Raw genomic sequence first — 115,343 nt, forward strand, 5'->3', positions numbered from 1 at the left:
CACCAGTTGCACCTTGTCGCCCAGGCGTTCGGTCAGGTGCTTCCAGCCGTCCCAGTCACCTTCATGCATGCCGTCTTCGATGCTGATGATCGGGTACTTGTCGACCCATGCTGCCAGCATGTCCGTCCATTGCTCGGCGGTGAGCTTCAGGCCGCCTTCGCCTTCCAGCACGTAGTGGCCGTCCTTGTAGAATTCGCTGGCAGCGCAATCGAGGCCCAGAGCGATCTGCTCGCCGGCGGTGTAGCCGGCGGTTTCGATGGCTTGCAAGATGAGGCGGATGGCTGCTTCGTGGTTCTCGACGCTAGGGGCAAAGCCGCCCTCGTCGCCCACGGCGGTGCTGATGCCCTTGTCGTGCAGGATCTTCTTGAGGGCGTGGAACACTTCGGCGCCCCAGCGCACGGCTTCGCGGAACGTCGGCGCGCCCACGGGGATGATCATGAACTCCTGCAGGTCCAGGCTGTTGTTGGCGTGCGCGCCGCCGTTGATCACGTTCATCATCGGCACGGGCAACTGCACGGCGCCCATGCCACCCAGGTAGCGGTACAGCGGCAGGCCGGACTCTTCGGCCGCGGCGCGGGCCACGGCCATGGAGACGGCCAGCATGGCGTTGGCGCCCAGGCGGCCCTTGTTTTCGGTGCCATCGAGGTCGATCAGCGTCTTGTCCAGGAAAGCCTGCTCGGAGGCATCCAGGCCCAGCACGGCTTCGGAGATCTCGGTGTTGATGTGCTCCACAGCCTTGAGCACGCCCTTGCCCAGGTAGCGGCTCTTGTCGCCGTCGCGCATTTCAATGGCTTCACGGCTGCCGGTAGAGGCGCCCGAGGGCACAGCGGCACGGCCCATCACGCCCGACTCCAGCAACACGTCGCATTCGACGGTGGGGTTGCCGCGGCTGTCCAGCACTTCGCGGCCTACGATGTCAACAATGGCACTCATGATTTTCCTTGAGGTTTTTGAAATTCGTTCAGACGGGCAAGATGGAGCATGTCCAAGCGCTGGATGGCCGCTGCGGCACGTCTGTGGTCATTCTATGCTACTGATTTGATAGTGGTCTGCCGGGCAGGTACGAACAGGGTACAACCCGACCAGCGATCAGATCGCCCAGGCGTTTTCAGACGCCCTCGACACACACCATGCGCATGATGGCTGCGCCTTCACGCGCTGCCTTGGCTTTTTGATATTCGGGCGTGTCGTAGAAGGCACGGGCCGCGTCGAAGCTGGCGAACTTGAGGATCACGGTCCGGCCCGGATTCCAGTCGCCTTCCAGCACCTCGACCTTGCCGCCGCGCACGCACACTTCGGCACCGTGGGCCTGCATGGCCAACGTGCTCCACTTGCGGTACTCCTCGTACTGTGTGGGGTTGGTGACGGTGACGGATGCGATGACGTAACCACTGCTCATGTTCTCAAGCTCCAAAGTTGCTTGTGGGAGAAATACGGGTGACAGGACCTGCGAATAGCAAGCGCAGCATTCTGCCGCAGTCCGTCAGGGCGCTCTGATTCGTCTCAAGCGTTGAACGACAAAACAAACCAGATTGCGCATGCGAGAACGATCAATGATCCAGAGAAAATTTTTTGGCCCGTTGATGCCGCTGTGGCGATGGCAAAACCTTGCGTCACGCATATGGAGGCGAGGACCAGCCCGGTAAAGACTTGCCGGTTGCCGTTGCTCTCGATGGAGCCTTTCTGAATGCTCGGGTCCATCTGCATCATCCAGTCGTGTTCGTTTCCGCCAAACAGCACCAGCAGGAACAAGCCCGCCGCATACATGCCAAACAGCACGATTCTCCATAGCGGCCACACCGGCGTTCTTTCTTCGGCAGTGCGCATGACGGCGCTCCCGTTTGCCATGTTCGAAGTTGCCTTCTGATCTTGTTCAGGAAGGTCGACCTGAAGTGCGCTCATGGGTTCTCGGTGCTGCTGAATGACTAGGCTGGCGACAGGCCCGTGAAGTGCGGTTTGAAAAATCAGCTCACTCGAAATTCGTTTCGAGCAGAGGCTGTGCTTTCACAACGCGGTCCAGTGCCACCAGCGTCTCCAGCAGCGCCTTCATGTGCTTCAAAGGCACGGCGTTCGGTCCGTCCGACCACGCTTCGGCGGGACGGGGATGGGTTTCCATGAACAGCCCCGCCACGCCCGCCGCCACACCGGCACGGGCCAGCACCGGCACCATGTCGCGCGCGCCGCCGCTGACGGCGCCCAGGCCGCCCGGCTTTTGCACCGAGTGGGTCACGTCGAACACGACCGGCGCGCCGGAGTTGCGCATTTCGGCCAGGCTGGTCATGTCGGCCACGAGGTTGTTGTAGCCAAAGCTCACGCCGCGTTCGCAGGCCAGAAAGCGGTCTTCCGACAGGCCCACTTCGCTGGCAGCAGCGCGGGCCTTGTCGATGACGTTCTTCATGTCCCAGGGCGCCAGGAACTGGCCCTTCTTGATGTTCACCGGCTTGCCGGACTGGGCCACCGCGCGGATGAAGTCCGTCTGGCGGCACAGGAAGGCCGGGGTCTGCAGCACATCGACCACGCTCGCCACCTCGGCCACGTGCGAGGCGTCGTGCACGTCGGTCAGGATGGGCAACTGCAGCTGGCGGCGCACTTCATCGAGGATATTCAGGCCCGCATCCAGCCCCACGCCGCGCTTGCTGCTGCCAGACGAGCGATTGGCCTTGTCGAACGAGCCCTTGTAGATCAGCGGAATGCCCAGCGGTGCGCAGGCTTCCTTGAGTTGGCCGGCCACGTCGAGCGACATGTCAAGGCCTTCGATGGAGCAGGTGCCCGCGATCAGAAAGAACGGCTGATCGAGGCCGACGTTGAATCCGCACAGCTGCATAGGTCTCCAATCAGGCTTTGGTAGCCGCTTGCTGGTGTTCCACCGCCGCCTTGATGAAGGCGTTGAACAGCGGGTGGCCGTTCCACGGGGTCGACTTGAACTCGGGGTGGAACTGTACGCCAATGAACCACGGGTGCACGGCTTGTGGCAGCTCGACGATCTCGGTGAGCTGCTCGCGCTGGGTCAGCGCGGAGATCACGAGGCCGGCCTTGCGCAGCTGGTCCAGGTAGTTCACGTTGGCTTCGTAACGGTGGCGGTGGCGCTCGGTCACGACGTCGCCATAGATGCTGTGCGCCAGGGTGTCGGCCGACACGTCGGAGCTCTGAGCACCCAGGCGCATGGTGCCGCCCAGGTCGGAGTTCTCGTTGCGGGTCTTGATGGTGCCGTCGGCGTCCTTCCACTCGGTGATCAGCGCAATCACGGGGTGCGGGGTGGTGGCGTCGAACTCGGTGCTGTTGGCGTTGGCAAGGCCCGCCACGTGGCGTGCGTACTCGATGGTGGCGACCTGCATGCCCAGGCAGATGCCCAGGTAAGGGACCTTGTGCTCGCGGGCGAACTGGGCGGTGGCGATCTTGCCTTCCACACCGCGGGCGCCAAAGCCGCCGGGCACCAGGATGGCGTCGTACTTTGCCAGCTTTGCGGCAGCGTCGGCGCTCTCGATGGTCTCGGAGTCGACGTGGTCGATCTTCACACGCACATGGTTGCGCATGCCGGCGTGGCGCAGGGCTTCGTTCACGGACTTGTAGCTGTCCGACAGATCCACGTACTTGCCGACCATGGCGATGGTGACTTCGCCTTGCGGGTGCTCGGTTTCGTGCACCAGGTCGTCCCAGCGCTTGAGGCTGGTGGGCGGCGTGTTCAGCCGCAGCTTGTCGCAGATGAGGCCGTCCAGGCCCTGTTCGTGCAGCATGCGGGGCACCTTGTAGATGGTGTCCACGTCCCACATGCTGATCACGCCCCATTCGGGCACGTTGGTGAACAGCGAGATCTTGGCGCGCTCTTCCTCGGGAATGCGGCGGTCGGCACGGCACAAGAGGGCGTCGGCCTGGATGCCGATTTCGCGCAGCTTTTGCACGGTGTGCTGGGTGGGCTTGGTCTTGAGCTCCCCGGCCGCGGCGATCCAGGGCAGGTAGGTCAGGTGCACGAAGGCCGTGTTGTTGGGGCCCATGCGCAGGCTCATCTGGCGCACGGCTTCCAGGAACGGCAGCGATTCGATGTCACCCACGGTGCCGCCGATTTCAACGATGGCCACATCCACGGCATCGGGCGTGCCGATGCCGGCGCCGCGCTTGATGAACTCCTGGATTTCGTTGGTCACGTGTGGGATGACCTGCACGGTCTTGCCCAGGTAGTCGCCGCGACGCTCCTTCTCCAACACGGACTGGTAGATCTTGCCCGTGGTGAAGTTGTTGGTTTTCTTCATGCGCGTTTCGATGAAACGCTCATAGTGGCCGAGGTCGAGGTCGGTTTCAGCGCCGTCGTCGGTCACAAAAACCTCGCCGTGCTGAAACGGCGACATGGTGCCCGGATCTACGTTGATGTAGGGGTCAAGCTTGATGAGGGTGACTTTGAGTCCGCGCGATTCGAGAATCGCGGCAAGGGAGGCTGAGGCGATTCCCTTGCCCAGGGAAGACACCACACCGCCGGTGACGAAGACAAATTTGGTCATGTCTTTTTTGGTGGTGGGAAATTGGGATTATAGATGCCCCCCCGCCAGCCCCCCGCCGGCAGGGGGGCATACCGTCTGCTAAATTCGCCGCATGAATGAGCTCGCTGGCAAACACATGGTTCTGGGTCTGAGTGGAGGCGTGGCTTGCTACAAGTCGGCCGATCTGTGCCGCCAGCTCATCAAGGCAGGGGCCACCGTGCAGGTGGTGATGACCGAGGCGGCAGAGCAGTTCATCACCCCGGTGACCATGCAGGCGCTGTCCGGCCGCACGGTCTACAGCTCGCAGTGGGATGCGCGCGAGCCCAACAACATGCCCCACATCAACCTGAGCCGCGAGGCCGACGCGATCCTGATTGCGCCGTGCAGCGCGGACTTCATCGCCCGCCTGGTGCAGGGCAGGGCGGACGAGCTGCTCAGCTTGATGTGCCTGGCGCGCCCGGTGCAGCGCGTGCCGCTGCTGGTGGCGCCCGCCATGAACCGCGAAATGTGGGACCACCCCGCCACACAGCGCAACCTGGCCCAGGTGGCGCAGGACGGCGCCGTGGTGCTGGGCGTGGGCAATGGCGACCAGGCCTGCGGCGAGACGGGCGACGGCCGGATGCTGGAGCCGGCCGAATTGCTCGAAGAAGTGATCGCGTTCTTCGCCCCCAAGGTGCTGGCGGGCCGCAAGGTGCTGGTCACGGCGGGCCCCACCTTCGAAGCCATCGACCCGGTGCGGGGCATCACCAACCTGTCGAGCGGCAAGATGGGGTTTGCTATCGCGCGGGCTGCGCGCGAAGCGGGTGCGGATGTCACCCTGGTGGCCGGCCCGGTGCATCTGCCCACGCCGCGCGGCGTGCGCCGTGTGGATGTGCAGTCGGCCCAGGACATGCTGGTGGCGGTGGAGCAGCGGGCGCAGGATGCTTCGGTTTTCATAGCAACTGCCGCCGTGGCCGACTGGCGCCCCGCTGCGCCGTCGGCCCAGAAGATCAAGAAGGATGGTTCCGGCCAGACGCCGACCCTCGGCTTCGTCGAGAACGCCGACATCCTGGCCCGCGTGGCGCAGTCTGCACGCGCTGTGGACGGCAGCCTGTTCTGCGTGGGGTTCGCGGCAGAAAGCCACGACCTGCTGGCCCATGCCACGGCCAAGCGCGCACGCAAGGGCGTGCCGCTGCTGGTGGGCAACATCGGCCCGGCGACCTTCGGGCAGGATGACAATGCCTTGCTGCTGGTCGATGAGGAGGGACACAAGGAGCTCCCCCGCGCCTCCAAGCGCGTGCTGGCCCAGCAGCTCATCCAGGATATTGCGGCGCGCCTGTCGCCTGCGCGGGCCTGAGAGCGAAAACGTTCTGACACTGCCATTCAGGAGGCTGTATGAAGACTGGTGCCACCAAACCCGAGTGGGACACGCCGCCCGATGGTGATTTTGCAAGCTATGTGGAGCGCCTGACGGCACCTGCTGCGGCGAGTGCTGCGAGGGCGGCCAGAGCGGTGCCGGTGGCGTCCATCCGAAGCACCGCCGCGAGCAAATCCCAGGCATCGGACGCCGCACGCGCGGCGGGGCAGATCGTGCCCCCGGACCTGGCCCAGGCGATGCTGCCGTTCCTCGGTCTGCTGCGTGTCGTCCGGCCCGTTCTGCTGCTGTTCATCGTGATCCACGGCATTGCGCTGTTCATCTTCAGCCAGGGCTCCCTGCCCGGCCTCGTGGCCATGGCCAGCATCTGGTGGGGGCTGGGCTGGTTGATCGATTCCGCGCCGAAGATCATCGCCGCCGACAACAAGGCGGCGGGCTTCGGCACCGACGCATTGCAAGACCGACTGCGGCGGGTAGCCCAGCAACGCAACCAAACAGGAAAGAAGAAACCGCAGTGAAGATTGACGTCAAGATTCTCGACCCGCGCATGGCGGACCAGTTGCCTACTTATGCCACGCCCGGCAGCGCAGGGCTCGACCTGCGGGCTTGCCTGGATGCGCCCTTGACCCTGCAGCCCAACGCGTGGCAACTGGTGCCCACCGGCATCTCGGTGTACCTCAAGGACCCTGGCTACGCGGCGCTGATCCTTCCGCGCTCCGGCCTGGGTCACAAGCACGGCATCGTGCTGGGCAACCTGGTGGGGCTGATCGACAGCGACTACCAGGGCCAGCTCATGGTGAGCGCCTGGAACCGCAGCAGCACCGCATTCACGCTGGAGCCCATGGAGCGGCTGGCGCAGCTGGTCATCGTGCCGGTGGTGCAGGCGCAGTTCAATGTGGTGACGGAATTTGCAGCGACCGAGCGGGGCGAGGGGGGCTACGGATCGACGGGTAAGTCGTGAGTGAACGTCTGTGTCTGGAGGCAAGATGTAAGACTGCGCTTACTTTTCTAAGGGTCTGTTACGCACAAGAGCGTTATCTCTGCGTCTACGGTGGGTAGTCTTGGAGCGTTGTTCCAATGGTGGTGTGTCGCAAGGCCCCATCCTGTGCGCCTTGTACGAGCCCCGAACCTGATCTTAGGAGATAAACATGTTGCAAATGACCCGTTCCTTCGCCGTTGCTGGTGCCGTAGTGCTGGCCGCTTCCCTCACCGCGTGTGGCCACAATCAGTCTGCCCCTGCGCCTCAGTATTCGGGTGGCTATTCGGGCGGCTATCAGACCGCTCCGGCATACCCCAACAATCCACAGGGTACCGAGTACGGCCGTGTGTCCAACATCGAAGTGCTGCAAGGTCGCTCGCAGGGTCAGACCTCCGGCGCAGGTGCGGTGATCGGTGCGGTGGTGGGCGGTGTTCTGGGCAACCAGATCGGCAAGGGCTCCGGCCGCGCTGCAGCCACCGGTGTCGGCATCGTCGGCGGTGCAGTGGCCGGCAATGCGATCGAAGGCCGCAACAACAGCAATCAAGAAGCCCAGGGTTACCGCCTGTCGGTGCAGTTGGACCAAGGCGGCTATCGCGTGTATGACGTAGGCACACCCGGCGACCTGCGCATCGGCGACCGTGTACGCCTGTACAACGGTCAAATTTCGCGCATCTAAAGATCGATGGAACCCGGGTGCTTGAGCCTCAAGCACCCGGTGCGGCTACCTATCCGCTCCGCTCAATGCAGCATGGAACTGCCGGGGGCTTGGGGCTGTACGCGGAAGAACCCTGTGCCGGCAGTCCCTCGGCCGATTTCGTCTTCGCTGGCCTCCCGCACGGCCTGGACCGTGAGCTGTAGGCGCAAAGCAATCCCTGCCAGGGGATGGTTGCCGTCCAAGACCACATGCTCCGGATAGATTTCCGCGACGGTGTACAGAACATTGCGCGGGGCGTCCGGGTTACACCCCTCTGGCAATGCGGTGCCTTCGAATGTCATTCCCTCTTCAATTTCGTCGGGGAACAATGAACGAGGCTCCAGGAACAGCAGCTGGTCGTCGAAGTCGCCAAAGGCGTCCTCAGGCTCCAGGTGCAGTTGCAGGGTAGCGCCGGGGCCGTGGCCCTGCAGTGCTTCTTCGATACGGGGGAGAAGGTCCTCGCCGCCCACCAAGAATTCCACCGGTTCGTCCAGAACGTCAAGTTCTTCGCCCAGGGTGTCTTTCAGTGTCCAGGTCAGCGCGACCACGCATTGTTGGGTAATTTCCATAGGAGAATTGTCGCAGTTTGATCAAAGGCCCTGTCGCCCAGGGCGGACCGCTCCAATGGATATCCAGCAACCCCTCTCCCTGCTTGGCGGTCTGACCCCCGCGCAGTTCATGCGCCGCCACTGGCAAAAAAAGCCATTGCTGGTACGTCAAGCCATTCCCCAGTTTCAGCCGCCCGTGCTGCGGGCCGATCTGTTCGCGCTGGCTGCGCAGGAGGGTGTGGAGTCGCGCCTGGTGCAACTGGTCAAGGGCGCCTGGAAGCTGCGCCATGGGCCCTTCAGCCGCAGGGCTTTGCCTGCGCTGCAGCAGCCCGACTGGACCCTGCTGGTGCAGGGCGTGGATTTGCACAACGATGCCGTGCATGCACTGATGCAGCAGTTCCGCTTCGTGCCCGAGGCGCGGCTCGATGACCTCATGATCAGCTATGCCTCCGACGGCGGTGGCGTGGGTCCGCACTTCGACAGCTATGACGTGTTCTTGCTGCAGGCCCACGGCAAGCGCCGCTGGCGCATCGGGCGCCAGAAGGACCTGACCCTGCGCGACGGCATTCCCCTCAAGGTATTGGCCCAGTTCGAGCCCGAGGAAGAGTTTGTGCTGGAGCCTGGCGACATGCTGTACCTGCCCCCGCGCTATGCCCACGATGGCATTGCCGAGGGCGAGTGCATGACCTATTCCATCGGCTTCAGGGCGCCCGCACGCGCCGAGCTGGCCCAGGAGCTGCTGGTGCGACTGGCCGAAGATGCCGGCGATGTGGAAGGCAACCCCGTGCTGTACCGCGATGCAGCGCAAGAGGCGGTCGCGCAGCCTGCCGCCATCCCCGCGGGCCTGCACGGCTTTGCCCGCGAGGCGCTGTCCAAGGCCTTGGCCGAGCCCCTGGTGCTGGAGCGGGCGCTGGGCGAGTACCTGACCGAACCCAAGGCCAGCGTGTGGTTCGAACCCGGCGACACGCGGGTGATGATGGAAGGCGTGCGCCTGGACCGCAAGAGCCGCATGATGTACGACGCGCACCATGTGTTCATCAATGGCGAGAGCTACCGCGCTGCAGGCCGGGACGCCACCCTGATGCGCCGCCTGGCCGACCAGCGCCTGTTGACGGCGCGCGAACTGGCAAAGGCCAGCGACGATGCGCTGGAGCTGCTGTCGTCCTGGTACGACGCCGGATGGGCGCATTCCTGGACGGAGCACGCTGGCTGATTGATCGAGCCATTCACCGGAGATTCCGTATGAGCGACACGCCTTCATCCCCTGTGCCCCCCACCTTGCCACCCACTGTGCCTCTCAGCCTGCCTTCGGGCCGGTTCAGCAGCCGCGAGGATTTTCGGCAGATGGTGCGGGACGCGTTGGCGACGGCGGTGCGTGACGGCTGGCAGGAGATCGTCATCAGCGACGCGAACTTCCATGACTGGCCGCTGGGAGAGCGCAGCGTCGCAGAGTTGCTGCAGGAATGGGCGCATGGCAGCCGTCGGTTCACCATGCTGGCAGGCAGTTTTGACGATGTCGTTCGCCGGCATGCTCGTTTCGTGCGATGGCGCAGTACCTGGGACCACATCATCACCTGCCGGCGCAGCGCGTCGGCGGACCCGCTGGACATCCCCAGCGTGCTGTGGTCGCCGCACTGGGTGATGCACCGGCTCGACCCCGAGCGCAGTGTCGGCGTGACGGGGCCTGAGCCCGACCGCCGCGTGCTGCTGCGCGAGACCCTCAACGAGTGGCTTCGCAGCAAAAGTACCCCCGGTTTCCCCGCATCCACCCTGGGTTTATGAGTGGGGTGGCCGACCGTGACTGGGCGGTCACAGATGTCAATGGCTTGTAAAGCTTTCGTCAGTGTTAGTCAGTATTGACTAAATACCAATATAATCGGCGGCTGCGCCAAAAAGGTGCAAGCCAAGTGCATTGTGCCGACGCGTACAGCGGCTTCCAGGAGCCTGACGCCGTGGCTTTTCAAGATACTTTGTCCAACTAGGAACATCCAATGAAGAACTCCCTCGTTCTGGCCGCCCTGATCGCTGCTGCAGCCCTCGCCGCTTGCGGCAAGAAGGAAGAACCCGCTGCTGTGCCAGCTCCAGCTCCCGTGGAAGCTCCTGCTCCAGCACCCGTGGCTCCTGCTTCCGAAGCCGCTCCTGCCGCCTCAGAAGCCGCATCTGCTGCTTCCGACGCCGCTGCTGACGCTGCCAAGGCTGCTGCTGACGCTGCCGCCGCTGCTGCAACCGCCGCTTCCGCAGCCAAGTAATTCGCTGCAGGCTCTGGCTGGTTGAAAAACCGGTTGTTGCCGCAAAGGCCCCGTACCGCAAGGTCGGGGCTTTTTTGTTTCTGCGCCCTGGCCAGCGTACTCAAGTCCATTCACTCCACCCATACACCCATTCCGCCCAGGTCATCCGCTGCCCTCCAATCGGCTGCAGTCCGATCCGTTGCAGTTTCGCTGAGCTCAGCCATCCCAATCCATCCGTGGAGGCTCAGCTTCGGTGCTCATTTCGACAGGGTGGCATAAAGGCGGTGGCCGCCCAGTGATACTGCGTTGGCTGAGGGGCGCGTTGCAACGCCAAAGCCTCTTTCAGTTCGCGTATTGGCGCTAGCGCGTGCGCGCAGCATGAGCATTGTGTGAAGCCCGGCCGCTCAGGCTGCGATCAGGCCGTAGCCAGGGCTAGGCCCTGCCGCCACCGAGAGCCAGGGCGTTCCCGCTGTGGGGCAGGCCACATGAATGGCCTCCACCGGCCAGTCGAGTGCGGGCGCCAACGCCTCTCTTGCGATGGAGGGCGCGTTGTTCTTGGAGCTCAGGTGTGCGGCCACGATGGTCTGCAGGCCCGGGTGACGCACCGCGCGCAGGATGTCTGCGGTCACCCGGTTGGCCAGGTGGCCAAAGGGTCCGCCGACCCGGCGTTTCAAGAACAGCGGGTACCGCGAGGCTTCGAGCATGGCCGGGTCGTGGTTGGCTTCGATCATCAGCGCGTGGCAGCCCTGTAGTTGTTGCAGCACATGGTCGCTGGCATGGCCCAGGTCGGTCAATACGCCCAGGTGGGCGGCGCCGTCGGAGCAGCGCAGCTGCAGCGGCTCGCGGGCGTCGTGGGGCACGGTGAAGGGGCGGGCCTCGAAAGTGCCCAGGTCGATGGGTGTCATGTCGTGCGCAATGCGCAGCATGTCGCCAAAGTCCGGCTGGCCCAGTGCTGCATGCGTCCCCTGGCTCATCCACACCGGAATGCGGTAGCGAATGGCCACGGTTTGCGCGCAGCCGATGTGGTCGGAGTGTTCATGGGTGATGAAGACCGCGTCCAGGTCTTCGATCTGCAGTTGCGCCTGGGCCAGGCGGCCCTGCAGCTGCCGAATGCCGAAGCCGCAGTCGATCAGGAGGCGGCGCACCTGCGTGTCGCTGCGGCCTTCGACCACGGTGGCATTGCCGGTGCTACCACTCCCCAGGTTTTTGAAACGCAGCATGGGGAGGGGAGTTATTGGATTCGTGCCCGGACGAGATGGCTATCCCGGTCAGGCGGCCTGTGGAGCAGGCCGGGCCATGAAGGCCCGCCCCAACTCCACGGCGAAGCGGCTGGTTACTTGAGGTCGTCCGCAATCACGCGCACGATGCGCTCGGCATTGGCTGACGATTCGGGCACACCGGCTTCGTTGAGGACAGACACGGTGCTGGACTCGCCTTGGCTGCGCACGACGATGCGGAACTTGAGCGGTGGCGTGGCCGACGACGAGCCGCTGAACAGCTTGCCGAAGAAACCGGGTTCCTTCTTGTCGGCGTTGGGGGCCACGTAGCGGACGAAGTACGTGCCTTCGTTGCGGTTGCGGTCTTCCACGGTGAAGCCGGTGCGGTCCAGCGCCAGGCCCACACGGCGCCATGCGCGGTCGAAGCCCTCATCCAGCTGGACCACGGGCTTGTTGTCCACCGTGGCCATGCGGGCAGACTGCGCGCGCGGTGCGGGCGAGGCCACCACGGCCTTGGATTGCTCCTGGCTCACGCCGAGCTTGACCATCAGGCGGCGCAGAAATTCGGTTTCCAGCTCGGGGTCGGAGGGGCGGGGCTGCCACACCGTGTTGTCCTTGGTGGCGGTGCCGTAGACCTCGATCATGCCGCGGTGGGTGATGTAGATTTCGGTGCCGCCGTTGGCGTTGCGCTCCAGGCGGGTGCGGAACTTGTCGCGCTCGCCAGTGGAGTACAGCGAGTCCAGCAGCTTGCCCAGGGTCGAGCGGATGAAGTCCTGCGGCAGCTTGGCGCGGTTTTCAGCCCAGTCGGTTTCCATGATGCCCACGTTGGCGTCGGCCTGCTCCAGGTTGAAGCCACTTTCCTGCCAGAAGTCGCGCACAGGCTCCCAGAGCTTGTCGGCCGGACGGTTGACCACCAGCCAGCGCTGGTTGCCATCGCGCTCGATGCGCACGTCGCCCAGCTGCACGGCAGCGGCGTTGGCCGTGCCGGAAGGCTGAGCCGCCTGGCCCGCCTGCATGGCAGCGGCTGAGACGGCGCCGCCGGGCACGGCATAGCGCGAGTCGCGCGACAGCTGGGTCAGGTCGGGTGGGACTTCGAGGGTCGAGCCCTTGGTGGCGCTCTTGTAGTCGATCTTGTCGCCTTCGAGGGCGGCGCAGGCAGACAGAGCCATGGCAATGGCCAGCAAGCTCAGGCGGGTGGTAGCAGCATTCACGCGGAAATCCTTGAAGTGTCAGGTGCGGGCGCGGCCCGGATTAGATCAGGCCGCTCGTGCGCAGCGCGGATTCGACGATGGCTTCATTGCCAGCGGACAACGGCGTCATGGGCAGGCGCATGGTGCCACCACACAGGCCCATGCGGGTCATGGCCCACTTGACCGGAATGGGGTTGGCTTCGACGAACAGGTTCTTGTGCACGGGCATCAGCTGGAACTGGATCTGCAGCGCGCGCTTGGCGTCGCCCGCCAGGGCGGCCACGCACAGCTCGTGCATCAGGCGCGGCGCCACGTTGGCCGTCACGCTGATGTTGCCGTGCCCGCCGCACAGCATCAGGGCCACGGCGGTCGGGTCGTCGCCCGAATACACCGCAAAGCCCTTGGGAACATCGCGGATGAGCCACTGCGCGCGCTCGATGTTGCCGGTGGCTTCCTTGATGCCGATGATGCCGGGCACTTCGGCCAGGCGCAGCACGGTGTCGTGCAGCATATCGGCCACGGAGCGGCCGGGCACGTTGTACAGCACGATGGGCAGGTCGCCCGTGGCTTCGGCAATGGCCTTGAAGTGCTGGAACTGGCCCTCTTGCGTGGGCTTGTTGTAGTAGGGCACGACCTGCAGCTGGCTGTCGGCACCCACGCCGCGCGCGAACTTGGCCAGCTCGATCGCTTCGGCGGTGGAGTTGGCGCCGCAGCCGGCCATGATGGGCACGCGCTTGGCAGACTGCTCCACGGCGACGCGGATGATCTCGCAATGCTCTTGTACGTTGACCGTCGGCGATTCGCCCGTGGTACCCACCACACCGATGCAGTCGGTGCCTTCGGCGATGTGCCAGTCGATCAGTTTGCGCAGTGTGGGGTAGTCCACGCTGCCGTCCTCGTGCATGGGGGTGACGAGAGCGACGATGCTGCCGGTAAGGGGTGCGCTGGGGAGGGTCATGTCCGCGTTGTAAAACGGTAAAAGAGCATTCTAACTAGGCGGCGGGACCAAAGGGTGCCGGGCCGGACTCCCCGCGTCCGGGAGTTCCCGCACCGCCGTGATGCGCTGCACGAAACGGTCGGGATTTTGCAGGAAGCCGTCCTCGTACGCCACGGCGCGCAAAGGCGCGCAGGCCGCGAGCAATTCGCCTGGCTGCAGCAGGAATTCGGGGCGGGCAGGGCGGCCCACGGTCTCGTTGCCGTGCGCGAAGGTCTCGTAGATCAGCACGCCACCCGGCGCCACGCTTTGCACGACGACGGGCAGCAGCGGCCTCCACAGATAGTTGGTGACCACCACGGCGCCGAACTGGCGCCCCGCCAAAGGCCACGGCCCTTCTTCGATATCCGCCTGCAGCAGCTCGCCGAGCCCCTCGCAGGCCGCCACGGCCTCAACCGAGCGGTCCACGCCCACCACCGCGTGGCCCAGGCCGCGCAGCCAGCGCAGATGGCGCCCCGCGCCGCAGGCCACGTCCAGGGCGGTGCTGCCAGGGGCGATCAGGTGGCTCCAGCGGCAGACCCATTCGGACGCCAATTCGTGACCGTGCATATGCTATAAAAATAATAGCTGCTAGCGCTTATCTGGAGCGCGGTAGCAGCCAAAAAGACTTGAATCCCTAGGGTGGGCCCGGTCTGCGCAGCTCAGAAGCAGGCCCACATCTGGTCGGCGAGCATCACCATGAAGTCCGGCGCCGTGTACAGGCCGAACACCGCCAGGCAGGCCAGCACCGCCACCACGCCCGCCAGCCAGCGCAGCGCACGCGCGGGCTTGGCCGGAGCGTCGGCAGACGCGGGTGTGGGGGCGGCGGCTTGTGGTGTCATGGTCAGGCGGGTTGGGGCGTGCTGCGCGCGATGGGGCTTTCCTTGACGGGCAGGTTCACCAGGCCGGCAAACACACCGAGCCCGATGGCGATGTACCAGACGATATCGTAGCTGCCGGTCGCGTCATAGAGGTACCCGCCCAGCCACACGCCCAGGAAGCTGCCGATCTGGTGGCTGAAGAACACGAAGCCCCCCAGCATCGACAGATGCTGCACGCCGAAGATCTGGGCGATGGTGGCGTTGGTGGGCGGAATGGTCGACAGCCACAACGTGCCCATTACGGCCGAGAACACATAGACCGACATCGGCGACAGCGGTACGATCAGGAACACGGTGATCACCACCGCGCGGGCAAAGTAGATGAAGGCCAGGATGTAGCGCTTGGGCATGCGCTGGCCCAGCGTGCCGGCCACGTAGGTACCGAGCACATTGAACAGGCCGATCAGCGCCAGCGCATAGCTGGCCACCTGGGGCGACAGGCCGTGGTCCTTCAGGTAGCTGGGCATGTGCACCCCGATGAACACCACCTGGAAGCCGCACACGAAATAACCGGCCATCAGCAAATTGAAGCTCGGGTAGCGGAACGCCTCGCCCAGCGCCTGCACGATGGTCTGCTCGCGCTTGACCGGGGCGCTTCCCTTGAAGCCCGGCTCGCGCAGGCCGAAGGCCAGCGGCACGATGAGCAGCACCGCCATCGACAGCACCAGCAGCGCCTGCTGCCAGCCCAGCCCTGCGATCAGCCAGCCCTCCACCGGCACCATGAGGAACTGTCCGAACGAGCCCGCCGCGGCTGCCACGCCCATGGCCCAGGACCGGCGCTCCGGCGCAATCTGCCGCCCCAGCACGCCGTAGATCACGGCGTAGGTGGTGCCGGCCTGCGCGGCTCCGATGAGCACGCCTGCGGTCAGCGCAAACAGCGTGGGCGTGGGCGACAGGGCCATGCCCGCCAGGCCCAGGCCGTAGAGCACCGCTCCGCCTATCAGCACCCGGAACGCCCCGAACCGGTCGGCCGCCATGCCCGCAAAGATGCCGATCACGCCCCAGGACAGGTTCTGGATCGCGATGGCCAGCGCGAACGACTGGCGCGTCCAGCCCATTTCCTGGGTGATGGGCAGCAGCCAGAGCCCGAACCCATGGCGGATGCCCATGGACAGCGTCACGATGGCCGCGCCGCAGGCCAGCACCTGGAACATGGACAGTTTGGGAGTATTCATATGCATGCGCAGGAATGTAGCCAGATTGGGCGAAACGCGCTGATACACCGGTAACCAATACAGTTGGCAGCGGGGTCGTGACCCCGCCGCCACCCCGGGGTGTTCCATGGTGTGTTGCAACTGTCTCCAACGGCCCCACTGTTCAGTCAGCGTGGCCTCGTTGCCCCGCCCGGCGCCGCGGCGACCGGTGCCACCGCCTTTGACAGTGCTGTCGTCACTGGTTTTCCATCCAGCTATTGCCCCGCTGCCGCACTACAATCCGCCGCTATGTCTGCCAAACCGTCTTCCGTGTCCACCAGTAGTGAATATTCCGAAGGGTCCATCCGTGTGCTCAAGGGCCTGGAGCCCGTCAAGCAGCGCCCGGGCATGTACACCCGCACCGACAACCCGCTGCACATCATCCAGGAAGTGCTGGACAACGCCGCCGACGAAGCCCTGGCCGGCCACGGCAAGAAGATCCGCGTCACGCTGCACGCCGACGGCTCGGTGAGCGTCGAAGACGACGGCCGCGGCATTCCGTTTGGCCTGCACCCCGAAGAAAAGGCGCCGGTGATCGAGCTGGTGTTCACCCGCCTGCACGCGGGCGGCAAGTTCGACAAGGGCAAGGGCGGCGCGTACAGCTTCTCCGGCGGCCTTCACGGCGTGGGCGTGTCGGTCACCAACGCGCTGGCCACCCGGTTGGAGGCCACCAGCTACCGCGAAGGCAAGATGGCGCGCCTGGTGTTTTCTGCCGGCGACGTGATCGAGCCCCTGGTGGCGCGGGCCCTGGAAGTGGGCGAGCGCAAGCAGGGCACCTCGGTGCGCGTGTGGCCCGATGCCAAGTATTTCGAGTCGAGCGCGCTGCCCATGGGCGAGCTCACCCACCTGCTGCGCAGCAAGGCCGTGCTGATGCCGGGCGTCACGGTGCAGCTCGTCAACGAGAAGACCCGCGACACGCAAACCTGGCAGTACAAAGGCGGCCTGCGCGACTACCTGATGCAGACGCTGCACGGCGAGCCGGTGATCCCGCTGTTCGAAGGCGAAGGCTTTGCCGACCGCAACAACGAGAGCTTTGCCGAGGGCGAGGGCGCGTCGTGGTGCGTGGCCTTCACCGAAGACGGCCAGCCCATGCGCGAGAGCTACGTCAACCTGATCCCCACCAGCGCTGGCGGCACGCACGAAAGCGGCCTGCGCGACGGTTTGTTCAACGCCGTCAAGAGCTTCATCGAGCTGCACAGCCTGCTGCCCAAGGGCGTGAAGCTGCTGCCCGAAGACGTGTTCGCCCGCGCCAGCTACGTGCTCAGTGCCAAGGTGCTGGACCCGCAGTTCCAGGGCCAGATCAAGGAGCGGCTCAACTCGCGCGATGCGGTGCGTTTGGTCAGCGGCTTCGTGCGGCCGTCGCTCGAGCTGTGGCTCAACCAGCACGTCGACTACGGCAAGAAGCTGGCCGAGCTGGCTATCAAGGCCGCGCAGACCCGCCAGAAGGCCGGCCAGAAGGTCGAAAAGCGCAAGGGCTCCGGCGTGGCCGTGCTGCCCGGCAAGCTGACTGATTGCGAAAGCCGTGACCTGGCCCACAACGAAGTGTTTCTGGTCGAGGGCGACTCCGCCGGCGGCAGCGCCAAGATGGGCCGCGACAAGGAAAGCCAGGCCATCCTGCCGCTGCGCGGCAAGGTGCTCAACACCTGGGAGGTCGAGCGCGACCGCCTGTTCGCCAACAACGAAATCCACGACATCTCGGTGGCCATCGGCGTGGACCCGCATGGGCCGAACGACACGCCCGACCTTTCGGGCCTGCGCTACGGCAAGGTCTGCATTTTGTCGGACGCCGACGTGGACGGCTCGCACATCCAGGTGCTGCTGCTCACGCTGTTCTTTCGCCACTTCCCCAAGCTCATCGAGGCCGGCCACATCTACGTGGCGCGCCCGCCGCTGTTCCGTGTGGACGTGCCCGCACGCGGCAAGAAGCCCGCGGCCAAGATGTATGCGCTGGACGAGGGCGAGCTCACCGCCATCCTCGACAAATGCGCCAAGGACGGCGTGGCGCGCGAGAAGTGCCAGGTCAGCCGCTTCAAGGGCCTGGGCGAGATGAACGCCGAGCACCTGTGGGAAACCACGCTCAACCCCGACACCCGCCGCCTGATGCCGGTGCAGCTGGGCGACATGGACTTCGCCGCGACCGAGGCGCTGATCACCAAGCTCATGGGCAAGGGTGAAGCCGCCTCGCGCCGCGAGCTGATGGAGCTGCATGGCGATGCGGTCGACATCGACATCTGACCGCCTGCGCCTGGCGTGCGCGGGCCTGCTGCTGTGCCTGGCGCACGGCGCGGCCCACGCCGACCTGTGGGCCTTTGTCGACGCGCGCGGCGTGACGCACTTCGCGCCGGAGCAGGTGGACGCCAACTACCACCTGTTCTTCAAGGGCAATGAGTTCGACTCCACGCGCGATGTGCCCGCAGGTGCGCCGCCCATGCCGAATGCGCTGCCCCCGGCAGGCGCGCGGCTGCTGGCATTTTTCGACATCGCGCCGGACTACAAGCGGGTGAAGCACCATCTGCGCGCGGCAGCGGCCCGGCATGACATCGACTACGAACTGCTGCAGGCCCTGATCGCCACCGAGTCCGGGTTCGACGCGGGCGCCGTGTCGCCCAAGGGTGCGGTGGGGCTCATGCAGGTGATGCCGGCCACGGCCACGCGCTTCGGGGTGAGTGCCGACGCCAAACGCTCGGTCGAGAAAAAGCTGGCCGATCCGGCCGTGAACGTGCCCGCGGGCACGCGCTACCTGCGCTATCTGATCGACATGTTTCCCGAGCGGCTGGACCTGGCGCTGGCGGCCTACAACGCGGGCGAAGGCGCGGTGCAGCGCGCCGGCAACAAGGTGCCGGCATACAAGGAAACGCAAAACTATGTGCGCACCGTGATGGGCCTGTACCACCAGCTCAAGCCGCCGGCACCGGTGCTGGCCCAGCGCGCGGCGCCGGGCCGCGTGCGCATGGAACTGTCGGGCGGCGCCGTGAACCGGGGCAACCTGCCACCCACGCGGGTGGCGCAGACGCCCCCACCGATTGAATCTGACTCCAACAAGAACGAATGAGCGACCAACCCACTCTCGATTTTCCGGCCTCCGACGACGGCGGCGATTCCCAGGGCCTGGCCAGCTATGCCCAGCGCGCGTACCTGGAGTACGCGCTCTCGGTCGTCAAGGGCCGCGCTCTGCCCGACGTCTGCGACGGGCTCAAGCCCGTGCAGCGGCGCATCTTGTTCTCGATGGACCGCATGGGCCTGGGCTACAGCGGCCCCACGCGCACCACGGCGGCCAAGCCGGTCAAGAGCGCTCGCGTGGTCGGCGATGTGCTGGGCAAATACCACCCGCACGGTGACCAGTCGGCCTACGACGCACTGGTGCGCATGGCGCAGGATTTCGCCCAGCGCTACCCGCTGATCGACGGCCAGGGCAACTTCGGCAGCCGCGACGGCGATGGCGCTGCGGCCATGCGCTACACCGAGGCGCGCCTGTCGCGCATCACCAGCCTGCTGCTCGACGAGATCGACGAAGGCACGGTCGACTTCATGCCCAACTACGACGGCAGCGTTCAGGAGCCGCGCCAGCTGCCAGCACGCCTGCCGTTCGCGCTGCTCAACGGCGCCAGCGGCATCGCCGTAGGCCTGGCCACCGAAATCCCCAGCCACAACCTGCGCGAGATCGCGGATGCGTGCATCGCGCTCATCAAGGCCCCGGCGCTGAGCCAGGAAGACCTGCTGGCGCTCGTGCCGGGCCCGGACTACCCGGGCGGCGGCCAGATCATCAGCGCGGCGTCCGACATTGCAGACGCTTACCGCACCGGCCGCGGCAGCCTCAAGGTGCGCGCACGCTGGAAGATCGAGGACCTGGCGCGCGGCCAGTGGCAACTGGTGGTCAACGAACTGCCTCCGGGCGTGAGCACGCAGAAGGTGCTCGAAGAGATCGAAGAGATCACCAACCCCAAGGTCAAGACCGGCAAGAAGGCGCTGTCGCAGGACCAGACGCAGCTCAAGGCCAGCATGCTGGCCGTGCTGGACGTCGTGCGCGACGAGTCCAGCAAGGACGCGCCCGTGCGCCTCGTGTTCGAGCCCAAGACCGGCAAGACGCCGCAGCAGGAACTCATCACCACGCTCCTGGCGCACACCAGCCTTGAATCCTCCGCCCCCATCAACCTCACGATGGTGGGGCTCGATGGCAGGCCCACGCAAAAGTCCCTGCGGCAGATGCTGGAAGAGTGGATTGCCTTCCGCCAGGCCACCATCACCCGCCGCACGCAGCACCGCCTGGCCAAGGTGCTGGACCGCATCCACATCTACGAAGGCCGGCAGATTGTCCTGCTCAACATCGACGAGGTGATCGCCATTATCCGCCAGGCGGAAGATCCGAAGGCCGCGCTGATCGCGCGCTTCAACCTCAGCGACCGGCAGGCCGAAGACATCCTTGAAATCCGCCTGCGCCAATTGGCGCGCTTGGAGGCGATCAAGATCGAGCAGGAGCTCAAGGAGCTGCGCGAAAGCCAGGGGAAGCTCGAAGACATCCTGAACAACCCCAGCTCGCTGCGCCGCCTGATGGTCAAGGAGATCGAGGCCGATGCCAAGACCTTTGCCGACGCGCGCCGCACGCTGATCCAGGCCGAGAAGAAGGCCGTGGCCGAGGTCAAGGTGGTGGACGAGCCAGTGACGGTGATCGTCTCGCAAAAGGGCTGGGTGCGCGCCCGCACCGGCCATGGTCACGAGGCCGCCAGCTTTGCCTTCAAGGCCGGCGACGGCCTGTACAACACCTTCGAGTGCCGCACGGTCGACACGCTGCTGGCCTTCGGCAGCAATGGGCGCGTGTATTCTGTGCCGGTGTCGGCGCTGCCGGGCGCGCGCGGCGACGGCCAGCCCGTGACCACGCTGATCGAGCTGGAGTCGGGCACGCAACTGCTGTACTACTTTGCAGGCCCGGCGCAGGCCTCGCTGCTGCTGGCCGGCTCGGGCGGCTACGGCTTTCTGGCATCGGTCGAGAACATGGTCTCGCGCCAGAAGGGGGGCAAGTCGTTCATCACCCTGGGCGAGGGCGAGACGCTGTGCCAGCCCTCGCATGCGGCAGGGACGTCCAGCACCAGCGTTCCGGCCCTGGCACCGGCGACGCACGTGGCCTGCGCCTCGGCGGGCGGCCGCATCCTGACCTTCGAGATCGCCGAGCTCAAGACCATGGCCAATGGCGGCCGGGGCCTGATGCTGATCGACCTGGAAGACAAGGACACCCTGGCGGGCGCTGCGGCGTACACGCGCAGCATCCGCATCGACGGCATCGGCCGCGGCGGCAAGCAGCGCGACGAGACGCTGGAGATCCGGTCTCTGAACAATGCCCGCGCTGCGCGGGGGCGCAAGGGCAAGGCGGCGGACCTGGGCTTCAAGCCCTCGGCCGTCACGCGCGTGGAGTGACAGGGTAGGGCAGAGGCCGCTGATACGTCGGCGCCTTCCTCCTGCCCTCGTCTGTATTCCTCTTGCGGCGACCTGTTCGTTCTTGGGCTGCTGTTCGCAGTCTGTTGCGCCACATTACCCGTTTGCGGGTCAGACGATCCTGCTGCCATTGATAGCTGGGCTGCAGCAGGTTATTCGCCTCGGTGGCCCGGCACAACGTCCTGTCGCTGTGCGCCGATTGGTCCCAAGGTCGCCCTGCCGCAACGAAATGCCGTTCACATCTGGGCCTGCCGCCCGGTGCGCACGCTGTTGTTATCCCACGGAAATCCTCCTTATGCGGGGCATTCCGGGTTGTGCCGCTCCTGGAAAGGGCGCAACATCTGCACACAAAGACAACACTGCAGGAGAACATCATGCTGCCCAAGCAAGTCCGCATGGCCCACAAACTCTGGTTGGCAGTGATTCTGATCGTGGTGCTGCTGGCCGCCGTGGTGGGGTTCTCGGGCTACCGCTCCGCCAAGGTCCAGGCCCAGGCCGATGCCGTGGCCAAGGAGATGGAGGCGCGCGTGCAGGCCGCCATCCGCTGGTCGGGCCTGACGGAGACCAACGCAGCCCGCACGCAGGCGCTGATCGTGAGCAGCGACGCCTCGGTCGAAGCAGAGTTCAAGGACGTGATCGCCGCCACGTCGGCGCAGATCACCGAAGTGCAGAAGTCGCTGGAGTCCATGGCGCTGTCGGAGGCCGACAAGGCGCAGATGGTCAAGATCGCCGATGCCCGCAAGAAGATGATCGACCTGCGCGGCGAGGCGCGCAAGCTCAAGAGCGCGGGCCAGCAGGACCAGGCCGTCGTGCTGGTCAAGCAGTCGTACAACCCCGCAGTGGCCGCGTACCTGCAGACCCTGCGGGACTTCGTGAAGCAGCAACAGGACACCGCCATGGCCAGCCAGGCAGAGATGGGGGCATCGCGCATGCTCACCGTGAAAATCGCCGCCGTGGCCGTGGGCTTGTTGTTGCTGGCGATCATCGTGGGGGCGTACTACCTCATCGGCAGCATCCAGCGGCCGCTGGAGCAGGCAAGCGGCTTGGCCGAGCGCATTGCCAGTGGCGACCTGAGCATGCAGGAGTCGGTGACCCGGGGTGACGAGTTCGGCGACCTGCTGCGCTCGCTCTACACCATGAGCGACGCGCTGGGCCGCATGGTGCAGCAGGTGCGCCAGAGCACGGACAGCATCGCCATCGCCAGCGCCGAGATCGCCACCGGCAACCACGACCTGTCCACCCGCACCGAAGAAACCTCCAGCAACCTGCAGGAGACCGCGGCGGCCATGGAGCAGTTCACCAGCACCATCCAACAAAGCGCGGGCAGCGCGCAGCAGGCCAGCAGCCTGGCGGCGGGTGCCACCGGCGTGGCCCGCAAGGGCGGTGCCGTGGTGACGCAGGTCGTGACCACGATGGAAGACATCAACCACAGCAGCAAGAAGATCGCCGACATCATCGGCGTGATCGACTCCATCGCCTTTCAGACCAATATCCTTGCGCTCAATGCCGCGGTGGAGGCGGCGCGCGCGGGCGAGCAGGGCCGCGGCTTTGCCGTGGTGGCCAGCGAGGTGCGCAACCTGGCGCAGCGCTCGGCCTCTGCTGCCAAGGAGATCAAGGAGCTGATCAGCGCATCGGTGGAGAAGGTGGAAACCGGCTCGCGCCTGGTGTCCGACGCGGGCACCACCATGACCGACATCGTGCAGTCCGTGCAGCGCGTGACCGACATGATCGGCGAGATCACGGCAGCGTCTTCGGAGCAGAGCGCCGGCGTGTCGCAGGTGAACCAGTCCATCGGCAACCTCGACCAGATGACGCAGCAGAACGCGGCCCTGGTGGAGCAGAGCGCCGCCGCCGCGCAAAGCCTGCGCGAGCAGGCGGACCAGCTGGCGCAGGTGGTCTCTCGCTTCAAGGTGAATGCTGCGAGCTATGTGCCCGCACAGGCCGCCATCGGTGCGGCGCGGGCGTCGGCAGCCACTGCTGTGCCGCCCACAAAACCAGCCGCAAAACCAGCCGCAAAGCCAGCGGCCAAGCCCGCCGCCCGACCCCTGGCCGCCAAAGCCCCTGCCGCGCCCAAGCTGTCTACCGCGCCCACGCCGGCCCCGCGCAAACCCCAGGTAGCCCAGGGTGCCGACGAAGACTGGGAATCTTTCTGACTCTTGGATCGCGGCGCGGCGCTGCGGCTGGCGTGCCGCCCGCACCACGCCAACGGCGCTTGAGGTGGCCTGCCGGTCGGTCGACCGGCTCCGTTTATTTGGCGATGCGCCGCAGGTGACTCACAGGGAGCAGACATGCGGCTCGCCCTGTGAAGCAGCCGCAGCCTGCGGCTGCGTCAGCGCCACCGTGGAACCAGCTACGCCGGGCCACGGGTGGCGTCCCGCTTCAACTGGGACAGCGCGAAGCGCTTCAGGGGATCAGGCGAGTTCTGCGATGAGCTCGATCTCCACACACGCACCCATCGGGATCTGTGCCACGCCGAACGCACTGCGTGCGTGCACGCCCTTGTCGCCGAAGACCTGGCCCAGCAGTTCGCTGGCGCCATTGGTCACCAAGTGCTGCTCGGTGAAGTCGCCGGTGGAGTTCACCAGGCTCATGAGCTTGACGATGCGCTTGACCCGGTTCAGGTCGCCGCCGCAGGCGGCCTGCAGTGTGCCCATGAGGTCGATGGCCACGGCGCGTGCTGCGGTCTTGCCTTCTTCGGTGCCGATGTCGCGGCCGAACTGCGCAGCCCAGGGCTTGCCGTCCTTGCGGGCGATGTGGCCCGACAGGAACACCAGGTTGCCGGTCTGCACGAACGGCACATAGGCTGCGGCTGGCACCGACACCGGTGGCAGGGTGATGTTGAGTTCTGTCAGCTTGTCGTAAACGCTCATGGTGATTCCTTGGAGTGAAGGGGTGGACGTTGGGGAGGTCGTGCGTGCGCAGGTGCATGCGCGTGGCGTTGCGGCCTGCAGACGGTGCCCGGGGTGGCCGCGAGTGTTACACAGCCTGCTGCGCTTGCCACCGGCGCGGCACGCTGCCGGCACATTAGCATCAGCCCATGTCCCACATAAGCGCTTCTAATGCCGCACCGGCCCGCTCCTCCGCGCTGGCGGCTTGCAGCACGGGCAGCACGGGCAGCATCGCAGGCAGCGTTGGCATCGGCGCTCCACAGAGTACGGAGATGGAGAAACGGGTGGCGCAGCAACCCCGGCCCTGGCTGTTGCCTGCCCTGCTGCTGGGCGCTGTGGTGGGCTCTGCACTGCAGTTGCAGCAACCCGCGCTGTGGCGGGCCGGCACGTACGGCGGTGTGCTGGTGGCAGCCATCGCCATGGCCCTGGGGGCGTTGACGGCCACCCGCATGCGCGCCAGGGCCAACGCATGGATGAGTTTCGCGCCCCTGGCGATCGCCTTTGCGGCCGGTGGGCTGGCGCTGTTCGCCCTGGGCGGCCTGCGGTCCGCAGACTACCTGGGCGATGCCCTCGCGCCGCAACTGGAGGGGCGTGATATCCGCGTCACCGGCATGGTGGCCGCCATGCCGCAAAGCAACGAAGCCGGCACCCGCCTGCGCCTGGACGTGGAGTCTGCTCTACTGCAGGGCGCGCCCGTGCAGTTGCCGCCGCGCATCGAGGTCGCATGGTACGGCGGCGCCTTTCGCGATGCGGCAGGCGTGGCCGACCTGCAGCGCCCGCCACCCGCGCTGCGTGCGGGCGAGCGCTGGGACCTGACCGTGCGTTTGAAAGCGCCGCATGGCCTGCGCAATCCGCATGGCTTCGACTACGAACTCTGGATGTGGGAGCAGGGCGTGCAGGCCACCGGCTACGTGCGCGCCGGCCCCAAGGACGAGGCGCCGGTGCTGCTCGGCTCGACCTGGCAGCACCCCGTGGAGCGCGCGCGGCAGGCGGTGCGCGACGCCATCATCGAGCGGCTGGTGAGGGATGTGCAGGGTGACGACCCGACCCGTGCCCGCATTGCCGGGGTGGTGGCGGCACTGGTGACGGGCGATCAGCGCGCCATCGACCGTGCGGACTGGGACGTGTTCCGCGCCACGGGCGTCGCCCATCTGATGAGCATCTCGGGGCTTCACATCACGCTCTTCGCCTGGCTGGCGGCATTGGCGGTGCGCGCGCTGTGGCGCCGCTCCACCCGGCTGTGCCTGCGGGCCCCGGCGCAGTCGGTGGCGCTGGCAGCGGGCATGTTGCTGGCCGCCGCGTACGCGCTGTTCAGCGGCTGGGGCGTGCCGGCCCAGCGCACCGTGATCATGCTGGCCGCCATCGCGCTGCTGCAGCTCAGCGGCCGCCGATGGCCGTGGCCGCAGGTGTGGCTCTTGGCCTGCGCCGCCGTGGTGGTGGCGGACCCGTGGGCGCTTGCGCAGGCGGGCTTCTGGCTGAGCTTTGTGGCCGTCGGCGTGCTGTTTGCTACTAATTCGATAGCTGGTGGCGCAGGCGGATCAAGCGGCGGAGGGCATTTTCGTTCGTTGTTGCGCGAGCAATGGGTGGTGACGCTGGCCCTCACACCGCTGGGCGTGCTGCTGTTCGGCCAGGTGTCGGTGGTCGGTTTTGCTGCCAACCTGGTGGCGATACCGTGGGTGACGCTGGTGGTCACGCCGCTGGCGCTGGGCGGCGTGCTCTGGGCTCCGTTGTGGAGCCTGGCGGCGCTCTCCCTGCAGCCGCTGGCCGCCTTGCTGCAGTGGCTGGCCCATTGGCCCTGGGCGGTGGTCTTTCTGCCTGTGGCGCCCTTGTGGGCCGGCGTGGCGGCGGTGGCGGGCGGCGCGCTGCTGGCCACGCGGCTGCCGTGGCGGCTGCGGTTGCTGGCACTGCCCCTGCTGTGGCCGCTGCTGGCGTGGCAGCCGGCCCGGCCCGCGGCAGGGCAGTTCGAGTTGCTGGCGGCCGACATCGGCCAGGGTAATGCAGTGCTGGTGCGCACCGCCACGCACACGCTGCTGTACGACGCGGGCCCGCGCTTCAGCCGCGAGAGCGATGCCGGCCACCGCGTGCTGGTACCCCTGCTGCGCGCGCTGGGCGAGCGGGTGGACGTGCTCATACTCAGCCACCGCGACATCGACCACACGGGTGGCGCACCGGCCGTGCTGGCGCAGCAGCCGCAGGCCGAACTCACCGGGTCCATCGAAGCCGACAACGCGCTGCAGGCGCTGCGCCCTGTCAAGCCCTGCCTGCAGGGCCAGCAGTGGACCTGGGATGGTGTGGCCTTCGAGGTGCTGCACCCGCTGGCGGGCGATGCCGCGCAGGCCCGCCGCCCCAATGCACTGAGCTGCGTGCTGCGCATCACGGCCGCCGGCGACAGCGCGCCGGTGGCCCTGCTGGTCGGCGACATCGAAGCGCCGCAGGAGCAGGCCCTGCTGGCGCGCGGCGCTCCGCTGCGGGCGGACGTGCTGCTGGTGCCCCACCACGGCAGCAAGACGTCGTCCACCGCTGCCTTTCTGGAGGCGGTCCAGCCCCGCACTGCTTTGGTGCAGGCCGGCTACCGCAACCGGTTCGGCCACCCGGCGCCCGACGTGTTCGACCGCTACCGCGAGCGCGGCATCCAGGTGGTGGAATCCGCACGCTGCGGCGCGGCCACCTGGTCGTCCGCGCAGCCGGGCGACGTGGGGTGCGAACGCGATGGTGCAAGGCACTACTGGCAGCACAATATTGCGCCGCGGCCCGATTGAGCCGACTTTTTGCGATGGCACGGTGCGCCGAAGGCGGGCGACGCTGGAGATGGGCTCACAACTTGCTATCCTGCGTGCAGGAGGCCAGTCCATGCAGAAATTTGATGAGATGTACGCCATGCTGCCTTTTGATGGCAGCGACGTACGGGAACACTACAAGCGCTATGCGCAGTGGTTAAGCAAACAGCCCCCTGACGTGATGCAGGCCCGCCGGGCCGAGGCAGAAATGATCTTCCGCCGGGTGGGCATCACCTTCGCCGTCTACGGCGCCAAAGACGAGGGCGGCGCCGGCAACGAGCGCTTGATTCCGTTCGACCTGATCCCCCGCATCATCCCGGCCCACGAATGGAGCCGCATGCAGCAGGGCCTGGTGCAGCGGGTCACCGCGCTCAACCGCTTCATCCACGACGTGTACCACGGCCAGGACATCATCCGCGCCGGCATCGTGCCCACCGACCTGATCCTCAACAACGCGCAGTACCGCCCCGAGATGGCCGGCCTGAGCGTTCCGCAGAACATCTACGCGCACATCGCCGGCATCGACATCGTGCGCGCTGCCAATGCGCAGGGCGAAGGCGAGTACTACGTGCTGGAAGACAACCTGCGCGTGCCCAGCGGCGTGAGCTACATGCTGGAAAACCGCAAGATGATGATGCGGCTCTTTCCCGAGCTGTTCAGCCTGCACAAGGTGGCGCCGGTGGCCCACTACCCCGACATGCTGCTCGAGACCCTGCGCGCCAGCGCGCCCGCGGCGGCCGACGAGCCGACGGTGGTGGTGCTCACGCCCGGCATGCACAACAGCGCTTACTTCGAACACGCCTTCCTCGCGCAGCAGATGGGCGTGGAGCTGGTCGAAGGGCAGGACCTGGTGGTCAAGGACAAGTTCGTCTACATGCGCACCACGCGTGGCCTGCAGCGGGTGGACGTGATCTACCGCCGCGTGGACGACGACTACCTCGACCCGCAGGTCTTCCGCCGCCATTCCACGCTGGGCTGCCATGGCCTCATGGAGGCGTACCGCGCCGGCAACGTGGGCATCTGCAACGCGGTGGGCACGGGCGTGGCGGACGACAAGTCCGTCTACCCCTACGTGCCCGAGATGATCCGCTTCTACCTGGGCGAGGAGCCCATCCTCAAGAACGTGCCCACCTGGATGTGCCGCAAGCAGGACGACCTGCAGCACGTGCTGGCCAACCTGAAAGACCTGGTGGTCAAGGAAGTGCATGGCGCGGGCGGCTACGGCATGCTCATCGGCCCTGCAGCCACCCATGCCGAGATCGAAGACTTCCGCCGCGCGCTGCTGGCCAACCCGGCCGGCTACATCGCGCAGCCCACGCTCAGCCTGTCGAGCTGCCCCACGTATGTGGACTCCGGCATCGCACCGCGCCACATCGACCTGCGCCCCTTCGTGCTCAGCGGCCGCGAGGTACAGATGGCCGCAGGCGGTCTGACGCGCGTGGCGCTGCAGGAGGGGTCTCTGGTCGTCAATTCATCCCAGGGCGGCGGCACCAAGGACACCTGGGTCCTGGGCGAACACGCCGCCGCAGCAGCGCCGCGGCCGGAGACCCAGTCGCAATCGCAGTCGCAGTCGCAGTCGCAGTCGATGGATGGGATGACACAAACACAGGGAGGATTTTGAGATGCTGAGCCGCACTGCCGATCACCTGTTCTGGATGTCTCGATACACCGAGCGGGCGGAGAACACCGCCCGGATGCTCAATGTGAGCTACGAGACCTCGCTCCTGCCCCAGTCTGCCGACGTGGTGCAGGAGGGTTGGGAAGGCCTGCTGTCCATCAGCGAGCTGATTCCCGCCTACACCGCCAAACATGGCAAGGTCACGCCCCACAACGTGCTGGAATTCATGGTGCGCGATGGCGAGAACCCGTCGTCCATCCTGTCGTGCCTGCGCGCTGCGCGCGAAAACGCGCGGGCCGTGCGCGGGGCGCTCACCACCGAGGTGTGGGAGACGCAGAACCAGACCTGGCTGGAGCTGCACCGCGTGCTGGAGAGCGGCGCCTTCGAGCGCGAGCCCGGCCAGTTCTTCGAGTGGGTGAAATACCGCTCGCACCTGTCGCGCGGCGTGACGCTGGGCACCATGCTGCAGGACGAGGCCTTTCACTTCCTGCGGCTGGGCACCTTTCTGGAGCGCGCCGACAACACCGCGAGGCTGCTGGACGTGAAGTTCCACGCGGTGGAGAACGACTTCTTCGGCCGCGCGAGCGAGCGCAACCAGGAGGCCGACTTCTACCACTGGAGTTCCATCCTGCGCAGCGTCTCGGCGTTCGAGGTGTACCGCAAGGTCTACCGCGATGTGATCACGCCAGGCCGTGTGGCCGACCTGCTGGTGCTGCGCCGCGACATGCCGCGGTCATTGCACGCCTGCATGCGCGAGGTGGTGGACAACCTCAGCGTGGTGGCCAACCAGCAGTCGGCCGAAACCCAGCGCCGCGCCGGCCGCCTGCTGGCCGACCTGCAGTACGGGCGCATCGACGAGATCCTGTCGACCGGGCTGCACGCGTTTCTCACGCAGTTCCTGGACCGTGTTAACGACCTGGGCGGGGGAATCAGCCGCGACTTTCTGGTGGCGGCGGGCGACTGACAAGCGCATTGATGAGCGAGCCGCGGGAGCCGTAACGGGCGCCGCGGCGGGCCCGCCATCCGCGCTGTACTGCGGCTCGCCGCCGTTTCCTTCAATGCATCTGCGTGCGGTAGGGAAGAGGAGGCAGGCGGGGCGGGAGGGGCGAGGGGCGACAGGAGCGTGCGCCCCTGTCGGCTCAGCCCTCGTTGTTGCGCTTTTGGTCCCGCAGCATGAACAGGTAGAGGCTTTCGACCTTTTCACGCGCCCAGGGCGTCTTGCGCAAGAACTTGAGGCTGGACCCCACGCTGGGGTCGCTTTGGAAGCAGCGGATCTGGATGCGCTGACCCAGCTCATCCCAGCCGAAGTAATCCGCCAGGGCCACCACCATCGTTTCCAGCTTCACGCCGTGCAGGGGGTTGCGGGGCTGGGCGGATTTGGCCGGGGCGCTCTCTGGCGTGTTTTCGGCGGGGCTGTCAGGTGTGCTGTTGGGTGCACTGTCAGGCGCGGCGGCTATTGCGCCTTGTGCGCCTTGTGCGGCTGGCGTGGATGGCGTGGTCTCTGGGGTGCTCATGCCCCGAAGCATACCGACTGCAGGCACCTGCGTCGCGCAAACGGGCAGGCTGGCAATTGCCGCCGCTGCAGGCCTGCCTTTCGCCATGCTCGCGGTGTCGCGCCCTCAGAGGGCGGTGCGGCACGGGAGCCTAGTTCTTGCGCTGCATCTGCGCCTCGCGCTGGAACAGCTCGGCGGCCCAGTCCACAAAGGCGCGCACCTTGGCGCTCAGGTGGCGGTTGGGCGGGTACACCACATACACCGGCAGCAGGGGCTGCGTCCATTCGGGCAGCACCTGCACCAGGGTGCCGGTTTGCAAGTGACGCTCGGCCTGAAAGCTCGTGATCTGCCCGATCCCCAGGCCCGCCACCAGCGAAGTCACGTACGCGTTGGCCTCGTTCACGCTCAGCTGGTACGGGCCGGAGACGTCGATGGACTCGGCGTCCTTGCGAAACTCCAGCGGGTAGTGCCGGCCCGAATGCGGCGAGAAGTACAGCAGGCTGGTGTGCTTTTCCTCGATCTCCAGCGGGTGCGCGGGCGTGCCCTTGCGCGCCAGGTAGTCGGGCGATGCCACGGTGATGAATTCGAGGTTGCCGATGCGCCGCGCCACCAGCGACTGGTCGCTCAGCTCGCCGCCGCGGATCACGCAGTCCACGTTGTCGCCGATCAGGTCCACGATGCGGTCGCTCACCCCCAGGTCGAGCTGGATGTCCGGGTAGCGTTCGTGGAACTCCGCCAGGTGCGGGATCAGCAGCAACTGCGCCACCGACGTCCCCACGTCGATGCGCAAGCGCCCGCGCGGATTGGCGCGCGCGTTGGTCATGCTGGCCTCGATGTCGTCCAGGTCGGTCAGCAGGCGCACCGTGCGGTCGTAGTAGGCGGCGCCGTCGGGCGTCACCGTCACGCGGCGGGTGGTGCGGTTGAGCAGTTTCACGCGCAGGCGCTCCTCCAGCGCCTGAACGTGCTTGGTGACTGTGGCCTTGGGCAGCGAAAGCGAATCCGCTGCCCGGGTGAACGTGCCGGCCTCCACCACCCGCACGAATATGCGCATGGCCTGTATCTGGTCCATGGCTTCTCCTTGAAATCTGAAACTGCAATCCGGAACTGCAGCACCCACCAGTGGGTGCTGAGGAATTCTCACACGCAAGCTGCCGTTTGATTGTTGAGCTTTTGGAAACAGTGCAGTGGTGTTTGACCTGTTTATCCGGCCGGCGGCAACCACTACATTTATCCCATCCTCAATTCACTGGGTACATGCCATGCAGCCCGACAGACCGTCTTCGTCCTCTTTCACATCGCAGTCCGACGCCGCACCTTCCAAGGTGTCCAAGGCGGCGTCCGTGTGCACCGATTCCACCATTGAGGTGGCGGCGGGGCAGGACGTGGCCGTGCGCATGTATGGCCGCAAGAAGACGGGCAAGGTGTCTCCGGTGGTGGTGCATTTTCACGGCGGCGCATTCACTTCGGGCGATCTGGACAATGGTTGCACCGTGGCGTCGCTGCTGGAGAGCGTGGGCGCCGTGGTGGTGTCGGTGGCCTACCCCCTCACGCCATTCCCCCAGCCGGTGGATACAGGCTACAACGTTTTGAAGTGGGTGCACCGCAACCGTACCAAGCTGGGCGGGCAGGGTTCGCTGGTGTACTTGGCCGGTGAGGAGGCGGGCGGCAACCTGGCCGCAGCCGTGAGCCTGGTGGCACGCGACCAATCGCACCCGCCGCTGGCCGGGCAGATCCTGCTGTCGCCCATGCTGGACCCGTGCGTGGGCACCGCGTCGGTGCGCGAAGCCACGGGCGACGCCACCGGCTGCAAGTGGTCCGAGGGGTGGCGCAATTTCCTGAGCTGCCCGCGCGATGCCGACCATCCGTACGCCGTGCCCGGTGCGGCGCGCCGCCTGGCGGGGCTGCCGCCCACGCTGGTGCTGGTGGGCGACACCGACCCCATGCACGATGAAGCAGTGGCCTACGCGGCCCGGCTTGAGGCTGCCGGGCTGCAGGTCACTTGCCATGTGTTTGCCAAGGCTGCACAGTGGCCCGATGCCCTGCTGCAGACGCAAACAGGCCCGAACGAATGCCCCTGCGCTGCGGGAGCGCAAGAGCAGTTCCGTTTGTTCTTCGAAGCCACCCGATGTCCGGTGCCTTCCTGACAACAACCCCGGGTTGCAAAAAGGTGTTGACCTCAACATAAGTTGAGGTTCGATACTGCAGCCTCTTTACCGAACCCCTGGTTTTCAACGCTGATTTTTCCGGCACGCCGTGCCGGAGGGAGACGCTTTGCCCGCGCATTTCTGCAAGCCGTGCCCGTGAGGGGCATGACGGCTGGCAGGGCCATTGATGTCAACGATACGGAGGAAATAACAACGTGAACAACACAACGCACTTTTCAACGGCTGCCAGCAGCCACCCCGCCGGTCACAGAACGCTGCGCCGCAGCGTCTTGTGACACAGGCGGGCCGACGCCCCGGGTGTGCCGGCCGGGGCCTTGACCTTTCCACCGTGTCATTGCCGAGACTGCCCGTACATCCCGCCGTGACCTTTGCCTCTTCCGCGTCTGCACCGCGTGGCGCAGACAACAACTTCCCTGGCGCGCCCGCAACGCCCGCCTCAACGATCGATTGAAACGACCATGACCACCAACCCGCTCTCCAAGAACCGCCCCCTGGGCCTGGCCACCATCGCCACCGCCGTCACCGCTGCCGTGGCTGCATTGGTCCTCGTCTTCCAGGCGCCCACGGCCCAGGCCAACGGTGAAGGCGCCACGCCGCCCGCCATGCCGGTGTCGGTCGCTGCCGTGGTGCAAAAGGACATCTCGCTGTGGGATGAATTTTCCGGCCGCCTCGAGGCCGTGCAGCGTGTGGACGTGCGACCGCGCGTCTCGGGCGCCGTGCAGGCCGTGCACTTCCGCGAAGGCTCGCTGGTCAAGCAGGGTGACCTGCTCGTCACCGTGGACCCCGCACCGTATGCGGCCGAGGTCGACCGCGCCGAAGCCCAGGTGGTCGCCGCCCAGGCCCGCGTGTCCTACACCGGCAGCGAAATGGAGCGCGCCACGCGCCTGCTCGAAGAACGCGCCATTGCCCAGCGTGAGCACGACGAGCGCCTGAACGCCCAGCGCGAGGCCGACGCCAACCTGCGCGCCGCCCAGGCCGCGCTGCAGACCGCCAAGCTCAACCTCGGCTACACCCAGGTGCGTGCACCGGTAGCAGGCCGCGTAGGCCGCATCGAAGTCACCGTGGGCAACCTGGTGGCCGCCGGTGCAGGCGCCCCGGTGCTGACCACGCTGGTCTCGGTGAGCCCCATCTATGCCAGCTTCGATACCGACGAGCAGATCGTGGTGAAGGCGCTGGCCGACCTGCAAAGCAGCCAGCGCGGCAACAGCGCGCGCCAACTCATCGAGCGCATCCCTGTGCAGATGGGCACTGGCACCGCGGGCAGCACGCCGCACACCGGCCGCCTGCAGCTCATCGACAACCAGGTGGACGCCAAGAGCGGCACGGTGCGCGTGCGTGCCGTGTTCGACAACGAAGACGGCGCACTCATCCCTGGCCAGTTCGCCCGCATCCGCATGGGCCAGGCGCGCGACACCCAGGCCCTGCTGATCAACGAGCGTGCCGTAGGCACCGACCAGAACAAGAAGTTCGTGATGGTGGTGGGCGAAGGCAACAAGGCCGAGTACCGCGAAATCACGCTGGGCGCTCCCATCGACGGCCTGCGCGTGGTCACGTCGGGCCTGAAGGCGGGCGAGAACATCGTCGTCAACGGCCTGCAGCGCGTGCGCCCCGGTGCCGTGGTGGCGCCCCAGTCGGTCCCCATGACCGCCAAGGCCGAGATTGCGGGTGATCGCAAGGAAGCCAAGAACAACACCAAGTCGCCCGCCGTCTGAACACCTTTTCAGTTCCCTAACGCTGCGCGTCTCCTAAGCCTGTGCAACGGGCATGACTTCGCCAGCATCCCCGCGCAAGGGCCGCCCCGCCGCGCTGGGGGTGTCCCCCTCCCGAAGGAGAGGGGGAAGGCGCGCAGCGACTCAGGGGGTGAACCAACACGAGCTTTTTGCATCCATGAATCTATCCCGCTTCTTCATCGACCGCCCCATCTTCGCCGGGGTGCTGTCGGTGCTCATCTTCCTCGGGGGGCTCATCGCATTGCGCGGTCTGCCCATCTCCGAATACCCTGAAGTCGCGCCGCCCTCCGTGGTGGTGCGCGCACAGTACCCGGGCGCCAACCCCAAGGTGATCGCCGAGACCGTGGCCACGCCGCTGGAGGAGTCCATCAACGGCGTGGAAGGCATGCTCTACATGGGCAGCCAGGCCACCACCGACGGCGTCATGACGCTGACCGTGACCTTTGCCCTGGGCACCGACCCCGACAAGGCCCAGCAGCTGGTGCAAAACCGCGTGTCGCAGGCCGAGCCGCGCCTGCCCGAGGAAGTGCGCCGCCTGGGCGTCACCACCGTCAAGAGCGCGCCGGACCTGACCATGGTGGTCCACCTGGTCTCGCCCAACAACCGCTACGACATCGACTACCTGCGCAACTACGCGGTGCTCAATGTGAAGGACCGCCTCGCCCGCATCGGCGGCGTGGGCCAGGTGCAGATCTTCGGCGGCGGCGACTACTCCATGCGTGTGTGGCTCGACCCGCAAAAGGTCGCGCAGCGCGGCCTGTCGGCCAGCGACGTGGTCACCGCCATCCGCGGCCAGAACGTGCAGGCCGCCGCGGGCGTGGTGGGCGCATCGCCCGGCCTGCCCGGCGTGGACCTGCAACTGTCCATCAACGCCCAGGGCCGTCTGCAGACCGAGGAAGAGTTCGGCGACATCATCGTCAAGACCGGTGCGGACGGCGCCGTGACGCGCCTGCGCGACATCGCCCGCCTGGAGCTGGGCGCGGCCGACTACTCGCTGCGCTCGCTGCTCAACAACGACCCCGCCGTGGGCATGGGCGTGTTCCAGGCGCCGGGCTCCAACGCGCTGGACATCTCGTCCAACGTGCGCAAGACCATGGACGAGATCCAGAAGAACATGCCCGAAGGCGTGGAGTACCGCATTGCGTACGACCCCACGCAGTTCGTGCGTGCATCGATCAAGTCCGTGATCCACACGCTGCTTGAAGCCATCGCCCTCGTGGTGCTGGTGGTGATCCTGTTCCTGCAGACCTGGCGCGCGTCCATCATCCCGCTGCTGGCTGTGCCGGTGTCGGTGGTGGGCACGTTCGCGGTGCTGCACCTGCTGGGTTTCTCGATCAACGCGCTCTCCCTGTTCGGCCTGGTGCTGGCCATCGGCATCGTGGTGGACGACGCCATCGTGGTGGTGGAGAACGTCGAGCGCAACATCGAGGCGGGCCTGACCCCGCGCGAGGCCACCTACCGCGCCATGCGGGAAGTGTCCGGCCCCATCATCGCCATCGCCCTGGTGCTGGTGGCGGTGTTCGTGCCGCTGGCTTTCATCAGCGGGCTCACGGGGCAGTTCTACAAGCAGTTCGCAGTGACGATCGCGATCTCCACGGTGATCTCGGCGATCAACTCGCTGACCCTGTCGCCCGCGCTGTCGGCACTCTTGCTCAAGGGCCACAACGAGCCCAAGGACGCGCTCACGCGCGGCATGGACAAGGTGTTCGGTGGACTGTTCCGCGGCTTCAACCGCCTGTTCCACCGCGGCTCCGAGGCCTACAGCGGCGGCGTCAAGCGCGTCATCGGCCGCAAGGCACTGATGTTCGTGATCTACCTCGCGCTGGTGGGTGCCACGGTAGGCCTGTTCAAGATCGTGCCCGGCGGCTTCGTGCCCGCACAGGACAAGCAGTACCTGATCGGCTTTGCCCAGCTGCCCGACGGCGCCACGCTGGACCGCACCGAGAACGTGATCCGCCGCATGGGCGAGATCATGAAGGAGAACCCGAACGTCGAAGACGCGATTGCCTTCCCCGGCCTGTCGATCAACGGCTTCACCAACAGCTCCAACTCGGGCATCGTGTTCGCCACGCTCAAGCCCTTTGCCGAGCGCACCCGCGCCGACCAGAGCGGCGGCGCCGTGGCAGGGCAGCTGAACCAGTCGTTCGGCAGTATCCAGGATGCGTTCATCGCCATGTTCCCGCCGCCACCCGTGGCGGGCCTGGGCACCACCGGCGGCTTCAAGCTGCAGATCGAAGACCGCGCATCGCTGGGCTTTCAGGCCATGGACAGCGCCGTGAAGGCCTTCATGGCCAAGGCCTACCAGACGCCCGAGCTGGCCGGCCTGTTCACCAGCTGGCAGGTCAACGTGCCGCAGCTGTACGCCAACATCGACCGCACCAAGGCGCGTCAGCTGGGTGTGCCGGTGACGGACATCTTCGACACGCTGCAGATCTACCTGGGCAGCCTGTACGCCAACGACTTCAACCAGTTTGGCCGCACCTACAGCGTGCGTGTGCAGGCGGATGCGGCCTACCGCGCGCGGGCTGAAGACGTGGGCCTGCTCAAGGTGCGCTCTGCCACCGGCGAGATGGTGCCCCTGTCGGCGCTGATGAAGATGGAGCCGAGCTTCGGCCCCGAGCGTGCCATGCGCTACAACGGCTACCTGGCCGCGGACATCAATGGCGGCCCTGCACCCGGCTACTCGTCGGGCCAGGCCCAGGCCGCCATCGAGCGCATTGCCGCAGAGACACTGCCCCAGGGCATCACGTTCGAGTGGACCGAGCTGACCTACCAGGAAATCCTGGCCGGCAACTCCGCCGTGCTGGTGTTCCCGCTGGCCATCCTGCTGGTGTTCCTGGTGCTGGCCGCGCAGTACGAAAGCCTGACGCTGCCCATTGCCATCATCCTGATCGTGCCCATGGGCATCCTGGCGGCCATGACCGGGGTGTGGCTGAGCAAGGGCGACAACAACGTGTTCACGCAGATCGGACTCATCGTGCTGGTGGGGCTGTCGGCCAAGAACGCCATCCTGATCGTGGAGTTTGCGCGAGAGCTGGAGTTTGCCGGGCGCACCCCCGTGCAGGCTGCCATCGAGGCCAGCCGCCTGCGGCTGCGCCCCATCCTGATGACCTCGCTGGCCTTCGTCATGGGTGTGCTGCCCCTGGTGCTCTCTATCGGTGCCGGCGCCGAGATGCGCAGCGCCATGGGCGTGGCCGTGTTCTCCGGGATGATTGGTGTGACGGCCTTTGGCCTGTTCCTCACGCCCGTCTTCTACGTGCTGCTGCGCAAGCTGGCCGGCAACCGCCCGCTGGTGGAGCACGGCACACATGTGGCGCCCATCTCGCACAACCCGCACGGCGGCGGCACCGCCCACCCTGTGCTGGCCGCGCCCCGCAAGGAGCACGAATGATGAGCTCCCTGGCCATTTTCAATACCACCCCCCGCGCCGCGCTGCCCCTGGCAGCAGGGCGGGCAGGAGACCGACCATGATGGATTTTTTGTCGAACAAGAACGCTGATGTGGCTGCCAACGCGGTGACGGCGCCAGCGCCTTCGCGCCGCCTGAGCCTGCTGGCCCCCCTGGCCGCGGCCCTGGTGCTGGCCGGTTGCATGACCCAGCCCGTGGCACCCGCGCCCCATGCCGGCGTGGCCGTGCCCGAGAGCTTCAGCGCCGGCGGCGCGGCCCTGCCCGTCGCCCCGTGGACCGTGGCCCCACCCGCCGAGGCGCAGCCGCGCGGCGAATGGTGGCTGGGCTTTCAGGACCCAGTGCTGGCCGACCTGGTGCAGCGCGCAGGCACGGCCAACACCAGCATCCAGCAGGCGGCCGCGCGGCTGGCCGAGGCGCGCTCGCTGCTGCGCTCGGCAGACGCAGCCCGGTCCGTGCAGATCGGTGCGTCGGCCGGTGTCTCGCGCCAGGCCGGTGCCAGCAGCACGGGCAGCTCATCGCCGTCCACGCTGGGCACGGCAGGCCTCAACGCATCGTATGAACTGGACCTGTTCGGCCGCCTGTCGCAGACCAGCGATGCCGCGCGCCTGGATGCCGACGCCCGCGACGCCCTGCTGCAAAGCACGCGCCTCCTGGTGCAGGCCGATGTGGCGCAGACCTATCTGCAGCTGCGCTCGGTGCAGGCCGAGCAGATCCTGGTGAATGAGAGCCTGGCTGCGTACCAGGACACCCTGCGCCTCACGCAGCGCCGCCTGCAGGCCGGCGATGTGGCCGAGCTGGACGTGGCCCGCGTGCAGACCGAGGTGTCTTCCACCGAGTCCGAGTCCTTGGCACTGCAGCGCCAGCAAGCCTTGCTGACCAACGCTCTGGCCGTGCTGGTGGGCGATGTGGCCAGCGGCTTCACGCTGCCCGCGGCGGCCACCGATGCCGCCTTGCCCGTCATCCCGCCCGGTGTGCCTGGCACCGTGCTCGCACGGCGCCCCGATGTGTCGGCCGCGCAGTCCGCCGTGCTGGCCGCGCAGGCCCGCGTGGGTGTGGCGCAGACCGCGTGGTTCCCGGCCGTTACGCTCACCGGCAATGCGGGACATGCATCGCCCGAGCTCGGTGACCTGTTCAAGTGGTCGGCCCGTGCGTGGGGCGTGAGCGCGCTGCTGTCGCTGCCGATCTTTGACGGCGGCCAGCGCGATGCGCAGGTGCAGGGCGCCAAGGCCCGGCTGGAGGCCGCGCTGGCGGACCACCGTGGCCAGGTGCTCAACGCCTTCCGCGACGTGGAAGACCAGCTTAGCTCGCTGCGCCTGCTGTCCGGCCAAGCCGAGGCACAGGCCCGCGCCGTGACGGCTGCGCGCCGCGCCACGCAGCTGTCCGATGCACGCTATCGCAACGGCCTGGTCAGCCAGCTGGAGCTGCTGGACGCGCGCCGCAGCGAGCTGCGCAACCGCCGCCAGGAGCTGCAGGTGCGCACCGCGCAGTACGTGGCCACGGTGGGCCTGATCCGCGCGCTGGGTGGGGGCTGGGGTGACGACGCGCAGGCCAGGGTGGCCGCGGTGTCCCAATAGTCTCTGCAGCTGTGCCTGGCCAATAGCCAGCCCAGCAGGGCGGGGTTCCCGCGCTCCTTCTGCGGCGTGCCGCGCTGGCGCCTATAGTGTCTGGTTTCGCGCGCGGCACGGCCCCTGTGGGCCCGGCGCGTTCCGTCCCACCGTTTCGTCACCAGGAGCCTTCGCATGAGCTACCCCAGCACCCAACTCTTCATCGCCGGTCAATGGCAGGATGCCGTCGACAGCAAGACTATCGCCGTCTTCAACCCCGCCACCGGCAAGGAAATCGGCCGCGTGGCCCACGCCAGCAAGGCCGACCTGGACCGTGCGCTGGACGCCGCGCAAAAGGGATTCGAAGCCTGGCGCGACATCCCTGCCGCCGAGCGCGCCAAGACCATGCGCCGCGCCGCTGCGCTGATGCGCGAGCGCGCCGATGCGATCGCCGCGATCATGGTGCAGGAGCAAGGCAAGCCCTTGGCCGAAGCCAAGGTCGAGACCATGGCGTCGGCCGACATCATCGAATGGTTTGCCGACGAGTCCCAGCGCGTGTACGGCCGCATCGTGCCCTCGCGCAACCTCAAGGCCACGCAGATGGTGCTCAAGGACCCCGTGGGCCCCGTGGCGGCCTTCACGCCGTGGAACTTCCCCATCAACCAGGTCGTGCGCAAGCTGGCCGCCGCGCTGGGCGCAGGCTGCTCCATCCTGGTCAAGGCGCCTGAAGAAACCCCGGCCAGCCCCGCAGAGCTGATCCGCGCGTTTGCCGATGCGGGTGTGCCCGCCGGCACCGTGGGCCTGGTCTACGGCGACCCGGCTGAAATCTCCAACTATCTGATCCCGCACCCCATCATCCGCAAGGTCACGTTCACCGGCTCCACGCCCGTGGGCAAGCAGCTGGCGGCCCTCGCCGGCAAGCACATGAAGCGCGTGACCATGGAGCTGGGCGGCCACGCCCCGGTCATCGTCGCGCAAGACGCTGACCTGGAACTGGCCATCAAGATCAGCAGCGGCTCCAAGTTCCGCAACGCGGGCCAGGTCTGCATCTCGCCCACCCGCTACCTGGTGCACGAGAGCATCCGCGCCGACTTCGTGGCCGCTTTCGCCAAGTACGCGCAGGGCCTGAAGGTGGGCGATGGCCTCACGGCTGGTACGCAGATGGGCCCGCTGGCCAACCCCCGCCGCATCACCGCCATGGCCGACCTGCTGGCCGACGCCGTGCAGCAGGGCGCGCAGGTGGCCACGGGCGGCGAGCGCATCGGCACCGAAGGCAACTTCTTCCAGCCCACGGTGCTCAACGACGTGCCCCTGTCGGCCCGCATCTTCAACGAAGAGCCCTTCGGCCCCGTGGCCGCCGTGCGAGGCTTCGAGAAGATCGAGGACGCGATTGCCGAAGCCAACCGCCTGCCGTTCGGCTTGGCCGGCTACGCCTTCACCACCTCGCTGAAGAATGCGCACCTGCTGGCCCAGCGCCTGGAAGTGGGCATGCTCTGGATCAACCAGGCTGCAGCCCCTGCCGCAGAGCTGCCATTCGGCGGCTTGAAGGATTCGGGCTACGGCTCCGAAGGCGGCCCCGAAGCCATCGAAGCGCACTTGAACACGCGCCTGGTGTCGATCATGAACGTGTGACTTGTGATTCAGTGATCCTGTGATCGAGGGGCTGCCGCTTTCCACCGTGGAGGGTTGCAGCCCCTTCGTCCTTTCCGTTTCGCAGTCAGGTTTTCTTGCGCAGCGTGCCCCACGCTGCCAGCGCCAGCAGGGTGGAGAGCAAACCCGCGCCCCAGACCTGCAGCGTAGGTATGGCGGCTGGCGCCGCCATGGCGGCAACCGTGAACGTCATGCGCACCTGGCCGGCGCCACCCGCACCGCCGGCGCGGTTGCCCAGGTCATAGCCACCCCCACCCCCGCCGCCCGGCGCGACGCCCGGCAGGCCGTCATTGCTGGTCATGGCGCCGCCGCCGCCCCCGGCGCCTGTGCCTGTCCCGCCAGTCCCTCCAATCGCATTGCCGCCATTGGCCGCCGGCGTGGCGGAGCCGCCACCACCGCCGCCGACGGACGAGTCCGAGCCGTTGCCCCCAGCAAAAGAGGTGTTTCCGGGGGCCGTGCACGCCGCAGTGGTGCCCCCAGCGCCCGCCACCCTGGTGGGGGCTCCCGCCGAGCCGCCGTTGGCAGTCAACCCCGCAATGCCAGCGCCGGTGACTGAGGAGGAGGGGCCCGCGGTGCCTACGGTCTGGAAGGGGCCCGCGGCGCCCCCCGCACCTGCGTTCACCGTGAGCGCAGTGCCACCCGCCATAGCGAAGCTTGCCGCGCAGTAGGAGCCCCCACCGCCACCACCGCCCCCGTCGAACATTCCGCTCCCGTTGGCTGCGCCCCCTCCGCCACCCCCCGACCCCCAGGCCTCGATAAGCACTGACACGGCTCCTGCCGGCACTGTGCAGTTGGCCGTGTTAACGCCGTTGACACAATCTGCGGCAAAGGCGGACATGGGCAGCAGCGCACAAAATACTGTGGCGGCCACAGAGCGGTTTTTTGCTGACAGGCGCATCGGGTAGGAGGTGGTGTGGACAGTGGCTGTGGCGTGCGTCAACGTGGACGGCGAGCGATCAAAAAAAACCGGCCAACCGCCTTTCGCTCAGGGATGGCATCCGCACTGGCAAGTCGGTGCGGTGGGTATGCAAGTCCAAAACAGGTAAGGCCGTGACTTGCAACGGAATGCTGCGATCGGTCGCCTGCGGCGTTGCGCCGTAGAAACTGCCGTCGCTGTTGCAAAATTAAATGGTGGGTGTTTCTGGAATACCGTGATGTACTGCGTGCACTTACTGATTGTTGCAACGCACACTCCATGACAAAAATCACCCGGAATTTCGCTTATTGGCGGGCAATGTGTTTCATGGCGTTGTTGGGAGTGCTGCTTGCTGGCGCCACATCCGCAAACGCTGCGGCGCGCAAGGCGCCAGGCGTTGAATCCTCCGGCATCTTGTTCATCGCAAACAATGTGCCGGACTACCAGCAACTGGAGGCCAGCGCGAGTTCCTTGCTGGAAGTCGTCGTGCTGGATGCTCGGGGCGACGGTTTGCGCCAGATGGCCGATGCGCTGCAGGGTCGCCAGCAGGTGGGTGCGGTGCATCTCATTTCACACGGTGCCCGCGGTGCGCTGGACCTGGGCTCACTGACGTTGGATGGGAACACGTTGATGGAGCGCAGTGCCGATCTGGCGCGTATTCGCGCATCGCTGCGACCTGATGCTGACTTGCTTCTGTACGGCTGCGAAGTGGCGCAGGGCAGTGAGGGGCAGCGGTTCATCACTCTGCTGGGCGAGACGACAGGAGCCCATGTGGCCGCTTCGACCAACCTTACCGGGGCGCGCGAACTGGGCGGCGACTGGGTGCTGGAGAGTCGCACCGGAGCGCTGCGCAGTGCTCCGCTGGCCTTTCCTGCTTACCACCAGGTCCTGGCCACTGTCGCTGGAACGGTGGCGATTCCATTCGCCCACCCAGACGACTCCTTTCCCACTCAAAAAATGCTGGATGGGCAGGCAAACACCGGTACGACCAATATCCCCGGCATCGTCTATGAGTTCTACTTTGCCAATACCGGCAATACGCCCGTCGGCCGGGTCATCAACATCGATCTGGCTGGCGGCACAGGCTCCATGCTGACGTACTTCAATACAGGGACTTCTCAGTTCGATCCGGTAGGCGCACTGATCATCAAAAGCCAGGCCACCCGGATGTTCGGCTTCTCGAGTTTCCGTATTCAAGATGCGCAAGCGCTCGCCGCCACCTATACCGCCACCGCGTACCGCAACAACGTGACGGTCGGCGTGCCATTTACTTTTTCGACCGGCGGCAGCTTCAACCAGGTACTTGTCACATTGCCGGTGCAGTTCAAGAATGTCGATGAAATCCGCATCACCAGCAATGGCGGAATTGCTGCTGGCACGGTGGGTGCGAAGCTATGGCAAGAAGGCTTCAACAGTTTCGTGTTCATCGACCCGACGAGCAATGCAGACCTGAGCGTGCTCTCTGCCACGGCAGGGGCTCTCGTGCCTGCGTTCGCGGCAGGTACCACGTCTTACACCATCGCGGTGTCCAACGCGACGACCAGCACCACCATCACGCCCACCGTCGATATCCCGGGCACCACCGTGACCGTGAATGGTGTGCCCGTCACCAGCGGTGCCGCCTCGGGCAGCATCGGCCTGAATGTGGGCAGTAACACCATCACCACCATCGCCACGGCAACCGATGGGACCACCACGAAGTCCTACACCATCACCATCACGCGCGCTGCTCCGCTATCGAGCAATGCCAACCTCTCCAGCCTGGCGCTGTCGACCGGCACACAGAGCCCTGCGTTCGCTCCGGGCACCACGTCCTACACCGCCGGCGTACCGTTCAGCACGGTATCGCTCACCGTGACGCCCACCGTGGCTGACGGCACAGCGACTGTCACCGTCAATGGCGTTAGCACCACCAGCGGCAATGCGTCGGGGTCCATTGCGCTGGCGGTGGGCAACAACACCATTTCCACCGTCGTGACCGCCGAAGACGGCTCCACGACGAGGGCATACACCATCACGGTCACCCGCGCTGCTGCGTCGGGTAACGCACAGCTCAGCGCGCTGAGCCTGTCCAGCGGCACCCTGGCCCCCGTGTTCGCAGCTGGCACCACCAGCTACACGGCCAGCGTCAGCAATGCCACGACGTCGATCACCGCCACGCCCACGGTAGCTGACGCCAATGCCAGTGTCACGGTGAATGGCGTGGCCGTCACCAGCGGCAACGCATCGGGCGCCATTGCGCTGGCGGTGGGGTCCAACACCATCACGGCCACGGTAACTGCGCAGAACGGCACGCCGCTCAGCTACACCATCACCGTGACGCGGGCCGCGTCGGCCAACGCCAACTTGTCTGCACTGTCGCTGTCCAGCGGCACCCTGGCGCCCGTTTTTGCGGCGGCCACTACCAGCTACACGGTCAGCGTCAGCAACGCCACCACGTCGATCACCGTCACCCCCACGGTCGCTGACGGTGGCGCCAGTGTCACCGTGAACGGCGTGGCCACCACCAGCGGCAATGCATCAGGCGCTATTGCACTGGCAGTGGGTTCCAACACCATCACCACCGTCGTGACGGCGGCGGACGGTGCGACCACCAAGGCCTACACCGTGACCATGACCCGTGCCGCGTCGTCCAACAACAATCTGTCTGCGTTGAGCCTGTCCAGCGGTAGTTTGAGCCCGCCTTTCAACCCGGCCACCACCAGTTATACGGCGGCCATCGGTGCCGGCGTCGGTAGCATCACGGTCACCCCTGCGGCGGCCGACGGAAACGCCAGCATCACGGTCAATGGTGTGGCTGTCACCAGCGGCGCTGCCTCTGGCGCGGTAGCGATGAACACGGGCAGCAACACGGTCTCCGTGGTGGTGACAGCACAGAATAGCGCGACCAAAACCTATACCGTCACTGTCACCCGCGCAGCGCCGTCCAGCAATGCCGACCTGTCGGCCCTGTCCCTGTCGAGCGGCACCCTGTCGCCCGCCTTCGCGGCCGGCACCACCAGCTACACGGCCAGCGTCGGCAACGCAACCACGTCGCTCACCGTCACCCCGACCGTGGCCGACGCTACCGCCAGCATCATGGTGAACGGTGTGGCCACCACCAGCGGCAATGCGTCGAGCGCCATTGCGCTGAACGTGGGCAGCAACACCATCACCACGGTAGTCACGGCGCAGGACGGCACCACGGTGAAGACCTACACGGTGACGGTGACCCGCGCGGGCTCGGGTGATGCCAACCTGTCGGCCCTCGTCGTGTCGGGCGGCAGCATCGCTCCAGCGTTTGCTCCGGGCACCACGGGCTACACGATGTCGATTGCAGCCGCAACCGCCAGCGTCACCGTGACGCCGACGGTGAATGATCCGAGCGCCACCGTCACGGTCAACGGCGTGTCCGTGGCCAGCGGCACCGCATCGGGCGCCATCGCCATGAACGTGGGCGCCAACACCATCACCGTCGTCGTCACCGCGCAGAACAGCACCACCCGGACCTACACCGTCACCGTGACGCGTTTGCGCCCCACCACGGCCGCGGGTACCGTCCCCGGCGGCGGCGGCGCCGTCAACGCCAGCCTGGCAGGGCCTGCGGGCTGCGGTTTCGACCGTGCGGATTTCATTCCTTTGACGGGAGCGGCGGCCTCGCCTCCGGCCGGTAGCATTTCGGGCTATACCTTCAGCCAGGGCTTGTTCGATGTGGTGGTGGGCGGTTGCCCGAACGGGGCGGCGGTGACGGTCACGCTGACCTACCCGCAACCGTTTCCGCCGGGCGCCGTGTACATGAAGTACGGCCCCACGCCAAGCCAGAACGCGCCCCATTGGTACGCCTTCCCTGGTGCGACCATCACCGGCAACACCGTGACCTTGGTGCTCACCGATGGCGGCTCGGGTGATGATGACCTGTCGCTCAACGGCACCATCTCCGACCCAGGCGGTGTGGCACTGGCGCTGGCCGTTGGCGGGGGTGCTGGCGCCATCGGCATTCCCACGCTGTCGCAGTGGGGCGTTCTGCTGTTGTCCCTGCTGGTCGCGGCTGCTGCAGGGCTGAATGCCTGGCGCACCCGGCGAGCCGGCCACGGGCGTGGTTGGGTGCGCCGCTGACTTCACACCGGGTGCGCCTTTGCACCGTGCGCCCATGAAGACGGCCCCTGTCCGCAATGCGGCAGGGGCCGTTGGCTTTTGCTATTTTTTCGATAGCTTACAAAGACCGAACGTCAAGCGGCAGCGCTGGCTTTTGCTGCGGTTCGATCAAACGCCTGCAGCACTTGCGTGCAGTCCGTGAGTGCCAGGCATGCAGGCGTAGCGTCAACGACAGCGCCGCCAACACGCATGCCGCCGTCAGAACCGGTACGTCGACGTCAACGTATACGTCCGCGCCTGCCCATAGAAGCAATCCCCGCGCGCCAGGCACTGCGTGATGTGCACCTTGTCCGCCAGGTTCACCACGTTGAAGGCCACGCGCCAGTCGCCCGCGTCGTACGCCACCATCGCATCGGCCAGGGTGGCGGCCGGGGTGCTGATGGCGCTGGTGCCGCTCCACTGGGAGCCGGTGTAGCGCACGCCGGCGCCTACCGTCCAGCCGCCGCGGCCTTCGCTGGCGAAACGGTGGCTCAGCCAGGCCGATGCTGTGTGCTTGGGCACGCTGGCCACGGGCGTGCCCTGGTCGCCGGCGTTGCTGCGGCTGATCTTCGCGTCAGTGAACGCGTAGCCCAGGGTGAAGTCCCACTGGCGGGCCAGGCTGGCCTGCACTTCGGCTTCGAACCCCCGGACCTTGACTTCGCCGATCTGCAGGCTGTTGAGCGGGTTGCCGGGGTCGTTGGTCTTGCGGTTCTTCTCGCGCAACTGATAGACCGCCGCGAAGGCGCTGATGCCCTGGCCGGCGGGTTGCCACTTCACGCCGGCCTCCCACTGTTCGCCGCGCTGGGGCTTGAAGGCCGTGCCATACGCGTCCACGCCGCCCAAAGGCTGGAAGGACTCGGAATAGCCCGCGTACGGGGCCCAGCCGCCGTCCATCTGGTAGGTGAATCCTGCACGCTTGGTCCAGGCTTTGTCGTCCACCGCGGCCGCGGGGCGGCCCACGGTGTCGGTCTGGGCGCTGTCGTGGCGAAGGCCCAGCGTGGCAGTCCAGCGGTCCCACTTGATCTGGTCCTGCAGATAAAAGCCCAGCTGCTTTTGCACCACGTTCGGTTGCCGTACCAGCTGCGCTGTGGTGGGCGGCGTGAAGTTGCCGTACACCGGGTTGTAGACGTCGATGGCCGGTGCCACCGCACGCCAGGCCTGCTGGCCGGTGTGGTTGCGCTGCACGTCCAGGCCCGCGAGCAGGGTGTGGTCCGCGCTGCCGGTCTTGAGCTTGCCTTCGAGCTGCGTGTCGATCAGCAGCATGCGGCCGGTGTTGATGTTCCACACCGCGTCGCGCACGACGGTGCGGGCGTCGCTGTTGAACACGGGGCGCGCGGGGCGGCCTGTGGCGGCGTTGGCGGTGAAGCTGGTGTAGATGGTGCGGTAGTCCACTTCGCTCACGGTGCGGCGCAGGTTCTGGCGCACTGTCCAGTCGGCGTTCACGCGGTGGCTGAACAGGTAGCCCCAGGAGTTGTTGGTGGTGTCGTACGCGTCCCAGCCCGGCTCGCCGATGAAGGTGTTGCGCGGGATCTGGCCGTAGCGGCTGGCCAGCTGCGTGCCTTGCCACGGGAAGAAGCCGATGATCGAGCCGCTCTGGTCCTTCTGGTGCAGCGCCTGCAGCGTGAGCGAGGTGTCGGCGCTGGGCTTCCAGGTGAGCGAGGGCGCAAACACCAGGCGGTCGTCATCCACATGGTCGATCTGGCTGCCGCTGTCGCGGCCCACGGCCACCAGGCGGTAGAGCCACTGGCCGTCCTGGTCGAGCGCACCGGTCAGGTCGGCCGCGATCTGCTTGCGGGCGTTGTTGCCCAGCTGCAGCTGCACCTCGCGCTGCGTTTCGGCCTGCGGGCGTTTGCTGGTGAGGTTAAGCACGCCACCCACGCTGCCCTGGCCGTACAGCACCGAGGTCGGCCCGCGCAGAAACTCCACCCGCTCCAGCGTGTAGGGGTCGGGCCGGCTGGTGTTGTAGGTGCCGTAGGTGCGCAGCAGGCCGTCCTGGTACTGCGACACGGTGCCGCCGCGTGCGGCGAAGCTGTCCACGCGGCTGTCGAAGTAGTTCGACACCGCCCCGGCCGTGTACGCCGTGACCTGGCGCAGCGTCTGCACGCCCTGCGCCTCGATCTGGTCGCGGGTGATCACGCTGATGGCCTGCGGGGTTTCGATGAGGGGCGTGTCGGTCTTGGTGGCGCTCAGCGCCCGTTTGGCGACGAATCCGGTGACCGGGGCGGTGGGGCTTTCCTGTTCGCTGCCCGCACTCACGGTGACGGGGGCCAGGGCCTTGTCGGCCGTGGGCGCGGCCGTGCCTTCGGTGGCGGCCTGCTGGGCGTGGGCGGCGCCGCACAGGGCGAGCAATGCGGCCTGCGCGATGGCGGTGCGGCAGGCGGTGGTGCCAGATCTCATGGTGCTGTTTCTCCGATGGTTGAAAACTTGTCCGGCCCGAGGCGCCAGGCTTGCGTGGGCCAGCGCTGGCCTGCGGGCGGGTGGTGGGTCGGGTGGGGTGGGGGAATCGCTTGCCGTCAGAACGTGTAATCCAGCGACACCTGCACCGTGCGCGGCTGGCCGGGCACCACGGTGCCAAAGCCGGCCGCCGTGGCCGTGCCGTCCAGGTAGTAGCGGCGGTTGCCCGCGTTCTTCAGGTTGGCCTGCAGCCGCACGCCGCCTGCGAACTGGTAGCCCACGGCCAGGTCGACCGTGGTGAAGCCCGGCAAGCGCCACTTGTTGTCGTTGGCGATGAACTTGTCGCCCTGGTGCACCAGGCCGCCGCCGACCCACAGGCCGGGCAGTTGCGGCAGGCGGTACTGCGTCCACAGCGATGCGTTGCGGCGCGTGGCCAGTGCGACGCGGTTGCCCACGTTGGCCCCGGCGGTGGTGTCGGCCAGCACCTTGGGGTTCTGAAAGCTGGCCTGGGCCGTCACCGTCCAGCCGGGGGTGATGCGGCCTTGCAGCTCCAGCTCCACGCCCTTGATGCGCTGGCGCGCGGTCAGCACCGAGTAGCCGGGGTGCAGCGGGTCGGTGGCGGGCGCGTTGGTCAGCTCCAGGTCAAAGGCCGACACCGTGGTCATCAGGCGCTTGTCCAGCCACTCCTGCTTCCAGCCCACTTCCAGCTGCTTGCCTTCGGAGGGCGGCGCGGCGCGGTCGCCCCAGATCAGCGTGCCCGAGTTGGCCTGGAACGAGCGTGCGTAGCTGGTGTACACCATGCTGCCCGGGCGCACTTCCCAGCTCAGCGCGGCGCTGGGCTGGGTCTGGCTCAGGTCGGTGACCGGCGCGGTGTAGGCGTCCTTGAACTTGTCATGGCGCAGGCCCAGCAGCAGGCCGAAGTCGCCCAGCACCATGCGGTCCTGCACGAACACACCGGTGTTGCGGGCGTCCGATGAGAGCTTGCCCACGCCGGTGGAGGCCACGGGTGGCACCAGGCCTGCAACGGGGTTGTACAGGTCGATGGCGCCCAGGTTGCCTGTGGTGCGCGCGCCGTAGAAGCCCGCAATGGCGCGCCAGTCCAGACCCGCCAGCATCGTGTGTTTGACCGCGCCGGTTTGCAGCTGCGCGCGCAGCTCGGCCAGTGCCGTGTCCGACGTGTATTTTTGTCCCGGCGCCATCCAGTAGGTGCGCGCCACGCGGCCGTTGGTCACCGGTCCCATGGGCGACACGATGTTCACGTTGCGAAAGGTCTCGTTGCGCGACAGGTGTACCCGCGCTTCCAGCTGGTCCGTCAAACGGTGCTGCAGCTCGGTGGAGTAAAAGCGCAGATGGCCGTCGGTCTTCAACCATGGCTCGCCGTAGAACGCGCCCACTGGCAGCACGTCGGCGCTGCGCGGATTCTTGGGGTCTGGCACTGCCAAGCCGGAGGTGGAAGTACCGTCGATGCTCTGGGTCTCCGCCTGCGCACGCCATAAGGTGTCGGGCGTGATCTGCCATTCCAGGCTGCCCGCAATGCCTTGCTTGCGCGGGGTGTTGCCGTCCACGAAGCTGCCTCCCCGGCTGGCGCCGCCATCGAGCCGGTAGCGCAGCGTGCCGTCGGCGTTGAGCGGGCCGGTGAGGTCGAACTCCGCGTTGCGCCAGCCGTCGCTGCCCACGCCGACCTTCACGTTGCGCAGCGCCTCGGCCTGGGGCCGCTTGCTCACGTAGTTGACGAGGCCGCCGGGCGCGACCTGGCCGAACTCCAGCGCGGCGGGGCCCTTGATGACCTCGACCCGCTCGATGTTGAACAGTGGCGGGTCCAGCAGGTGGACGAACTTGGCGCCGTCGCGCAGGAAGTTGAAGGTGTTGTTGGCCCACAGCCCGCGGATGGAGAACTGCGAGTACGAGCCGTAGTACTCGCTGCGCATCGACACGCCCGAAGCGTTGCGCAGCACGTCGCGCTCGGTCGTGGCCATCTGCTGCTCCAGCAGCGCGTTGTCGATCACGCTGACCGAGCGGGGCGTCTCCAACACCGACAGGCCCAGGCGCGAGCTGCTCTGCGCGCGCCGTGCGGGTGTCGCTGCCGCGCCGGCGGTCGAATCGACCACATCCACCTGGCGCAACGATGGCGCCGCGGCGGGCGGGTCGGCAGGGTCTGGCGCCGCGCTGGTTTGTGCCAGGGCTGTACTGCACACGGCCAGCAGGGCGGCGTGGGCCACGGCGGTGCGCAAAAAGTTCGGTTGGATCATGATGCTATGGTTTTAATAGCTGCTGGCGCTTGTCCATCAAGCGGTAGGCGGCAATTGGATTGGGTCGGATTGGATTGGGTTGGCTGCATGCCTCATCCACGCTCTGGTCCGTTCGGGCCGAGCCTGTCGAAGCCAAGGCGCTTTCTGCGAAGGGCCCTTCGACAGGCTCAGGGCGAACGGTGGATTTGCGGCAAGCACCCCACCAGACGCTGGATGCAGAAGCCGCACCCTGCACGACACCGCTGGCGTGAGCGACTGGCTGTTGCCGGTGGTGCGTCGGCCCGCGCTGCAGGGACTGCGCAGAGCGTGGGTCCAGTCGCGGTGGCGCCTTGCGGGCTGCGCCGCGGCGGTCGCTAAGGCTCAGAGCGGATCACAAAACTCAGCGAAACGGTTCTGGCCAGGCGCCACGTCGCAAGCAGTACGCGCAGTACGAGCAGTACGACAAGACGTGGCAACAACGCCAGAAGCGTTTTGTGAGCCGCTCTCAGTGGGCCTTGGGTGGGGCGGGCAGGGCGGGCGACGCCATGCCGTCGGCCAGCACGAAGGTCAGCGTGGTCACGTAGCTGGCTTCGCCGTATTTCTCGCCCTGGGCTTCGCCGGGGGTCTTGTCGCTGTGCTTGACCTCGGCCACGTACTGGCCCTTCCAGGGCGTGACGAAGGTCACGGTACCGTCTTCAGCCGCCTCGGCCTCGCGCGTCCAGCCCGAGGGCGCTGCCAGCTGCACCTTGGCCTTGGGCAGTGGCGCGCCCTTGTAGACCACCTTGAACTCGCCAGGCTTGCCGGTGGGCACCAGGTCCAGCGGCGCGGTGGGCGCCACGGCTTGCGTCAGGCCCGCCACCCAGCGGGCCGAGGGCTGCCAGTACATCGCGGGCAGGTTGCGCTTGCTGCGGTCGATCAGCGGGTAGGTGGCGGCGGCGAACAGCGTGTCGGGCGTGCCGGCCACGGTGTAGTTGAAGCCGTCCTTGCCCAGCTGGCCGTCCACGCGCTGCGCGGCCGTGCCGGTGCGCTGCTCGAGTGCGGGCACGCCCTTGAATTTGTCCAGCGAGCCTGGCGAGGTCTCGCGCAGGTTCTCGTTGAACTCGCCAAAATGCAGGCGGGCCTGGCCGCCCGCGTTTTCCAGCCACACCTGGTGGGCGTGGGCGGCGGTGACGGCGGTGAGGGATGCACAGGCGAGCAGGGCGGCAAGCACGGGGGCCTTGGGGCGTAGGGACGAGGACATGGCAGTTTCCTTTCGGTGGTTTCAACAAAAATCGGCGAGCGCGCAGCGCTGCGCGCCCCTGGACGAGGGGGCGAAACGCGGTGCGAAAGGGAGTGGCTGCCTACGCCCGGTGGTCAGGCGCTGGGTGGCTGTGCGGCGGTGTGCAGGGTGCAGCGTCCGGATGAACGCGCCGCTGGGGCAAGAGGCTGTGGTGCAGAGTGGGGAGAGCCGGTGGCGTCAGAAGTCCACGCCCACGCTGACCGACAGCGTGCGCGGCGCACCCACCACCAGGTAGCCCGCGCCGGGGTAGCCGCCCGACGATGCCCAGTAGTTGCGGTTGGTGAGGTTGTCCACGCGGGCGCGCAGCGTCACGAGGCGGCCTTGCACCTCGGTCAGGTAGCGCACGCCCACGTCCAGGCGGTTCCAGCCGGGCACGCTGATGGTGTTGGTGGCGTTGGCATACACCGAGCCGGTGTGCACCAGGCGGCCGTCCAGCGCCAGGCCGTTCACGCCCGGCACATCCCACTCGGCGCCGATGTTGGCCTGCAGCTTGGGCACGCCGATCACGCGGCGGCCGTCGGTGCTGGCGGTGCCCGTGTTCAGCTGCTTGGCTTCGAGCCAGGTCAGGCCGCCCAGCAGGCGCAGGCCCTTGGTCGCCTCGCCCTGCACGGCCAGCTCGATGCCTTGGTGGCGGTCCTTGCCGTTGCTGCGGAAGATGTTGTCGCTGCCCACATAGGCACGCGGCTTGGTGGTGGAGAACAGCGCCACGCTGCCGCCAAAGCGGCCGCCGTCGAACTTCACGCCCACTTCCTTTTGCTTGGCGACGTAGGGCGACAGCATCTCGCCGCGGTTGGCGGCAGTGGAGGGCGCGGTCGCGCCCTGGCTCAGGCCTTCCACGTAGTTGCCGTACAGCGACAGGCTCTTGTCCAGCTTGTAGACGGCCGCCAGCAGCGGGCTGGTGCGGTTCTGGTCGTAGCGGTCGGTCTCGGCGGCCGTGCCATAGGCGTAGTTGGCGATCTCCAGCTTCTGGTGGCGCAAGCCGCCGGTGAGCAGCAGGCGCTTGTCCAACAGCGAGATGGTGTCGCCGATGGCGAAGCTGGTCAGGCGCGTGCTGCCGGTCAGACGCGGGTCGGCCAGGTCGCCGCCACGGAATGCGCCTGCGCTGAAGCCTGGCAGCGGGCTGTACACGGGGTTGTAGAGGTTGGTGGACTGCGTGTTGGCAAAGTCCATCGCGTAAGCGTTCTTCTTGTCCGCGCTGAAGTGCGATGCCACCACCACCCACTCGTGGCCCACGCTGCCGGTCTGCAGCTTGCCGCGCAGGCCCAGCTCGCCGGTGTTGACGCTGTCCTTGCGGGTGTTGTCGAAGCGGTAGGTAGAGCCCGCGCCGGTGCTGCTGTCGCTCACCGTCAGGTTGGCCAGGGAGTTGGCCTCGGAGCTGCGGCGTGCGCCGGCCGCGGCCCAGCCGGTGATGTCCTGCGTGATGTCCCACTCGCCGCGCAGCGTGCCGAAGGTGTCGCGCTCGTTCGAATACGTCCAGGGCTGGGCGAAGTTGGTGCCGCCGTCGGGTGCCGTGGGCATCTGCGTGGCCGTGGCGCCCAGCGTCACGTTGGTGCGGGTGCTCTTGAGCTTGTGGTCCTGCCAGCCGATGTCGCCCGAAAGGCGCACGTCGCGACTGCGCCAGTCCAGTCCCACGGCTGCCAGGCCGAGCTTGACGTCTTCATGGTCCACGGCCGTGCCGCCGTTGTGGGTGGCCGCATTCACGCGGATGCCGGTGTTGCCGTCGGGACCGAAGCGGCGCGCGATGTCGGCCGCCAGCTGCGTCTGCCCGCCGCTGGAGACGCCGAATGTGACGCGGTTCAACGGCTCGTTGGGCGCGCGCTTGGGCAGCAGGTTGATCGAGCCGCCGATGCCGCCGCCGTTGGGGCTGGCACCGCTCAAGAAGGCCGATGCGCCGCGCAGCACTTCCACGCGCTCGAACAGCTCGGTGGCGATGTACTGGCGCGGCAGCAGGCTGTACAGGCCGTTGTAGGCCGTGTCGTCCGAGTCCAGGATGAAGCCGCGGATGAAGTACGCCTCTTGAAAATTGCCGAAGCCGCGCGCCACGCGCACCGTGGGATCGTTCTGCAGCACGTCGCCCACGCTGCGGGCGTGGCGGTCCTGGATGAACTCGTTGGTGTAGCTGGTGATGGAGAACGGTGTGTCCATCGCGTCCTTGGTGCCCAGCACGCCGGCACGGCCGCCGCGGGCCACCTGGCCGCCAGCGTAGGCCGGCGACAGGCCTTGCGCCGATGCGTCGGCACTGGCGTTCACCGTGACGGTGGACAGCGCCTTGCCTTCCGCGGCGGCGGCTGGCGCAGCCTGCTGGGCCAGTACGGCAGGCGCTGCCAGCGCGAACATCACGGCGGCGGCAATGGCCACCGGCGTGGCGGCAAAAACGGGGCGCAGCGGGGCTGGCTGGAACGATGTGGCTGGGCGCATGGTCGTGGTGTGAAAAATGAAGTTGAAGGAGGTGTCAGCGCGGCGCCGAAGTGGTGCCGCTGCTGTGGATGTCGGTGTCGACGGGGTCGCCGGCGCGGCCCGGGGTGGTCTGCGGTGCCGGGGTGTCACGGAGGGCGCGGCGTGCATGGTGTGCCTGCTGTGAAAAAGGCCATGAGAACCAGCCCATCACCGCCACCGGAACGCCCAGGCCCACCCACGACCACCAGTCGCCCCAGGTGTCGGACACCAGGGCGGTGATCAGGCCCGTGGTGGTCAGCACGCCCACCACGATGGGCCAGCCCCACAGCGACCAGAACGGGTTCGGCTTCATGCGCGGCCCTCCGTGCGGGACAGCGGGGTGCCGGTGCGTGCGGCAGGGATGGCGGTAGAGGCATTGGGCAGGCCGGTAGGCGCGGGCGCTGTGGCGGCTGCGGTGGTGCTGCCCGCCTGCACGCCCTTGCGCAGCCACAGGTACAGCCCGCTGCCCAGCACGACGATGGTCGCGATGTCGAGCAGCGCCCAGATGATCTTCATCGGCATGCCGCCGTAGTCGCCAAAGTGCAGCGGCTGCGACACCAGCAGCGCCGTCAGATACCACGGCAGCTTTGGTGCGGCGGTGACCTCTGCGGTGCGCGCATCCACCATCACGGGCTGCAGCAGCCGCGAGGTCAGCGGCTCGTTGCCCTTCAGGAAGAACGTGTTGTGGTGCGGGCTGGAAAACGCCGTGCCCGGGAAGGCGATGAACGACAGCTTCATGCCCGGCGCATGCGCCTGCGCGGCCTGCAGCGCCTGCTGCAGCGGCCCGCGCTCGGCCACGGGCACGGTGGGCTGGCCTTCGTACGGCTTGAGCAGGGTCGACAGCTGGTCGTACTGCCAGTACTTGATCATCAGGTCGGCCCAGGTGTTGATCATGCCCGTGCCACCCACCACGAAGGCCCACACCAGCGTGACGATGCCCAGCAGGTTGTGCAGGTCGAGCCACTTCACGCGGGTGGACCGGTCCCGGCGCACCTCGCCGAAGGCCAGCTTGCGCATGAACGGCGCGTACAGCACCACGCCAGTCACGATGGCCACCAGCAGCAGCAAGCCCATGAACCCCAGGAACAGCTTGCCCGCCAGGCCCGCGAACAGGTCTACGTGCAGGCGGAACATGATGTACATGAAGCCCTCGTCCACCGGCCGCTGCGACAGCACGGCGGCGGTGCGCGCGTCGACCGCGATGGACTTGAAATCCTCGGTCGGCGCGGGTGTGGGCGTGAGGGTCACAAACCACAGGGCGTCGTCGTCCTCGGGCTGCGAGGCGAACTGCACCACGCGCTCGGGGTGCAGCCCCTGCGCGGCGGCCAGCACCTTGTCCAGGCTGGCGCGCGGAGTGTGGGCGGGCATGGGAGGCGCTTCGACCTCGGTGCCCAGCAGGTGGCCGAGTTCGTGGTGAAAGATGAGCGGCAGGCCGGTCAGGCACAGCAGCAGCATGAAGACGGTGCAGACCAGGCTGGACCACTTGTGGGTCCATGACCAGCGGCGCAGGGCGGTGGGCGAAAACATGGCGGGTGGTGGTCAGCAGGTGATCCTGGCCTCGGCCCCCTCGCGGGCATGCCTGCCGACAGGCCGCTGCGGTCAGCGGCCACGGCGGCCGCTACAGCGAGCCAGATGGGCTTGGGTCCAGACGGTCGCCCTCTTCGATAAAAAGGGAAGGGGGCGACGGCGAGTGCTGGCTGGTCCGAAGGAGGGATGCTCCCCGCGACTGGCTTGCGGTATGAATGGTTACATTCTAAATGAGAATGGTTCTTTTTCTTGTGCGCGTGCGTTTTTGCAACAGCACATGCTGCGGCGGCCGTGGTTCACAGCACCGCAGCGAGGCACCGGCGCTGCCAAAAACACAAACGGTTGCTTCTTGGTAGCCCTGCCATCGCGTTGTGCGGCGTGGGCGGCGGCAGAATCGCACCGCCTGAAACAACGCCTTGTGAGCCCGTTGCCCTTCACGCCGGTGCATGCCGGTCGCTGCAAGGCTTTCGGCGGGAGTCGTTCAGGCGCGGCCACTGACGCGGAGGCAGTGGCCCGTGGCTGCGCGGCAACCCCGGCGTGCGGCCCGCACGCGGATCCATCAAAAACCAACTATTCCAACCCTCATGGCTTTTTCGTTCGGTCAAAAAATATCCAGTGCCTTGCAGGCCCTGCCCAGCAGTGCGCGGCTGGTGCTGTGGGCGGTGTGTATTCCCCTGCTGCTCTCGGGCATCGGCTATTGGGAATACCGTCAGTACGCCCAGACGGGGCTGTCTGCAGAGCAGCAGCAAATGCTGGCCGAGGTGACGGATGCGCTGGAGGCCGTGCGTGAGAACCCGCGCACCGTCATCACCATCGACGGGCAACAGCACAGCGGGTTTTCTGCATCCCTCAGGTTGCAGCAGATCGCCAAGAGCATTCGGGGCGACACGGCAACCCGCACCCAGGTAGCAGCGGTGGTGCGCCCGGCCAGTATCGCGGCCATGGTGGCGGGCGTGCTGACTGCACTGGTCGCGCTGGCGGGGCTGTACGGGGTCAGCGCAGCGGGCCGCCAGGCACTGCAGTCGCGCGATGCGCTGATGCGGCTTTTTGTCCGCTGGCGCAACCTGCTGCCCACCTACCTCACTGTGCACATGGGCCTGCTGATGGCCACGGTGGCTGGCCTGCTGGTGGCGCGCCTGGGGGTGGCGTACCAGGTGGTGATTCTGGAGCGCGCGGGATCGGGCGAGGCCAAGTTCCAGATGGTCATCCTGCTGGTCGCAGGCCTCGTGCTGTGGTGGGGCGCGACGCTGTTGCGGGCGTTGTACACATCGCTGCAGGTGCTGCATGACGAACCCAACGAAGTCATGGGCGTGTCGGTGTCGCGGCAAGAAGCGCCCGCCTTGTGGGCCTATGTGGACACGCTGGCCCAGGCCGCCGGGGCTGCAGCGCCCGCCCATCTGGTAGTGGGCTTGACCGATGGCTTCTACGTCACCGGCCACGCCATGCAACTGGTGCCCAGCGGCCAGCAGCTGACAGGCGAGACCATGTACCTGCCGCTGACCTATCTCACGCTGCTGCAGCGCGACGAGATCAGCGCCATCCTCGCGCACGAACTGGGGCACTTCGCAGGCGCCGACACGGCGTACAGCCTGCAGTTCTCGCCCATCTACCAGCGGCTGGTGGCCAGCCTGCACGCCATCTACGGCCGCAACAACAGCGGCTCGTGGGCGGATCTGCCTGCCACCACCTTCATCGAATACCTGCTGGAGCGCTTCGACCTGGCGGTCAAGCATTGGAGCCGTGTGCGCGAATTCGCGGCCGACCAGGTGGCTGCCCGGCTGGTCAGCGGCGAGGCGGTCGCACGATCGCTGGTGCGCGTCACCGCGCTGCACGACGTCGTGAACACCGTGCTTAACGAGATCGGCCGCCGCCCGCAGGAGGCGGGCAGCGACCTGGTGCAGATGCTGCACGATGCCGTGCGGGAAGCAGGCTTGAAGGCCCCCGACTTTGCGACCGAAGTGGCGACGATGCACCCCAGCGACACCCATCCTCCCACGCTGGAGCGTGCCAAGGCCGTGAACGCCCCGGTGACCGACGCCATGGTGCAGCGCGTGCTGGTGTTGCCTGACGACCAGGCCATGGTGTGGGTGCGCTCTTTGTTCGCCGACAGCCAGGGCCTGCAGGCGCGGTTGCTGGCCGACTTCAAAGGCCTGGCACGTGAACAGAACGAGCAGGTGCGCAAGAACCTGGCCGATACGGTGGAGCAGGCGCAAGGCTCTGTCGACTTGTTCGAGCGCAAGGCAAATGTCTGGCTTTTTGCCGGCTTTACCGCCATCGCTTTTGCTGCCTGCGCCGCACTGGTGGTGCACAGCTTCTCACCGGGTAAGTCGTTTGCCGGGTTTCAGACGCTGATCCTGATGACGGCGGGTCTGACGGTCATGCTGATCGGCATCACCTGGTGGTTCTGGCGGCGGTCCGTCGTCATGGTGATGCAGCTCACCGCCGAAGGCATGGTCGTGCCCGGCTGGCCGCAGATCGTGCCCTGGTCTTCGGTCAGCGACTACTCGTGCACGGTGGTCAACGGCTCCAACATGGTGATGACCTTCGACCTGGACCCCGCAGCCCCGCGGCTGCAGGCGCCGCATTCCAACCTGCGCCGCATCACTTACCGGCCGGCCAAGAACAAGCTGCTGGTGGGCATGTCGAAGGCGAAGGGCATGGACATGGACGCCATGCACGAGGCCGTGATGCGCTACCTGTCTGGCTGGCATGCGCGCCAGCATTTACAGTCGATGTGACCTGGCCGCGCACAAGCACCGGGCGAGCCCGCTGCCTGTGTGCCGCAGCCATGGCGGGATGCGTGCATGCCTGCATGCTCAATACCTGGCCTTCAGCGCCACCGTCACCCGCCGCGGCTCGCCATAGAAGTTCTGGCGGCTGACGCCCGACACCTTTTCGTAGTAGGTCTTGTCCAGCAGGTTGTCCACCGACAGATTCACCGACAGGTGGTCGGTGATCTGGTAGCCCACCTGCGCGTTGAACACTGCGTAGCCCGGTGCGTTGATGCGCAACGCGCCGCTTTGCGCGAAGAACTCGCTGCGCCAGGACATGCCGCCGCCCACGCTGAAGCCGCGCAGCGCGGGGTGGGTGAAGGCGTAGCGGGTGAACAGGTTCACGCTGTGGCGCGGGGTGATGGGGCTGAACACCTGGCCCTGCTGGGCCACGGGGGCCTTGAGGTAGCGGGTGTCGTTGTAGGCGTAGCCCGCCACGAGGTCCCAGCCGGGCTGGGGCTGGCCGCTGACCTCGGCCTCGAAGCCCTGCGCGCGGACCTTGCCGCCGGCGATGGATGCGTTGGTCACCACCGGGTCGGCGATGGCGCGGTTCTCGTCGATGATGCGAAAGAGTGCTGCATGCGCCTGCAGGCGCTTTTGCAGAAACTCGCCCTTCACGCCCAGTTCGACCTGCTTGCCCGTGCGCGGCTCGATCAACTGCTTGGCGGTGGTGAGCTGGCTTTGCACGACGAAGGTTTCGGCGTAGCTGGCGTAGGCGGTGTACTGCGGGTGGAAGTCCCACATCAGCGCCAGCGACGGCACGAACTGGCGGCCGGGGTCTGCGGCGGCAGTGACTGCGCCGGTGCTGGTGCTGCGCGTCACCACCTCCGCCCACGACAGGCGGCCGCCGGCCAGCAGCTTGACGGTGTCGGCCAGGCTGACCTGGGCCTGCCCGTACAGCGCGTTCTCGCGGCGGGTGATGAGGGAGGTGAAGCCCGGCAGCGGGATGTCGGGATAGGCCAGGTCGTAGTTGGGCCGCAGCAAATTGAAGGGCCGGGGCTGGCCGTAGGCGTAGTTGCCGTCCCAGGTCTTGCCCTCGTTGTGGCTCGCGCCCACCAGCAGCTTGTGGGTGCGGCCTGCCACCTGCACCGGCGTGGCCAGGAAGGCGTCGTAGTTGCGGGTGCGCACGTGGAAGTCGCCGTCCACCGTCTCCATGGTGAAGCTTCCGTTGGCGGCCAGCGCGCTGTTGGCGCGGGCCGAGCGGTAGAACGCCGTGCGGTCGATGTCCCGCGCGGACAGGCGCACCACGCCGCCGCCGGCGAGGCGGTGCTCCAGCTCTGCGAAGACGTCGGTGGTCTCCAGGTCTTGCCGGTTGGCTCGCAGGCCGGCAAAAGAACTGCGGGGCAGGTCGGCCAGGCGGCCATCGGCATAGGTGGGCAGGCCTTGGTCGATGGCGGCGCGTACGCGCTGCTGCGCTGCGCCCACCGACACGGTGGTGGACGGGGCGATGTCCCATTCCAGCGTGCCGTAGCCCAGGCGCTTGTTGTTGAACAGCGTATCGATGTGGCTGTCGCGGTCTTCCACCACGGCCACGGCGCGCGCGCGGATCGTGCCTTCGGCGTTGAGGCCGCCGCCCACATCCACCGTGCCGCGGCGCAGGCCGAACGAGCCCACCGCCGCGTCGGCACCGATGGCCAGTTTGGACGGGGCGCGCTTGCGCACCAGGTTCACCGTGCCGCCGGGTTCGCTCGCGCCCTGCAGCAGGCCGGCCGGGCCGCGCAGCACTTCGATGCGGTCGTACATGGCGGTGTCGAGCGTGCTGTAGTTGCCTTGCGGAATGGGCACGCCGTCGAGCTGGATCGCGCCCAGATCGAAGCCGCGCGACTGGAACGAGTTGTAGTTGCCCGCGCCGTCCAGCCGGGTGATGGTCATGCCGGTGCTCAGCTTGATCGCGTCTTCCACCTTGGTCAGGTTGCGGTCGTCAAGCTGCTGGCGCGTGACCACGCTGATGGACTGCGGCGTTTCGCGCGGGGCCTGCTGCAGCTTGCCCACGCTGACTTCGCGGGCGGTGTACTGGCCGCTGCCCTCGGTGGTGGCGCCGTCCGCGCCGTCGGTCACCTTGACCTCGGGCAATGCGGCCGTGGCGGCAGTGGTGGCGGCGGTCTGGGCCTGGGCTGTGGCCAGCGTGGCCAGCAGCGAGGCCGCCAGGGCCAGTGGGTGCATGCGCATGGTGCTTCTCCTCCTCGGTGTGTAAAATGCTATGTTTTTAGTAGCTGCTACCGCTTGTCTGTCAAGTGGCAGCAGCCATTTCTATTGAAAATTCGCAGCAGGCAGATGGCCTGGCGCGTCAGAACCGCGTGCGCAGCGTCACCTGCAGTGCGCGGGGCGAACCGGGCAGGATCAGGTTGTCGTTGCTGCCGTGGGCGGACACGTAGTACTTGCGGTTGGCCAGGTTCTTGATGTTCACGTCCAGGTCCCACTGGCCCACCGTGTACTGCAGCGCCGCGTCGAGCGTGGTGTAGCCGGGCAGGGTGACCAGGTTGGTCAGTGACGTGAAGCGCGCACCCACGTAGTTCACGCCGCCGCCCGCGCGCAGGCCGTGGCCCAGGTCCTTCATGGCCCACAAAAATGCCGAGTTGCGCGGCGTGAGTGCAGCCACCTTGCCCTGCGCCGCGATGGCCGCCGTGGGCAGCTGCAGCGAGCCCGTGGTGGCCAGCGACCGGGTCATGCGGCCATCAAGCCACGCGTAGCCCGCGCTCACGTCCCAGCGGTCAGGCAGGCGGCCATTGGCGGTCAGCTCCAGGCCGTTGGTGCGCTGCGTGCCCACGTTGATCTGGCGCGATGGGTTGGTCGGGTCGGTGTTCTTGATGTTGGTGCGCTCGAGGTTGAAGAGCGCGCCGGTGAAGTTCAGCCGGCCGTCCAGCACGTCGAGCTTCACGCCGATTTCCTTGTTCTCGGTGATCTCGGGCTCGGCGCCGGTGTTGTTGGCAGCCAGCGCAAAGGTCTCGGCCGAGGGCTGGAACGACTTGCTGTACGACACGTAGTACGACAGCGCATCGCTGGGCTGCCACACCAGGCCCGCGCGGGGGCTGAACTTCTTGTCGGTGCGCGACAGGCCCGCGAGCTTGCGGTCGAACGTGGTCTCCTGGCCGAACACGTCGTAGCGCGCGCCGACCAGCGCCTTCCACTGTGGTGCCAGCGTGATCTGGTTTTGCCAGTACAGCGCGGCAGTGTCCTGCGTGGTGTGGCTGGGGATGGCGCCGTCGGCCGCAAAGCTGGCGGCCGGGATGGCGGGGGCAGGGCGGTTGCCGGGGTTGAAGATCGGCACGCGGTCCGCGCCGCCCGAGACGGACTCGGCGCGCTTCTTTTGCTGGCCCAGCTCCACGCCCATCAGCCATTCCTGCTGGAAGCCGCCCAGCTGGTTGCGCCAGGTGACGTCGGTCTGGTTGAAGAAGCCTTTTTCATCGCGCAGGATGAACGAGCGCGTGCGGCCCACCGTCAGGTTCACCGGGTCGGTGGTGCCGCCGGGCAGGGTGTTGTAGCGGTCGAGCGCGTAGTCGTACAGACGCGTGACGTTGCGCACCGACCAGTCGTCGTTGAAGCGGTGGTTCAGCGTGGCCGCGAACGACTGCATGGTGCTGGTGGTGGTGTCGTCCCGCGCGGCATTGCTGGAGCCGTAGTAGGTGCTGGCGGGCACGTTGACGGGCCGGCCATTGAGCGCCGGAATCCCGAAGTCCGTCAGCCGCTTGTCGCGGGCGTTGGTGTACTGCAGCAGCAGGTCGGTCTGCGCCGCGAGCTTGAGCGCGAGCGATGGAGCGAAGTTGTGGCGCTTGACGAACTGCTGGTCGCGGTAGCTGCCCGACTCCTCCACCGCGGCGTTGATGCGAAAGGCCGCGGTGTCGCTGATGCCCACATTCACATCGGCCGTGGCGCGGCGGTAATCGAAGCTACCGAGGCCCAGCGACGCCTCGCCCGAGGTCTCGCCGAACTTGGGCTTCTTGGTCACGCGGTTGATCAGGCCGCCCGACGAGCCGCGCCCGTACAGCACGGCGGCGGGGCCCTTGAGCACTTCCACGCGCTCGATGTCGGCCAGGTCGCGGAAGTACAGCGCATCGTCGCGCACGCCGTCGACAAACTGGTCCGCAATGGCCGTGAAGCCGCGGATCACCACCTGGTCGCGCTGGCCGTCGCCGTGGCTCATGGCCACGCCGGGCACGTTGCGCAACACGTCTTCCATCGACCGTGCGCCCTGGTCGCGCATAAGCTGCTCGGGCACCACGTTCACGGCCTGGGGCACATCGCGCAGCGGCGCGCTGCCCTTGGTGGCCGAGGTGCTGGCGGCGGGCGAATAGCCGTCGTCGCCCGTGGTGGACTGCACCGTGACCTCGCCCAGCGTTTGCGGTGCGGTGCCGGGTGGCGGGCTCTGGGCCCACGCAGCGCTGCAGAGCGCAGCGAGCAGGGCGGCCGACAGGGGCCTGAGCGTGAGAGATCGCTGAAATGCGTGCATGATTTTTCCGTTGGTTGTGTGCGCAGCGCAGGTGAAGACAAGCTCGCGCCCCGTGCCTGGCTGGGGCCGGTGGTCGGCCTTGGCTGGGAGGTGTGCGAAGCGGTGAGAGGAAACGCGGGAGACCGAAGGGAGCGAGGAGAACGAGAAGAGCCAGAAGAACCGGAAGAGCCAGGAGAACGAGTGGCAGCGGATAACGCGGTAGACGGGCAATCGCCAGGAAGGAGGGCAGGCAGAAAGGGCCGTCGCGTTGATGCGCGGCTGCGCAGGTCTTACGGCTGCGTCAGCTGCTCAGCAACGTGCGGCGCCGTGCTCCATCACCATCCGCCGGCCCATGCCAGCAGGCCGGCTGCCAGCGCCAGGCCCGCTGCGGGTGCCGCATGCTTCGGCTGCCAGGTCACCATGGCGGTGACGGCCACAGCCGCAACCGAGAGCGCGACCGTCCACGCTGTCACGCCCAGCGAGGCCGGTGCGTCGCCCGACGGACGCGCCGCCAGCCACAGCGAGAGCAACAGCAAAAGCCATCCGGCGCGGCGCAGGTGCAGCAGGCGGCGCGCCGTGCCCCCCTGGCCCAGGGCGTCTTCGTGGTGGCGGTCCATGCCCAGCGCGATGGCCGACCATGCGGCAAAACACAGCAGAAAAGCGGACATGGATCAGGCCCCCGTAGTGGAGACGTCGGGCGTGGCCGACAGCGCCGGTGCAGCGGGCTGCGGGGCCGATGCGTTGCCGGTTGCGGCGTGGCGCGGTGCCTGGGACACCGCCGCCCGGCCCTTGGCCACGCGCCCCGGGCGCAGCCGCCAGGACAGCCAGCACAGCAGCAGGCCCGTGGCCAGGAACGACAAGTCCATGCTGGCCCAGATCCATTCGCCCGCGGGCAGCGTGATGCCCAGGTGGGTGTGGGTGGTCAGCGCATTGATCAGCGGCAGGGCCGTCCACACCACACCCGCGGCCCCCAGCGGCACCGACCAGCCCATGCGGCTCGGCCGCACCACAGCGCACGCCAGCGCCCACAGCAGCGCGATGCCCCAGGCGCTGAAGAACCAGCCCAGCTCAGTATCGGCCCGGCCCTCGATGCCCACGGGGATCAGCCGGTTGGAGGCCACGTACACGCCACAGGCCAGCGGCAGGCCCGCCAGCGTGGCGATGTTGATGGCGGCCACCAGGCGCTCGCCGAACGGCGCCTTGGTGCGCGCTGCGGCTGCGTCCTGGCGGCCGGCTTTGGTTTGCGACAGGGCGCTGCGCTTGACGGTCCACAGCACCATGCCGGTGGCGATCATCAGGCTGCCCAGCACGCCAAAGCCGAACAGGGCCCAGCGCATGCCCGCATCGGCAAAGCGCGCTAGGTGCAGGCCGTACAGCACGCCGTAGGTCTTGGCGGCCGGGCCGGTGGGGTCGGCCTGGTCCAGCCACTGGCCGGTGGTGGCGTCGAACAATAGGCGCGGCGGGCGGTACTGCAGGCGGTCACCCTCGTGGCGCGTGACCTCGACCACTGCGCGGCCCTTGGCATCGCGGCGCGCCTGCACGCTGCCGATGCGCCCGCCGTCCCAGCGGGTGCGGGCCTCCTGAAGGATGGGCTGCAGCGCGATGGCGGGCAGGGGTTCCACCTTGTCGCCCGCGCCGCGGCGGGGGCGGCTCTCGGCCTTCTCGCCCTGCAGGTCGGCAAAGTACGCGTTGGAGTCCACGCCTTTTTCATTCTTGTACGTGGTGGCGATGCCGGCGGGCATGTACAGCGTGTGGAAGATCATCAGCCCGCTGAAGGTGATCATCAAATAGAACGGCAGCACCAGCACGCCGGTGACGTTGTGCGCGTCCAGCCAGGCACGCTGCCCGCCCTTGGTGGGGCGGAAGGTGAAGAAGTCCTTGAAGATGCGGCGGTGCGTGATCACACCCGTGATCAGCGCGACGAACATCAGCATCGTGGCCACGCCCACCACCCAGCGGCCTTCGAGGGTCCAGCGGCCCTTCTGGGCCGTGCGCAGCTCGAAGTGGAAGCGGTAGAAGAAGTCCCCGCCCATGGTCTGGCGCGCCTCGATGGCTTCGCCTGTCTGTGGGTTCATGCGAAGCGTCTCGAACCGGCCATTGCCGGTGCCGCGCCACAGCAGGTTGACGGCGGGGTCGCGCTCGTCCGGCAGGTGCATGATCCACTGCGTGACCTCGGGCGACTTGCGCACCAGCGCATCCAGCGACTTCTGGGCCACCTGCGCATCCGCCGCGGGCAGGCCGTGCATCTCGGGGCGCATCCACAGGTTGAACTCGTTCTTGAAGAACGACAGCGTGCCGGTGAGGAAGATCGCAAACAGCAGCCAGCCCAGGATCAGCCCGGCCCAGGTGTGCAGCCACGACATCGCCTGGCGAAAGCCCTCGCGGTCGTTGGGTGTCCTGGCGGCTTTGGCCTTGGCGTTCACAGTAGCCGCCGTGGGCGTGCCCGCTGCAATGTCTGCGGACGCGTCGGGTGTCAGTGTGGTGGTGTTCATGCGGCGGCCTTCATCCATTGCGGCGCCATGGCGCAGGCGCCCAGCACCAGCGCTGGCAGCAGCGTGCCCGCCCAGGCTCCCAGGGCGGTGCGGGCATAGAACGCCCAGCCCGCGGCCATGGCGTAGGCCAGCCAGGCCAGCATGGTGGCGGTGAGCACGGCTTCCACCCGCGGCATGAACTGCGCCAGCCCCAGCGACAACGCCGCCGCGAACCCCGCCGCCAGCGCATAGCCGCCGCCAATGGCCGCCACAGCGCGAGAGGTGATGGCCAGCCGGTAGCGCCAATCGACGCGCGCGGCCTTCATGGCGTGCCTGCCGCAGGTCGGCAGCGGGCCAGCGGTGATCCCATCGGTGGGGACGAAGGCGACGAAGGCGACGAAGGGGAGGCCCCGGGCAGGCAGGGGCTGGCGGTGCGGCGCAGCATCAGGGATGGCTCCAGGCAGGTTTGCAGGCGAAAACGGTCAAACGCTGGCTGCAGCGGCGGGGCGGCAAGGCCCCGGCTGACTGGCTGGCTGGTGTTCAGGAGATTCAGGCCAGCGTGCGGCGATCACTGGATGCCCATGGCCTGAGCATCAGGCGGGCGTCGCAGGGGTCAACGCTGGTCGTAAGAACGCATTCTACTTTTGTTGAGAAGCATTCGCATTCGTTGGGTCCAGACTTTTGCTGTCTTGATGTGCGGTTGCAACATTCTGTGACGCGGTCGCGTGTCTTTGGGGGCATGGCCGGCCCCCTTAGCAATCTACTGGGGCCCAAATATCAGGCGACAGGCTCGTTCTCCGGCAGCAAGCCTCTGTCACCGAAAACGGAAAATGCGGCAGCTGCTGAAGCTTTGACGCTGGACCACCTCACCCCATCTTCGGGCCGCAAAAATTGAGGCGTAACTTTGCAAAACTCGTCTATATCGGCTTGAACCCGAGACAGTGCGTTCAACTCACGCAGCGTAAAAGCCGGGGCGCCGAAACTTTCAGCCACAGGCGCGTCGTTGGTCCAATCGCTCCATTGATTGACAAGCTCTGCCAGATCCTCGTCTTTGTCTGCGTGCGCAGCCGCTCCCAGCCATTCGAACAGGCGGTTGCGTATGCGTTGTGCTACGAGCTGGTGGGACGCTTGCATAAGTCAGGAGCCTAACGAAAAAACTTGGTTGAGCAGGCACAAAAAAACGGGCCGAAGCCCGTTTTCCTGATTTCTTCTTTGCTTTTTTCGTGGAGCGCTCTGAGAAAACTGAAGTCTTTGAGGTCTTGCTTACTCTGCCTCGCCCATCTGGGATTGCAGGTAGTTTTGCAGGCCGACCTTGTCGATCAGGTCGATCTGGGTTTCCAGGAAGTCGATGTGCTCTTCCGTGTCGTCCAGGATCTTTTGCAGCAGGTCGCGGGAGACATAGTCGCGCACCGTTTCGCAGTGGGCAATGCCTTCCTTGATCGTCGCCTGGGCGCCTTGTTCGGAGCGCAGGTCGCAGGCCAGGATCTCCGGCACGTCTTCGCCGACTTGCAGCTTGGCGAGGTCCTGCAGGTTGGGCAGGCCGTCCAGCGTGAAGATGCGGTCCATGAGCCAGTCGGCATGCTTCATCTCACCGATGGATTCCGAATACTCCTTCTTGGCCAGCTTGTCGAAGCCCCAGTGCTTGAGCATGCGGTAGTGCAGGAAGTACTGGTTGATGGCAGTGAGTTCGTTCTTCAGCTGGGCCTGCAGATGGCCAATGACCTGTGCGTCACCTTTCATGGGGACTCCTTGTTTGTTCTGTGGATTCGGGCCCGATTGTCGTGACCTCGATCAATCACCGCAAGCCAAACCCCTGTGTCTTCGCTCTGTCTGCGTGTGATGCTGAGTTGTGTTCGCATCTGCAAGGCAAAAAAAGGCTGGCCGCCCTCTGGCAACCAGCCTTTCACGGCGCATGGCGCGCCGGTTGTCCTCACGCAGGCATCAAGCCATCACGCGCTCACGGCAGCACGATCGCCACTTCCTTCTCGGCGCCCGAGGCCGTGGCTTTGCAGACCGCGTACACCGTCTGCGCGGCGGTGGTGCCCAGCGACAGCGACTTGGAGTGGCTGAGCCCGTTGGCGGTGGCGGCGATGTCGTCGTACAGCGCGCCGTAGCTGTTGCCCGTGGTCCACGACGCCCGGCACGCGGCGGCCTGGTTGGTGGCCAGCACGTAGCTGGCGTTGTAGCCCGCGTGGGTGACGGTGCCCACGGTGACGGCCAGCGGTGTCTGGGTGGCAGGGGGCGTGCCGGTGCCGGGCAGGCCGGTGGACTTTAAGGCGCCCACCGGGATCTGCACCATGTAGGCATCCACATCGGTGGCGCTGCCGGTGCCCCAGTTGGAGTTGAACAGCACCTTGGTGAAGTCGCGGTTGACGGCGGCGTGCGGCTCGGACCAGTAGCCGTTGGAGACCACGCGGGTGAACGCCAGGTTGTGCACCTGCGGGTTGTCCTTGAGCTCCAGCGCCATGAGCTTGCGGTGGAACCACTGGCGGCCGCCGTACTCGCCATAGGTGCTCAGCAGCACCCAGCCCGGCTTGCTGAAAGCCTTGCCCGAGAGGTGCAGTGCCGTGGCCGAGCCGTTCAGGTAGCTGGGCAGCAGGAAGGTCCGCACGCCGGTGCGCAGGTTGACCATGAAGATGTCGCCCACGTTGGCCTGGTAGTCCACCGACACGTACACGTCGTCGCCGTTGGCGTCGATGGCCAGGTCCGAGTGCTCGGACTTGTGCAGCAGTTTCTTCGATTGGCTGAAGTCGCGCGAGTAGGCCACGGTGCCGCTGGCATCGTCGCCCGAGACCACGCAGTAGTTGCCGCTGGGGCTCATGCTCACGTGGTCGGGGCGCACACCGTTGGTGTTCTTGGTGCCGAGGATGGTGTTGGTGTCGCGGTCCCAGGTGACCACGCCCAGACTGTTCCAGGCGGCGTCTTCCACCATCAGGCACCAGTAGCGGCCGTCCTTGGAGGGCGAGCCTTCGGAGCGGGTCCATGCCGCATTGGCACCGGGCCAGCGGGCCTTCAGGCGCGCGGCCAGGTCACCCAGCACGCGCGTGGTGCCAGTAGCGGTGTTGAGCTCGTGGATCTGCATGCCCACGCCGTTGGTGGGCAGGTAGTACAGCAGGTCCGGGTTCGTGGCGTGCCACTGCGGCTCGGCGTCGGCGGCCAGGAACGGCAGCACCTTCAGGCGGGCATGGGTGTGGGCGTCGTACAGATGCCAGTGGCCGTCGAGCGCGTAGACCAGGTGGCGCGTGCTGTCGGCGTTGAAGGGCTGGCGGCGCGAATAGTCGTTGCGCGCGAAGGTCGACACGCCGTCGGCCGTGTGGTTCGTGGCGCGCGTCAGGCAGGTCTGGTAGTTGGGCTCGGCCAGGGCGGTGCCCTTGGCGGGGTTGGCCAGCGCAGCAGCGGTGTCCAGGGTGCGAGTGGTGCTCAGCGCAAAGGCAGGGCGCGCGTCATAGAAGGCCTTGCAGCCGGGGCTCAGGGCGGATGCGACGGCCGAGCCGCCCGGTGCGGCAAAGCGCAGCGCGCCGTTCCACAACACCGAGCGTTGGCCGGGGATCACGTCCAGGCCGTCGAACGCCTTGTCGCCGATGCCGCGGTCCAGGGTCACGCCCTCGGCCGTGGCGGCCACGGTGGTGCCGTTGACCGTGATGGACTCCACATACAGGTTGCGGTCTTGGCCGTTGGCATTGAGGTCGTTGGTGAACACCACGTCCACCTTGTCGCCGCTGCCGATGGCCGGCACCGAGAAGCTGTAGTTCTGGTAGGTGGTCTCGCGTACCTCGGTGTCGGCCACGGCCACCCCGTTGACGCGCAGTTGCATCAGCGCGCCGACATTGGCCAGCAGGCTGGCCCGGGCGCGCACCACGAGGTTGGCGGCCTCGGCCTGCGCCTGGGCCGAGCTGGCGGCCCGCATGTCCGCGGCGGTGCTGGCGGTGTCGCTGCCCCCGCCGCCACAGGCGGCCAGGGCCAAAGCGGCCGTCCCGCAAGCCACTGCGCGGGTTAAAGATCTGGTGGTGTTCATTAAAACGACCCTCTCGTTCAGTTGATGAGTTGTGCTGCCATGGCCTCTGCCCTTTGGGGGCAAGGGATGCATGGCTTTGTAAGAAGCGCAAAGAGGGGCCACCAGAGCTCACGCCGTTTCAAACGGAAACACAATGACCGCGGAGATGGCGATGCAGGTGGGGTGGCGCGGGGGGCTTTTCATCACCCTGCCATGCAGGCTTTGTATAGTCACAGTCAATTGATTCAATGCAATCAATTAATTGGATTCATGGGCTCAATGGGCCTAGACTTCAGCCTTGTTCAGTCAACCAACCATTAAGGAAACAGCAATGTCCCTGATCAACACCGCAGTTCAGCCCTTCAAGACCACCGCCTTCGTCAACCGCAACGGCAAGGGCGAATTCATCGATCTGACCGAAGCCGATCTGAAGGGCAAATGGTCTGTGCTGATCTTCATGCCTGCAGCGTTCACCTTCAACTGCCCCACAGAAATCGAAGACGCTGCCGACAACTACCCAGAGTTCCAGAAGGCCGGCACCGAGGTCTACATCGTCACCACCGACACGCATTTCTCGCACAAGGTGTGGCACGAAACCTCCCCCGCCGTGGGCAAGGCCAAGTTCCCCCTGGTCGGCGACCCAACGCACCAGCTGACCAACGCTTTCGGCGTGCACATCCCTGAAGAAGGCTTGGCTCTGCGTGGCACCTTCGTGATCAACCCCGATGGCGTGATCAAGACGGCCGAAATCCACTCCAACGAAATCGCCCGCGACGTCAAGGAAACCGTGCGCAAGCTCAAGGCTGCCCAGTACACCGCCGCCAACCCCGGCCAGGTGTGCCCCGCCAAGTGGAACGAAGGCGCCAAGACCCTGGCCCCATCGCTGGACCTGGTCGGCAAGATCTAAGCCGCCACCGATTCGGCAGAGCGCCCCAGCCCGGGCGCTCCAGAGCCGGACAGCGTCATGGCGCGTGTGCGCCATGCCGTCCGGCTTTTTTTCGCCCGTACTTTTCGCTCGTACTTTTTACGCGGGCCGAGGCGACAGGCATTGCAAACGCCGGTGTTTGCCACACCCTAAATAGACGACCACCCAAGAATTCAAAGCAAAGGACACCACCATGCTCGACGAACAACTCAAGACCCAGCTTTCCGCCTACCTGGAGCGCGTGCAGCAGCCGTTCGAACTGGTGGCGTCCCTGGACGACAGCGAGACCGCCCGCGACATGCTGGACCTGCTGACGACCATTCAATCCCTGCGCAGCGACAAGATCACGCTGCGCACCGACGGCAACGATGCGCGCAAGCCGTCGTTCACCCTGCAGCGCGTGGGCGCCACCAACAGCCTGCGTTTTGCCGGCCTGCCCCTGGGCCACGAATTCACCTCGCTGGTGCTGGCCCTGCTGTGGACCGGCGGCCACCCGCCCAAGATCGAGCCCGAGGTGATCGAGCAGATCGCCGCGCTCGACGGTGACTTCAGCTTCGACGTCTACATGAGCCTGACCTGCCACAACTGCCCGGACGTGGTGCAGGCGCTGTCGCTCATGGCCATCGTCAACCCCAAGATCAAGACCACCGTGATCGAAGGCGGCGCCTTCCAGCAGGAAGTGGCCGACCGCGAGATCATGGCCGTGCCCATGGTGTTCATGAACGGCCAGGTGTTTGCCTCGGGCCGCATGTCGGTCGAAGAGATCATCGCCAAGCTCGACACCGGCGCTGCCGCCCGTGACGCGGCCAAGCTGTCGGCCAAGGCACCGTACGACGTGCTCATCGTCGGCGGTGGCCCTGCAGGCGCCGCAGCCGCGGTGTATGCCGCCCGCAAGGGCATCCGCACCGGCGTGGCGGCCGAGCGCTTCGGCGGCCAGGTCAACGACACGCTGGCCATCGAGAACTACATCTCGGTGCTGGAAACCGACGGACCCAAGTTCGCCGCCGCGCTTGAAGCCCACACCCGTGCCTACGACGTGGACATCATGAACCTGCAGCGCGCCGACCAGCTGATCCCCGCGGCTGAGCCCGGTGGCCTGATCGGTGTGAAGCTGGCCAATGGCGCCACGCTGCAGTCGAAGACGGTGATCCTGTCCACCGGCGCGCGCTGGCGCAATGTCAACGTGCCCGGCGAAGCCGAGTACAAGAACAAGGGCGTGGCCTACTGTCCGCACTGCGACGGCCCGCTGTTCAAGGGCAAGCGCGTGTCGGTCATCGGCGGCGGCAACTCCGGTGTCGAGGCCGCCATCGACCTGGCCGGCATCGTGGCCCATGTCACGCTGATCGAGTTTGCCGACCAGCTGAAAGCCGACGCCGTGCTGGTCAACAAGCTCAAGAGCCTGCACAACGTGACCATCCACACCAACGCGCAGACCACCGAGATCACTGGCGCTGACGGCAAGGTCAATGGCCTCAAGTACAAGGACCGCGCGACCAATGTGGAGCACCTGGTGCAGCTCGAAGGCGTGTTCGTGCAGATCGGCCTCGTGCCCAACACCGAATGGCTCAAGGGCACGGTGGAGCTGTCCAAGTTCGGCGAGGTCATCGTCGACTCGCACGGCCGTACCAACATCCCCGGCGTGTTCGCGGCGGGTGACTGCACGACGGTGCCGTTCAAGCAGATCGTGATCGCAGCGGGCGATGGGTCCAAGGCCGCGCTGAGCGCGTTCGACCACCTGATCCGCATGCCGGTGGTGGCCCAGCCTGTGGCTGCGGCGCCCGCAGCCGCGGCGGTGGCAGAAACAGTGTGACAACGGGCATAAAAATGGCCGCTGCCGCTTGATAGTAAAGCGCTAGAAGCTATTGATTTCATAGCAAATCGCCAGCTATTGCCGTGCAGATCCAGGGAGCCTTCGGGCTCCCTTTTTTCATGGTGCGGCCGATGGATGCCGCCTGGTGCAAACTGCTGCGCCCGGGGTGGGTGCCCAAACCCCAAGACGCTACAAGGAATAATTTGCAACATATGTATTGATAATTATTCTCATATAGAATAACCGCTTCGTTGCCAGCGGACGTGCCAGCACCCGAGCGGTGAAACGGCGCGCAGAGCCAGCTTCCTGTCATTGATTTCGACCAGAGAAGAAGGGCCCCCCCGTGGCGCACGCATCCGCACTCCGCTCCCGCACGTTCAACCTCCATCCCGTGGCCTGGCTCGTGGCCTGTGCACTGGGCACCGCCTGGAACGCCCAGGCCCAGGGCGCGCCAGGCCCGCTGGGTGCAGGGCAGCTCATCGCTGCCGGCCCGGCGCTCAAGGAGGTCGTCATCAGCGGCTCGCGCAGCGAGCAGGACCCGGGCGAGCTGCCCATGAGCATCGACGTGATCAACGCGCAGGCCATCGAAGAAGGCCAGGTGCGCGACATCCGCGATGTGGCGCGCGATCTGCCCAACGTGTCGGTCGCGCGCTCGCCCGCGCGCTTCACGCTGGCCAGCGGCTCCACGGGACGCGAGCAGAACGCGGGCTTCAACATCCGCGGCCTGGACGGCAACCGCGTGCTGATGATGGTGGACGGCATCCGCCTGCCGCGCAGCTATGTCTTCAGCGCCAATGCGTTCGGGCGCGACTACCTGGACATCGGCCTGCTGCAGCGCATCGAAGTCGTGCGCGGCGCCACGTCGGCGCTGTACGGGTCGGACGGCATGGCGGGCCTGGTCAACTTCATCACGGCCGAACCATCGGCCTTCCTCGACGGCGACAAGCGCATCGGCGGGCGTGTGAGCCTGGGCTACGACGGCGACGACCACGGCAAGCGCGTGGGCGCCACGGTGGCGGGCAAGGCGGGCGACACGGTGCAGTGGCTGCTGGGCGGCAACGTCACGCGCGCCAGCGAGCTGGACAACATGGGCACCAACAGCGCGGCCAATGCCGACCGCACCCGCCCCAATCCGCAAAAGGACCAAAGCGGCGCGCTGCTGGGCAAGGTCATCCTCACGCCCGGCGGCGGCCAGCGCCATGTGTTCACGCTGGAGCATGTGGACAAGACCTCCGACTACGAGCTGCTGACCGCGCGCTCCAAGCCGCCGCTGGCCGCCACGTCCGTGCTGGGCTCCACCTCGTTCACCGACATGCAGCGCAGCCGTGCGACGTGGGAGGGCGCGTGGCGAGTGAACTCGGCGCTGGCCGACGACCTGAAGGCAACGCTGAGTTTTCAGGACTCGCATTCGCGCGAATACGTCACCGAAGACCGCAACACCGCTGCCGACCGCGTGCGCGACGTGACCTACGACGAGCGCACCTGGCAGGCCAACCTGCAGGGCAGCAAGGTGCTGCGCGCGGGCGCTGGCGGCCTGGTGCAGAAGATCACCTACGGTTTTGACTACACGTCCGCCAAGGTCGAGAACCTGCAAACCGGTGTGACCCCGCCGGTGGGCGAGACCTTCCCGCTCAAGCGCTTTCCGGACACCACCGAGACCAGCGCCGCGCTGTACGTGCAGGACGAGTTCGTGACCGGCCCCTGGAGCATCACCCCGGGCGTGCGCTTCGACACCTTCCGCATCAAGGCCGACCAGGCCGGCTTCGGCGCGCAGGCCGTGTCCCTGTCGGGCAACGCCACTTCGCCCAAGTTCGGCGTGCTCTACCGCGCCAGTGAGCAGTGGAGCGTGTTCGGCAACTACGCGGCGGGCTTCCGTGCGCCCAACGCGGGGCAGGTCAACGCCTTCTTCGAGAACCCGGTCAGCAACTACCGCACGGTGCCCAACGCCAACCTCAAACCTGAAAAGAGCCAGAACTTCGAGCTGGGCGTGCGCGGCCGGCTGGACGCGCTGTCGGTCGAGGCTGCAGCGTTCACGGGCCGCTACAAGGACTTCATCGAAGACCTGCGCCAGGTCGGCGGCACCGGTGCGCCGGGCAACCCGCTGGTGTTCCAGTCGGTCAACATCGGCCGCGTCAAGCTCAACGGCTTCGAGGTCAAGGGCGAGATGCGCTGGGGCCAGTGGGCCGGTGGGCAATGGACATCGCCCTTCAGCTACGGCCAGACGCGCGGGCGCGACACCGCCACCGGCAGGCCGGTGAACACGGTGGACCCATCGCGCCTTGCGGCGGGCCTGCGCTACGACACCGGCGGCTGGATGGCGCGCCTGGATGCCACCCACGCCGCCGCCAAGAAGCCGAGCGACGTGGCGTTGGCCACGGGCAGCACGCAGTACCTCACGCCGTCGTACACGGTGCTTGACCTGTCGGGCCAGTGGCGCATCCGCAAGGACCTGCGCCTGAACCTCGGCATCTACAACCTGACCGACAAGAAGCACTGGCGCTGGGCCGACGTGCGCGGCCTGGCCGCCAACGCCAACTTCATCGACGCCTACAGCCAGCCCGGCCGCTCCGTGCGGGTGTCGCTGGTGGCCGATTTCTGAGTTCCGCTTTCAATCCCAGGCACCCACCCCAGGAGACCACCATGAGCCACGCTCCCGACCTGCCCGATGCAGGCAGCCACACCGACGAGGAATACAGCCTGCCCTGCGCCGAGGCGCTGCTGGCCGGCACGCTCGCCCTGATGACGGGCTACGTGCAGGCCTGCTGCGACAGCCACCGCGACGCCATGGGCCGCAAGATATCGGCCAACCTGCAGATGCTGGCGGACGCCGACGGCTTTACCGCCCACTTCCGCACGGTGGTCTGGAGCCTGCAAGGGCGTTGGGAAGAGCAGTGCAAGGCCCGCCAGGACACTGCTGCCACGGCCGCCATGGTGGCCGCCGAGCAGCGCCGCGTGCTGTGGCACACCGCGCCGGAGGCCATGCAATGATCGCCGCCGTGACGACCGCACAAGGCTTTGCGGCGGCTGCTGCGCCGATTGCCGCGCCGGACATCCGCGCGCAATTCGCCGCTGCACGCGCAACGGGTAAACGCGCCAAGGATGCGGCCGAGAGCATCGGGCTGTCGGAAGGCGCTGCAGTGGCGGCCCACGCGGGCGAGCACGACCACCCGCTCAAGGTGGTACCGCTGCAGGGCTCGTGGCTGCACCTTCTGCAGGCGCTCGAAGCCTGCGGCCCCTTGATGGCGCTGACGCGCAACGAAGGCACGGTGCACGAGAAGACCGGCGTGTACACGCACGTCTCGGCCACCGGGCCGGTGGGCATTGCGCTGGGCGAAGACATCGACCTGCGCCTGTTCTTTGCGCAGTGGCATGCCGGCTTTGCCGTGACCGAGCTGGCCAACGACCCCGCCAAGCCGCCATCGCGCAGCCTGCAGTTCTACAACGCGCAGGGCCGTGCGGTGCACAAGATCTTCACGCGCGACGCGACCGATCTGGCTGCGTTCGATGCGGTGATCCACCGCTTTGCACAGCCCAGCGCCGGCTATGTGTTTGGCGCCGCACCTGCGCCAGCGGCAGTGCTGCCTGACGCTGACATCGATGCCACCGCGCTGCGCGAGGCCTGGGCCGCGATGAAGGACACGCATGAGTTCTTCGGCATCACCAAGAAGTTCGGCGTGGAGCGCCAGCAGAGCTTTCGCCTGGTCGAAGGCCAGTTCGCGTGGCGTGCCACGCCGCAGGCCGTGCCGCGCCTGTTGGACGAGGCCGCGGTGGACGGCCTGCCCATCATGGTGTTCGTGGGCAGCGGCGGCTGCATTCAGATCCACACCGGGCCGGTGCGCAACATCCAGCCGCTCGATACGCCGCACGCGCAGTGGATCAACGTGCTGGACGAAGGCTTCAACCTGCACCTGCGCACCGACATGATCGCCAGTGTGTGGGTAGTCGAAAAACCCACCGCCGATGGCGTGGTCACCTCTGTCGAAGCGTTCGACCACGCGGGCGAGCTGATGGCCATGTTCTTCGGTGCGCGCAAGCCCGGCAAGCCGGAGCTGCAGGGCTGGCGTGACCTTGTGGCGGGCCTGCCCGAGCTGCAGGAGCAAGGGGATATGCAAGCGCAGGAGACAGCCCATGCCGCGTGACGAATGCATCGATGCGCAACAGGGCCGCAGGCAACTGCTGCGCGGGCTGGCCGCACTGCCGCTGCTGCCTGCTCTGGGCGCCGAGCGCGCACTGGCGGCCGGCCCGGCGCGCATCGTCTCGCTGGGCGGTGCATTGACCGAGGTGGTCTACCTACTGGGCGCACAGGGCCAACTGGTGGGCACCGACACCACCAGCCTGTTCCCCGAGGCCGCGCTCAAGACCGCCAAGGTCGGCTACATGCGCCAGCTGTCGGCCGAGGGCCTGCTGTCCCTAAAGCCCGACGCCGTGGTGGGCACCACCGAGGCCGGTCCGCCCGTGGTGCTGGACCAGGTGCGCAGCGCCGGTGTGCGGGTGGAGCTGGTCAAGGCCGACCACACCTGGGACGAGGTGCAGCGCAAGGTCGCCACCGTGGGCCGCGTGGCCGGCCGCGAGCGCGAGGCGCAGGCCTTGCAGGCCGACCTGGATGCGCAGTGGGCCGCGGTGCAAAAGCTGGTGGCCGCGTCCACGCGCCGCCCGCGCGCGATCTTCATCCTGTCGCACGGCGGCAGCCCCATGGTGGCGGGAACCGGCACGGCGGCCGATGCGCTGATCCGCTTTGCGGGCGCCACCAACGCCATCACCCAGTTCGCAGGCTACCGGCCGTTGACGGCCGAGGCCATGGCCAGCGCCGCGCCGGAGGTGCTGCTCAACAGCACGCAGGGCATCGAAGCGCTGGGTGGCGAGGCAGCCTTCTGGCAGCGGCCTGAACTGGCCCTCACACCCGCGTTCCGCCGCAAGGCGCTGGTGGCCATGGAGGCCAGCCACCTGCTGGGCTTTGGCCCACGCCTGCCCGGCGCTGTGCGCGAGCTGCACACCCGCACGCAGGCGATCACGGCGTGAGCGGCGTGGCCGTGGCGCAGCCGGGGGCGCGCTGGTCTTTGCGGCGCCTGTCGCCGCGCGCAGCGTTGCTGTGGGGCGTTGCGCTGGTGGGCCTTGCGTTCGTGTGGGCCAGCACGCAGGGTGCATACGCCATTGCGCCGGCCCAGCTGTGGCAGGTGCTGCTGCAGGCCCTGGGCGCGGCGCCGTCGGCCGAGCAGGCACCTGAATATCTGGTGTTCATCAACATCCGGTTGCCGCGCCTGCTGATGGGCGTGGCCGCGGGGGCGGGCCTGGGGCTGGCCGGCGCGCTGATGCAAGGCCTGTTCCGCAACCCGCTGGCCGACCCGGGCCTGATCGGCGTGAGCAGCGGGGCCGCACTGGCGGCCGCGCTCACCATCGTGCTGGGCAGCCACTGGCTGCCCGACCTGCCGCGCACGCTGGGCAGCTGGACGCTGGTGGGCATGGCGTTTGGCGGCGGCCTGCTGGTCACGGCGCTCATCTACGGGCTGGCACAGGCCGATGGCGGCACGCGCATGGGGCTGATGCTGCTGGCCGGTGTGGCCGTCAATGCGCTGGCGCTGGCGGGGCTGGGCTACCTCAACTTCATCTCCACCGACGAGCAGCTGCGCAACATCCAGATGTGGCTGCTGGGCAGCCTGGGCGGCGCGCGCTGGAGCGCTGTCGCCCTGGTCGGCTCCATCGTGGCCTTTGCCTGCGGTCTGGGCCTGGCGCTCGCGCGCCCGCTCAACGCGATTGCCCTGGGCGAGGCGCAGGCGGCGTTGCTGGGCGTGCCGGTGGAGCGCACCAAGCGCCTGGCGGTGCTGGTCACCGCGCTGGCCGTGGGCGCTGTGACCGCCGCCACCGGCATCATCGGTTTCATCGGCCTGGTGGCGCCGCACTGGGTGCGCCTGGTGGCCGGGCCGGACCACCGCGTGGTGCTGCCGGGCTCGGCCCTGCTGGGCGCTGCGCTGGTGCTGGCGGCCGACGTGGTGGCGCGGACCGTCGTCAAGCCGGCGGAGCTGCCGCTGGGGGTGCTCACAGCCTTCATCGGTGTGCCGCTGTTCCTGGCCATGCTGCGCCAGTTCCGGAGCAAGGTATGAACGCCGCCTCGCTCCATGCCGGCGATCCGCTGGTGTGCGATCAGTTGGCGGTCGGCCTGCCGGGCCGGCCCTTGCTGGCCACCGTGCATGCACGCTTGGCCCCTGGCCGCTTCACCGCCATCCTCGGGCCCAACGGCGCAGGCAAGTCGACGCTGCTGTCCATGCTGTCGGGTCAGCGCGCGCCGCGCTCGGGCTCGGTCAGCCTGGGGGGCAGGGCGCTCTCTGCGTTGGGCGCATTGGAACTGGCGCGCCTGCGCGCCGTGCTGCCGCAAGAGACCGCGGTGGCCTTCGACTTCACGGTACGAGAGGTCGTGGAGATGGGGCGCTTTCCGCACCGCCAATCGCCCAGTCAGCACGAGGCGCGCATCCCCCGCGACGCGATGGAGGCCACCGGCGTAGCCCACCTGGCGCAGCGCGGCGTCAACACCCTGTCGGGTGGCGAGCGCGCCCGCGCCCACCTGGCCCGTGCCCTGGCGCAGATCTGGGAGCCCCGGCCCGACGGCGCCACGCGCTGGCTGCTGCTGGACGAGCCCACCGCCGCGCTCGACCTGGCGCACCAGCACCAGGCCATGGCCCTGGTGCGCCGCTGGGCGGTGGAGCAGGGCATCGGCGTGGTGGCGGTGCTGCACGATCTGAACCTGGCGCTGCGCTATGCGCACGACGTGGTGCTGATGGGGGCAGGGCGCTGCGACGTGGGGCCCGTGGGGCAAACGCTGGACGCGGCAGCCATTGCGCGCGTGTGGGGCGTGCAATGCTCCGAAGTGCGCGCCAGCGACGGTGTGCCGCAGTTTTTGGTGGCAGCGGGATGATGCGCAGATGACGATTCGGTCATCCCTCCAAGCCTTGTCCTTGGCTGCGTGGGGACATGGCCGTCTGCGGATGCTGCATCGCGGCATGTTGTCACTAGAATGCGCGCACACCATGCGCCGCCTTCTCGTCTTCCTGCTGCTGTTCATGCCGCTCCAGTCCATCTGGGCGGCTGCATCGCCGTATTGCAAGCACGAGACGGCGCCGCAGGCATCGCACTTTGGCCACCATGCGCACGCTCACCACGGCGATGCGCCGGCCGCACAAACCCAGTCTTCTGCCGCCAGCGAGACCCCCGAGCACAAGGCGCTGGCCACCACCGGCACGGCCGACATGGACTGCCATGCATGCCATGGCATGGGCAGCGGCATGGCCTTGAGCGCCAGCGACCAGGCCATTGTGGTCGCGGTCGCTGCGCCTGCCGCCCTGGTGGCACCGGCCTGGGTCCATCCCCCACTCACCCGCCCCGAACGCCCCAAGTGGTCCGTCCTCGCCTGAACGGCGAGGCGGGTTGCGGGCAACCCCTGTCCTGACGATGTAACGCGGCCCTTGCAGGCTGTTGCAGTGCCTGCGCGCGAGCGCATGCGCCGGCCATCGTGCCTCGCCGATTTCAACCCCGTGGCCCTGGGCCACTGCAGAGGAATCGGATGCAAAGAACGACAAACAAGAACCACCTGCCACGGCCGTTGTTGGCCGCTGTGGCGCTGGGGTACGCACTGGCCGTGGGCGGTGCGCATGCCCAGTCACCGGCTGAAACGGAAGCAGCACCACCACTCACCCTGAAATCGCTGTTCGAGCGAGCCTGGGAGCGCCAGCCCGAGGCGCAGTCCGCGGCGCTGCGGCGCGAGTCTGCACAGGCCGCGCGCAGCGGCGCATCGTCCTGGACGGCCGAGCCTGCCGCGCTGGAGCTGTCCCGCAAGAGCGACCGCCCCGGCAGCAACCAGGGCAGCCGGGAATACGAAGTGGGCGTGGCCCTGCCGCTGTGGCTGCCCGGCGAGCGCGCGCGCAAGGCCGCGCTGGGCGACGCCGAGATCAAGGCCGTGGAAAGCCGCCGCCTGGCCGCGCAGCTGCAACTGGCCGCCACCGTGCGCGAAGCCTGGTGGACCCTGCAACGCGCGCAGGCAGAACTCGGCCTGGCGCAGGACCGGCTGCAGAACGCGCAGCGCCTGGCGGCCGACGTGGCGCGGCGCTTCAAGGCGGGCGACATGTCGCGTGCCGACCAGACCCAGGCCGACGCCGCCGTGGCCCAGGCCGAGGCCGCGGTGGCCGAGGCCACGGGCGCACGCGATGTGGCGCAGGCAGCCCTGGCGGCCTGGGGCGGCAACGTGGTACTGGCCGACGGCACAGACCCCGAGGCCGAAGCCCTGCCAGCGCCCGGCCTGCCCGCCGACCACCCGGCCGTGGCCGACTGGCAGGACCAGGCCGCAGTGGCGCGCCGCGCGGCCGACCTGGCCGCCGTGCAGACCCGGGCCAACCCCGAGCTGACGGTGGCCGCCACGCGCGGGCGCGAGCAGGCCGGTGAGCGCTACCTGCAAAGCTTCACCGTCGGCGTGCGCGTGCCCCTGGGCGGTGGCGACCGTGCCCGCGCCAAGGAAACGGCTGCACGCGCCGATGCCCTCGACGCCGAGGTGCGCGCCCGCGTCGAGCAGGACCGCCTGGTCGCCGACGTGGCCGCCGCCACGGCCCGTGTAAAGGCCACACAGGCCCAGCGCGAGGCCATGGCCCGCCATGCAGCCCTGGCGCGCGACACGCGCGGCTTCATCGACAAGGCCTTTCGCCTGGGCGAGGCCGACTGGCCCACCCGCCTGCGTGTGGAGCTCGAAGCCGTGCAGGCCGAGCGCCAGTGGGCACGTGCCCGCATCGATGCCGCCGCCGCCGTCTCCACCCTGCGCCAGGCCCTGGGCCTGTTGCCGCAGTGAGCGCGCTGTTTATCACCACCTCATTTTTGTGATCACCATGCAACTCCTCTCTCTCTTTTCCACACTGGGCCTTGCCCTGGTGCTGGGCCTCGTGCCGCCGGCAGCCTTTGCCGATGCGGGGCATGACCATGGCGAAGCCCCCACCGCCGCAGCCGGCCCCGCCATCCCGCGCTTTGCCGCCACCTCCGACCTGTTCGAGCTGGTCGGTGTGCTCGATGGGCAAAAGCTGGCGCTCTACCTCGACCATGCGGGCGACAACAGCCCGGTGAAGGAGGCGCAGCTCGAGCTCGACATTGCCGGCACGCGCGTGCCCGTCACCCGCGTGGCGGACGGCGAGTTCCAGGCCGCGCTGGCTGCACCACTGGCCGAGGGCGTGAGCCCCATCACCGCCACCGTGGTGGCTGGCAAAGACACCGACCTGCTGGCCGGCGAGGTCGACATCCATGCCGCAGCGCATGCCCATGCCGAGCCCACGGGCCGGCGCAATGCGCTGGTAGCCGGCGCCGTGGCCGCCGTGCTGCTGGCCCTGGCAGCGGTCTGGGGCTTGCGGCGTGGCCGCGCCGCGCGCTCGCAGCGTCTGGGAGGTGCAGCATGAAGCGGCTGACCTCTCACCATTCCGTGACGGCCCTGTTGATGGCCGCTGCGCTGTGCGCCCCGTTGATGGCGCACGCTGGCGAAGGCCATGACCATGGCGATGCCCCACCGGCCGCCGATGGCAATGGCCCCAAGCGCCAGCCCGATGGCAGCGTGTTTTTGCCCAAGCCCGCGCAGCGCCAACTGGGCGTGCGCACCCTGGTGGCCGCCGAAGGCCAGCACCCCAAGGCCTTCGAGTTGGCCGGCACGGTGGTGATGGACCCCAACGCCGGTGGCAAGGTGCAGGCCGCGCTGGCCGGCCGGCTGGAGGCAGGCCCCAAGGGTCTGCCCGGCGTGGGCCAGGCGGTGCGTAAGGGCGAGGTGCTGGCCTATGTGGTGCCCACGGCGGGCGCCATCGAGCGCTCCAACCAACTGGCCCAGCAGGCCGAGCTACGCGCGGGGCGCGACCTGGCGGCGCGGCGTGTGGCGCGCCTCAAGGATCTGTCAGACACCGTGCCGCGCAAGGAGATCGAGGCGGCCGAGAGCGAGCTGCAAAGCTTCACCCAGCGCCTGGGCGCCGTGGGGGCGGGCCTGTCCACGCGTGATGCGCTGGTGGCACCCGTCTCTGGCGTGATCGCCTCGGCCAACGCGGTGGCAGGGCAGGTGGTGGATGCGCGCGAACTGGTGTTCGAGGTGGTGGACCCTGCGCGCTTGCGTGTGGAGGCCCTGGCCTACGACACCGCGCAGGCCCACAGCGTGGCCGGTGCCGCGCTGGCCGTGGGTGCGCAGCGCGTGCCGCTGCGCTTTCTGGGTGCGGCGCGCAGCCTGCGCGACCAGGCGCTGCCGCTGCAGTTTGCGGGCGACTCGGCGGTGCTGGGCACCCTGGCCCTGGGGCAACCGGTGCGCGTGTTCGTGCAATCCACCGAGCAGGCCGTGGGCGTGCAGGTACCGGTGGCCTCGCTGCTGCGCAACCCCGCCAACCAGACCATCGTTTGGGTCAAGGAGTCGCCCGAGCGCTTTGTGCCGCGCGTGGTCACCTTCGTGCCGCTCGACGGCGCCTCGGTGGCAGTGACCTCGGGCCTGAAGGCCGGTGACCGCGTGGCCACGCAGGGCGCCACGCTGATCAACCAGGTCCGCTGAAGGGAGTGCCGCAATGTTCAAGTGGTTACTCGAAAGCAGCCTGGCCAACCGGCTGCTGGTGCTCATCGCCGCCGGTGTGCTCATGGCCTACGGGGCCTTCACGCTGTCGCGCACGCCAGTGGACGTGTTCCCCGACCTCAACAAGCCCACCGTCACGCTGATGACCGAGGCCGGCGGCATGGCCGCCGAAGAGGTGGAGCAGCTCATTACCTTCCCGCTGGAAACCACGATGAATGGCCTGCCCGGTGTGGAGAGCGTGCGCTCCACCTCCAGCGCGGGGCTGTCCTTCATCTACGTCACCTTCGACTGGAGCACGGACATCTTCCGCGCCCGGCAGATGGTGTCCGAGCGCCTGTCGTCCATGGAGGAAGGGTTGCCCACGGGCGTCACGCCGCGCATGGGGCCCATCAGCTCCATCATGGGCGAGATCATGCAGGTGGCGATCCCCATCGACGTGCAGCGCACCACGCCCATGGCCGTGCGCGAGTACGCCGACTGGGTGCTGCGCCCGCGCCTCTTGGCGATTGCCGGCGTGGCGCAGGTGATCCCCATCGGCGGCGAGGTGCGCCAGTTTCAGGTGCAGCCCAACACGGCGCGCATGGCCGAGCTGGGCATCACGCACGACCAGCTCACGGGGGCGCTCAAGGGCTTCTCCAGCAACACCTCGGGCGGTTTCCTGGAGCTCAATGGGCGCGAGTACCTCATCCGGCACCTGGGCCGCACCTCGCGCCTGGAGGATCTGCAGAACCTGGCGCTCGCCGCGAAGAACGGCCAGCCGGTGCTGCTGCGCCAGGTGGCCGAGGTGACGTTTGCTGCGGCGCTCAAGCGCGGCGACGCGGGCTTCGAGGGCAAGCCGGCCGTGATCCTGGGCATTCAGAAGCAGCCCACGGCCGACACCATCGCGCTCACGCGCAGCATCGAGTCGGCGCTGGGTGATCTGAAGAAGTCGCTGCCCGCGGGCATGGAAGCGCCGCGCGTCACCTTCCGCCAGGCCAGCTTCATCGAGGCCTCGGTCACCACGCTGCAGGGCAAGCTCATGGGCGCCTCGGTGTTCGTGGCGGTGATCCTGTTCGTTTTCCTGGGCACGCTGCGCCCCACGGTCATTGCGCTCACAGCCATCCCGGTGTCGATCTTCATCACGGCGCTGGTGTTCAAGTACTTCGGCCTGTCGATCAACACCATGACGCTGGGGGGGCTGGCCATCGCCATCGGCGGCCTGGTGGACGATGCGGTGGTGGACGTGGAGAACGTGCTGCGCCGCCTGAAGATGGACCGCGCCAAGCACCCCCAGCACCGGCTGCACCCGCTGGAGGTGGTCAAGCTCGCGTCGATGGAGGTGCGCTCGGGCATCCTCTACGCCACGGCCATCATCGTGCTGGTGTTTTTGCCGCTGTTCGCGCTGCCAGGCATCGAGGGGCGGCTGTTCGTGCCGCTGGGCATCGCGTTCATCGTCTCCACCGTGGCGTCGCTGCTGGTGTCGGTCACGGTCACGCCGGTGCTGGCCTTCTACCTGCTGCCACGCATGAAGAACCTGGACCACGGCGACACGCGCGTGGTGGCCTGGCTCAAGGCGCGCTACCGCGGCGGGCTCACCCGGGTGCTGGCGCACCCGCGCGTCGCCATGGCGGTGGGTGCCGTGGCGGTGGTGCTGTCGGTGGCGGCGGTGCCGTTCTTTCCGACCACCTTTTTACCGCCGTTCAACGAGGGCACGCTGCTCATCGGCATGCGCCTGAACCCGGGCGTGACGCTGGCCGAATCGGCCGCGTTGGCCAGCCAGGCCGAGGTGCTGGTGCGCCAGGTGCCCGAGGTCACGCACGTGGGCCGGCGCAGCGGCCGGGCCGAGCTGGACGAACATGCCGAGGGCGTGCACGTGAGCGAGCTCGACGTGGGCCTGCTGCCCGCGGCCGAGCTCCAACGCAGCATGGCCGAGGTGCAGGCCGACATCCGCAGCCGTCTGGCGCAGATGCCGGCAGCGATTGCCATCGGCCAGCCGATCTCGCACCGCATCGACCACATGCTCTCGGGCGTGCGCTCGCAGATCGCGATCAAGCTCTTCGGCGAGGACCTCGATACCCTGCGCGGGCAGGCCGATGCGCTGCGCGCACGCCTGGCCAGCATCGACGGCCTGGCCGATCTGGAGGTGGAAAAGCAGGTGCTGGCGCCGCAGATCACCGTGCGCGTGGACCATGCCGCGGCCGCCCAGTACGGTGTGCCCGCAGCGCAGGTGCTGGCCACCTTGCAGGGCCTGGTGGAGGGCGAAAAGGTGACGCAGATCGTGGAGGGCAGCCGGCGCTTTGCGCTGGTGGTGCGCCTGCCCGAGAGCGCGCGCTCGCTGGACGGCCTGGCGCAGATCATGATCGAGACCCCACGCGGACGCGTTCCGCTGTCGCGCCTGGCGAGCATCGAGGACGGCGACGGCCCCAACCAGATCAGCCGCGACGACGGCAAGCGCCGCATCGTGCTCTCGGCCAACGCGCAGGGCAGGGCGCTGTCCGACGTGGTGGCCGACATCCGCAAGGTGGTGGGCGACACGCGCCTGCCGGATGGCTACTTCATCACCCTGGGCGGCCAGTTCCAGGCGCAGGAAGAGGCCAGCCGCCTGGTGGGCATGCTGGCCGTGGTCTCGCTGGTGCTGATGTTCGTGGTGCTGTACACGCGCTACCGCTCGGCCACGCTGTCGGCGCTGATCATGGCCAACATCCCGCTGGCGCTGGTGGGGGCGGTGCTGGGGCTGTGGATCTCGGGCCAGCCGCTGTCGGTGGCGGCGCTGATCGGCTTCATCACGCTGGCGGGCATCTCGGTGCGCAACGGCATCCTGAAGGTGAGCCACTACCTGAACCTGATGCGCGTGGAGGGCGAGAACTTCGACACCGCGATGATCGTGCGCGGCTCGCTGGAGCGCCTGTCCCCTGTGCTCATGACGGCCCTGGTCACCGCCTTTGCGCTGGCCCCGCTGCTGCTGGAGGCCGAACGCCCCGGCACCGAAATCTTGCACCCGGTGGCGGTGGTGATCTTCTCGGGCCTGATCAGCTCGACCCTGCTCGACACCTTCCTCACCCCGGCCCTGTTCTGGCTGTTTGGCCGCCGCGATGCCGAGCGCCTGCTGGACGACAAGAACGCCGAGGCTTTTTGATTTCTGTCGCTGTCTCAATGACCCTTTGACCACCCTTTGACCACCCTTTGAAAGGATTTTCATGAACACCCGATATTTCATCGCCACGCTCGCACTGGCCGTGAGCGGCGCTGCGTTTGCCGCCGGCAACCATGCCCATGGCGACGACCACAAGCCCCAGCACGGCGGCATTGTGGCCGGCACCAACGACATGGACTACGAGCTGGTCGCCAAGCCGAACGCCATCACGCTGTACCTGCGCGACCACGGCAAGGCCGCCAGTTCCGAGGGGGTGACCGCCAAGCTCACGCTGCTCAACGGCACGGAGAAATCCGAAGCCGTGCTGGCGCCAGCGGGCGAGGGCAAGCTCGAAGCCAAGGGCACCTTCAAGGTGGCCGCGGGCACCAAGGTGGTGGCGCTGGTGACCTTGCCGGGCAAGAAGCCGGCGAATGTGCGGTTTGCGGTGAAGTAAGCAGGCACCCACGCAGGCCAGCGCGAAAAGCGTCGTCAAAACCGCGTCTGGCGGCGGCGCTGGCTGCTGGCGGCCCTGGCTGGCCTACCATGCGCCCATGTCTGATTCCACCGACTTCGATTTCGCCGCGCTGGCCGAGGGCATCGCCCAGGCCAGCCGCGCCGCACTGGCCGACATCTCCGGGCGCTGCGGCCCGCACGACCCCGTGTGTGCCTTCACTCTTTACACCGACGACGGGGCCATGACCGTTTGCCCGGCCCTGTTGACCGAATCGCAAGAGCGCGCATTGACCGAGCGCCATCCGGACGATGCCAGCTACTACCGCTACAGCGCCTCGGAATGGCCGCTGGAGGGCGAGGGGGCCAACGGCGCATTCAATGACCTGTGCACGCTGGTGCGTGAGCATGTACTGGCGCTGGAGGACGGGCTGGAGGACGAAGGGGGCGAGGCCGCCTTCGTGGCCTTTCGCGCGCAATTGCTCGAAACCATGGTCCAGGTGCTGGAACGCCTGCGTCGCGAAGACCCGGCCTTCGGCCGCGAATCCCTGATGCTGCAGGTCTCGGTCTCGGATGGCGACGAACCTGCCATGGTCTTGAACGGGTGGGTGGCACGCCTGAACCCGCCCGCCCTCGCCGCCGGATTCAAGGCCTGGACCGACTCCTGGGACTGAAGGCTGCCGCTGTCCCTTTCCCTGTCAGTACACCAGCCGCTCCGGCCGGATCTCCTGCAGGATCGTCGTCGCGATCTCTTCGATCGACTTGGTCGTGGTCGACAGCCACCGGATGCCCGATCGCCGCATCATCGCCTCGGCCTCGGCCACCTCGTGGCGGCAGTTCACCAGGTCGGCGTATTTGGAGCCGGGGCGGCGTTCGTTGCGGATCTCGGACAGGCGCTCGGGCTGGATGGTCAGCCCGAAGATCTTGGCGCGGTGCGGTACCAGCGCGGGCGGCAACTGGCGGCGCTCGAAGTCTTCGGGGATCAGCGGGTAGTTGGCGGCTTTCAGGCCGCACTGCATGGCCAGGTACAGGCTGGTGGGGGTCTTGCCGCTGCGGCTCACTCCTACCAGGATCACGTCGGCGCCGGCCAGGTCGCGGTTGCTCTGGCCGTCGTCGTGGGCCAGGCTGAAGTTGATGGCCTCGATGCGGTCGGTGTATTCCTTGCTGCGGCTCACGTCACTGAAACGGCCGACGCGGTGGTGCGACTTGATGCCCAGCTCTTCTTCCAGCGGGTGCACGAAGGTGCCGAACATGTCCAGCAGCATGCCCTTGCAGCCTTCCTGGATGACGCGCAGCACCTCCATGTTCACCAGCGTGGTGAACACGATGGGCTTTTTGCCCTCCATCTCGGCGGTGTGGTTGATCTGGCGGACCGTCTGGTGGGCCTTGTCCACGCTGTCGATGAAGGGCAGGCGCACGTGGCGCGGCTTCATCTCGAACTGGGCCAGGATGGCATTGCCAAAAGTCTCGGCGGTGATGCCGGTGCCGTCAGAGACAAAAAATACGGTGCGCGTGTGCATGGAGCAGGGTGCCTTTCAGTGCGTCAGCCTGCCGCCAGTGCCGCAGGCCTACAATTGTGACAATTATCCAAATTCTCACCATGCACTTCGTCGGCCTACAACCACAACGACAAAGCCACCCGCCGTGCATGGCAGCTCGCCCATCGCTCCCACGTACAGCAAGGGGCAGGCGCGCAGACCCGGTTTCAACTTCTGGAGCTTTCCCATGTCTGCACTTTTCAGCCCGACCGCCCTGGTCGTACCGTTTGAAAACCTGAGAATGACCGATGTCGAGGCCGTAGGCGGTAAAAACGCCTCCCTCGGCGAGATGATCTCCCAACTGCCAGAGGGCGTGCGGGTGCCCACGGGCTTTGCCACCACAGCGCACGCGTTTCGCCAGTTCCTGGCGAACGACGGCCTGGCCGACAAGATCAGCGCCAAGCTCAAGAGCCTGGACACCGAAGACGTCCGCGCCCTGGCCACGGTGGGCGCCGAAATCCGCGCCATGGTCGAGGCCCAGCCCTTTCCGGCCGACCTGCAGGCCGCCATTGCTGAAGCCTTCGCCACGCTGAGCGCCGGCAACCCCGCCGCATCGTTCGCCGTGCGCTCGTCCGCCACGGCCGAAGACCTGCCCGACGCCTCGTTTGCGGGCCAGCAAGAAACCTTCCTGAACGTGGTGGGCATCGACGACGTGCTGCACAAGATGAAGGAAGTGTTCGCGTCGCTGTACAACGACCGCGCCATTTCTTACCGCGTCCACAAGGGCTTCGAGCACGACGTGGTGGCCCTGTCCGCCGGCGTGCAGCGCATGGTGCGCTCCGACCTGGGCGCCGCTGGCGTGATGTTCACCATCGACACCGAATCGGGCTTTGAAGAAGTCGTGTTCATCACCAGCAGCTACGGCCTGGGCGAGACCGTGGTGCAGGGCGCCGTGAACCCCGACGAGTTCTACGTGCACAAGCCCATGCTCAAGGCCGGCAAGAAGGCCGTGATCCGCCGCAACCTGGGCAGCAAGCTGCTGCAGATGGTGTTCTCCACCGCCGAAGAAAAAGCCGCTTCGGGCAAGCTGGTCAAGACCATCGACGTGGCCACCGAGCAGCGCAACCGTTATTCGCTGACCGACGCCGACGTGCAGCAGCTGGCGCACTACGCGCTGGTGATCGAGCAGCACTATGGCCGCCCGATGGACATCGAATGGGGCAAGGACGGCACCGACGGCCTGCTCTACATCCTGCAGGCCCGCCCCGAGACGGTGAAAAGCCAGTCCAAGGGCCAGGCCGAGATGCGCTACAAGCTCAAGGGCTCGGGCACCGTGCTGGCCGAAGGCCGCGCCATCGGCCAGAAGATCGGCACCGGCCCCGTGCGCCTGGTGCACAACATTTCCGAGATGGACAAGGTGCAGCCCGGCGACGTGCTGGTCACCGACATGACCGACCCCAACTGGGAGCCCGTGATGAAGCGCGCGAGCGCCATCGTCACCAACCGCGGCGGGCGCACCTGCCACGCGGCCATCATTGCGCGCGAGCTGGGCATTCCGGCCGTGGTGGGCTGCGGTGACGCGACCGAGCTGCTAAAAGACGGCACGCTGGTCACCGTGAGCTGCGCCGAGGGCGACACCGGCCACATCTACGACGGCCTGCTCGAGACCGAGGTCACCGAGGTGCAGCGCGGCGAGATGCCCGCCATCAAGACCAAGATCATGATGAACGTGGGCAACCCCCAGCTGGCCTTCGACTTCTGCCAGCTGCCCAACGAAGGCGTGGGCCTGGCGCGGCTCGAGTTCATCATCAACAACAACATCGGCGTGCACCCCAAGGCCATCCTGGACTACCCCCAGATCGATGCCGACCTGAAGAAAGCGGTGGAGTCGGTGGCCCGCGGCCATGCCAGCCCGCGCGCGTTCTACGTGGACAAGGTCGCCGAAGGCGTGGCCACCATCGCCGCCGCGTTCTACCCCAAGCCCGTGATCGTGCGCCTGTCGGACTTCAAGTCCAACGAGTACCGCAAGCTCATCGGCGGCAGCCGCTACGAGCCCGAGGAAGAAAACCCGATGCTGGGCTTTCGCGGTGCGGCGCGCTACATCAGCGAAGACTTCGGCGAAGCCTTTGCGATGGAGTGCGAGGCTTTGAAGCGCGTGCGCAACGACATGGGCCTGACCAACGTACAGGTGATGGTGCCCTTTGTCCGCACGCTGGGCCAGGCCGAGCGCGTGACCAAGCTGCTGGCCACCCACGGCCTCCAGCGGGGCAAGGACGACCTCAAGGTCATCATGATGTGCGAGGTGCCGAGCAACGCCATCCTGGCCGAGCGCTTCCTGGAGTTCTTCGACGGTTTTTCCATCGGCTCCAACGACCTGACCCAGCTCACCCTGGGCCTGGACCGCGATTCGGGCCTGGAGCTGCTGGCGCAGGACTTTGACGAGCGCGACCCCGCCGTACTGGCGCTGGTGGAGAAGGCCATCAAGGCCTGTCTGGCCGAGGGCAAGTACATCGGCATCTGCGGCCAGGGCCCCAGCGACCACCCTGACTTTGCGCAGTGGCTGGCCAAGGAAGGCATTTCGTCGATCTCGCTCAATCCTGACAGCGTGATCGCCACCTGGCAGCAACTGGCGAGCTGAAGGCCCAGGCCCTCAGGCACGGCGGTATGCGCGGACTGTTTGCATTCCCTGCCGCAGTGTCGGCGCCGTGGTGCCTGTGATGCCGCTCCCGCAGCAGCACCTGCACCAGCCCGGTCGCCCTGCGGAGGCCGAGATGGCGGGCCCGTTCCCGCCCGACCTGCACGACGTGCGCCACCTCAAGCTCAAGGCAGGCCTGCTGCTGCTGTGGGCGCTGGTGTCGTTCGTGGCCACGTACTTCGCACGCGACCTGCAGTCCCTGGTGGTGGGCGGCTGGCCACTGGGCTACTGGATCGCAGCGCAGGGCGCGGTGGTGGTGTTCATCGGGATCGTGGTGGCGTACTGCTGGGCCATGAACCGCTTCGAGCGGCAGGACGCTGACCTTCAGGCCTCGGCACCCGCGCAAGCCCACGCGCAGGGGCCGGCTGCCGACGGCGCGCGCACCCATGGCTGACCCAGGCGCTGGCCCCCACAGCACCGACGCACACGGGCGGGCGACCTCGGGGCCGGCCTACCTGTGGCGTCTGCACCGCATCCTGGCGCTGTATGTGATCGGGGTGCTGGCCTTTTTGGCGCTGATGACCTGGGCCGAACACCAGGGCCTGTCGCGCCACTGGATCGGGCCGATCTTTCTGTTCATCACCGTCATGGCCTACGCCGGCATCGGCGTGTACGGCCGCACCAGCGACCCCGAGGAATACTACGTGGCCGGGCGGCGCATTCCGCCCATGTACAACGGCATGGCCGCAGCGGCAGACTGGATGAGTGCGGCGTCGTTTATCAGCCTGTCCGGGGCCTTGTACCTGCAGGGCTTCTCGGGCACGCCGGGGCAGGCGGGGGGCCTGGCCTACCTGCTGGGGTGGACCGGGGGCTTTTGCCTGGTGGCGATGCTGATCGCCCCGCACCTCAGGGCCATGGGCCTGTACACCGTGCCCGACTTCTTTCACGTGCGGTTCGGCGGCCGCTGGCCGCGCGTGATCGCGGCGCTGGCGGCGGTGCTGTGCTCGTTCACCTATGTCGTTGCGCAGATCTACGGCGTGGGGCTGATTGCCTCGCGCCTGACCGGGGTGCAGTTCGAGATCGGCATCATGCTGGGCCTGGGCGGTGTGCTGCTGTGCTCTTTCCTGGGCGGCATGCGCGCCATCACCTGGACGCAGGTGGCGCAGTACGTGGTGGTGCTGCTGGCCTTTTTGATACCCGTGTCCTGGCTGGCCTACAAGCAGCTGGGCAGCCCGCTCGCGCCGCTGGTCTACGGCACGCAGATCAGCAAGATCGCGGACCTGGAAGCGCAGCTCCTTGACTCCCCCGCCGAGCACCAGGTGGTGCAGACCTACCTGCAGCGCGCCAAGGACTACGAGGCGCGCCTGCAGGACGTCGAGGGCGCGCTGGAGCGTGAGCGCGAAAAGGGCCGCGAGCGCATCCGCACGCTGCGCACCCAGAACGCCGATGTGGGGCTCATCGTCACCGCCAGCCGCGAACTGGCCGCGCTGCCGCGCGACGCCGCTGCTGCCCGCGAGCGCTGGACCCGCGAGATGCGCGAGAACTACGAGCGCGCCCGCCCCCTGGGCGGGCTGCCGCTGCACAGCCAGGCCTACGTGGGCGACCCGGACGGCACCCCGGATGAGCAGCGCGACTATGAACTCACGCGGCGCAACTTCCTCGCGCTGATGTTCTGCCTGATGGTGGGCACCGCGGGGCTGCCGCACCTGCTCACGCGCTACTACACATCGCCCACCGTGGGCGGGGCGCGGGCGTCGGTGGCGTGGTCGCTGTTCTTCATTGCGCTCTTGTACCTGAGCGCCCCGGCGCTGGCGGTGCTGGTGAAGTTCGAGGTCATGCAGAACCTGGTGGGGAGCAGCTTCGAGGCGCTGCCCAACTGGATGGCCCAGTGGGCGCGCGTGGACAGCTCGCTGCTGTCGATCGAGGACGTCAACGGCGACGGCATCGTGCAGTTCGGCGAGATTCGCCTGGGGGCCGACTTGATCATGCTGGCCACGCCCGAGCTGGGCGGGCTGCCGTATGTGGTGTCGGGCCTGGTCGCCGCGGGCGGACTGGCGGCGGCGCTGTCTACCGCAGACGGCCTGCTGCTCACCATCAGCAACGCGCTGGTGCGCGACCTGTATTTTCACGATGCGCCGCGGCGGGCCTCGCCCGAGCAGCGGGTGATTTTGACCAAGTTCACGCTGCTGGCGGTGGCCTTGTCCGCCGCCTTCGTGGCCGCTCTCAAGCCGTCGGAAATTTTGCCCATGGTGTCCGCATCGTTTTCGCTCGCGGCATCGGCTTTCGTGCCGGTGATGGTGCTGGGCATCTTCTGGCGCGGCACCACACGCCAGGGGGCTGTGGCCGGCATGGTGGCAGGGTTGGGTGTGGCGGTGTACTACATGCTGTCGCACGTGCCCGCCCTGCGTGCGACGCTGCCGCCCTGGCTGCTGGCGGATGGCCTGTGGTTCGGCATCCAGCCGATATCCGCTGGCGTGTTCGGCGTGCCCGCGGGCGCTGCCGTGGCGACCGTGGTGAGCTGGATCACCCGGCCCGCGCCCGAGCTGCCGCGCATCCGCTCCGAGATGTAGCGCTGCCCTGTGGCTTCCCAGGAGCACGGAATGCCGTGGTTTATGTGAAAACCCCGATATTCAACTGTGTCAAAACGTGAGAGTCTGGGAAAGCATGTGCGGCCGATGGGCGGCCGCGTGCGCAACCTCAAGGAGATTCATGGTTCTCGTCAAGACGCAGGCAGGGCAGGAAGCACTCAAGGACCGGCGTGGCAGCCTCAGTTCTCGCCAGCGTTCGGCCTTCATACTTTTTGACGGCAAGCGCACGACGGGTGAAATCCTTGCAGCCACCGCAGCCATGGGTATCACCCAGGACGACGTGCAGGCCATGCTCGCGCAGGGCCTGCTGGAGCCGCTGTCAGGCAAGTCCGCATCAGGTCCCGTAGCGGTGGCTGGCACGCCGGATGTGGCGGCAGCGTCACTGGCAGACGCGATGGACCTGGGCACGGTGGCTACCGCCGGAGAGGGCTCGGGCCGCACGCCCAAGGAGCGCTACCAGGCGGCCTACCCGATTGCCACAGAGCTTACTGCGGGCCTGGGCCTGCGCGGCTTTCGGCTGAACCTGGCCGTCGAAGGTGCAGGCAGCTTCGACGACCTGGCAGCGCTGGCGCCGAAGATCCGCGAAGCGGTGGGCGATGCGAAATTCGAGCGGTTGGACCAGGCACTGTTTGACTAGTGATGCCCCCTGAGCCGCTCTGCGGCTTCCGCCGGAGGGGGAGGCACCCGGTGGCCTGGCGGAGTCAGATCCACGGGTGCACTGGCGTTGGGGGCGCGCCAGTTTTGGACAGCGGGATCGATAAAAACAAAAGCGGCCCGCAGGCCGCTTTTATTTTTGCCACAAGGGACAGGAGGGGGCTGGATCAGCGACCGACCTTGAGCAGTTCTACGTCGAACTTCAGCGTGGCGTTCGGGGGGATCACGCCGCCGGCGCCGCGGGCGCCGTAGCCCAGGGCTGCGGGGATGATCAGGGTGCGCTGGCCGCCGATCTTCATGCCCTGCACGCCTTCGTCCCAGCCCTTGATGACCATGCCGGCGCCCAGCGAGAACTCGAAGGGGTCGTTGCGGTCGCGGCTGGAGTCGAACTTGGCGCCTTGCTCGCCGTTGTTGTACAGCCAGCCGGTGTAGTGCACCGACACGTTCTGGCCCTTGGCGGCTTCAGCGCCTTCGCCCACGGTGGTGTCTTCGTACTGCAGGCCGGATGCGGTGGTGGTCAATGCCATGGTGATTCCTTGAGTGCTATTAAAAATATAGCTCCTAGCGCTTTGTGGATGGGCGCTAGAAGCTGTTCAGACTGTCATTTTAACGGCTACCCCGGGTGAGCCTGCCAAGAGGCCCTGCAGACCCTGCAGAGCGGCAGGGCTGGTGCGGGGCAGGGGGAATTGGCAGCCCCGGGGCTCAGGGCGTTTGCTTCTTGGCGCGGCCGGCGACCCAGCGGGTGGCGAAGGCCTGCACGTCCGACAGGCGCTTGAGCAGGTCGGCGCCCGAGGGGGTGACGGTGTAGCCGTCGCTGCCGTGGTCCACGAAGCCGGCCTCGCGCAGTTCCTTGATGCGGGTGTTGAGCGTGTTGGGGGTGATGCCCCCCACGCTGTCCTGCAGCAGGCGGAAGGTCTGGGGGTGGCCGTCCTTCAGGGCCCACAGCACGCGCAGTGCGTAACGGCATTCGAGCCGCTCGAACAACTGGTTGATGGCGGCATTTTCTTTGGAGCTCATGGACGCTTCTCCTCGCGCAAGTGTTGGTTCGAAAGTTCGTTCTGGGCGGATGCGAGACCGGCCCGACGATGTGCGTTGACTATAGCTCGGAACCTAATTTGCTACAAGTTTGGTAGCTCAGAACGCACAGCACATATGCGCTAAACACCAAAAATACGGCGTTACATATCAAACTGTTGCGGAGCGGCCACGCCGCCGGAGTCCGGACCGCCGGCTCCCAGCCGGGCCAGATGGTCCACCAGCAGACGCGCCGCCGGGGTGAGCATCTGGGCGCTGCGAAAGCAGATGGCGAAGCGTCTGCGCGCCCACGGGTCGGACAGCGGAATCACCCGCACCGGGGCGATGTCGGCAAAGGGCTGGGCCACTTCTTGCGGCACCACGCTGATGGCCAGGTTGGCGCGCACCACCCGCAGCGCAGCGTCGAAGTTGGACACCAGCACGCGGTGGGCGAGCATCTTTCCCTCCACCGCCGCCGCGCGGGCCAGCAGCACCTGCACGGCGCTCAGGGCGGGCATGCTGACGAATTCATGGTCCAGCACGTCGGCAAAACGCACGCTCTGGTGCTGCGCCACCGGGTGCGAGGCGTGGGCCACCACCGCCAGGTGGTCGTGGCGGTAGCCGCAGACTTCGAGGCCCGACAGGTCGGCCGCGTCCCAGCAGATGCCGATGGAGGCGCTGCCGTCGCGGATGCCCTGCACCACGTCCGGGCTGACGCGCTCTTCGAGGCTCACCTGGATGTCGCGGTGCGCCGGGTCTTGCAAAAACGCCGCCACGTCGTCGGCCAGCGACTCGGCCATGACCGAGGCCGTGACCAGCATGCGCACATGGCCGCGCGTGCCGGTGGCGTAGGCGGCCATGTCCCGCTCGATCTGGCCCACGCTGGCCAGCATGGTGCGCGCGTGCTCCAGCAGCGTCTCGCCCGCCGGGGTGGGGATGACGCCGCGCCGCTTGCGCACCAAGAGCGGCGTGCCCACCGTGTCCTCCAACTGCGCCAGCCGCTTGCTGATGGCCGAGCCCACGATGGCCTCCTGCTCGGCCGCGCGCGCAATGCTGCGGTGCTCGCATACGGCGGCGAAGAGACGCAGGGTTTGAAGGTCGAGGTCGCGCATGGGCACTGAAGGGTAGGAGGTATTCCGTTTGGGAATCGTAAGGCTTCCGGAATGTATTTTCTGATTCGAATGGGAATTTCTAAAATCAAGCATCGCTACCCCAGACGTGGAGACACCCGTGAGCAGCCGCAGCAGCCCCCCATCGCCAGTCCCCGAACCCACCATGTCGCAGCCATCAGGCCCTGCCCACGCCACCGTGCGTGAAGTCGGTCTGCGCGATGGCCTGCAGAGCATTGCCACCATCGTCACCACGCCCCGCAAGATCGAATGGCTGAACGCGGCCTACGCGGCGGGCCAGCGCGAGATCGAGGTGGGCTCCTTCGTGCCCGCCCGCCTGCTTCCACAACTGGCCGACACCGCCGAGGTGCTGGCCCACGCCAAGACGCTGCCGGGGCTCGTCGCCTCGGTGCTGGTGCCCAACTACAAGGGGGCGGAACGCGCGCTGGAATGTGGCGCCGACCTGATGGTCGTGCCCCTGTCGGCCAGCCACGCCCACAGCCTGGCCAACCTGCGCAAGACGCCGGACGAGGTGGTGGCCGAGGTGGCGCGCATCCGCGCGCTGCGCGATGCCAGCGGCAGCCGCACGCTCATCGAAGGGGGCGTGGGCACGGCGTTCGGCTGCACGCTGCAGGGCGAGGTGGCCGAGAGCGAGGTGCTGCGCCTGATGCAGGCCCTGCTCGACGCGGGCGCCGACCGCGTGAGCCTGGCTGACACCGTGGGCTACGCCGACCCCGCGTCGGTCGCCCGGCTGTTCGGCAAGGCCCGCGCGCTGGTGGGCGACCGGCTGGCCTGCGCGCACTTTCACGACACGCGCGGCATGGGTTTGGCCAACGTCTACGCTGCGTGGCAGACAGGCATCACCCGCTTTGATGCCTGCCTGGCCGGCATCGGCGGCTGCCCGCACGCGCCCGGCGCCAGCGGCAACGTCACCACCGAAGACCTGGTGTTCATGCTCGAACGTATGGGCGTCGCAACCGGCGTCGATGTGGCCGCGCTGCTGGCGCTGCGCGAGTGCGTGGCGGGCTGGTTGTCGGGCGAGACGCTGCACGGCACGCTCTGGCAGGCCGGGGTACCTCGCACCGGCGCGGGGGCCACCTCCCTGGCCGCCACCCACTGAGCTGACCACAAGCTCACCATTGAGCCACCGCCGCGCGTCCTTCCATCCCGTATCGTCACCCCATGACTTCCCACACCGATTCTTCTGTCTCCTCCGCCCCGCCCACGCCGCCCGGCACTCCAGCCCGCCGCGCCTTGCCCCTGCAGGGCCTGCGCGTGGTCGAGTTCACCCACATGGTCATGGGCCCCACCTGCGGCATGGTGCTGGCCGACCTGGGGGCCGAGGTCATCAAGGTCGAGCCCGTGGACGGCGACCGCACCCGCCACCTGCTGGGCGCGGGCGCGGGCTTCTTCCCCATGTTCAACCGCAACAAGAAGAGCATCGCCATCGACCTGCGCAGCCCCGAGGGCCTGGCGGCCGCGCGCAAGCTCGCGGCGTCGGCCGACGTGGTGGCGCAGAACTTCAAGCCCGGCGTGATGACCAAGTACGGCCTGGACTACGCGGCGCTGAGCCAGCTCAACCCGCGCCTCATCTACGTCAACCACACGGGCTTTCTGCCCGGCCCGTACGAGCACCGCACCGCGCTCGACGAGGTGGTGCAGATGATGGGCGGCCTGGCCTACATGACCGGCCGCCCCGGCGACCCGCTGCGCGCGGGCACCAGCGTGAACGACATCATGGGCGGCATGTTCGGTGCCATCGGCGCCATGGCCGCGCTGATGCAACGCGGCATCACCGGGCGCGGGCAGGAGGTGGACTCGGCCCTGTTCGAGAACAACGTCTTCCTGGTGGGCCAGCACATGATGCAGTACGCCGTCACCGGCCAGCCCGCCGCGCCCATGCCCGACCGCATTTCGTCCTGGGCCGTGTACGACGTGTTCAGCGTGAAGGACGGCGGGCAGATTTTTCTGGCCGCCGTGAGCGACGCGCAGTGGCAGACCTTCTGCGACGCCATGGGCTACGCCGACCTGAAGGCCGACCCGCAGCTCGCTACCAACAACGACCGTGTGCGCGCGCGGCCCACGCTGATGCCGGTGCTGCGCCAGCGCCTGGCGCAGCACACGGCCGACGCGCTGGCCGCGATCTTCGAGCGCCACGGTCTGCCATTCGCACCCATCCGCCGGCCCGAAGAGCTGTTCGACGACCCGCACCTCAAAGCCACGGGGGGCCTGGCCGACATCATGCTGCCCGATGGCGAGTGTGCGGGCCACACCGCGCAGGTCACGCTGATGCCGCTGCGCATGGACGGCCAGCGCCTGGATGTGCGCTGCGACCCACCCCGCCTGGGCCAGCACACGGCCGAGCTGCTGCACAGCCTGGGCTACACGCCCGAGGCCGTGGCGGCGCTGCACGCCGCGGGCGCGATTGCCTGATTTATTTCTCGACGGCCCGGGGCACCCACGCGGCGCAGACCGCAGCCCCGGGATTGCATGACAACGACTGGAGACAAACCCATGCCCACCCTTGCCCCCGCCATTTCCTCGTCCCGCAGCCTGTTTACACGCCGCCAGGCTTTGGCCGCCAGCGCCGCTGCGTTGGGCGTCGCCGCCTGGGCCTTGCCGAGCGTGGCCCGCGCCCAGGGCGACGGCAAGCCGCTGCGCGTGATCCTGCCGCTGTCGGCGGGCTCGGGGGCGGACGGCGCCATCCGTGCCATCAGCAACAGCCTGTCCAAGGCGCTGGGCCAGCCGGTGGTCATCGAGAACCTGCCGGGCGCGGGCGGCATCACCGGCACGGCGCAGATCGTGCGCGCACCCAAGGACGGCTCGGTCATCGGTGTGGTGTCGAACAACCACGTGGTCAACCCCAGCGTCTACAAGAACATTCCGTTCGACTCGCTCGCCGACATCACGCCCATCACCATCCTTGGCGCCACGCCCTTCGTGTTGGTGGCGCACCCCGGGGTGCCCGCCAAGACGGTGCAAGAGCTGATCGCCTATGCGAAATCCAAGCCCGGCGTACTGAACTACGGCTCGTCGGGCAACGGCACCATCCTGCACCTGGGGGCTGCGATGTTCGTGGACCAGGCCAGGCTGGACATCAAGCACATCCCGTACCGCGGCATGGGCCCGCTGATGAACGACATCCTGGGCGGCCAGGTGCAATTGGGCGTGGTGGCGGTGGCGCCTGCGGCCGCGCACATCAAGTCGGGTGCCCTGCGCGCGCTGGGTGTGACCACGGGCAGCCGCGTGGCGTCGCTGCCCGGTGTGCCCACGATTGCCGAGCAGGGGCTCCCCGGCTTCGAACTGGACGGCTGGATCGCCCCGGTGGGACCGGCCGGGCTGTCCAAGGCCGAACTGGCGCGGCTGTACAACGGCTTCAAGGCCGCCATGGAGATGCCCGAGGCACACGATGCGCTGATCGCACAGGGCTATGAGATCAAGCTCACGCCGCCCGAGCAGGCCGCGGCGTTCTTCAAGAGCGAGGCTGCGCGCATGGCGCAGGTGGTGAAGAACGCGAATGTGAAGGTGGATTAAATTGAAACACCCCCTGAGTCGCTTCGCGCCTTCACCCCTCTCTCGCTGCGCGGGAGGGGGACGCACCCGGTGGCCTGGCAGAGCCAGTTCCACGGGTGCGCTGGCCTGGGCCGTGCCAGTTTCATGCGTCGCGGGTGGCGTGAAGCGGCTGTACCCCTCACCATCCCTTGCCCCGAACCGTTCACCCTGAGCTTGTCGAAGGGCTGCGCTGAGGTCGTGCCCCGGCTTCGACAGGCTCAGCCCGAACGGGCGGATTTGGATGTGGATGTGGATCCCAGTCCGTCACCAGCCCCTGAACCGTTCACCCTGAGCTTGTCGAAGGGCTGCACTGAGGTCTTGCCCCGGCTTCGACAGGCTCAGCCCGAACGGGTGGGGGCGGGCGGGCAGGACACTTGGCCTATCTCAGGCTCTAACCACACCCTCGCCAAGACCGTATCAAAGGTCCGGCGTGCGAGATATCAAGCCTTTGGACCTGGCAGCGCCGCGTGGTGCTGCCGCACCCGGAACACCGCCACGGCCTCCACCATCTGGCGGGCCTGGCCGCTCAGGCTGCCCGCGGCGGCGGCGCTTTCTTCCACCAGCGCGGCGTTCTGCTGCGTGACGTCGTCCATGCGCACGATGGCCTGGGTCACGCGCTGCATGTCCGAGGTCTGCGCGGCGCTGGCCTGGCTGATCTCTTCCATGAGGCTGCTCACCTCGCGGATGGAGGACACCACTTCGGCCATGGTGGTGCCCGCGTCGCGCGCCAGGTCGGAACCGGCCTGCACGCGCTCCACGCTGGTCTGGATCAGCGCCTTGATCTCGCGCGCAGCGCTGGCGCTGCGCGTGGCGAGGTTGCGCACCTCGCTGGCCACCACGGCAAAGCCGCGGCCTTGTTCGCCCGCGCGTGCGGCCTCCACTGCGGCATTGAGCGCGAGGATGTTGGTCTGAAACGCAATGCCGTCGATCACGCCGATGATGTCCGAGATGCGGCGCGAGCTGTCCTGGATGCCCTGGACCACTTCCACCATCTGCGTGACCACGTCGCCGCCGCGCTGCGCGACGGTGGCGCCGTTGCGGGCAAGTTCGTTGGCGCGCTGTGCGTTCGACGCGTTCTGCTGCACCGTGGCCTGCAGCTGCTGCATGGACGACGAGGTCTCGTCCAGCGAGGCGGCCTGCTCTTCGGTGCGCATGCTCAGGTCGGCATTGCCCTGGGCGATCTCGGCGCTGGCGCTGGCCACGCCTTCGGCATTCCTGCGCACGCCGGCCACCACGTTCTCCAGGTTGTCCTGCATGGCGCGCAGGGCTTCGAGCAGCTTCGCGGGTTCGTCCCGGCCTTCGACACGGATGCTGGTGGTCAGGTCGCCCGCCGCCACCTTGTGGGCCAGCGACACGGCCACGCCCAGCGGGCGCACCACCGAGCGGGTGAGCAGCCAGCCGGCGCAGGCGCCCAGCGCCGTCACCAGCGCCAGTGCCACCAGGCTGCTGACCAGGGCCCGCCGCGCGTCCTGCGCCGCCTGCTGGGCAATGGCCGCACTGCTGGCCGCCACCTGCTGGCTCAGTTCGGTCAGCAGCTTGGCCGGGCCCTGGTCGATGTCGGCCACGTCGGCGTCACCCGCGGACGGCACGAAGCCCAGCGACTGGAACACTTCGAAGCCCTTGCGGTAGCCCTGCGCCATCTGCGTGTGGGCCTGGGTGAATTTTTGCAGCGCAGCCTTTTCCTGCGCGTCGGTCAGCTGCGGCTCCAAAGACTTGGCGGCTTCGGCCACGCGTTTTTCGCTGGCCTGGAACGCGGCCCAGTGCAGCTCGCGCTTGCGCGAGTCCTCGCCGCGCAGCAGGGTGTTCTTCCACTCCAGCACCTGCGTCTTGAAGTCGCTTTCCATGCGGCTCACGGCGCGCTCCTGCGCCACGCGTTCCTGCACCGTGGTGTCGTAGGTGCCCAGCGTGCGGTACAGCGCCGCAATGCCGAAGAGGGCGGCGCCGATCATCAGCGCCAGCACCAGGCCGAGCGCCGTCGCCATGCGGGCGCCGATGGAGTGGTTGGACATCTTCATGGGTCAGTTCCAGAGATCAGCAGGGGTCTTGCCTTGGGCCGCAAGGCTCAGGCCTTGAGCTTGAGCAGGTAGACCATCACGCGCGCGGTGGTCAGGTCCAGCTCCATGAACTCCGCCAGGTCCTTGCCCGCCAGCCAGGACGGGTCCCAGCGGTTGGTCTTGAGCGTGCGCAGCCACGATTCATGGCCGGTGGCGGCCTCGACGGCGGTCAGCATGTCCGCCGTGCGCGCGGCCGACACGCCCTTGCCGGTGAACACGCCACGCCAGTTGGCCATGGTGGCGTCCAGGCCCTGTTCGCGAAAGGCGGGCAGGCCGAACACGCTGCGCCGCGACGACACCCCGATGGCGCGCAGCTTGCCGGAGGCGATCGCATCGCTGAACTCGCTGTAGCCGGACAGGCCGACGGTCGCGCTGCCCGACAGCACGGCGTCCACCACCTCGGAGCCGCCGGCGAAGGGCTTGTAGACCAGGTTCTCGGGGTTGGCCTTGGACGCGCGCGCCAGCACGCCGGCGAAGATGTGGTCCACCCCACCGGCCGAGCCGCCGGCCACGGGCACCGCCCGCAGGTCGGCGCGCAGGGCTTCGGCCAGGTCCTTGGTGTTCTGGATGGGGGATTTGGCGGCGACGGCGGCCACCAGATAGTCGCTGGTCAGGCGTGCCAGCGGCTGGATCTGGGTCAGGTCCACGGCGGGCTTTTGCAGCGCCACGGCGCCCACCATCACCATGCCGCCCATCAGCAGGGTGTTGGCGTCGTTGCCGTATTTTTCAGCGTACTTGGCCAGGCCGATGGTGCCGCCCTTGCCGCCGATGTTCTCGTACTCGACCTGGTCGGCTGCGCCCACGCCCACCAGGGCCGCGCCCAGCGCGCGGCCGGTCTGGTCCCAGCCGCCGCCGGGGTTGGCCGGGATCACGATGCGCAGCGTGGGGGCCAGCTTGGGCGCCTTGGCGTGCGCATTGCGTGCGGCCGCACTTGTGGCCTGCGCCCAGGCAGCGGGCGCCATCGTGGCGCCCAGGGCGCCCACGGCGCCGGCAGCAGCGGCGCGGGCAAGGATGTCGCGGCGGTTGAAGGATGTGGTCATGCGGTGTCTCGCAAAAAGGTGGCAGGTCGTTGAACGGGCACGCGCAGGATGCACAGGGGGCAGGTGTCTGAACCGGAATCCGGTTCGGAACACAAGGCCTGCTCCTGGAGATTGCCGAACTGCATGACAGTCTCCCTCAGCGGTGTGTAATAGTCGCGTTACAACCTGTCATTTTGCTGTCTAGAGCGTCCGGGTTAACGCGGGTCTGTGGTGGAAACAGCAGAAAAAATGGCAAAAGCCCTGCACCGCAACGCGGCCAGGGCTTTTTGAGGGGTTCGCGGCATTGAATGCCGCGTCTTGTGCGCCGTGTTACAGCGAGTCGATGAAGCTGCGCAGCTTGTCCGAGCGGCTGGGGTGCTTGAGCTTGCGCAGCGCCTTGGCTTCTATCTGGCGGATGCGTTCGCGGGTCACGTCGAACTGCTTGCCCACTTCTTCCAGCGTGTGGTCGCTGGTCATCTCGATGCCGAAGCGCATGCGCAGCACCTTGGCTTCGCGGGGCGTGAGGCCGTCCAGGATGTCCTTGACCACGTCGCGCAGGCCGGCCTGCATGGCGGCTTCGATCGGGGCGGTGTTGGCACCGTCCTCGATGAAATCGCCCAGGTGGCTGTCGTCGTCGTCGCCGATCGGCGTTTCCATGGAGATCGGCTCCTTGGCGATCTTCATGATCTTGCGGATCTTGTCTTCCGGGATCTCCATCTTGGCCGCCAGGATGGACGCATCGGGCTCGAAGCCGAACTCTTGCAAGTGCTGGCGGCTGATGCGGTTCATCTTGTTGATCGTCTCGATCATGTGCACCGGGATGCGGATGGTGCGCGCCTGGTCGGCGATCGAGCGGGTGATGGCCTGGCGGATCCACCACGTGGCGTAGGTCGAGAACTTGTAGCCGCGGCGGTATTCGAACTTGTCCACCGCCTTCATCAGGCCGATGTTGCCTTCCTGGATCAGGTCCAGGAACTGCAGGCCGCGGTTCGTGTACTTCTTGGCGATCGAGATCACGAGGCGCAGGTTGGCCTCGATCATTTCCTTCTTGGCATCGCGCGAGGTGGCTTCACCTTCGTTCATGCGCTTGTTGATGCCCTTGAGCTCGGTCAGCGGCACCACCACGCGCGACTGCAGGTCCATCAGCTTTTGCTGCAGGTCCTGGATGGGCGGGATGTTGCGCGCGATGATGGACGACCAGGGCTTGCCGGCGTTGGCCTGCTTCTCGACCCACTGCAGGTTCAAGAGGTTGGGCGGGAAGTCCTTGATGAAGGTTTCCTGCGGCATGCCGCACTTGTCCACGATGATGCGGCGCAGCTCGCGTTCCTTCTTGCGCACGTCGTCCACCTGGCCGCGCACCATGTCGCACAGCTTCTCGATGGTCTTGGCGGTGAAGCGGATGGTCATCAGCTCGGCCGACAAGGCGGCTTGCGCCTTGACGTACGCAGGCGTGCCGTAGCCTTCCTTGTCGTACACCTTGTGCACTTTTTCAAATAGCTCGCGCAGCTTGTCAAAGCGCTCCAGCGCCTGCTTCTTGAGTTCTTCGAGCTTCTTGGTCAGCGCCTTGGAGCCGCCCTTGCCGTCGTCGTCGTCGGCTTCGTCGAATTCGTCGAAGTCTTCTTCGGCCACATAGTCGTCGGCCTCATTGGGGTTGGAGAAGCCGTCCACGATGGTGGAGATGACGACCTTGCCTTCGCGGATTTCCTCACCCATGTTGAGGATCTCGGCGATGGTGGCGGGCGATGCGCTGATCGCCTCCATCATGGCCATCAGGCCGCCTTCGATGCGCTTGGCGATTTCGATTTCGCCTTCGCGGGTCAAGAGCTCGACCGTGCCCATTTCGCGCATGTACATGCGAACCGGGTCGGTGGTGCGGCCGAATTCCGAGTCCACGGTGGACAGGGCGGCTTCAGCGGCTTCTTCGGCTTCTTCTTCGGTCGCGCCAGCGGGGGCGTTGTCCGTGATGATCAGCGCTTCGGCATCGGGCGTCTGCTCGTACACCGCCACGCCCAGGTCGTTCAGCGTGGTGATGACGGCTTCGAGGGTTTCGGCATCGACCAGCTTGTCGGGCAAGTGGTCGTTGATTTCAACGTGCGTGAGGTAGCCGCGGGTCTTGCCCAGCTTGATCAGTGCCTTCAGGCGCGCACGGCGCTTGGCCATGTCTTCTTCGGACAGGACGGTCTCGTCCAGGCCGAATTCCTTCATCAAGGCGCGTTCCTTCGCCTTGCTGATCTTCATGCGCAGCGGCTTGACCTTCTCGACCGTGGCTGTGGCCTCCGGCGTGTCCTCGACTTCGCCTTCCAGGTCCGCTTCGATGTCGGACAGGTCGGTGTCGTCACCGCTTTCCTCGGCGCCTGCGGCGGCCTTGGGCTTGCGGCCACGCTTGGCGGGCGCCTTGGCTTCGGCGTCGCCAGCGGCCTTGGCGGGACGGCCAGGGCGCTTCTTGGGGGTATCGTCTTCGTCGGATGCAGCAACTGCCTTGGCACGGGCAGGCTTCTTCTTCAGCAATTCATCGGCAGCTTTGGTCAGCTCGGCAGAACTTTTCACGGGCACTGGTTGGACTTTCTTGGCCGCTGTGGCGGGTGCGGGGGCGGACTTTTTGGCCGCGGCCTTCGCGGGCGCCTTGGCAGCAGGGGTGGAGACGGCCTTCGCGGCGGTAGCTGGAGCAGACTTGGGCGGCTTCGCGGACTTTTGAGCGGGCATGGGCACCTCAGAATCAAAAACGGACACAAAGAAAACGCAAACGCCACAGATCCCGGCGCGGGTGGCAAAGCGAGCCCCGAAAGGCATGCGCTTTTTGAGGGGAAACCCTCAGGGGCAAGATGTCTGGGCGATCATTTGGTGTGCAGTCCTTGCGATGATTGGGCTGTTGTGCGCGTTTGTCACGGTGGCCCGGTTCGGAGGTGCTGCTGTCGCTCTTGCCGCTAACTAACCCTACATTATACCTCTTGGCAGTATTTCAAGCGGTCTTGGCGCCCACGCCCAACAAAACCCTGCGTTTCTGTTCCAGCTCGCGGTAGCGCTCCAGGGCGGTCGCGTCGGTGGCGGCCTGCAGCATCAGCAGTTTTTGCTGCTCTTCGATGTCCTCGACCTGCATGCGGTTCAGTAAATCGCGCAGTTCCGTGCGCAGCTCCTGCAAATCGCCTTCGGTCTGGGCGTGCGAGCCGGTCATCACCTTCACGGCCAGCGCCTCGCACTCGTGATCGCGCAGGCTTTCGCGCAGCACCGCCCAGGCCAGGGGCCCGTGTTCATGGAACTGTGCCTCCAGCCAGCCAAAGAGCGGGCCGTGGGGCGGCTGCAACGCGCACAGAGTGGTGTGGTCGTCGTGCGTCAGCTCTTCCAGAAACGCCATGTGCGACAGCAGCAGGCGCGCGGCGTGGTCCGTGCGGCTGGCGGTGGGTGTGCGCGGCAGGCGGGGCTGGGGCGGCCAGGGGGCGTCCTTGTCGCGTTTTTTCCAGTTGCTTTTCCAGTCGCCGCCCTTGCGGAACGGGGGCTTGTTGCCGTAGCTGCCGCCTTGGCCGCCCTGTCCCGTGCCACCGCCGCCCCCGCCGCCATAACCGCCTTGGTAGCCACCGTCATATCCCCCGGCTGGTTCGCCCTGGGGCGGCCACGCCCCCCCGTCGGGCGGGGTGTCCCAGGAAGGCGGTTCGTGGTCGTAGGCCGCAGGGGCCTGCCGGGGCTGTGGATTGCCTGTGCCCCCATGGCCGGAGTGGGAGGACCGCGGTGTCTCGCGCGCCGTGGCCTGGCCCCACAGGTCCGCCAGGTCCTGTGCCTTGAGCTGGGTCAGGTCCGCCAGCTCGCCCAGCACCTGGCGCTTGAGCACGCCGTCGGGCAGCGCCGTCCACAGCGGGCGCGCGTTGCTGGCCATGTGGGCGCGGCCCTCGGCGGTGGCCAGGTCGCAGCCGTCGCTGGCCGATTCGACCAGAAAGCGGCTGAGCGGCACCGCCTCACTCACGTGCTTGGCAAAGGCGTCGGTGCCGTTTTCGCGGATGAAGCTGTCCGGGTCGTGCTCGGCCGGCAGAAACAGGAACTTGATGCTGCGCGTGTCCGTGGCGTGGGGCAGGGCGCCATCGAGCGCCTTGCGCGCTGCGCGCCGGCCGGCGGCGTCGCCGTCGAAGCTGAACACCACCGATTCGGTAAAACGCAGCAGCTTGTGCACATGCTCGGGCGTGCAGGCCGTGCCCAGCGTGGCCACCGCGTTCGGAAACCCCAGCTGTGCCAGCGCCACCACGTCCATGTAGCCTTCGGTGACGAGGGCGTAGCCGTGCTCGCGGATGGGGGTGCGGGCCTCGAACAGGCCGTACAGCTCGCGCCCCTTGTGGAACACCGGGGTCTCTGGCGAGTTCAGGTACTTGGGCTTGTCATCGCCCAGCACGCGCCCGCCAAAGCCGATGCATTCGCCCTTGACGTTGCGGATGGGGAACATCACCCGGTCGCGGAAGCGGTCGTAGCGCTTGTCCTGCCCGTCCTCGCCCACGATGACCAGACCGCTTTCTTCCAGCAGCGGGTCGTCGTAGTGCGGGAACACGCTCGCCAGGCTGCGCCAGCCCTCCGGCGCGTAGCCCAGGCCGTAGCGCTTGGCGATGGCACCCGAGACGCCACGCCCCTTGAAGTACGCGATGGCCCGCTGCGATTCGCGCAGCTGGCGGCGGTACGCGTCGCCCGCTTTCTCCAGCACATCGGTCAGCGTGGCCTGCTTCTGGCGGGCGGCGGCGGCGCGCTCTTTCTCTTGCGGGGAGATGTCGTCGTCGGGCACCTGCAGGCCCACCTGCTGGGCCAGGTCCTGCACCGCCTCGACGAAGCCCATGCCCGCGTGGTCCATCAGAAAGCTGATGGCGTTGCCGTTCTTGCCGCAGCCAAAGCAGTGATAGAACTGCTTGGCGGGGCTCACGCTGAAGGAGGGGGATTTTTCGCCGTGGAAGGGGCACAGCCCCATGAAATTGGCCCCGCCTTTCTTGAGCTGCACGTAGCGGCCCACGATGTCGACCACATCGACGCGGGCAAGCAGTTCCTGGATGAAAGACTGGGGGATCGTCACCAGCCTATTGTCCGCGTAAACTGTTTGTTACCAAGTATTGCAAAAAAGGCTTTCGGGCATGGTGGCAATGGCACGGTGGCGGGCGACGCACGCGTCCAGCACCTCTGCGCTGCGGCGCAGGGACCTGGCTGCGCTGCTGCCTTGGGCTGCTGCAGTATTCGTCCCCGTGCCCGCGCGGGCCGCCACGGTGCTGCGCGTGCTGTCCTGGCCGGGCTATGCCGACCCCGACATCGTGGCGACGTTTGAAAAGCGCCACGGGGTCAAGGTGGAGATCACCACCGTGGCGTCCGACGACGTGATGCGCGCCAAACTGGCCAGCACCGCAGCGCCGGGCTTTGACCTGGTGGCCGCCAACACGGCGGAAATCGCCCGGCTGGTGGCCAGGCGCCTGCTGGCACCGTTGCCGCTCAACAACATCCCCAACACGCAGCGCCAGTTGCCGCGCTTTCGCAACCTGCAGGCCATCGCTGGCCTGGCCCAGGGCATGGATGTCTATGGCATGCCCTACACCTATTCGGAGATGGGCCTCATCTACGACCGCCAGCAGTTCACGACTCCGCCGCAGTCCATCGGCGTGCTGTGGGAGCCGCGCTGGCGCGGCCGGGTGCTGGCGTTCGACGGCAGCAGCCACGGGTTTTCGCTGGCGGCCATGTACCGGGGGCTGCCGCCGTTTCACATCGCCGCCAGCCAGTTCGGCCCGCTGGCCCGGGACCTGGTGGCGCTGCGGCGCAACGTGCGCTCGTTCTACAGCCTGCCCGAAGAATCGCTGGAGCTGTTTCGCAAGCACCGCATCGCGGTCATGCATGCCAACTACGGCCAGCAGCAGCTCAAGCAATTGCGCGACGCGGGGCTGGACGTGGGCTACGTGGTGCCGCGCGAGGGGGCGCTGGCCTGGCTCGACTGCTGGGCCATCACCCGCCGCTCCACGCAGGCGGGCTTGGCGGCGCAGTGGATCGACTACATGCTCAAGCCGGCCGTAAGCCGCGAGCTCACGCGGCGCCAGGGCCTGGCCAACACGCTGGAGGAGCCGCCCGCGCTGTCGGGCGATGCGCCCGCCGGCACCATCGTGTGGCTGCAGCCGGTGGAGGACGAAGCCCGCCGCGCGCAGCTGTGGCGGCGCATCCTGTCGGGCGACCGGCCCGCGAGGTTCTGACGATGGCGTCGCCTCACAGCCGCGGCGTGACCTGGGGCATTGCGCTGCGCCTGGCCGTGCTGCTCGCGTCCTTCAGCGTGCTGGCCGCGCTGCTGGCGGGCTACTACACCTTCGAGTCCAGCCGCACGCGCCTGCAGGGGCGGGCGGAGCAGGCGCTGCTGGCCACCACGCAGGTGCTGGCGCGGCACCTGCAGGCGGGCTTCGGCGCAGTGGCGCGGGACGCCGCCTTCCTGGCCAGCGTGGCCAGCATCGAGCAGGACCGCAACGTGCTGGCCGATGTGTTCCGCGCCAGCCTGATCACCCACCCCAGCTACCTGCAGATCCGCTTCATCGCGGCGCAGGACTATGGCCTCGAGCAGGTGCGCATCGACCGCAAGGGTGACGCCTGGATACGCGCTGGCGACGACGAGCTGCAGGAGAAGGCGCACTTCCCCTTCGTGTTCGAAACCCTGGCGCTGGGCGCGGGCGAGGTGTATGTGTCGGAGTTCGGCATCAACCACGAAGGCGCGGACGATGCCGAGGCGCTGCCGGTCTTCAGCATGGCCTCTCCGGTGGTGCGCGGCGGCCAGGTGCGGGGCGTGGTGGTGGTGCGGGTGGCGGCGCAGCGGTTCTTGCAGAGCTTCCATGCAGCGCTGCCCGCGCCGTATGGCTTCTTCCTGAGCAACCGCTGGGGCGACTTTCTGGTGCACCCGGATGCCACCCAGGCCTTCGGCTTCGACCGCGGGCAGCGCATTCTGGTGCAGGACACCTTTGCGCCCGCCGCCCCGCTGATCAGCGGCGCCCGCACGGAGGCCGTGTTCAGCCAGCCGGCCACCGACGACGACGAGGAGGCGCGCGCGTTCTCGTTCGTGCGCATGCCGTTCGGGCGGGAGGGTGAGGGCCGGTTCATGGTGGTGGGGCTGTCGCAGCCGCTGGCTGCGGTGCAGGGCGAGGTGCTGGAGCTCGGCCGCAGCGTGTTCAAGATCCTGCTGGTGCTCAGCGCGGTGGGCGTGCTGCTGGCCGCAGGGGTGTCGCGCCTGGTCACGCAGCCGCTGCAGGCCATGGTGCGTGCCGCGCAGGCGTTTTCGCAGGGCCGGCCCCACAGCGACCTGCCGCTGCAGCGCAAGGACGAGATCGGCGAGCTGGCGCGCAGCTTTCACGACATGGAGCAGCAGATCGGCCGCCAGATCACCGAGCTGAACGCCAGCCGCGACGCCATGGCCCACCTGGCCCACCACGATGCGCTCACCGGCCTGCCCAACCGCCGCATGTTCGAGCAGCGGCTGGCCCAGGCGCTGGAGCTGTCGCGCCGCAGCGGCCGCGCCTGCGCGCTGCTGTTCGTGGACCTCGATGAGTTCAAGCGCATCAACGACGCGCACGGCCATGCGGTGGGCGACCTGGTGCTGCAGGCTGCAGCCCGCACAATCGTGGGGGCGGTGCGCCAGTCCGACACGGTGGCGCGGCTGGCGGGCGATGAGTTCACGGTGCTGTGCGAGAACGTCGACTCCGAAGACGCAGCGCTGCAGATCGCCGCCAAGCTCGAGCGCGCCTTCCACGTGCCCCTGAGCATCGAAGGCCGCCCGCTGCCCGTGCGCCCCAGCATCGGCGTGAGCCTGTTCCCGCGCGATGCGCAGGACGCGCACACCTTGCTGGCCAACGCGGATGCGGCGATGTACCGCACCAAGCAAAGCCATCGCCGCCGCGTGTGAGCGGTGCGGGGGGATGCACACGCGTTGCCACTCAGGGCCACTGTCCCCGGGTGCTGAAAGTGATAGGCGCTACTGTTTTGATAGCTGTTCGCGCTTGTCCAGAGAGCGGTAGAGGCATTTTTCATTTATGAAAAGCGCCCTGTACGCTGCTGCAGTGCCCGCGCCCGCCAGGCCTGCACGCCTCCGTCTCGCCTTCCTACCGCCTTCCTACCGCATCACCGCGCCCTGGCGTCCGTCACGGCTGCCCCATGGCATCGAGCCACGCGCGTGGCGACAGCCCCAGCTTTTGCGCGAACACGCGCGACAGCGCGGACGGGTTGGCGTAGCCCAGCTCCTGCGCCATCGACTTGATCGACCGGCCGCCGCGCAGGTGGGCCTGCGCCAGCGTCAGCCGCCAGTGGGCCAGGTAGTCCGCAGGCGTCTCGCCCACCACTGCCTTGAAGCGGGCGGCAAACGCGCTGCGCGACATGCCGGCCTGCGCGGCCATCTGCTCCAGGCTCCACGGCTCGCCGGGCGCTTCGTGCAGGGCCGTGAGCGTGCGCGCAAGCTGCGGGTCGGCCAGCCCGGTGAGCAGGCCGGGCGGCATCTGCGCCCTGCCGGGGTGGTCCAGCAGCCAGCGCAGCAACTGCAGCAGCACGACCTCGAAGAGCCGGTCGGCCAGCACGCGGTGGCCGCAGCGCAGGTGGTCGGTTTCGGCAAACAGCAGGTCCAGCGACAGCTGCAGTCCCGGCACGTCAGCCAGCGGCAGCAGCACCAGCGGGGGCAGGGCGCGGGCCAGCGGGTGGCTGGCGCCGCCGTCAAAGTCGAGCGCGGCGCAGGTGAAGTCCGAGCCGTCCACCGGCGCGTTGTGAAAAAAATGCTCCAGCGGCCGCGCGTAGAACAGCAGGCTGGGCTCGCAGACCTCCAGCCGCTCGGGCGGGCCGGCCAGCGGCTGGTGGGTGACCACCATCTCGCCGCGCCGCAGCACATGCAAAAACCCCCGCCCGGGCGCGGCCGCGAAGTGCGTCACCCCGCACAGCGGGCCGGTGTGAAAGAGATGCGCCCGCACCCGAAAACGCTCCAGCAGCGACGACAGCCGGTCGAACGGCGCGGGCTGCGGGGTGGAGTCGCTCTGGGTCATGGCCGTGGTTTTGGATGAATGGGTATGAATTGTAGATGATTCATTCCCAATGGTGCGGCTCTCGGCCAGACACTGCAGGGGTGCTGAGTTCATCAAGCACCCGGTGCCCCAACCCCCTGGGCGCCGGCCTGCAACCTCTTTCCCAACACTTCAAGGAAACCACCATGACCTCCCAGACCGCTGCTGTCTCCGCCTCGCCCCGCATTCCCCTCGTGGACCGCGCCACCGCCACCGGCCCGGCCCGCGCGCTGCTGGACCAGATCCACGGTGCTTTCGGCGCCACACCCCACATGTTCCGCGCAGTGGCCCACTCACCGGCGGCATTGCAGAGCATGTGGAGCGCTTTCGGCGCCCTGGGAGGTGGTGTCATCGGTGCCGCGCTGGGTGAGCAGATCGCCGTCGCCGTGGCCAACCGCAATGCCTGCGACTACTGCCTGGCCGCTCACACGGCGCTGGGTCGCAAGGCGGGCGTGAGCGGCGACGCGCTGGCCGCCGCGCAGTCGGGCGAATCGGCCGACCCGCGCACCGCCGCCGTGCTGCGGTTTGCACTGCAACTGGTCAACGAGCGCGGGCAGGTCGACGCCGCCGACGTGCAGGCGCTGCGCGACCAGGGCCTGGACGACGAGCACATCGTCGAGATCGTCGCCCACGTGGCGCTGAACCTGTACACCAACTACGTGAACGTGGCGCTGGCGGTGCCAGTGGACTTTCCGGGCGTGAAGCTGCGCCCCGCGCGTTGAGGCGCTGAGGCGCTGCGCTGACAGTGAGGCGTCACGGGTCAGCGCTGGCTTCAGGGCTTTCGGCTGTGCAGTTGCTGCTGCAGCTGAAGCCACGCCGCAAAGCGTGGAGCGGAGGCGGCGCGGTGACATTGGAGGCGTCATGGCGGGCGGCATGGGGGAGACGTTGTCACGCATGCTCCGCTGCAATGTCCAATGTCCAATGTGATTTGCCAGCGGCGGCCGTCTCGCGCACCATGGACCCCGGCCCTGATCCTTGCCATCACCTACCGACCAAGACCGCCATGCCACCTCATCCCGCCACCGAAACCGCCGCCACCGCAGGCCCCGCCCTTGCGCAGGCGGACCCCCATGCCATCGACACCTTGGCCGCCCTGGAGGCGCTGATGGGCCAGCCCGGCGATGCCTCCCTCCACAAAGAGGTGCCCTACGTGCACCCCACCTACCGCGCGATGATCGAGGCCGCACCGTTTGCCGTGCTGGCCACCACCGGCCCCGGCGGGCTCGACGCATCGCCGCGCGGGGACCCGCCGGGCTTTGTGCAACTGCTGGACGATAAGACCCTGTTGCTGCCCGAGCGCCGCGGCAACAACCGCGCCGACAGCCTGCGCAACATCCTGACCGACCCGCGCGTGGCGCTGTTGTTTCTCATTCCGGGTGTGGGCGAAACCCTGCGGGTGAATGGCCGCGCCCGCATCAGCGTGGCGCCCGAGCTGCTCGCGCGCTTCGTGGTCAACGGCCAGCCGCCCCAATGCGTGATCGTGGTGAACGTGGACACCGTGTTCTTCCAGTGCGCGCGGGCCATCCAGCGCTCGCGCCTGTGGGACGCCGTGCCCGCCGGCACCCCGCGCCCGGTGCCCACGCCGGGCGCGATCCTGGCGGCCATCACGCACGACGCTTTTGATGGTGCTGCGTATGACGAAGCGCTGCCAACGCGGCAGCAGGCTACCTTGTATTGAGGGGAGAGCCGCGCTAGGTCCGCGCTTGATTGCTTTCGCGTTGTCGCCGTCGGTCGCATGGGCTCGCACCCTCAGCGCGGTGTGCTTCCGGAACTCGGCCATTTCAGATGCAGTTTCCCGCTGGGGTGCGTGCTCGACTGCGATGCCTGAAGCTACGCCGATCCAATCCGAAGGTTCGTCCCCAACTGGCTTTCAAGGTCAGCTGCGGCCCACGCTCGTAATGCTGCGCGATGTCCTCGGGGTCGCGCGCTTCGTTCAGCCACTGGATGCGTTCCCTGTCGATGAAGCCTCTGGCTCAAGCGGGGTCTAGAGCCTCCTTGGAACGGCGCCGAGCCAATGCCCAGCACCGTGCATATGTAGGTTTACCCTACCAAGTTCGCCATGCTGGCTTTCATCGCCAAAACCGTCGCGGGGTTGTTATGGATATCGGCGATGCGGGCCAGTGCATCGCCAAGCCCGTCATAGCCGAAGACGTGACCGACGTCGGGCACCACGGCTGCACCGTTGCGGTCGTGGTGGAACACGTCCTGCGCGTTGCCGAGCTGTCGGGTGAAATACGCCACGTCGCCGATCGCGAAGTCCTGTCTGGCCACGGCGTCGAAACGGTGTTGTACATCTCCCAGAGCATAACGTTGGTCCACGTCGCCGACGGTCAGGTTGCCCGCCACGGCGCGGTCAGGCGCCAAATCGGAGTTGAGCTTGCGCACTTCGAGCGTCTGCAGCTGCGACAGGGTCGTGATGGGGTGGTAGCGCACGTTCATGCCGCCGAAGTGGTTGTGCAGTAGCGTGGTGAGTTGCCCGTTGGCAGGGTTGGCGGCCAGGGCGTCGAGCACCTCGTCAAAGCCTGTCTGCGCTTCCGCTTGGAACGCGGCTCCGTGTATGGGATCGTCCAGCCGCGCAGGATGCCCATTGAAATTGACGAAATTCGCGGTGGCGCTCGGCGCGACATTATGCTGGGGAACGAACGCACCGCCTCCGCCCACCATGAAGGGCAGGCGGAACTCGTTTTCGTCCACGCTGGTCAGCGCCCGGTCGAGACCCGTGGCGCCCACACTGGGCAGCGCGCCGGTACGGTCGAGCACCGAGCGGCTGAAGGCGATCTCGAGGTCGGTCATGTGCGGCCTCCCGCCCGAGACGATGAAGTTTCCTTGGTGCAAATCGGTCACGCCGCACAGATAGGCCACGGCCGCCTGGCGACCCATGTCGCGGAAGTAATTGCCGGCCAGGGCGGCGTTGGCGCCGCAATCGAAATCCGCCGCCTGGTGCGAAAGGTGCTGCACGAAGCCGTATTCGTCGCCGTTCAAGCCACCCAGCATGTAGCGGTAGGTCGGTATGGTGTTTGCGCCGACGGCATTATTTACGATGTCGGCCAGGCTGCCCGGTACGCCACCTGCGCCGCCTTCGCCCGCGATGCAGGCGTCTACCCGGCAGTCGCGTGGTTTGTAGACCACAGGATCGTTCGGAAAATTGGCGAAGGTCATGATCATCACCCGCTGGCCGCCATGGTGCGGGTCACTGCCGGTGACGTGGATGCCGGTCACATCACCCGCTGCCGCACCCGCGAAGAACGTGTTCTCGATGCCGGCGATGTCGGCCTGCACGCGCTGCAGCATGTCGTCGATGTTGCGGGTAAAGGCCACCATTTCGGTGTCCAGCGCTTGCAGCATGCTGGGGTTCTGGGCGAACAGCGCCACCGGGTCGGCTGCCAGTTGGAGAGCCAGCGCGTCATGGTTCGGGTGGGCCATGATCTGTGTGCTCATCATCATGCCGATGTGGTTGTCCAGCGACTCTGCGAGCTTGCCCGCCAGTTGCGTGAGCAGCGGGCAATTGGGGCGCGGGTCGGCCGCCATGGCGCGCGGGGCCATGTTCGCCAGCGCAGTGCGCAGGAAGGCCTCGTACATCGGCTGTCGCGCCGCGTTGGGCGTGGCCATGTTGGCCACGGCGTGGTTGACCACCGCGGTAGCCTGAACGTCGGCCGCGGTGCCAAGGGCCGCGCTGGCTGCCATGCGTGTGGCTTCCTGGTCCAGGGCCATGGCGCCCGATGCTTGGTAGGCGTTCACGATCTGCGTGGCGACCTGGCCGGTCATAACGTTGGCCTGCAAGGGTCCCGCGTTGTTGCGCAGGAAGCTGGTTTCTCGCGCCTCCAGTTTTTGTGTGGCGAAGGCACCGATGGGGGGCTGGCCGGCGAGCGCGGTGTTCCGGTGGTTTTCCAAGGCGGCCTGGCCCAGGGCGGTGCGCACTTCGCGAGCGGACAGCGGTGTCTGGTTGACGTGCGCGGGCGTGAACACGCGGTTGGCTACGGCCGCGCCATACTGGGTTGTGAGCGCGTTGGCAAACTCTTGCCGTACCGCCTGATTCTGCGCCTGGATCGTGGTGGCACGCGTGAAGAACAGCGACACACGCTCGCCCAGCGACCCGGTGACAGCGCGAAGCGCGTTGCCAGCATTGGCCAAGCTGACGCTTTGCGCAGCACCGCCGGAATAATTGATGAAGGATTGGATACCGACTGGTGGCATGGCGTGCTCCTCAACCGCGCAGCATGCCGGATGCGAACGCGCCAAGCGTAAAGCTTCCCATGCCCGGAGCGGCTGCCTCCTCTGGCGGGCGTACCAGCGCGTCGAACTTGTCCACCCACGCGGCCGTCATGTCGATGAACCATTGCAGCACAGCTAGCACCTCTTCGCCGGTGATGTTGTGCGCGGGCGTTTG

At 67.3% G+C, this 115,343-nt stretch carries 88 protein-coding genes (2 of these 88 cut by a window edge); 47 read left to right on the forward strand and 41 right to left on the reverse strand.

The features are described from left to right. The 5 genes from eno to ACSQ3N_RS09025 form a co-directional block, all read right to left on the reverse strand. A protein-coding gene (eno, locus tag ACSQ3N_RS09005) for a phosphopyruvate hydratase (RefSeq protein ID WP_436146096.1) crosses the window boundary here: on the reverse strand, positions 1-933 show its 5' portion. The gene continues 354 nt to the left of window position 1, outside the view; only the first 933 of its 1,287 coding nucleotides appear in the window; its start codon is at positions 931-933; its stop codon lies beyond the left edge, outside the window. A 175-nt stretch (positions 934-1,108) separates the two neighbouring features. Beyond that, a complete protein-coding gene (locus tag ACSQ3N_RS09010) occupies positions 1,109-1,399 on the reverse strand; it encodes a DUF1330 domain-containing protein (protein ID WP_056173684.1) in 291 nt (96 codons plus the stop codon). 104 nt (positions 1,400-1,503) lie between these two features. Then, positions 1,504-1,902: a hypothetical protein gene (locus ACSQ3N_RS09015; protein ID WP_436146097.1), complete on the reverse strand. Its 399-nt coding sequence runs from the start codon at positions 1,900-1,902 to the stop codon at positions 1,504-1,506. A gap of 67 nt (positions 1,903-1,969) precedes the next feature. Beyond that, positions 1,970-2,824 carry a 3-deoxy-8-phosphooctulonate synthase gene (gene kdsA / locus ACSQ3N_RS09020; protein WP_056173688.1) on the reverse strand — a complete coding sequence of 285 codons (855 nt, stop codon included), beginning with the start codon at positions 2,822-2,824 and terminating at the stop codon, positions 1,970-1,972. 10 nt (positions 2,825-2,834) lie between these two features. Next, a complete protein-coding gene (locus ACSQ3N_RS09025) occupies positions 2,835-4,493 on the reverse strand; it encodes a CTP synthase (RefSeq protein WP_056173691.1) in 1,659 nt (552 codons plus the stop codon). Between the two features lie 91 nt (positions 4,494-4,584). Here ACSQ3N_RS09025 and coaBC point away from each other — a divergent pair, with 91 nt between their 5' ends. The 4 genes from coaBC (at position 4,585) to ACSQ3N_RS09045 (ending at position 7,481) form a co-directional block, all read left to right on the forward strand. Then, entirely contained in the window at positions 4,585-5,808 is a 1,224-nt protein-coding gene (gene coaBC / locus ACSQ3N_RS09030; protein WP_436146098.1) for a bifunctional phosphopantothenoylcysteine decarboxylase/phosphopantothenate--cysteine ligase CoaBC, read from the forward strand. A 38-nt stretch (positions 5,809-5,846) separates the two neighbouring features. Then, positions 5,847-6,344 carry a hypothetical protein gene (locus ACSQ3N_RS09035; protein WP_436146099.1) on the forward strand — a complete coding sequence of 166 codons (498 nt, stop codon included), beginning with the start codon at positions 5,847-5,849 and terminating at the stop codon, positions 6,342-6,344. After that, positions 6,341-6,787, forward strand: a complete 447-nt coding sequence (dut, locus tag ACSQ3N_RS09040) for a dUTP diphosphatase (RefSeq protein ID WP_056173698.1) — start codon at positions 6,341-6,343, stop codon at positions 6,785-6,787. The genes ACSQ3N_RS09035 and dut overlap by 4 nt, the downstream gene beginning before the upstream one ends. Before the next feature lie 187 nt (positions 6,788-6,974). Next, positions 6,975-7,481, forward strand: coding sequence for a glycine zipper 2TM domain-containing protein (locus tag ACSQ3N_RS09045; protein ID WP_056173701.1), 507 nt, complete (start codon positions 6,975-6,977; stop codon positions 7,479-7,481). Positions 7,482-7,543: 62 nt separating this feature from the next. On the opposite strand, the gene ACSQ3N_RS09050 is transcribed toward ACSQ3N_RS09045, so the two are convergent. Then, on the reverse strand, positions 7,544-8,068 hold the full coding sequence (locus tag ACSQ3N_RS09050) for an FKBP-type peptidyl-prolyl cis-trans isomerase (protein WP_056173704.1): 525 nt from the start codon (positions 8,066-8,068) through the stop codon (positions 7,544-7,546). Between the two features lie 55 nt (positions 8,069-8,123). Between ACSQ3N_RS09050 and ACSQ3N_RS09055 the strand changes: the two genes are divergently transcribed. The 3 genes from ACSQ3N_RS09055 to ACSQ3N_RS09065 all read left to right on the forward strand — a co-directional run bounded on the left by ACSQ3N_RS09055 (position 8,124) and on the right by ACSQ3N_RS09065 (position 10,296). Further along, entirely contained in the window at positions 8,124-9,260 is a 1,137-nt protein-coding gene (locus ACSQ3N_RS09055) for a JmjC domain-containing protein (protein ID WP_436146100.1), read from the forward strand. 29 nt (positions 9,261-9,289) lie between these two features. Next, positions 9,290-9,829, forward strand: a complete 540-nt coding sequence (locus ACSQ3N_RS09060; RefSeq protein WP_436146101.1) for a hypothetical protein — start codon at positions 9,290-9,292, stop codon at positions 9,827-9,829. 209 nt (positions 9,830-10,038) lie between these two features. Next, complete coding sequence (locus ACSQ3N_RS09065; protein WP_082517135.1) at positions 10,039-10,296, forward strand: hypothetical protein; 258 nt, start codon at positions 10,039-10,041, stop codon at positions 10,294-10,296. A gap of 383 nt (positions 10,297-10,679) precedes the next feature. On the opposite strand, the gene ACSQ3N_RS09070 is transcribed toward ACSQ3N_RS09065, so the two are convergent. From ACSQ3N_RS09070 to ACSQ3N_RS09095, 6 genes are all read right to left on the reverse strand, one after another. Next, the gene (locus ACSQ3N_RS09070; RefSeq protein WP_436146102.1) at positions 10,680-11,495 is read right to left on the reverse strand and encodes an MBL fold metallo-hydrolase; all 816 of its coding nucleotides are present in this window, start codon (positions 11,493-11,495) and stop codon (positions 10,680-10,682) included. A gap of 113 nt (positions 11,496-11,608) precedes the next feature. Then, positions 11,609-12,703 (reverse strand): outer membrane protein assembly factor BamC, encoded by a 1,095-nt coding sequence (gene bamC / locus ACSQ3N_RS09075; RefSeq protein WP_436146103.1) that lies wholly within the window; start codon positions 12,701-12,703, stop codon positions 11,609-11,611. A 40-nt stretch (positions 12,704-12,743) separates the two neighbouring features. Beyond that, the gene (dapA, locus tag ACSQ3N_RS09080; RefSeq protein WP_056173714.1) at positions 12,744-13,640 is read right to left on the reverse strand and encodes a 4-hydroxy-tetrahydrodipicolinate synthase; all 897 of its coding nucleotides are present in this window, start codon (positions 13,638-13,640) and stop codon (positions 12,744-12,746) included. Between the two features lie 30 nt (positions 13,641-13,670). Next, positions 13,671-14,225, reverse strand: a complete 555-nt coding sequence (locus ACSQ3N_RS09085) for a class I SAM-dependent methyltransferase (protein ID WP_436146104.1) — start codon at positions 14,223-14,225, stop codon at positions 13,671-13,673. A 92-nt stretch (positions 14,226-14,317) separates the two neighbouring features. Further along, positions 14,318-14,497: a hypothetical protein gene (locus ACSQ3N_RS09090; RefSeq protein ID WP_436146105.1), complete on the reverse strand. Its 180-nt coding sequence runs from the start codon at positions 14,495-14,497 to the stop codon at positions 14,318-14,320. Positions 14,498-14,499: 2 nt separating this feature from the next. Beyond that, positions 14,500-15,717 carry an MFS transporter gene (locus ACSQ3N_RS09095; RefSeq protein WP_436146106.1) on the reverse strand — a complete coding sequence of 406 codons (1,218 nt, stop codon included), beginning with the start codon at positions 15,715-15,717 and terminating at the stop codon, positions 14,500-14,502. 261 nt (positions 15,718-15,978) lie between these two features. On the opposite strand from ACSQ3N_RS09095, the gene ACSQ3N_RS09100 reads away from it, so the two are divergent. The 4 genes from ACSQ3N_RS09100 to ACSQ3N_RS09115 all read left to right on the forward strand — a co-directional run bounded on the left by ACSQ3N_RS09100 (position 15,979) and on the right by ACSQ3N_RS09115 (position 23,309). Beyond that, positions 15,979-17,964, forward strand: a complete 1,986-nt coding sequence (locus ACSQ3N_RS09100; RefSeq protein WP_436146107.1) for a DNA topoisomerase IV subunit B — start codon at positions 15,979-15,981, stop codon at positions 17,962-17,964. Beyond that, on the forward strand, positions 17,942-18,781 hold the full coding sequence (locus ACSQ3N_RS09105) for a lytic transglycosylase domain-containing protein (protein ID WP_436146108.1): 840 nt from the start codon (positions 17,942-17,944) through the stop codon (positions 18,779-18,781). The genes ACSQ3N_RS09100 and ACSQ3N_RS09105 overlap by 23 nt, the downstream gene beginning before the upstream one ends. Beyond that, a complete protein-coding gene (gene parC / locus ACSQ3N_RS09110; RefSeq protein WP_436146109.1) occupies positions 18,778-21,138 on the forward strand; it encodes a DNA topoisomerase IV subunit A in 2,361 nt (786 codons plus the stop codon). Before ACSQ3N_RS09105 ends, parC begins: the two co-directional genes overlap by 4 nt. 392 nt (positions 21,139-21,530) lie before the next feature. Next, positions 21,531-23,309 carry a methyl-accepting chemotaxis protein gene (locus ACSQ3N_RS09115; protein ID WP_436146110.1) on the forward strand — a complete coding sequence of 593 codons (1,779 nt, stop codon included), beginning with the start codon at positions 21,531-21,533 and terminating at the stop codon, positions 23,307-23,309. Between the two features lie 258 nt (positions 23,310-23,567). Here the strand turns inward: ACSQ3N_RS09115 and ACSQ3N_RS09120 are convergent, their stop codons facing one another. Next, entirely contained in the window at positions 23,568-24,026 is a 459-nt protein-coding gene (locus ACSQ3N_RS09120) for a RidA family protein (RefSeq protein WP_056173733.1), read from the reverse strand. A gap of 290 nt (positions 24,027-24,316) precedes the next feature. Between ACSQ3N_RS09120 and ACSQ3N_RS09125 the strand changes: the two genes are divergently transcribed. The 3 genes from ACSQ3N_RS09125 (at position 24,317) to ACSQ3N_RS09135 (ending at position 29,403) form a co-directional block, all read left to right on the forward strand. Beyond that, a complete protein-coding gene (locus tag ACSQ3N_RS09125; protein ID WP_436146111.1) occupies positions 24,317-26,803 on the forward strand; it encodes a DNA internalization-related competence protein ComEC/Rec2 in 2,487 nt (828 codons plus the stop codon). Positions 26,804-26,894: 91 nt separating this feature from the next. After that, positions 26,895-28,442, forward strand: coding sequence for a circularly permuted type 2 ATP-grasp protein (locus ACSQ3N_RS09130; RefSeq protein WP_436146112.1), 1,548 nt, complete (start codon positions 26,895-26,897; stop codon positions 28,440-28,442). A gap of 1 nt (position 28,443) precedes the next feature. Beyond that, complete coding sequence (locus ACSQ3N_RS09135; protein WP_056411801.1) at positions 28,444-29,403, forward strand: alpha-E domain-containing protein; 960 nt, start codon at positions 28,444-28,446, stop codon at positions 29,401-29,403. A 175-nt stretch (positions 29,404-29,578) separates the two neighbouring features. Here the strand turns inward: ACSQ3N_RS09135 and ACSQ3N_RS09140 are convergent, their stop codons facing one another. Both ACSQ3N_RS09140 and ACSQ3N_RS09145 read right to left on the reverse strand, forming a co-directional pair. Further along, entirely contained in the window at positions 29,579-29,896 is a 318-nt protein-coding gene (locus tag ACSQ3N_RS09140) for a VF530 family DNA-binding protein (RefSeq protein WP_436147937.1), read from the reverse strand. A 187-nt stretch (positions 29,897-30,083) separates the two neighbouring features. After that, the gene (locus ACSQ3N_RS09145; RefSeq protein WP_436146113.1) at positions 30,084-31,001 is read right to left on the reverse strand and encodes a LysR family transcriptional regulator; all 918 of its coding nucleotides are present in this window, start codon (positions 30,999-31,001) and stop codon (positions 30,084-30,086) included. A gap of 190 nt (positions 31,002-31,191) precedes the next feature. On the opposite strand from ACSQ3N_RS09145, the gene ACSQ3N_RS09150 reads away from it, so the two are divergent. The 5 genes from ACSQ3N_RS09150 (at position 31,192) to ACSQ3N_RS09170 (ending at position 40,411) form a co-directional block, all read left to right on the forward strand. Beyond that, the gene (locus ACSQ3N_RS09150) at positions 31,192-32,076 is read left to right on the forward strand and encodes an alpha/beta hydrolase (RefSeq protein WP_056173747.1); all 885 of its coding nucleotides are present in this window, start codon (positions 31,192-31,194) and stop codon (positions 32,074-32,076) included. 479 nt (positions 32,077-32,555) lie between these two features. Then, entirely contained in the window at positions 32,556-33,809 is a 1,254-nt protein-coding gene (locus ACSQ3N_RS09155; protein WP_436146114.1) for an efflux RND transporter periplasmic adaptor subunit, read from the forward strand. Positions 33,810-33,984: 175 nt separating this feature from the next. Further along, on the forward strand, positions 33,985-37,218 hold the full coding sequence (locus ACSQ3N_RS09160) for an efflux RND transporter permease subunit (protein WP_436146115.1): 3,234 nt from the start codon (positions 33,985-33,987) through the stop codon (positions 37,216-37,218). Positions 37,219-37,294: 76 nt separating this feature from the next. Then, a complete protein-coding gene (locus tag ACSQ3N_RS09165) occupies positions 37,295-38,809 on the forward strand; it encodes an efflux transporter outer membrane subunit (protein WP_436146116.1) in 1,515 nt (504 codons plus the stop codon). Positions 38,810-38,974: 165 nt separating this feature from the next. After that, positions 38,975-40,411 carry an NAD-dependent succinate-semialdehyde dehydrogenase gene (locus ACSQ3N_RS09170; RefSeq protein WP_436146117.1) on the forward strand — a complete coding sequence of 479 codons (1,437 nt, stop codon included), beginning with the start codon at positions 38,975-38,977 and terminating at the stop codon, positions 40,409-40,411. Positions 40,412-40,496: 85 nt separating this feature from the next. Here ACSQ3N_RS09170 and ACSQ3N_RS09175 read toward each other — a convergent pair whose 3' ends face one another. Next, positions 40,497-41,075: an IPTL-CTERM sorting domain-containing protein gene (locus ACSQ3N_RS09175; protein WP_436146118.1), complete on the reverse strand. Its 579-nt coding sequence runs from the start codon at positions 41,073-41,075 to the stop codon at positions 40,497-40,499. A 684-nt stretch (positions 41,076-41,759) separates the two neighbouring features. Between ACSQ3N_RS09175 and ACSQ3N_RS09180 the strand changes: the two genes are divergently transcribed. Then, a complete protein-coding gene (locus ACSQ3N_RS09180) occupies positions 41,760-45,440 on the forward strand; it encodes an IPTL-CTERM sorting domain-containing protein (protein ID WP_436146119.1) in 3,681 nt (1,226 codons plus the stop codon). Positions 45,441-45,677: 237 nt separating this feature from the next. Here ACSQ3N_RS09180 and ACSQ3N_RS09185 read toward each other — a convergent pair whose 3' ends face one another. The 6 genes from ACSQ3N_RS09185 to ACSQ3N_RS09210 form a co-directional block, all read right to left on the reverse strand. Continuing rightward, positions 45,678-47,855: a TonB-dependent siderophore receptor gene (locus ACSQ3N_RS09185; protein WP_056173761.1), complete on the reverse strand. Its 2,178-nt coding sequence runs from the start codon at positions 47,853-47,855 to the stop codon at positions 45,678-45,680. A 116-nt stretch (positions 47,856-47,971) separates the two neighbouring features. Then, positions 47,972-50,101, reverse strand: a complete 2,130-nt coding sequence (locus ACSQ3N_RS09190; RefSeq protein ID WP_436146120.1) for a TonB-dependent siderophore receptor — start codon at positions 50,099-50,101, stop codon at positions 47,972-47,974. Between the two features lie 484 nt (positions 50,102-50,585). Then, on the reverse strand, positions 50,586-51,320 hold the full coding sequence (locus tag ACSQ3N_RS09195) for a TonB-dependent receptor (protein ID WP_436128259.1): 735 nt from the start codon (positions 51,318-51,320) through the stop codon (positions 50,586-50,588). A 216-nt stretch (positions 51,321-51,536) separates the two neighbouring features. Continuing rightward, positions 51,537-53,777, reverse strand: coding sequence for a TonB-dependent receptor (locus ACSQ3N_RS09200; protein ID WP_056173770.1), 2,241 nt, complete (start codon positions 53,775-53,777; stop codon positions 51,537-51,539). A gap of 34 nt (positions 53,778-53,811) precedes the next feature. Beyond that, complete coding sequence (locus tag ACSQ3N_RS09205) at positions 53,812-54,108, reverse strand: hypothetical protein (protein ID WP_056173771.1); 297 nt, start codon at positions 54,106-54,108, stop codon at positions 53,812-53,814. Next, the gene (locus tag ACSQ3N_RS09210; RefSeq protein WP_056173773.1) at positions 54,105-55,322 is read right to left on the reverse strand and encodes a PepSY-associated TM helix domain-containing protein; all 1,218 of its coding nucleotides are present in this window, start codon (positions 55,320-55,322) and stop codon (positions 54,105-54,107) included. Before ACSQ3N_RS09210 ends, ACSQ3N_RS09205 begins: the two co-directional genes overlap by 4 nt. A gap of 584 nt (positions 55,323-55,906) precedes the next feature. Here ACSQ3N_RS09210 and ACSQ3N_RS09215 point away from each other — a divergent pair. Next, on the forward strand, positions 55,907-58,060 hold the full coding sequence (locus tag ACSQ3N_RS09215) for a M48 family metallopeptidase (RefSeq protein WP_156372224.1): 2,154 nt from the start codon (positions 55,907-55,909) through the stop codon (positions 58,058-58,060). A 78-nt stretch (positions 58,061-58,138) separates the two neighbouring features. On the opposite strand, the gene ACSQ3N_RS09220 is transcribed toward ACSQ3N_RS09215, so the two are convergent. The 8 genes from ACSQ3N_RS09220 to ACSQ3N_RS09255 all read right to left on the reverse strand — a co-directional run bounded on the left by ACSQ3N_RS09220 (position 58,139) and on the right by ACSQ3N_RS09255 (position 69,005). After that, positions 58,139-60,262: a TonB-dependent siderophore receptor gene (locus tag ACSQ3N_RS09220; RefSeq protein WP_436146121.1), complete on the reverse strand. Its 2,124-nt coding sequence runs from the start codon at positions 60,260-60,262 to the stop codon at positions 58,139-58,141. Between the two features lie 118 nt (positions 60,263-60,380). Continuing rightward, positions 60,381-62,540 carry a TonB-dependent receptor gene (locus ACSQ3N_RS09225; protein ID WP_056173782.1) on the reverse strand — a complete coding sequence of 720 codons (2,160 nt, stop codon included), beginning with the start codon at positions 62,538-62,540 and terminating at the stop codon, positions 60,381-60,383. Between the two features lie 314 nt (positions 62,541-62,854). After that, the gene (locus ACSQ3N_RS09230) at positions 62,855-63,187 is read right to left on the reverse strand and encodes a DUF3325 domain-containing protein (RefSeq protein WP_056173785.1); all 333 of its coding nucleotides are present in this window, start codon (positions 63,185-63,187) and stop codon (positions 62,855-62,857) included. 3 nt (positions 63,188-63,190) lie between these two features. Beyond that, entirely contained in the window at positions 63,191-64,882 is a 1,692-nt protein-coding gene (locus ACSQ3N_RS09235) for a PepSY-associated TM helix domain-containing protein (protein ID WP_235507509.1), read from the reverse strand. A gap of 125 nt (positions 64,883-65,007) precedes the next feature. Further along, positions 65,008-65,316, reverse strand: coding sequence for a hypothetical protein (locus ACSQ3N_RS09240; protein WP_056173788.1), 309 nt, complete (start codon positions 65,314-65,316; stop codon positions 65,008-65,010). Between the two features lie 451 nt (positions 65,317-65,767). Further along, on the reverse strand, positions 65,768-66,124 hold the full coding sequence (locus tag ACSQ3N_RS09245; protein ID WP_156372225.1) for a hypothetical protein: 357 nt from the start codon (positions 66,122-66,124) through the stop codon (positions 65,768-65,770). 129 nt (positions 66,125-66,253) lie between these two features. After that, positions 66,254-66,730 (reverse strand): bacterioferritin, encoded by a 477-nt coding sequence (gene bfr, locus ACSQ3N_RS09250; protein ID WP_056173789.1) that lies wholly within the window; start codon positions 66,728-66,730, stop codon positions 66,254-66,256. Between the two features lie 217 nt (positions 66,731-66,947). Then, entirely contained in the window at positions 66,948-69,005 is a 2,058-nt protein-coding gene (locus ACSQ3N_RS09255; protein ID WP_162241099.1) for a carbohydrate-binding domain-containing protein, read from the reverse strand. Positions 69,006-69,315: 310 nt separating this feature from the next. On the opposite strand from ACSQ3N_RS09255, the gene ahpC reads away from it, so the two are divergent. The 15 genes from ahpC (at position 69,316) to ACSQ3N_RS09330 (ending at position 86,510) form a co-directional block, all read left to right on the forward strand. Further along, complete coding sequence (gene ahpC / locus ACSQ3N_RS09260) at positions 69,316-69,891, forward strand: alkyl hydroperoxide reductase subunit C (protein WP_056173794.1); 576 nt, start codon at positions 69,316-69,318, stop codon at positions 69,889-69,891. 211 nt (positions 69,892-70,102) lie between these two features. Next, positions 70,103-71,719, forward strand: a complete 1,617-nt coding sequence (gene ahpF, locus ACSQ3N_RS09265; protein WP_056173797.1) for an alkyl hydroperoxide reductase subunit F — start codon at positions 70,103-70,105, stop codon at positions 71,717-71,719. 343 nt (positions 71,720-72,062) lie between these two features. Further along, positions 72,063-74,318 (forward strand): TonB-dependent hemoglobin/transferrin/lactoferrin family receptor, encoded by a 2,256-nt coding sequence (locus ACSQ3N_RS09270; RefSeq protein ID WP_056173799.1) that lies wholly within the window; start codon positions 72,063-72,065, stop codon positions 74,316-74,318. A 41-nt stretch (positions 74,319-74,359) separates the two neighbouring features. Beyond that, the gene (locus ACSQ3N_RS09275; RefSeq protein WP_056173802.1) at positions 74,360-74,707 is read left to right on the forward strand and encodes a hypothetical protein; all 348 of its coding nucleotides are present in this window, start codon (positions 74,360-74,362) and stop codon (positions 74,705-74,707) included. Then, positions 74,704-75,858: a hemin-degrading factor gene (locus tag ACSQ3N_RS09280; RefSeq protein WP_056173804.1), complete on the forward strand. Its 1,155-nt coding sequence runs from the start codon at positions 74,704-74,706 to the stop codon at positions 75,856-75,858. Before ACSQ3N_RS09275 ends, ACSQ3N_RS09280 begins: the two co-directional genes overlap by 4 nt. Next, on the forward strand, positions 75,848-76,738 hold the full coding sequence (locus tag ACSQ3N_RS09285) for a heme/hemin ABC transporter substrate-binding protein (protein ID WP_156372226.1): 891 nt from the start codon (positions 75,848-75,850) through the stop codon (positions 76,736-76,738). Before ACSQ3N_RS09280 ends, ACSQ3N_RS09285 begins: the two co-directional genes overlap by 11 nt. After that, positions 76,735-77,817, forward strand: coding sequence for a FecCD family ABC transporter permease (locus ACSQ3N_RS09290; protein ID WP_436146122.1), 1,083 nt, complete (start codon positions 76,735-76,737; stop codon positions 77,815-77,817). The genes ACSQ3N_RS09285 and ACSQ3N_RS09290 overlap by 4 nt, the downstream gene beginning before the upstream one ends. Further along, positions 77,814-78,626 (forward strand): heme ABC transporter ATP-binding protein, encoded by an 813-nt coding sequence (locus tag ACSQ3N_RS09295; RefSeq protein ID WP_436146123.1) that lies wholly within the window; start codon positions 77,814-77,816, stop codon positions 78,624-78,626. The genes ACSQ3N_RS09290 and ACSQ3N_RS09295 overlap by 4 nt, the downstream gene beginning before the upstream one ends. 112 nt (positions 78,627-78,738) lie before the next feature. After that, complete coding sequence (locus ACSQ3N_RS09300; RefSeq protein ID WP_436146124.1) at positions 78,739-79,122, forward strand: hypothetical protein; 384 nt, start codon at positions 78,739-78,741, stop codon at positions 79,120-79,122. Positions 79,123-79,271: 149 nt separating this feature from the next. Further along, positions 79,272-80,543, forward strand: a complete 1,272-nt coding sequence (locus ACSQ3N_RS09305; RefSeq protein ID WP_056173818.1) for a TolC family protein — start codon at positions 79,272-79,274, stop codon at positions 80,541-80,543. Positions 80,544-80,580: 37 nt separating this feature from the next. Beyond that, on the forward strand, positions 80,581-81,138 hold the full coding sequence (locus ACSQ3N_RS09310; protein WP_056173999.1) for a hypothetical protein: 558 nt from the start codon (positions 80,581-80,583) through the stop codon (positions 81,136-81,138). Next, the gene (locus ACSQ3N_RS09315) at positions 81,135-82,256 is read left to right on the forward strand and encodes an efflux RND transporter periplasmic adaptor subunit (protein ID WP_056173821.1); all 1,122 of its coding nucleotides are present in this window, start codon (positions 81,135-81,137) and stop codon (positions 82,254-82,256) included. The genes ACSQ3N_RS09310 and ACSQ3N_RS09315 overlap by 4 nt, the downstream gene beginning before the upstream one ends. Positions 82,257-82,269: 13 nt before the next feature. Further along, on the forward strand, positions 82,270-85,389 hold the full coding sequence (locus ACSQ3N_RS09320; protein WP_056173825.1) for an efflux RND transporter permease subunit: 3,120 nt from the start codon (positions 82,270-82,272) through the stop codon (positions 85,387-85,389). Positions 85,390-85,450: 61 nt separating this feature from the next. Beyond that, complete coding sequence (locus ACSQ3N_RS09325; RefSeq protein WP_056173830.1) at positions 85,451-85,840, forward strand: hypothetical protein; 390 nt, start codon at positions 85,451-85,453, stop codon at positions 85,838-85,840. A gap of 97 nt (positions 85,841-85,937) precedes the next feature. After that, positions 85,938-86,510 carry a DUF4303 domain-containing protein gene (locus ACSQ3N_RS09330; RefSeq protein ID WP_056173833.1) on the forward strand — a complete coding sequence of 191 codons (573 nt, stop codon included), beginning with the start codon at positions 85,938-85,940 and terminating at the stop codon, positions 86,508-86,510. Positions 86,511-86,534: 24 nt separating this feature from the next. On the opposite strand, the gene ppsR is transcribed toward ACSQ3N_RS09330, so the two are convergent. After that, positions 86,535-87,356, reverse strand: coding sequence for a posphoenolpyruvate synthetase regulatory kinase/phosphorylase PpsR (gene ppsR / locus ACSQ3N_RS09335; protein WP_056173837.1), 822 nt, complete (start codon positions 87,354-87,356; stop codon positions 86,535-86,537). Positions 87,357-87,561: 205 nt separating this feature from the next. Between ppsR and ppsA the strand changes: the two genes are divergently transcribed. The 4 genes from ppsA (at position 87,562) to ACSQ3N_RS09355 (ending at position 93,174) form a co-directional block, all read left to right on the forward strand. Beyond that, the gene (gene ppsA, locus ACSQ3N_RS09340) at positions 87,562-89,952 is read left to right on the forward strand and encodes a phosphoenolpyruvate synthase (protein WP_056174003.1); all 2,391 of its coding nucleotides are present in this window, start codon (positions 87,562-87,564) and stop codon (positions 89,950-89,952) included. Positions 89,953-90,031: 79 nt separating this feature from the next. Then, positions 90,032-90,403, forward strand: coding sequence for a DUF4212 domain-containing protein (locus tag ACSQ3N_RS09345; RefSeq protein ID WP_056173840.1), 372 nt, complete (start codon positions 90,032-90,034; stop codon positions 90,401-90,403). Then, positions 90,396-92,519: a VC_2705 family sodium/solute symporter gene (locus ACSQ3N_RS09350; protein ID WP_436146125.1), complete on the forward strand. Its 2,124-nt coding sequence runs from the start codon at positions 90,396-90,398 to the stop codon at positions 92,517-92,519. The genes ACSQ3N_RS09345 and ACSQ3N_RS09350 overlap by 8 nt, the downstream gene beginning before the upstream one ends. A 139-nt stretch (positions 92,520-92,658) precedes the next feature. After that, positions 92,659-93,174, forward strand: coding sequence for a hypothetical protein (locus tag ACSQ3N_RS09355; RefSeq protein WP_056173846.1), 516 nt, complete (start codon positions 92,659-92,661; stop codon positions 93,172-93,174). A gap of 184 nt (positions 93,175-93,358) precedes the next feature. Here the strand turns inward: ACSQ3N_RS09355 and ACSQ3N_RS09360 are convergent, their stop codons facing one another. The 3 genes from ACSQ3N_RS09360 to ACSQ3N_RS09370 all read right to left on the reverse strand — a co-directional run bounded on the left by ACSQ3N_RS09360 (position 93,359) and on the right by ACSQ3N_RS09370 (position 95,317). Beyond that, a complete protein-coding gene (locus ACSQ3N_RS09360; protein WP_056173849.1) occupies positions 93,359-93,718 on the reverse strand; it encodes an FKBP-type peptidyl-prolyl cis-trans isomerase in 360 nt (119 codons plus the stop codon). A gap of 175 nt (positions 93,719-93,893) precedes the next feature. Further along, entirely contained in the window at positions 93,894-94,208 is a 315-nt protein-coding gene (locus tag ACSQ3N_RS09365) for a winged helix-turn-helix transcriptional regulator (protein WP_056173851.1), read from the reverse strand. 161 nt (positions 94,209-94,369) lie between these two features. Then, positions 94,370-95,317: a LysR family transcriptional regulator gene (locus tag ACSQ3N_RS09370; RefSeq protein WP_056173853.1), complete on the reverse strand. Its 948-nt coding sequence runs from the start codon at positions 95,315-95,317 to the stop codon at positions 94,370-94,372. Between the two features lie 163 nt (positions 95,318-95,480). Between ACSQ3N_RS09370 and ACSQ3N_RS09375 the strand changes: the two genes are divergently transcribed. From ACSQ3N_RS09375 to ACSQ3N_RS09385, 3 genes are all read left to right on the forward strand, one after another. Next, positions 95,481-96,434 carry a hydroxymethylglutaryl-CoA lyase gene (locus ACSQ3N_RS09375; RefSeq protein ID WP_436147938.1) on the forward strand — a complete coding sequence of 318 codons (954 nt, stop codon included), beginning with the start codon at positions 95,481-95,483 and terminating at the stop codon, positions 96,432-96,434. 62 nt (positions 96,435-96,496) lie between these two features. After that, positions 96,497-97,747: a CaiB/BaiF CoA transferase family protein gene (locus ACSQ3N_RS09380; RefSeq protein WP_436146126.1), complete on the forward strand. Its 1,251-nt coding sequence runs from the start codon at positions 96,497-96,499 to the stop codon at positions 97,745-97,747. A gap of 81 nt (positions 97,748-97,828) precedes the next feature. After that, positions 97,829-98,848, forward strand: a complete 1,020-nt coding sequence (locus tag ACSQ3N_RS09385; RefSeq protein WP_436146127.1) for a Bug family tripartite tricarboxylate transporter substrate binding protein — start codon at positions 97,829-97,831, stop codon at positions 98,846-98,848. Positions 98,849-99,306: 458 nt separating this feature from the next. Here ACSQ3N_RS09385 and ACSQ3N_RS09390 read toward each other — a convergent pair whose 3' ends face one another. The 4 genes from ACSQ3N_RS09390 to dnaG all read right to left on the reverse strand — a co-directional run bounded on the left by ACSQ3N_RS09390 (position 99,307) and on the right by dnaG (position 106,977). Continuing rightward, a complete protein-coding gene (locus ACSQ3N_RS09390; protein ID WP_056173859.1) occupies positions 99,307-100,881 on the reverse strand; it encodes a methyl-accepting chemotaxis protein in 1,575 nt (524 codons plus the stop codon). Positions 100,882-100,928: 47 nt separating this feature from the next. Further along, complete coding sequence (locus tag ACSQ3N_RS09395; RefSeq protein WP_436146128.1) at positions 100,929-101,960, reverse strand: Bug family tripartite tricarboxylate transporter substrate binding protein; 1,032 nt, start codon at positions 101,958-101,960, stop codon at positions 100,929-100,931. Positions 101,961-102,269: 309 nt separating this feature from the next. After that, positions 102,270-104,642 (reverse strand): RNA polymerase sigma factor RpoD, encoded by a 2,373-nt coding sequence (gene rpoD, locus ACSQ3N_RS09400; RefSeq protein ID WP_056173865.1) that lies wholly within the window; start codon positions 104,640-104,642, stop codon positions 102,270-102,272. 256 nt (positions 104,643-104,898) lie between these two features. Continuing rightward, on the reverse strand, positions 104,899-106,977 hold the full coding sequence (dnaG, locus tag ACSQ3N_RS09405; protein ID WP_056173868.1) for a DNA primase: 2,079 nt from the start codon (positions 106,975-106,977) through the stop codon (positions 104,899-104,901). Between the two features lie 58 nt (positions 106,978-107,035). On the opposite strand from dnaG, the gene ACSQ3N_RS09410 reads away from it, so the two are divergent. Further along, positions 107,036-108,130, forward strand: coding sequence for an ABC transporter substrate-binding protein (locus ACSQ3N_RS09410; RefSeq protein ID WP_082517140.1), 1,095 nt, complete (start codon positions 107,036-107,038; stop codon positions 108,128-108,130). 2 nt (positions 108,131-108,132) lie between these two features. Next, a complete protein-coding gene (locus ACSQ3N_RS09415) occupies positions 108,133-109,818 on the forward strand; it encodes a GGDEF domain-containing protein (protein ID WP_235507507.1) in 1,686 nt (561 codons plus the stop codon). 235 nt (positions 109,819-110,053) lie between these two features. Here ACSQ3N_RS09415 and ACSQ3N_RS09420 read toward each other — a convergent pair whose 3' ends face one another. Continuing rightward, positions 110,054-110,938 (reverse strand): helix-turn-helix transcriptional regulator, encoded by an 885-nt coding sequence (locus tag ACSQ3N_RS09420; protein ID WP_056173872.1) that lies wholly within the window; start codon positions 110,936-110,938, stop codon positions 110,054-110,056. Between the two features lie 164 nt (positions 110,939-111,102). Here ACSQ3N_RS09420 and ACSQ3N_RS09425 point away from each other — a divergent pair, with 164 nt between their 5' ends. Continuing rightward, entirely contained in the window at positions 111,103-111,678 is a 576-nt protein-coding gene (locus ACSQ3N_RS09425; RefSeq protein WP_056173875.1) for a carboxymuconolactone decarboxylase family protein, read from the forward strand. Positions 111,679-111,959: 281 nt separating this feature from the next. Then, positions 111,960-112,634, forward strand: a complete 675-nt coding sequence (locus tag ACSQ3N_RS09430) for a pyridoxamine 5'-phosphate oxidase family protein (RefSeq protein WP_082517141.1) — start codon at positions 111,960-111,962, stop codon at positions 112,632-112,634. A gap of 362 nt (positions 112,635-112,996) precedes the next feature. On the opposite strand, the gene ACSQ3N_RS09435 is transcribed toward ACSQ3N_RS09430, so the two are convergent. Together ACSQ3N_RS09435 and ACSQ3N_RS09440 are read right to left on the reverse strand one after the other, a co-directional pair. Then, the gene (locus ACSQ3N_RS09435; RefSeq protein ID WP_436146129.1) at positions 112,997-115,195 is read right to left on the reverse strand and encodes a DUF4135 domain-containing protein; all 2,199 of its coding nucleotides are present in this window, start codon (positions 115,193-115,195) and stop codon (positions 112,997-112,999) included. Continuing rightward, positions 115,161-115,343: the final stretch of a type III secretion system chaperone gene (locus ACSQ3N_RS09440; RefSeq protein ID WP_056173879.1), read on the reverse strand. 303 nt of this gene lie beyond the right edge of the window; only the last 183 of its 486 coding nucleotides appear in the window; the start codon falls outside the window, past its right edge — the gene reads right to left on this strand; its stop codon occupies positions 115,161-115,163. Before ACSQ3N_RS09440 ends, ACSQ3N_RS09435 begins: the two co-directional genes overlap by 35 nt.

The organism is Acidovorax sp. LjRoot194, assembly GCF_964253015.1.
In the GTDB taxonomy this organism is placed as follows: domain Bacteria; phylum Pseudomonadota; class Gammaproteobacteria; order Burkholderiales; family Burkholderiaceae_C; genus Acidovorax.

What these genes read in the sequence shown, in the direction of transcription:
- ACSQ3N_RS09010 (WP_056173684.1), bottom strand. Translation starts at nt 1,399, where the DNA reads ATGAGCAGTGGTTACGTCATCGCATCCGTCACCGTCACCAACCCCACA.
- ACSQ3N_RS09015 (WP_436146097.1), bottom strand. Translation starts at nt 1,902, where the DNA reads ATGAGCGCACTTCAGGTCGACCTTCCTGAACAAGATCAGAAGGCAACT.
- kdsA (WP_056173688.1), bottom strand. Translation starts at nt 2,824, where the DNA reads ATGCAGCTGTGCGGATTCAACGTCGGCCTCGATCAGCCGTTCTTTCTG.
- ACSQ3N_RS09025 (WP_056173691.1), bottom strand. Translation starts at nt 4,493, where the DNA reads ATGACCAAATTTGTCTTCGTCACCGGCGGTGTGGTGTCTTCCCTGGGC.
- coaBC (WP_436146098.1), top strand. Translation starts at nt 4,585, where the DNA reads ATGAATGAGCTCGCTGGCAAACACATGGTTCTGGGTCTGAGTGGAGGC.
- ACSQ3N_RS09035 (WP_436146099.1), top strand. Translation starts at nt 5,847, where the DNA reads ATGAAGACTGGTGCCACCAAACCCGAGTGGGACACGCCGCCCGATGGT.
- ACSQ3N_RS09045 (WP_056173701.1), top strand. Translation starts at nt 6,975, where the DNA reads ATGTTGCAAATGACCCGTTCCTTCGCCGTTGCTGGTGCCGTAGTGCTG.
- ACSQ3N_RS09050 (WP_056173704.1), bottom strand. Translation starts at nt 8,068, where the DNA reads ATGGAAATTACCCAACAATGCGTGGTCGCGCTGACCTGGACACTGAAA.
- ACSQ3N_RS09055 (WP_436146100.1), top strand. Translation starts at nt 8,124, where the DNA reads ATGGATATCCAGCAACCCCTCTCCCTGCTTGGCGGTCTGACCCCCGCG.
- ACSQ3N_RS09060 (WP_436146101.1), top strand. Translation starts at nt 9,290, where the DNA reads ATGAGCGACACGCCTTCATCCCCTGTGCCCCCCACCTTGCCACCCACT.
- ACSQ3N_RS09065 (WP_082517135.1), top strand. Translation starts at nt 10,039, where the DNA reads ATGAAGAACTCCCTCGTTCTGGCCGCCCTGATCGCTGCTGCAGCCCTC.
- ACSQ3N_RS09070 (WP_436146102.1), bottom strand. Translation starts at nt 11,495, where the DNA reads ATGCTGCGTTTCAAAAACCTGGGGAGTGGTAGCACCGGCAATGCCACC.
- dapA (WP_056173714.1), bottom strand. Translation starts at nt 13,640, where the DNA reads ATGACCCTCCCCAGCGCACCCCTTACCGGCAGCATCGTCGCTCTCGTC.
- ACSQ3N_RS09085 (WP_436146104.1), bottom strand. Translation starts at nt 14,225, where the DNA reads ATGCACGGTCACGAATTGGCGTCCGAATGGGTCTGCCGCTGGAGCCAC.
- ACSQ3N_RS09090 (WP_436146105.1), bottom strand. Translation starts at nt 14,497, where the DNA reads ATGACACCACAAGCCGCCGCCCCCACACCCGCGTCTGCCGACGCTCCG.
- ACSQ3N_RS09095 (WP_436146106.1), bottom strand. Translation starts at nt 15,717, where the DNA reads ATGCATATGAATACTCCCAAACTGTCCATGTTCCAGGTGCTGGCCTGC.
- ACSQ3N_RS09100 (WP_436146107.1), top strand. Translation starts at nt 15,979, where the DNA reads ATGTCTGCCAAACCGTCTTCCGTGTCCACCAGTAGTGAATATTCCGAA.
- ACSQ3N_RS09105 (WP_436146108.1), top strand. Translation starts at nt 17,942, where the DNA reads ATGCGGTCGACATCGACATCTGACCGCCTGCGCCTGGCGTGCGCGGGC.
- parC (WP_436146109.1), top strand. Translation starts at nt 18,778, where the DNA reads ATGAGCGACCAACCCACTCTCGATTTTCCGGCCTCCGACGACGGCGGC.
- ACSQ3N_RS09115 (WP_436146110.1), top strand. Translation starts at nt 21,531, where the DNA reads ATGCTGCCCAAGCAAGTCCGCATGGCCCACAAACTCTGGTTGGCAGTG.
- ACSQ3N_RS09120 (WP_056173733.1), bottom strand. Translation starts at nt 24,026, where the DNA reads ATGAGCGTTTACGACAAGCTGACAGAACTCAACATCACCCTGCCACCG.
- ACSQ3N_RS09125 (WP_436146111.1), top strand. Translation starts at nt 24,317, where the DNA reads ATGGAGAAACGGGTGGCGCAGCAACCCCGGCCCTGGCTGTTGCCTGCC.
- ACSQ3N_RS09130 (WP_436146112.1), top strand. Translation starts at nt 26,895, where the DNA reads ATGCAGAAATTTGATGAGATGTACGCCATGCTGCCTTTTGATGGCAGC.
- ACSQ3N_RS09135 (WP_056411801.1), top strand. Translation starts at nt 28,444, where the DNA reads ATGCTGAGCCGCACTGCCGATCACCTGTTCTGGATGTCTCGATACACC.
- ACSQ3N_RS09145 (WP_436146113.1), bottom strand. Translation starts at nt 31,001, where the DNA reads ATGGACCAGATACAGGCCATGCGCATATTCGTGCGGGTGGTGGAGGCC.
- ACSQ3N_RS09150 (WP_056173747.1), top strand. Translation starts at nt 31,192, where the DNA reads ATGCAGCCCGACAGACCGTCTTCGTCCTCTTTCACATCGCAGTCCGAC.
- ACSQ3N_RS09155 (WP_436146114.1), top strand. Translation starts at nt 32,556, where the DNA reads ATGACCACCAACCCGCTCTCCAAGAACCGCCCCCTGGGCCTGGCCACC.
- ACSQ3N_RS09160 (WP_436146115.1), top strand. Translation starts at nt 33,985, where the DNA reads ATGAATCTATCCCGCTTCTTCATCGACCGCCCCATCTTCGCCGGGGTG.
- ACSQ3N_RS09165 (WP_436146116.1), top strand. Translation starts at nt 37,295, where the DNA reads ATGATGGATTTTTTGTCGAACAAGAACGCTGATGTGGCTGCCAACGCG.
- ACSQ3N_RS09170 (WP_436146117.1), top strand. Translation starts at nt 38,975, where the DNA reads ATGAGCTACCCCAGCACCCAACTCTTCATCGCCGGTCAATGGCAGGAT.
- ACSQ3N_RS09175 (WP_436146118.1), bottom strand. Translation starts at nt 41,075, where the DNA reads ATGGCGGGTGGCACTGCGCTCACGGTGAACGCAGGTGCGGGGGGCGCC.
- ACSQ3N_RS09185 (WP_056173761.1), bottom strand. Translation starts at nt 47,855, where the DNA reads ATGAGATCTGGCACCACCGCCTGCCGCACCGCCATCGCGCAGGCCGCA.
- ACSQ3N_RS09190 (WP_436146120.1), bottom strand. Translation starts at nt 50,101, where the DNA reads ATGATCCAACCGAACTTTTTGCGCACCGCCGTGGCCCACGCCGCCCTG.
- ACSQ3N_RS09195 (WP_436128259.1), bottom strand. Translation starts at nt 51,320, where the DNA reads ATGTCCTCGTCCCTACGCCCCAAGGCCCCCGTGCTTGCCGCCCTGCTC.
- ACSQ3N_RS09200 (WP_056173770.1), bottom strand. Translation starts at nt 53,777, where the DNA reads ATGCGCCCAGCCACATCGTTCCAGCCAGCCCCGCTGCGCCCCGTTTTT.
- ACSQ3N_RS09205 (WP_056173771.1), bottom strand. Translation starts at nt 54,108, where the DNA reads ATGAAGCCGAACCCGTTCTGGTCGCTGTGGGGCTGGCCCATCGTGGTG.
- ACSQ3N_RS09210 (WP_056173773.1), bottom strand. Translation starts at nt 55,322, where the DNA reads ATGTTTTCGCCCACCGCCCTGCGCCGCTGGTCATGGACCCACAAGTGG.
- ACSQ3N_RS09215 (WP_156372224.1), top strand. Translation starts at nt 55,907, where the DNA reads ATGGCTTTTTCGTTCGGTCAAAAAATATCCAGTGCCTTGCAGGCCCTG.
- ACSQ3N_RS09220 (WP_436146121.1), bottom strand. Translation starts at nt 60,262, where the DNA reads ATGCGCATGCACCCACTGGCCCTGGCGGCCTCGCTGCTGGCCACGCTG.
- ACSQ3N_RS09225 (WP_056173782.1), bottom strand. Translation starts at nt 62,540, where the DNA reads ATGCACGCATTTCAGCGATCTCTCACGCTCAGGCCCCTGTCGGCCGCC.
- ACSQ3N_RS09230 (WP_056173785.1), bottom strand. Translation starts at nt 63,187, where the DNA reads ATGTCCGCTTTTCTGCTGTGTTTTGCCGCATGGTCGGCCATCGCGCTG.
- ACSQ3N_RS09235 (WP_235507509.1), bottom strand. Translation starts at nt 64,882, where the DNA reads ATGTCGTGGCTGCACACCTGGGCCGGGCTGATCCTGGGCTGGCTGCTG.
- ACSQ3N_RS09240 (WP_056173788.1), bottom strand. Translation starts at nt 65,316, where the DNA reads ATGAAGGCCGCGCGCGTCGATTGGCGCTACCGGCTGGCCATCACCTCT.
- ACSQ3N_RS09245 (WP_156372225.1), bottom strand. Translation starts at nt 66,124, where the DNA reads ATGCAAGCGTCCCACCAGCTCGTAGCACAACGCATACGCAACCGCCTG.
- bfr (WP_056173789.1), bottom strand. Translation starts at nt 66,730, where the DNA reads ATGAAAGGTGACGCACAGGTCATTGGCCATCTGCAGGCCCAGCTGAAG.
- ACSQ3N_RS09255 (WP_162241099.1), bottom strand. Translation starts at nt 69,005, where the DNA reads ATGAACACCACCAGATCTTTAACCCGCGCAGTGGCTTGCGGGACGGCC.
- ahpC (WP_056173794.1), top strand. Translation starts at nt 69,316, where the DNA reads ATGTCCCTGATCAACACCGCAGTTCAGCCCTTCAAGACCACCGCCTTC.
- ahpF (WP_056173797.1), top strand. Translation starts at nt 70,103, where the DNA reads ATGCTCGACGAACAACTCAAGACCCAGCTTTCCGCCTACCTGGAGCGC.
- ACSQ3N_RS09275 (WP_056173802.1), top strand. Translation starts at nt 74,360, where the DNA reads ATGAGCCACGCTCCCGACCTGCCCGATGCAGGCAGCCACACCGACGAG.
- ACSQ3N_RS09280 (WP_056173804.1), top strand. Translation starts at nt 74,704, where the DNA reads ATGATCGCCGCCGTGACGACCGCACAAGGCTTTGCGGCGGCTGCTGCG.
- ACSQ3N_RS09285 (WP_156372226.1), top strand. Translation starts at nt 75,848, where the DNA reads ATGCCGCGTGACGAATGCATCGATGCGCAACAGGGCCGCAGGCAACTG.
- ACSQ3N_RS09295 (WP_436146123.1), top strand. Translation starts at nt 77,814, where the DNA reads ATGAACGCCGCCTCGCTCCATGCCGGCGATCCGCTGGTGTGCGATCAG.
- ACSQ3N_RS09300 (WP_436146124.1), top strand. Translation starts at nt 78,739, where the DNA reads ATGCGCCGCCTTCTCGTCTTCCTGCTGCTGTTCATGCCGCTCCAGTCC.
- ACSQ3N_RS09305 (WP_056173818.1), top strand. Translation starts at nt 79,272, where the DNA reads ATGCAAAGAACGACAAACAAGAACCACCTGCCACGGCCGTTGTTGGCC.
- ACSQ3N_RS09310 (WP_056173999.1), top strand. Translation starts at nt 80,581, where the DNA reads ATGCAACTCCTCTCTCTCTTTTCCACACTGGGCCTTGCCCTGGTGCTG.
- ACSQ3N_RS09315 (WP_056173821.1), top strand. Translation starts at nt 81,135, where the DNA reads ATGAAGCGGCTGACCTCTCACCATTCCGTGACGGCCCTGTTGATGGCC.
- ACSQ3N_RS09320 (WP_056173825.1), top strand. Translation starts at nt 82,270, where the DNA reads ATGTTCAAGTGGTTACTCGAAAGCAGCCTGGCCAACCGGCTGCTGGTG.
- ACSQ3N_RS09325 (WP_056173830.1), top strand. Translation starts at nt 85,451, where the DNA reads ATGAACACCCGATATTTCATCGCCACGCTCGCACTGGCCGTGAGCGGC.
- ACSQ3N_RS09330 (WP_056173833.1), top strand. Translation starts at nt 85,938, where the DNA reads ATGTCTGATTCCACCGACTTCGATTTCGCCGCGCTGGCCGAGGGCATC.
- ppsR (WP_056173837.1), bottom strand. Translation starts at nt 87,356, where the DNA reads ATGCACACGCGCACCGTATTTTTTGTCTCTGACGGCACCGGCATCACC.
- ppsA (WP_056174003.1), top strand. Translation starts at nt 87,562, where the DNA reads ATGTCTGCACTTTTCAGCCCGACCGCCCTGGTCGTACCGTTTGAAAAC.
- ACSQ3N_RS09345 (WP_056173840.1), top strand. Translation starts at nt 90,032, where the DNA reads ATGCCGCTCCCGCAGCAGCACCTGCACCAGCCCGGTCGCCCTGCGGAG.
- ACSQ3N_RS09350 (WP_436146125.1), top strand. Translation starts at nt 90,396, where the DNA reads ATGGCTGACCCAGGCGCTGGCCCCCACAGCACCGACGCACACGGGCGG.
- ACSQ3N_RS09355 (WP_056173846.1), top strand. Translation starts at nt 92,659, where the DNA reads ATGGTTCTCGTCAAGACGCAGGCAGGGCAGGAAGCACTCAAGGACCGG.
- ACSQ3N_RS09360 (WP_056173849.1), bottom strand. Translation starts at nt 93,718, where the DNA reads ATGGCATTGACCACCACCGCATCCGGCCTGCAGTACGAAGACACCACC.
- ACSQ3N_RS09365 (WP_056173851.1), bottom strand. Translation starts at nt 94,208, where the DNA reads ATGAGCTCCAAAGAAAATGCCGCCATCAACCAGTTGTTCGAGCGGCTC.
- ACSQ3N_RS09370 (WP_056173853.1), bottom strand. Translation starts at nt 95,317, where the DNA reads ATGCGCGACCTCGACCTTCAAACCCTGCGTCTCTTCGCCGCCGTATGC.
- ACSQ3N_RS09375 (WP_436147938.1), top strand. Translation starts at nt 95,481, where the DNA reads ATGTCGCAGCCATCAGGCCCTGCCCACGCCACCGTGCGTGAAGTCGGT.
- ACSQ3N_RS09380 (WP_436146126.1), top strand. Translation starts at nt 96,497, where the DNA reads ATGACTTCCCACACCGATTCTTCTGTCTCCTCCGCCCCGCCCACGCCG.
- ACSQ3N_RS09385 (WP_436146127.1), top strand. Translation starts at nt 97,829, where the DNA reads ATGCCCACCCTTGCCCCCGCCATTTCCTCGTCCCGCAGCCTGTTTACA.
- ACSQ3N_RS09390 (WP_056173859.1), bottom strand. Translation starts at nt 100,881, where the DNA reads ATGAAGATGTCCAACCACTCCATCGGCGCCCGCATGGCGACGGCGCTC.
- ACSQ3N_RS09395 (WP_436146128.1), bottom strand. Translation starts at nt 101,960, where the DNA reads ATGACCACATCCTTCAACCGCCGCGACATCCTTGCCCGCGCCGCTGCT.
- rpoD (WP_056173865.1), bottom strand. Translation starts at nt 104,642, where the DNA reads ATGCCCGCTCAAAAGTCCGCGAAGCCGCCCAAGTCTGCTCCAGCTACC.
- ACSQ3N_RS09410 (WP_082517140.1), top strand. Translation starts at nt 107,036, where the DNA reads ATGGTGGCAATGGCACGGTGGCGGGCGACGCACGCGTCCAGCACCTCT.
- ACSQ3N_RS09415 (WP_235507507.1), top strand. Translation starts at nt 108,133, where the DNA reads ATGGCGTCGCCTCACAGCCGCGGCGTGACCTGGGGCATTGCGCTGCGC.
- ACSQ3N_RS09420 (WP_056173872.1), bottom strand. Translation starts at nt 110,938, where the DNA reads ATGACCCAGAGCGACTCCACCCCGCAGCCCGCGCCGTTCGACCGGCTG.
- ACSQ3N_RS09425 (WP_056173875.1), top strand. Translation starts at nt 111,103, where the DNA reads ATGACCTCCCAGACCGCTGCTGTCTCCGCCTCGCCCCGCATTCCCCTC.
- ACSQ3N_RS09430 (WP_082517141.1), top strand. Translation starts at nt 111,960, where the DNA reads ATGCCACCTCATCCCGCCACCGAAACCGCCGCCACCGCAGGCCCCGCC.